This window comes from Rahnella sp. 1L-D-7-B-C2 (assembly GCF_057290995.1).
The window spans coordinates 1-115,343 of record NZ_JBXAVQ010000009.1; the positions used below are offsets into that span (position 1 = coordinate 1).

General features: G+C 53.2%; 95 protein-coding genes, 1 riboswitch and 1 other annotated feature (1 of these 97 running past the window's edge). Of the genes, 33 read left to right on the forward strand and 62 right to left on the reverse strand.

The annotated features are described in order from the left end of the window. Window positions 1-136 precede the first annotated feature (136 nt). From mutT to secM, 3 genes are all read right to left on the reverse strand, one after another. Window positions 137-538 carry an 8-oxo-dGTP diphosphatase MutT gene (gene mutT / locus AC0Z7K_RS15280; protein WP_485615085.1) on the reverse strand — a complete coding sequence of 134 codons (402 nt, stop codon included), beginning with the start codon at window positions 536-538 and terminating at the stop codon, window positions 137-139. Between the two features lie 114 nt (window positions 539-652). Then, complete coding sequence (gene secA, locus AC0Z7K_RS15285; protein WP_413527832.1) at window positions 653-3,370, reverse strand: preprotein translocase subunit SecA; 2,718 nt, start codon at window positions 3,368-3,370, stop codon at window positions 653-655. Between the two features lie 78 nt (window positions 3,371-3,448). Continuing rightward, complete coding sequence (secM, locus tag AC0Z7K_RS15290) at window positions 3,449-3,973, reverse strand: secA translation cis-regulator SecM (protein ID WP_413527831.1); 525 nt, start codon at window positions 3,971-3,973, stop codon at window positions 3,449-3,451. Between the two features lie 26 nt (window positions 3,974-3,999). Here secM and AC0Z7K_RS15295 point away from each other — a divergent pair, with 26 nt between their 5' ends. After that, window positions 4,000-4,524 carry a DUF721 domain-containing protein gene (locus AC0Z7K_RS15295; RefSeq protein ID WP_112168704.1) on the forward strand — a complete coding sequence of 175 codons (525 nt, stop codon included), beginning with the start codon at window positions 4,000-4,002 and terminating at the stop codon, window positions 4,522-4,524. Between the two features lie 20 nt (window positions 4,525-4,544). On the opposite strand, the gene lpxC is transcribed toward AC0Z7K_RS15295, so the two are convergent. From lpxC to leuO, 21 genes are all read right to left on the reverse strand, one after another. After that, complete coding sequence (gene lpxC / locus AC0Z7K_RS15300) at window positions 4,545-5,462, reverse strand: UDP-3-O-acyl-N-acetylglucosamine deacetylase (RefSeq protein ID WP_112168705.1); 918 nt, start codon at window positions 5,460-5,462, stop codon at window positions 4,545-4,547. Between the two features lie 105 nt (window positions 5,463-5,567). Further along, a complete protein-coding gene (gene ftsZ / locus AC0Z7K_RS15305; RefSeq protein ID WP_013577005.1) occupies window positions 5,568-6,722 on the reverse strand; it encodes a cell division protein FtsZ in 1,155 nt (384 codons plus the stop codon). 71 nt (window positions 6,723-6,793) lie between these two features. After that, the gene (ftsA, locus tag AC0Z7K_RS15310) at window positions 6,794-8,050 is read right to left on the reverse strand and encodes a cell division protein FtsA (RefSeq protein WP_009634688.1); all 1,257 of its coding nucleotides are present in this window, start codon (window positions 8,048-8,050) and stop codon (window positions 6,794-6,796) included. After that, window positions 8,047-8,889 carry a cell division protein FtsQ gene (gene ftsQ, locus AC0Z7K_RS15315; protein WP_485615086.1) on the reverse strand — a complete coding sequence of 281 codons (843 nt, stop codon included), beginning with the start codon at window positions 8,887-8,889 and terminating at the stop codon, window positions 8,047-8,049. The genes ftsA and ftsQ overlap by 4 nt, the downstream gene beginning before the upstream one ends. Window position 8,890: 1 nt before the next feature. After that, window positions 8,891-9,811, reverse strand: a complete 921-nt coding sequence (locus tag AC0Z7K_RS15320; protein WP_485615087.1) for a D-alanine--D-alanine ligase — start codon at window positions 9,809-9,811, stop codon at window positions 8,891-8,893. Further along, window positions 9,804-11,279 (reverse strand): UDP-N-acetylmuramate--L-alanine ligase, encoded by a 1,476-nt coding sequence (gene murC / locus AC0Z7K_RS15325; RefSeq protein WP_485615088.1) that lies wholly within the window; start codon window positions 11,277-11,279, stop codon window positions 9,804-9,806. The genes AC0Z7K_RS15320 and murC overlap by 8 nt, the downstream gene beginning before the upstream one ends. A gap of 78 nt (window positions 11,280-11,357) precedes the next feature. Next, window positions 11,358-12,425: an undecaprenyldiphospho-muramoylpentapeptide beta-N-acetylglucosaminyltransferase gene (gene murG / locus AC0Z7K_RS15330; RefSeq protein WP_413527827.1), complete on the reverse strand. Its 1,068-nt coding sequence runs from the start codon at window positions 12,423-12,425 to the stop codon at window positions 11,358-11,360. Next, window positions 12,422-13,624 carry a cell division protein FtsW gene (gene ftsW / locus AC0Z7K_RS15335; RefSeq protein WP_413527961.1) on the reverse strand — a complete coding sequence of 401 codons (1,203 nt, stop codon included), beginning with the start codon at window positions 13,622-13,624 and terminating at the stop codon, window positions 12,422-12,424. Before ftsW ends, murG begins: the two co-directional genes overlap by 4 nt. A 5-nt stretch (window positions 13,625-13,629) precedes the next feature. Then, window positions 13,630-14,946, reverse strand: coding sequence for a UDP-N-acetylmuramoyl-L-alanine--D-glutamate ligase (murD, locus tag AC0Z7K_RS15340; protein ID WP_485615089.1), 1,317 nt, complete (start codon window positions 14,944-14,946; stop codon window positions 13,630-13,632). A 2-nt stretch (window positions 14,947-14,948) separates the two neighbouring features. Beyond that, window positions 14,949-16,031 (reverse strand): phospho-N-acetylmuramoyl-pentapeptide-transferase, encoded by a 1,083-nt coding sequence (mraY, locus tag AC0Z7K_RS15345; RefSeq protein ID WP_413527825.1) that lies wholly within the window; start codon window positions 16,029-16,031, stop codon window positions 14,949-14,951. Then, the gene (gene murF, locus AC0Z7K_RS15350; protein ID WP_485615090.1) at window positions 16,025-17,401 is read right to left on the reverse strand and encodes a UDP-N-acetylmuramoyl-tripeptide--D-alanyl-D-alanine ligase; all 1,377 of its coding nucleotides are present in this window, start codon (window positions 17,399-17,401) and stop codon (window positions 16,025-16,027) included. The genes mraY and murF overlap by 7 nt, the downstream gene beginning before the upstream one ends. Then, window positions 17,398-18,885, reverse strand: a complete 1,488-nt coding sequence (murE, locus tag AC0Z7K_RS15355) for a UDP-N-acetylmuramoyl-L-alanyl-D-glutamate--2,6-diaminopimelate ligase (protein ID WP_485615091.1) — start codon at window positions 18,883-18,885, stop codon at window positions 17,398-17,400. Before murE ends, murF begins: the two co-directional genes overlap by 4 nt. Next, window positions 18,872-20,635, reverse strand: a complete 1,764-nt coding sequence (locus AC0Z7K_RS15360) for a peptidoglycan glycosyltransferase FtsI (RefSeq protein WP_413527822.1) — start codon at window positions 20,633-20,635, stop codon at window positions 18,872-18,874. The genes murE and AC0Z7K_RS15360 overlap by 14 nt, the downstream gene beginning before the upstream one ends. A 27-nt stretch (window positions 20,636-20,662) precedes the next feature. After that, window positions 20,663-20,983 (reverse strand): cell division protein FtsL, encoded by a 321-nt coding sequence (gene ftsL, locus AC0Z7K_RS15365; protein WP_413527821.1) that lies wholly within the window; start codon window positions 20,981-20,983, stop codon window positions 20,663-20,665. Next, window positions 20,980-21,921, reverse strand: a complete 942-nt coding sequence (gene rsmH / locus AC0Z7K_RS15370) for a 16S rRNA (cytosine(1402)-N(4))-methyltransferase RsmH (RefSeq protein ID WP_213051372.1) — start codon at window positions 21,919-21,921, stop codon at window positions 20,980-20,982. The genes ftsL and rsmH overlap by 4 nt, the downstream gene beginning before the upstream one ends. A gap of 2 nt (window positions 21,922-21,923) precedes the next feature. Next, window positions 21,924-22,382, reverse strand: coding sequence for a division/cell wall cluster transcriptional repressor MraZ (mraZ, locus tag AC0Z7K_RS15375; RefSeq protein WP_485615092.1), 459 nt, complete (start codon window positions 22,380-22,382; stop codon window positions 21,924-21,926). A gap of 693 nt (window positions 22,383-23,075) precedes the next feature. Continuing rightward, entirely contained in the window at window positions 23,076-24,080 is a 1,005-nt protein-coding gene (gene cra / locus AC0Z7K_RS15380) for a catabolite repressor/activator (protein ID WP_485615093.1), read from the reverse strand. Window positions 24,081-24,247: 167 nt separating this feature from the next. Then, window positions 24,248-24,739, reverse strand: a complete 492-nt coding sequence (gene ilvN / locus AC0Z7K_RS15385; protein WP_013577020.1) for an acetolactate synthase small subunit — start codon at window positions 24,737-24,739, stop codon at window positions 24,248-24,250. Window positions 24,740-24,741: 2 nt separating this feature from the next. Continuing rightward, window positions 24,742-26,460: an acetolactate synthase 3 large subunit gene (ilvI, locus tag AC0Z7K_RS15390; RefSeq protein WP_413527819.1), complete on the reverse strand. Its 1,719-nt coding sequence runs from the start codon at window positions 26,458-26,460 to the stop codon at window positions 24,742-24,744. Between the two features lie 409 nt (window positions 26,461-26,869). Continuing rightward, window positions 26,870-28,666, reverse strand: coding sequence for an AMP-dependent synthetase/ligase (locus tag AC0Z7K_RS15395; protein ID WP_485615094.1), 1,797 nt, complete (start codon window positions 28,664-28,666; stop codon window positions 26,870-26,872). A gap of 290 nt (window positions 28,667-28,956) precedes the next feature. After that, window positions 28,957-29,904 (reverse strand): transcriptional regulator LeuO, encoded by a 948-nt coding sequence (gene leuO / locus AC0Z7K_RS15400; protein ID WP_413527817.1) that lies wholly within the window; start codon window positions 29,902-29,904, stop codon window positions 28,957-28,959. 754 nt (window positions 29,905-30,658) lie between these two features. Here leuO and leuA point away from each other — a divergent pair. Genes leuA through leuD form a run of 4 tightly spaced genes read left to right on the forward strand, consistent with a single transcriptional unit; the run spans window position 30,659 to window position 35,357 of the window. Beyond that, window positions 30,659-32,248, forward strand: coding sequence for a 2-isopropylmalate synthase (gene leuA, locus AC0Z7K_RS15405; RefSeq protein WP_112168723.1), 1,590 nt, complete (start codon window positions 30,659-30,661; stop codon window positions 32,246-32,248). A gap of 2 nt (window positions 32,249-32,250) precedes the next feature. Beyond that, entirely contained in the window at window positions 32,251-33,342 is a 1,092-nt protein-coding gene (gene leuB, locus AC0Z7K_RS15410) for a 3-isopropylmalate dehydrogenase (RefSeq protein WP_485615095.1), read from the forward strand. Window position 33,343: 1 nt separating this feature from the next. Further along, a complete protein-coding gene (gene leuC, locus AC0Z7K_RS15415) occupies window positions 33,344-34,744 on the forward strand; it encodes a 3-isopropylmalate dehydratase large subunit (protein WP_413527815.1) in 1,401 nt (466 codons plus the stop codon). 10 nt (window positions 34,745-34,754) lie between these two features. Further along, the gene (leuD, locus tag AC0Z7K_RS15420; protein ID WP_485615096.1) at window positions 34,755-35,357 is read left to right on the forward strand and encodes a 3-isopropylmalate dehydratase small subunit; all 603 of its coding nucleotides are present in this window, start codon (window positions 34,755-34,757) and stop codon (window positions 35,355-35,357) included. Window positions 35,358-35,415: 58 nt separating this feature from the next. Here the strand turns inward: leuD and AC0Z7K_RS15425 are convergent, their stop codons facing one another. Next, window positions 35,416-36,579 (reverse strand): MFS transporter, encoded by a 1,164-nt coding sequence (locus AC0Z7K_RS15425; RefSeq protein ID WP_485615097.1) that lies wholly within the window; start codon window positions 36,577-36,579, stop codon window positions 35,416-35,418. A gap of 178 nt (window positions 36,580-36,757) precedes the next feature. Beyond that, complete coding sequence (gene sgrT, locus AC0Z7K_RS15430) at window positions 36,758-36,958, reverse strand: glucose uptake inhibitor SgrT (RefSeq protein WP_413527812.1); 201 nt, start codon at window positions 36,956-36,958, stop codon at window positions 36,758-36,760. 102 nt (window positions 36,959-37,060) lie between these two features. Here sgrT and sgrR point away from each other — a divergent pair, with 102 nt between their 5' ends. The 4 genes from sgrR to thiQ all read left to right on the forward strand — a co-directional run bounded on the left by sgrR (window position 37,061) and on the right by thiQ (window position 42,198). Beyond that, complete coding sequence (sgrR, locus tag AC0Z7K_RS15435; protein ID WP_485615098.1) at window positions 37,061-38,725, forward strand: HTH-type transcriptional regulator SgrR; 1,665 nt, start codon at window positions 37,061-37,063, stop codon at window positions 38,723-38,725. A 40-nt stretch (window positions 38,726-38,765) separates the two neighbouring features. Next, window positions 38,766-38,894: riboswitch (TPP riboswitch) on the forward strand. A 43-nt stretch (window positions 38,895-38,937) separates the two neighbouring features. Then, the gene (gene thiB / locus AC0Z7K_RS15440) at window positions 38,938-39,921 is read left to right on the forward strand and encodes a thiamine ABC transporter substrate binding subunit (protein ID WP_413527810.1); all 984 of its coding nucleotides are present in this window, start codon (window positions 38,938-38,940) and stop codon (window positions 39,919-39,921) included. After that, complete coding sequence (gene thiP, locus AC0Z7K_RS15445; RefSeq protein ID WP_485615099.1) at window positions 39,897-41,507, forward strand: thiamine/thiamine pyrophosphate ABC transporter permease ThiP; 1,611 nt, start codon at window positions 39,897-39,899, stop codon at window positions 41,505-41,507. The genes thiB and thiP overlap by 25 nt, the downstream gene beginning before the upstream one ends. After that, window positions 41,491-42,198, forward strand: a complete 708-nt coding sequence (gene thiQ, locus AC0Z7K_RS15450) for a thiamine ABC transporter ATP-binding protein ThiQ (RefSeq protein WP_413527808.1) — start codon at window positions 41,491-41,493, stop codon at window positions 42,196-42,198. The genes thiP and thiQ overlap by 17 nt, the downstream gene beginning before the upstream one ends. Here thiQ and AC0Z7K_RS15455 read toward each other — a convergent pair. Then, window positions 42,188-42,955, reverse strand: coding sequence for a DedA family protein (locus tag AC0Z7K_RS15455; protein WP_413527807.1), 768 nt, complete (start codon window positions 42,953-42,955; stop codon window positions 42,188-42,190). The genes thiQ and AC0Z7K_RS15455 overlap by 11 nt on opposite strands. A gap of 238 nt (window positions 42,956-43,193) precedes the next feature. Here AC0Z7K_RS15455 and AC0Z7K_RS15460 point away from each other — a divergent pair, with 238 nt between their 5' ends. The 3 genes from AC0Z7K_RS15460 (at window position 43,194) to rluA (ending at window position 49,491) form a co-directional block, all read left to right on the forward strand. Continuing rightward, window positions 43,194-45,599: a DNA polymerase II gene (locus tag AC0Z7K_RS15460; protein WP_485615172.1), complete on the forward strand. Its 2,406-nt coding sequence runs from the start codon at window positions 43,194-43,196 to the stop codon at window positions 45,597-45,599. Between the two features lie 223 nt (window positions 45,600-45,822). Beyond that, window positions 45,823-48,720, forward strand: a complete 2,898-nt coding sequence (gene rapA / locus AC0Z7K_RS15465; RefSeq protein ID WP_485615100.1) for an RNA polymerase-associated protein RapA — start codon at window positions 45,823-45,825, stop codon at window positions 48,718-48,720. 69 nt (window positions 48,721-48,789) lie between these two features. Next, a complete protein-coding gene (rluA, locus tag AC0Z7K_RS15470; RefSeq protein WP_485615101.1) occupies window positions 48,790-49,491 on the forward strand; it encodes a bifunctional tRNA pseudouridine(32) synthase/23S rRNA pseudouridine(746) synthase RluA in 702 nt (233 codons plus the stop codon). Between the two features lie 77 nt (window positions 49,492-49,568). Here the strand turns inward: rluA and djlA are convergent, their stop codons facing one another. Further along, window positions 49,569-50,390, reverse strand: coding sequence for a co-chaperone DjlA (gene djlA / locus AC0Z7K_RS15475; protein WP_485615102.1), 822 nt, complete (start codon window positions 50,388-50,390; stop codon window positions 49,569-49,571). Between the two features lie 181 nt (window positions 50,391-50,571). Here djlA and lptD point away from each other — a divergent pair, with 181 nt between their 5' ends. The 6 genes from lptD to apaH all read left to right on the forward strand — a co-directional run bounded on the left by lptD (window position 50,572) and on the right by apaH (window position 57,397). Then, window positions 50,572-52,947: an LPS assembly protein LptD gene (lptD, locus tag AC0Z7K_RS15480; protein ID WP_485615103.1), complete on the forward strand. Its 2,376-nt coding sequence runs from the start codon at window positions 50,572-50,574 to the stop codon at window positions 52,945-52,947. Between the two features lie 66 nt (window positions 52,948-53,013). Continuing rightward, on the forward strand, window positions 53,014-54,309 hold the full coding sequence (surA, locus tag AC0Z7K_RS15485) for a peptidylprolyl isomerase SurA (RefSeq protein WP_485615104.1): 1,296 nt from the start codon (window positions 53,014-53,016) through the stop codon (window positions 54,307-54,309). Further along, window positions 54,299-55,321, forward strand: a complete 1,023-nt coding sequence (gene pdxA / locus AC0Z7K_RS15490) for a 4-hydroxythreonine-4-phosphate dehydrogenase PdxA (RefSeq protein ID WP_485615105.1) — start codon at window positions 54,299-54,301, stop codon at window positions 55,319-55,321. Before surA ends, pdxA begins: the two co-directional genes overlap by 11 nt. 5 nt (window positions 55,322-55,326) lie before the next feature. Then, the gene (gene rsmA, locus AC0Z7K_RS15495) at window positions 55,327-56,154 is read left to right on the forward strand and encodes a 16S rRNA (adenine(1518)-N(6)/adenine(1519)-N(6))-dimethyltransferase RsmA (RefSeq protein WP_056776854.1); all 828 of its coding nucleotides are present in this window, start codon (window positions 55,327-55,329) and stop codon (window positions 56,152-56,154) included. A gap of 4 nt (window positions 56,155-56,158) precedes the next feature. Next, window positions 56,159-56,536, forward strand: a complete 378-nt coding sequence (apaG, locus tag AC0Z7K_RS15500) for a Co2+/Mg2+ efflux protein ApaG (RefSeq protein ID WP_112168227.1) — start codon at window positions 56,159-56,161, stop codon at window positions 56,534-56,536. 6 nt (window positions 56,537-56,542) lie between these two features. Beyond that, on the forward strand, window positions 56,543-57,397 hold the full coding sequence (gene apaH / locus AC0Z7K_RS15505; RefSeq protein ID WP_485615106.1) for a bis(5'-nucleosyl)-tetraphosphatase (symmetrical) ApaH: 855 nt from the start codon (window positions 56,543-56,545) through the stop codon (window positions 57,395-57,397). A gap of 73 nt (window positions 57,398-57,470) precedes the next feature. On the opposite strand, the gene folA is transcribed toward apaH, so the two are convergent. The 3 genes from folA to AC0Z7K_RS15520 form a co-directional block, all read right to left on the reverse strand. Then, on the reverse strand, window positions 57,471-57,956 hold the full coding sequence (folA, locus tag AC0Z7K_RS15510; RefSeq protein WP_112168225.1) for a type 3 dihydrofolate reductase: 486 nt from the start codon (window positions 57,954-57,956) through the stop codon (window positions 57,471-57,473). 130 nt (window positions 57,957-58,086) lie between these two features. Beyond that, window positions 58,087-58,551 carry a threonine/serine exporter gene (locus tag AC0Z7K_RS15515; RefSeq protein ID WP_413527799.1) on the reverse strand — a complete coding sequence of 155 codons (465 nt, stop codon included), beginning with the start codon at window positions 58,549-58,551 and terminating at the stop codon, window positions 58,087-58,089. Then, complete coding sequence (locus AC0Z7K_RS15520; protein WP_485615107.1) at window positions 58,548-59,357, reverse strand: threonine/serine exporter family protein; 810 nt, start codon at window positions 59,355-59,357, stop codon at window positions 58,548-58,550. The genes AC0Z7K_RS15515 and AC0Z7K_RS15520 overlap by 4 nt, the downstream gene beginning before the upstream one ends. Before the next feature lie 105 nt (window positions 59,358-59,462). Between AC0Z7K_RS15520 and AC0Z7K_RS15525 the strand changes: the two genes are divergently transcribed. Next, a complete protein-coding gene (locus AC0Z7K_RS15525; RefSeq protein WP_413527797.1) occupies window positions 59,463-60,077 on the forward strand; it encodes a LysE family translocator in 615 nt (204 codons plus the stop codon). 61 nt (window positions 60,078-60,138) lie between these two features. Here the strand turns inward: AC0Z7K_RS15525 and kefC are convergent, their stop codons facing one another. The 5 genes from kefC to dapB all read right to left on the reverse strand — a co-directional run bounded on the left by kefC (window position 60,139) and on the right by dapB (window position 68,375). Beyond that, the gene (gene kefC, locus AC0Z7K_RS15530) at window positions 60,139-61,992 is read right to left on the reverse strand and encodes a glutathione-regulated potassium-efflux system protein KefC (protein WP_485615108.1); all 1,854 of its coding nucleotides are present in this window, start codon (window positions 61,990-61,992) and stop codon (window positions 60,139-60,141) included. Further along, window positions 61,979-62,539, reverse strand: a complete 561-nt coding sequence (gene kefF / locus AC0Z7K_RS15535) for a glutathione-regulated potassium-efflux system oxidoreductase KefF (protein ID WP_485615109.1) — start codon at window positions 62,537-62,539, stop codon at window positions 61,979-61,981. Before kefF ends, kefC begins: the two co-directional genes overlap by 14 nt. A 124-nt stretch (window positions 62,540-62,663) precedes the next feature. Further along, complete coding sequence (carB, locus tag AC0Z7K_RS15540; protein ID WP_413527794.1) at window positions 62,664-65,888, reverse strand: carbamoyl-phosphate synthase large subunit; 3,225 nt, start codon at window positions 65,886-65,888, stop codon at window positions 62,664-62,666. A 17-nt stretch (window positions 65,889-65,905) separates the two neighbouring features. Continuing rightward, complete coding sequence (carA, locus tag AC0Z7K_RS15545) at window positions 65,906-67,075, reverse strand: glutamine-hydrolyzing carbamoyl-phosphate synthase small subunit (RefSeq protein WP_485615110.1); 1,170 nt, start codon at window positions 67,073-67,075, stop codon at window positions 65,906-65,908. 478 nt (window positions 67,076-67,553) lie between these two features. Next, window positions 67,554-68,375, reverse strand: coding sequence for a 4-hydroxy-tetrahydrodipicolinate reductase (gene dapB, locus AC0Z7K_RS15550; protein WP_485615111.1), 822 nt, complete (start codon window positions 68,373-68,375; stop codon window positions 67,554-67,556). A 693-nt stretch (window positions 68,376-69,068) separates the two neighbouring features. Between dapB and AC0Z7K_RS15555 the strand changes: the two genes are divergently transcribed. Together AC0Z7K_RS15555 and AC0Z7K_RS15560 are read left to right on the forward strand one after the other, a co-directional pair. Continuing rightward, window positions 69,069-70,220 (forward strand): porin, encoded by a 1,152-nt coding sequence (locus AC0Z7K_RS15555; protein WP_485615112.1) that lies wholly within the window; start codon window positions 69,069-69,071, stop codon window positions 70,218-70,220. A 146-nt stretch (window positions 70,221-70,366) separates the two neighbouring features. After that, entirely contained in the window at window positions 70,367-71,242 is an 876-nt protein-coding gene (locus AC0Z7K_RS15560) for an SMP-30/gluconolactonase/LRE family protein (protein WP_485615113.1), read from the forward strand. 76 nt (window positions 71,243-71,318) lie between these two features. Here AC0Z7K_RS15560 and ispH read toward each other — a convergent pair whose 3' ends face one another. From ispH to ribF, 5 genes are all read right to left on the reverse strand, one after another. Continuing rightward, window positions 71,319-72,272, reverse strand: a complete 954-nt coding sequence (ispH, locus tag AC0Z7K_RS15565; protein ID WP_413527789.1) for a 4-hydroxy-3-methylbut-2-enyl diphosphate reductase — start codon at window positions 72,270-72,272, stop codon at window positions 71,319-71,321. After that, entirely contained in the window at window positions 72,253-72,723 is a 471-nt protein-coding gene (gene fkpB / locus AC0Z7K_RS15570) for an FKBP-type peptidyl-prolyl cis-trans isomerase (RefSeq protein WP_413527788.1), read from the reverse strand. The genes ispH and fkpB overlap by 20 nt, the downstream gene beginning before the upstream one ends. A gap of 5 nt (window positions 72,724-72,728) precedes the next feature. Continuing rightward, on the reverse strand, window positions 72,729-73,235 hold the full coding sequence (gene lspA, locus AC0Z7K_RS15575) for a signal peptidase II (RefSeq protein ID WP_112168208.1): 507 nt from the start codon (window positions 73,233-73,235) through the stop codon (window positions 72,729-72,731). Further along, on the reverse strand, window positions 73,235-76,051 hold the full coding sequence (ileS, locus tag AC0Z7K_RS15580) for an isoleucine--tRNA ligase (RefSeq protein WP_485615114.1): 2,817 nt from the start codon (window positions 76,049-76,051) through the stop codon (window positions 73,235-73,237). Before ileS ends, lspA begins: the two co-directional genes overlap by 1 nt. Before the next feature lie 62 nt (window positions 76,052-76,113). Continuing rightward, window positions 76,114-77,052, reverse strand: a complete 939-nt coding sequence (gene ribF, locus AC0Z7K_RS15585) for a bifunctional riboflavin kinase/FAD synthetase (RefSeq protein WP_485615115.1) — start codon at window positions 77,050-77,052, stop codon at window positions 76,114-76,116. Between the two features lie 178 nt (window positions 77,053-77,230). On the opposite strand from ribF, the gene AC0Z7K_RS15590 reads away from it, so the two are divergent. Together AC0Z7K_RS15590 and rpsT are read left to right on the forward strand one after the other, a co-directional pair. Continuing rightward, entirely contained in the window at window positions 77,231-77,374 is a 144-nt protein-coding gene (locus AC0Z7K_RS15590) for a hypothetical protein (RefSeq protein ID WP_413527786.1), read from the forward strand. Between the two features lie 117 nt (window positions 77,375-77,491). After that, window positions 77,492-77,755, forward strand: coding sequence for a 30S ribosomal protein S20 (gene rpsT / locus AC0Z7K_RS15595; RefSeq protein WP_056776784.1), 264 nt, complete (start codon window positions 77,492-77,494; stop codon window positions 77,753-77,755). Window positions 77,756-77,835: 80 nt separating this feature from the next. Here the strand turns inward: rpsT and nhaR are convergent, their stop codons facing one another. The 4 genes from nhaR to dnaK form a co-directional block, all read right to left on the reverse strand. Continuing rightward, window positions 77,836-78,726, reverse strand: a complete 891-nt coding sequence (nhaR, locus tag AC0Z7K_RS15600; protein WP_485615116.1) for a transcriptional activator NhaR — start codon at window positions 78,724-78,726, stop codon at window positions 77,836-77,838. A 71-nt stretch (window positions 78,727-78,797) separates the two neighbouring features. After that, on the reverse strand, window positions 78,798-79,973 hold the full coding sequence (nhaA, locus tag AC0Z7K_RS15605; RefSeq protein ID WP_413527784.1) for a Na+/H+ antiporter NhaA: 1,176 nt from the start codon (window positions 79,971-79,973) through the stop codon (window positions 78,798-78,800). Window positions 79,974-80,207: 234 nt separating this feature from the next. Next, window positions 80,208-81,344, reverse strand: a complete 1,137-nt coding sequence (dnaJ, locus tag AC0Z7K_RS15610; RefSeq protein ID WP_112168203.1) for a molecular chaperone DnaJ — start codon at window positions 81,342-81,344, stop codon at window positions 80,208-80,210. A 100-nt stretch (window positions 81,345-81,444) separates the two neighbouring features. Further along, on the reverse strand, window positions 81,445-83,346 hold the full coding sequence (gene dnaK, locus AC0Z7K_RS15615) for a molecular chaperone DnaK (protein ID WP_485615117.1): 1,902 nt from the start codon (window positions 83,344-83,346) through the stop codon (window positions 81,445-81,447). A 344-nt stretch (window positions 83,347-83,690) separates the two neighbouring features. Between dnaK and satP the strand changes: the two genes are divergently transcribed. Next, window positions 83,691-84,290, forward strand: a complete 600-nt coding sequence (satP, locus tag AC0Z7K_RS15620) for an acetate uptake transporter (RefSeq protein WP_485615118.1) — start codon at window positions 83,691-83,693, stop codon at window positions 84,288-84,290. 72 nt (window positions 84,291-84,362) lie between these two features. On the opposite strand, the gene AC0Z7K_RS15625 is transcribed toward satP, so the two are convergent. The 3 genes from AC0Z7K_RS15625 to tal all read right to left on the reverse strand — a co-directional run bounded on the left by AC0Z7K_RS15625 (window position 84,363) and on the right by tal (window position 87,536). Then, a complete protein-coding gene (locus AC0Z7K_RS15625; protein WP_485615119.1) occupies window positions 84,363-85,685 on the reverse strand; it encodes an MFS transporter in 1,323 nt (440 codons plus the stop codon). Window positions 85,686-85,826: 141 nt separating this feature from the next. Then, window positions 85,827-86,414 carry a molybdopterin adenylyltransferase gene (mog, locus tag AC0Z7K_RS15630; RefSeq protein ID WP_413527780.1) on the reverse strand — a complete coding sequence of 196 codons (588 nt, stop codon included), beginning with the start codon at window positions 86,412-86,414 and terminating at the stop codon, window positions 85,827-85,829. Window positions 86,415-86,582: 168 nt separating this feature from the next. Further along, window positions 86,583-87,536, reverse strand: a complete 954-nt coding sequence (gene tal / locus AC0Z7K_RS15635) for a transaldolase (RefSeq protein WP_112168232.1) — start codon at window positions 87,534-87,536, stop codon at window positions 86,583-86,585. Window positions 87,537-87,809: 273 nt separating this feature from the next. Here tal and AC0Z7K_RS15640 point away from each other — a divergent pair, with 273 nt between their 5' ends. Both AC0Z7K_RS15640 and yaaA read left to right on the forward strand, forming a co-directional pair. Beyond that, on the forward strand, window positions 87,810-89,237 hold the full coding sequence (locus AC0Z7K_RS15640) for an alanine/glycine:cation symporter family protein (RefSeq protein WP_485615120.1): 1,428 nt from the start codon (window positions 87,810-87,812) through the stop codon (window positions 89,235-89,237). 112 nt (window positions 89,238-89,349) lie between these two features. Then, on the forward strand, window positions 89,350-90,123 hold the full coding sequence (gene yaaA, locus AC0Z7K_RS15645) for a peroxide stress protein YaaA (protein ID WP_485615121.1): 774 nt from the start codon (window positions 89,350-89,352) through the stop codon (window positions 90,121-90,123). A 67-nt stretch (window positions 90,124-90,190) separates the two neighbouring features. Here yaaA and thrC read toward each other — a convergent pair whose 3' ends face one another. From thrC to AC0Z7K_RS15670, 5 genes are all read right to left on the reverse strand, one after another. Further along, window positions 90,191-91,480 carry a threonine synthase gene (gene thrC, locus AC0Z7K_RS15650; RefSeq protein ID WP_413527777.1) on the reverse strand — a complete coding sequence of 430 codons (1,290 nt, stop codon included), beginning with the start codon at window positions 91,478-91,480 and terminating at the stop codon, window positions 90,191-90,193. Between the two features lie 24 nt (window positions 91,481-91,504). Then, window positions 91,505-92,434, reverse strand: a complete 930-nt coding sequence (gene thrB / locus AC0Z7K_RS15655; protein ID WP_213051400.1) for a homoserine kinase — start codon at window positions 92,432-92,434, stop codon at window positions 91,505-91,507. A 1-nt stretch (window position 92,435) separates the two neighbouring features. Next, on the reverse strand, window positions 92,436-94,895 hold the full coding sequence (thrA, locus tag AC0Z7K_RS15660; RefSeq protein WP_413527776.1) for a bifunctional aspartate kinase/homoserine dehydrogenase I: 2,460 nt from the start codon (window positions 94,893-94,895) through the stop codon (window positions 92,436-92,438). A 38-nt stretch (window positions 94,896-94,933) separates the two neighbouring features. After that, window positions 94,934-95,051, reverse strand: a sequence feature (Thr leader region). Then, on the reverse strand, window positions 94,990-95,058 hold the full coding sequence (gene thrL / locus AC0Z7K_RS15665; RefSeq protein ID WP_071823645.1) for a thr operon leader peptide: 69 nt from the start codon (window positions 95,056-95,058) through the stop codon (window positions 94,990-94,992). Its footprint overlaps the feature before it by 62 nt. Window positions 95,059-95,274: 216 nt before the next feature. Continuing rightward, on the reverse strand, window positions 95,275-95,961 hold the full coding sequence (locus tag AC0Z7K_RS15670; RefSeq protein WP_485615122.1) for a tRNA/rRNA methyltransferase: 687 nt from the start codon (window positions 95,959-95,961) through the stop codon (window positions 95,275-95,277). Window positions 95,962-96,628: 667 nt separating this feature from the next. On the opposite strand from AC0Z7K_RS15670, the gene arcA reads away from it, so the two are divergent. Beyond that, window positions 96,629-97,345 (forward strand): two-component system response regulator ArcA, encoded by a 717-nt coding sequence (gene arcA, locus AC0Z7K_RS15675; protein WP_413527774.1) that lies wholly within the window; start codon window positions 96,629-96,631, stop codon window positions 97,343-97,345. A 118-nt stretch (window positions 97,346-97,463) separates the two neighbouring features. Here arcA and creA read toward each other — a convergent pair whose 3' ends face one another. After that, window positions 97,464-97,946 carry a protein CreA gene (gene creA / locus AC0Z7K_RS15680; protein WP_485615173.1) on the reverse strand — a complete coding sequence of 161 codons (483 nt, stop codon included), beginning with the start codon at window positions 97,944-97,946 and terminating at the stop codon, window positions 97,464-97,466. Between the two features lie 208 nt (window positions 97,947-98,154). Between creA and robA the strand changes: the two genes are divergently transcribed. Beyond that, window positions 98,155-99,018 carry an MDR efflux pump AcrAB transcriptional activator RobA gene (gene robA, locus AC0Z7K_RS15685; protein ID WP_112168190.1) on the forward strand — a complete coding sequence of 288 codons (864 nt, stop codon included), beginning with the start codon at window positions 98,155-98,157 and terminating at the stop codon, window positions 99,016-99,018. A gap of 12 nt (window positions 99,019-99,030) precedes the next feature. Here the strand turns inward: robA and gpmB are convergent, their stop codons facing one another. Then, window positions 99,031-99,678, reverse strand: coding sequence for a 2,3-diphosphoglycerate-dependent phosphoglycerate mutase GpmB (gene gpmB, locus AC0Z7K_RS15690; protein ID WP_112168189.1), 648 nt, complete (start codon window positions 99,676-99,678; stop codon window positions 99,031-99,033). A 51-nt stretch (window positions 99,679-99,729) separates the two neighbouring features. Between gpmB and yjjX the strand changes: the two genes are divergently transcribed. After that, window positions 99,730-100,263 (forward strand): inosine/xanthosine triphosphatase, encoded by a 534-nt coding sequence (yjjX, locus tag AC0Z7K_RS15695; protein WP_112168188.1) that lies wholly within the window; start codon window positions 99,730-99,732, stop codon window positions 100,261-100,263. Between the two features lie 22 nt (window positions 100,264-100,285). Here the strand turns inward: yjjX and trpR are convergent, their stop codons facing one another. Then, a complete protein-coding gene (gene trpR / locus AC0Z7K_RS15700) occupies window positions 100,286-100,636 on the reverse strand; it encodes a trp operon repressor (RefSeq protein ID WP_485615123.1) in 351 nt (116 codons plus the stop codon). Window positions 100,637-100,691: 55 nt separating this feature from the next. Next, on the reverse strand, window positions 100,692-102,611 hold the full coding sequence (gene sltY, locus AC0Z7K_RS15705; RefSeq protein ID WP_485615174.1) for a murein transglycosylase: 1,920 nt from the start codon (window positions 102,609-102,611) through the stop codon (window positions 100,692-100,694). Between the two features lie 633 nt (window positions 102,612-103,244). On the opposite strand from sltY, the gene AC0Z7K_RS15710 reads away from it, so the two are divergent. The 3 genes from AC0Z7K_RS15710 (at window position 103,245) to ettA (ending at window position 108,869) form a co-directional block, all read left to right on the forward strand. Next, the gene (locus AC0Z7K_RS15710) at window positions 103,245-105,983 is read left to right on the forward strand and encodes a cation-transporting P-type ATPase (protein ID WP_413527772.1); all 2,739 of its coding nucleotides are present in this window, start codon (window positions 103,245-103,247) and stop codon (window positions 105,981-105,983) included. A gap of 317 nt (window positions 105,984-106,300) precedes the next feature. Then, window positions 106,301-106,984, forward strand: a complete 684-nt coding sequence (rcsA, locus tag AC0Z7K_RS15715; protein WP_413527771.1) for a transcriptional regulator RcsA — start codon at window positions 106,301-106,303, stop codon at window positions 106,982-106,984. A gap of 217 nt (window positions 106,985-107,201) precedes the next feature. Further along, entirely contained in the window at window positions 107,202-108,869 is a 1,668-nt protein-coding gene (gene ettA, locus AC0Z7K_RS15720; protein ID WP_413527770.1) for an energy-dependent translational throttle protein EttA, read from the forward strand. A gap of 60 nt (window positions 108,870-108,929) precedes the next feature. On the opposite strand, the gene AC0Z7K_RS15725 is transcribed toward ettA, so the two are convergent. After that, the gene (locus AC0Z7K_RS15725) at window positions 108,930-109,838 is read right to left on the reverse strand and encodes a LysR family transcriptional regulator (protein WP_413527769.1); all 909 of its coding nucleotides are present in this window, start codon (window positions 109,836-109,838) and stop codon (window positions 108,930-108,932) included. A 108-nt stretch (window positions 109,839-109,946) separates the two neighbouring features. On the opposite strand from AC0Z7K_RS15725, the gene AC0Z7K_RS15730 reads away from it, so the two are divergent. Next, window positions 109,947-110,948 (forward strand): zinc-binding alcohol dehydrogenase family protein, encoded by a 1,002-nt coding sequence (locus AC0Z7K_RS15730; RefSeq protein WP_413527768.1) that lies wholly within the window; start codon window positions 109,947-109,949, stop codon window positions 110,946-110,948. A gap of 69 nt (window positions 110,949-111,017) precedes the next feature. Here AC0Z7K_RS15730 and AC0Z7K_RS15735 read toward each other — a convergent pair whose 3' ends face one another. The 4 genes from AC0Z7K_RS15735 to radA form a co-directional block, all read right to left on the reverse strand. Then, window positions 111,018-111,875 carry a DUF2950 domain-containing protein gene (locus tag AC0Z7K_RS15735; protein ID WP_413527767.1) on the reverse strand — a complete coding sequence of 286 codons (858 nt, stop codon included), beginning with the start codon at window positions 111,873-111,875 and terminating at the stop codon, window positions 111,018-111,020. Between the two features lie 17 nt (window positions 111,876-111,892). After that, on the reverse strand, window positions 111,893-113,473 hold the full coding sequence (locus tag AC0Z7K_RS15740; protein WP_485615124.1) for a DUF3300 domain-containing protein: 1,581 nt from the start codon (window positions 113,471-113,473) through the stop codon (window positions 111,893-111,895). Between the two features lie 376 nt (window positions 113,474-113,849). Then, a complete protein-coding gene (gene nadR, locus AC0Z7K_RS15745) occupies window positions 113,850-115,109 on the reverse strand; it encodes a multifunctional transcriptional regulator/nicotinamide-nucleotide adenylyltransferase/ribosylnicotinamide kinase NadR (protein ID WP_485615125.1) in 1,260 nt (419 codons plus the stop codon). Window positions 115,110-115,181: 72 nt separating this feature from the next. Continuing rightward, window positions 115,182-115,343, reverse strand: partial view of a DNA repair protein RadA gene (gene radA / locus AC0Z7K_RS15750; RefSeq protein ID WP_112168179.1) — the final stretch only. The gene runs 1,221 nt beyond the window's last position; 162 of the gene's 1,383 nt are visible here — the last part of the coding sequence; the start codon falls outside the window, past its right edge; its stop codon occupies window positions 115,182-115,184.

The following is a 115,343-nucleotide window of genomic DNA, read 5'->3' on the forward strand; positions in this document are numbered from 1 at the left end:
GTGAAAGTTCCATTTAAAAAGGGTCCATGTTGAGCATGAACCCTTTTTACACGAGCCACTGGATCGGTCAACTGATCCTTAAACGATCGGCATTAGGGGCTTCGGCCCCTTTTTCGTACGCGGAATTTAACGTCTATCAGAACTGATTATTTTTCAGCGCCCGGACGATCGCTTCATTGGCCAGCGGAAACTCTGCTTCATTTAGCTGCGACTGTGCAATCCAGCGTTTCGGCTGGCCTTCTTTACCATACGGCTCGCCCTTCCAGCCTTCCACCATAAAGAAGTGCAGCCTAATGATACGGTCAGGAAAGCGGTGCTCAAGAGTATCGAGCAATACCAGAGATGTAGCCTCGATCCCGACTTCTTCTTGTAATTCGCGGATCACTGCCTGTTCAGGCGTCTCCCCCGATTCGATCTTGCCGCCGGGAAACTCCCAAAAACCTGCCATGTGTGATGAAGCATCACGCTGAGTAATAAAAATTTCTTTCTGCGCATTACGGATGATGCCGACTGAGATATTCAGTTGCTTAAGCGTCACAGTATTCACCTTTCCCCTGACTGAAATTCCTGTACTGAACCGTACTTTTAAGACAAAAAATAAAGGCGGTGATTAGCCGCCTTTAAGATTAACACGATGACTTAGCCTGATATCTTACTTTTGCAGGCGGCCATGGCATTGTTTGTATTTTTTACCGGAACCGCACGGGCAAAGATCGTTGCGCCCGACTTTACGCTCGCCCGAAGAAGCAAGACGTGCTGCCTCTTCCACTTCAACTTCCAGCTGATCCTGATGGCTCAGTTGTTGCTGACGCGCCAGACGCTCGGCCTCTTCACGACGCTGAAGCTCCATCGCTTCCACTTCTTCAGGCATACGAACCTGCACTTTGCTCAGCACGCTGACGACTTCGTATTTCAGTGATTCAAGCATTGCAGCAAACATGGCGAAGGACTCGCGTTTGTATTCCTGCTTTGGATCTTTCTGCGCGTAACCGCGTAAATGGATACCCTGGCGCAGATAATCCATCGCCGCCAGATGCTCTTTCCACAAGGAATCGAGGGTTTGCAGCATCACGCCTTTCTCGAAGTTACGCATCATTTCAGCGCCAACCACTTCTTCTTTACGGGCGTAAGATTCTTTCGCAAGTTCCATAATCCGTTCGCGCAGAGTTTCTTCATGCAGCTCTGGCTCTTTATCAAGCCACTCTGCAATCGGCATTTCAAGCTCAAAATCGGCCTTCAGACGCTGTTCCAGACCTTCAACATCCCACATTTCTTCCAATGACTGAGGCGGAATGTAGCTGTCGATGGTAGTTTTGAACACGTCTTCACGAATGCTGGCGATGGTTTCGCTCACGTCAGAGACATCCAGCAGTTCATTACGCTGGCTGTAGATCGCACGACGCTGATCGCTTGCCACATCATCGTATTCCAGCAACTGCTTACGGATATCGAAGTTACGGCTTTCAACTTTACGCTGTGCATTGGCAATTGCCTTGGTCACCCAAGGGTGCTCAATCGCTTCGCCCGGTTTCATACCCAGTTTACGCATCATGCCGGAAACGCGATCGGACGCGAAGATACGCATCAGGGCATCTTCCATTGACAGGTAGAAGCGTGAAGAACCGGCGTCACCCTGACGACCCGCACGGCCGCGCAGCTGGTTATCGATACGACGTGATTCATGACGCTCGGTACCAATGATGTGCAAACCACCTGAGGCCAGCACCGCATCATGACGAATCTGCCACGCTGCTTTGATTTCTGCGATTTTCTCGTCGGTGGCTTCTTCGCCCAGATTCTCAACTTCAACCTGCCAGCTGCCGCCCAACACGATATCGGTACCACGACCTGCCATGTTGGTTGCGATAGTTACCGCACTTGGCTGACCTGCCTGAGAAACGATTTCCGCTTCTTTGGCGTGGAATTTGGCGTTCAGTACGCTGTGCGCGATACCCGCTTTGGTCAGTTCGTTGGAGACGACTTCTGATTTCTCAATCGAGATCGTACCCACCAGAACCGGCTGGCCGTTGGCAGTACAATTACGAATGTCTTCAATGATTGCGCCAATCTTTTCCATTTCAGTCATATAAACCAGGTCTGCCATATCTTTACGCACCATAGGGCGGTTCGTTGGCACAACAATGGTATCAAGCTTATAAATGGAGCTGAATTCGAATGCTTCGGTATCTGCGGTACCGGTCATACCGGCCAGTTTTTCGTACAGACGGAAGTAGTTCTGGAAAGTGATGGAAGCCAGCGTCTGGTTTTCGTTTTGAATATCCACACCTTCTTTCGCTTCCACTGCCTGATGCAAACCATCAGACCAGCGGCGGCCCTGCATCGTACGGCCAGTGTGCTCATCGACGATAATAACTTCACCGTCTTTCACGATGTAATCGACATCGCGGGTGAACAGCACGTGCGCACGCAGCGCAGCAGTTACGTGGTGCATCAGCATGATGTTAGTCGGGGAATACAGGGATTCGCCCTCTTCCATGATGCCCGCTTCTACCAGCATTTCTTCAATCAGCACCAGACCGCGTTCCGTCAGGTGAACCTGACGTGCTTTCTCATCCACGGAGAAGTGGCCTTCGCCCTGGAAGGAATCTGAATCCTCTTTTTCCTGACGAATCAGTTTAGGGATCAGTTTGTCTACGCGGGTGTACATTTCTGAGCTGTCTTCGGCCGGACCGGAGATGATCAGCGGAGTACGAGCTTCATCGATAAGGATGGAGTCGACCTCATCCACCAGCGCGTAGTGAAGTTTACGCTGTACACGTTCTTCAGGGCTAAACGCCATGTTGTCACGCAGGTAGTCAAAACCGTATTCGTTGTTCGTACCATAAGTGATGTCCGCTGCGTAAGCTGCGCGCTTGGCAGGGGAAGGCATGCCCGGTAAGTTAATCCCGATGCTCAGGCCCAGGAATTCAAACAATGGACGGTTATTTTCGGCGTCACGCTGGGCTAAGTAGTCATTGACGGTCACGACGTGAACGCCTTTGCCGCTCAGCGCGTTCAAATAAGCCGGCAGCGTTGCCGTCAGGGTTTTACCTTCACCAGTACGCATTTCTGCGATACAACGCTCATTGAGCACCATACCACCGAGCAGTTGCACGTCGAAGTGACGCATACCGAATACACGTTTGCTGGATTCACGTACCACAGCAAAGGCTTCAGGGATCAACATTTCCAGCACTTCGCCTTTCGCCAGGCGTGCACGGAATTCATCAGTTTTGGCTCTCAGCTGATCGTCTGTCAGCTTCTGAACTTCAGGTTCCATACGGTTGATGAGCTCAACCACTTTGCGCATACGGCGCAATGTACGATCGTTACGGCTACCAAAAACTTTGGTCAATAATTTGATTAACATGATGCTTAATATCTCTTTGAGGTCGTCAAACACGACCCTAATTTATTGATTTATAGATAAATTACTTAAATACGAGTGTTAAATCAGGGTGACCGGGCCGGCACGAATGCCTTGCACCTGTGCCAGCCACAGGCCGGTTTGATGCGAAGAGGAGGTGGTCAGCAACGGCTGCTGCGTCCGACGAATGATCACCGGAGGTTTGGATTCATGGGTCAGTAAGGCATTCAGGGTCACCAGCAAAGCCATCTGCTGAACGTGCAGCGGCTCGGCTTCTTCAGCGACCACTTCCGGCGCGGCGGTATAAACGACCTGCGGTGCCAGAGCAAAAGAAAGGTGACGGATTACCGTGCGTAGCGCATGCTGCTGCCAGTAATCCACACCGAAAGACGGGCGACGATGCGCCTGAAGTAAGGCGAGATTACTTAGCCCGGTATTGCCAATGTTTAGACGGTTTAGACTTGAAGACGTATTAGGAACTGCGGCCAGTTCCGTTTGTGAGAGATTCGTCGACACGCCAAGGCTCGCCGCGACCATCCCCAACAGGAGATGCGGCCAAAAATACTTTCTGCCAAATTGTCGCCAACGATTTAGAATACCAATCACACGTTTACAATCCGCCGGAGCCCATCATGCGCGATAGTCGCCCACAATTATTAGATATCCTGTTCGATGACGCCTCTTCAACGGAACAAAGCCCGCTGCGGAATGTACAACAGCGCGCTGCGGCGTTATTAAAACTCAACCGCGCAGTGAAGGGTCTGTTACCGTCGCCCATGCAACCATGGTGTCGCGTCGGTAATTATCGACAGGGAGTTTTAGTGCTGGAAATCGCTAATGCCAGCTGGATGATGCGATTACGCTATGAACAACCGGCATTACTCTCCGCACTTCGAGCGCAAATTCTACCATCATTGTCATCAATCGACATCAGGATTAATCCTTCGTTGATGGCTAAAATGGAAAATGCTTCGCAGATTGCTGAGAAAAATAAAGCGATCGCAGCAGAGTCGATGCCAGTCAGGCATTTGAGTTCACAGAGTGCGGATGAATTGAGAGGACTGGCGAGCCGTAGCCCGGAAAAATTAAGGAAGGCATTAGAACGACTGGCTGACCTGGCCGGAGAGAGTGCCAGAACAACCAGTCGTAATAAGTAAAACCGTAATATCTGTACTGATTATGCCAATACTGTAGAAGGGGCTTTAAAAGCCAATGGCACTTCAGCTTCATCCTGGAAGGTAACAAGTTCCCAGGCTTCCTGCTGCGCCAATACCGCTTGCAGTAACTTGTTGTTCAATGCATGGCCAGACTTGTATGCGGTAAACGCACCAATGATGTTATGTCCACACATGAACAGATCGCCGATAGCATCTAACATTTTGTGACGAACGAACTCATCTTCAAAACGCAGGCCATCTTCGTTAAGTACGCGGTAATCATCCACAACAATCGCACAATCAAAGCTGCCACCCAGGCACAAACCACGTGACTGCAGGTACTCGATATCACGCATAAAACCAAATGTGCGTGCGCGGCTGATTTGGCGAACAAATGCTTCTGCAGAGAAATTCATTTTGTAGCGCTGTGAGCTGGAATCAATCGCCGGGTGCTTAAAGTCGATAGTGAAGTCCAGAGAGAAACCATTGAAAGGTTTAAACTCGGCCCACTTGTCACCGTCTTCAACACGCACAGTCTGTTTGATGCGCAGGAATTTCTTCGCGCAGTTCAGCTCTTCAATCCCTGCATCCATCAACAGATAGACGAAAGGTGCAGCACTACCATCCATAATTGGCACTTCAGGCGCATCGACTTCGATAACAATGTTATCGATGCCTAAGCCTGCGAGGGCCGCATTAAGGTGCTCTACCGTAGAAATACGTACGTCATGCTCATTAACCAGGCAAGTACAGAGCATGGTATCACGCACGGATTTGGCATCTGCCGGGAAATCGACCGGTGGATTCAAGTCAGTGCGACGATAGATGACCCCGGTATTGGCCGGTGCAGGACGCAGAGTCAGGGTGACTTTCTTGCCGGTATGTAAACCGACGCCCGTCGCCTGAACGATACGTTTTAATGTACGTTGTTTGATCATCGTTTTTATCTCGCAATGTTATCCATCTATCCTACCAACCTTTTCATAGTACATTAAGGTTGGCGGGACAGTTTAGCACAAAGAGCGGAGATCCTACAATTCGGACTAGTCTGCCTGCTTACGCAGGAAGGCTGGGATGTCCAGATAGTCGGGCTCTTTATTGGATTGCGCGCTTTGATCGTTAACCACTTTGGCAGCTGGCTTCGTTTCCTGCGGCAACGGAGACATCCCGTGCTGCTGGTAACGATGATCCATAACAGGCTGGCTGGCTGGCTTATTGGTCACCAAAGTGATCTCAGGACGTTTGTCCATGCCAATGCCGGTTGCCACGACTGTTACGCGCAGTTCGTCATTCATTTCCGGGTCAAGAGAAGTACCGATAACCACGGTTGCGTTGTCAGAAGCGAAAGCACGGATGGTGTTACCCACGGTTTCGAATTCATCCAGACGCAAGTCAAAGCCGGCAGTAATGTTGACCAGAACGCCGCGAGCACCTGACAGGTCGATATCTTCCAGCAGCGGGCTGGAGATCGCCATTTCAGCCGCTTCTTCTGCACGGTCTTCACCACAAGCCACGCCGGAGCCCATCATGGCATAACCCATTTCGGACATCACGGTGCGCACGTCGGCGAAGTCAACGTTCATCAGACCCGGACGGGTGATCAGCTCTGCAATACCCTGTACCGCGCCTTTCAGCACGTCGTTGGCCGCACCGAAGGCGTCCAGCAGGGAAATACCGCGACCCAGAACTTTCAACAGTTTGTCGTTCGGGATAGTGATCAGGGAGTCCACGTGTTTGGACAGCTCAGCGATACCCTGCTCCGCGAATGCCATGCGTTTTTTGCCTTCAAAATTGAATGGCTTAGTCACGACAGCGACGGTCAGAATACCTAAATCTTTAGCGACTTCAGCAACCACTGGCGCTGCACCGGTACCGGTACCGCCGCCCATGCCCGCTGCGATAAAGACCATATCAGCACCTTCGAGCGCAGCACGCAGGGCTTCACGATCTTCTTCTGCAGAATTGCGACCCACTTCCGGGTTCGCACCAGCACCCAGACCTTTGGTAATACCGCTACCGATCTGAATAGTCTGGCCTACTGCCGTTTTACGCAACGCCTGAGCGTCGGTGTTAACGGCAAAGAATTCAACACCTTCGATGCGCTCACGCACCATGTGTTCGACAGCGTTACCGCCGCCACCGCCGACGCCGATGACTTTAATCACCGCATCGTTGGTCAGTTCCATAGGTTCAAACATAGTTTCTCTCCGTTTTGTGCCTGTCGCGTCGGGATCGAAATACTTGAAAGCATGATCCCGTTGTTAAAACATTAAAACTCTTTTCTCAGCCAGCTATTGATTCGTTTGAACCAGTTGCCCACTGAGGCGCGTTTTTCCACTTCGGCCTCACCGCTCAGGTGAGACTCTTTACCATAGTGCAGCAGCCCTACAGCAGTTGAGTAGTAAGGTTCCTGCGCATAATCTGTCAGCCCGGTGATGTTCAGAGGTTGCCCGATACGCACCTGAGTATGGAATACCCGTTGCGCACAAGCTGCCAGACCATCAATTTGTGCTGCGCCGCCTGTCAATACGATACCTGCGGCCAGATGATGTTTTACGCCCTGCTGACGTAACTGCTCCTGCAATTGCAAAATTTCGTCATTCACAAGATTTAGCAATTCTGTATAACGAGGCTCGATGACTTCAGCCAGTGTCTGCCGTTGCAGACTGCGCGGCGGACGTCCGCCCACGCTCGGCACTTCGACATTTTCGTCTTTGCCGACAATCGACCCTAATGCGCAACCATGGCGAACCTTAATGGCTTCGGCATCAGTCGGTGGTGTACCAAACGCATAAGCGATATCGCTGGTGACCACATTCCCTGCATAAGGGATAACCTTAGTATGACGCAGTGCGCCACCGGTATAAACAGCGATATCCATGGTTCCGCCACCAATATCGACGACACAGACACCTAATTCACGTTCATCTTCGGTCAGAACGGCATAACTGGCGGCCAGACCGGCGAAAATCAGTTGGTCAACTTTCAGACCGCATCGTTCAACCGCTTTGACAATGTTCTTCGCCATATCGTTATGGCAGGTGATCAGGTGAACTTTAGCCTGCATACGCACGCCGGATAACCCCACCGGATTTTTAATGCCTTCCTGATAATCGATGGCATATTCCTGAGGAATAACGTGAAGCACCCGATGCTCATCACGCACGCGCACCGACTTAGCGGTATGCACAACGTTCTCTACATCTTCCTGCGTCACTTCCTCTTCTGAAATAGGAACCATCCCTATTTCATTCTGACAACTGATATGTTTACCAGATAAAGCGAGGTAAACAGAGGAAATCTGACAATCAGCCATCAGTTCGGCCTGATCGATGGCGCGCTGAACGCATTTCACCACCGATTCCAGATCGTTAACGCCACCCTTGTCCATGCCACGGGATGGGCAACTGCCCACGCCGATAATATTGACCATGCCATCGGGCAGGACTTCACCCACCAATGCGGCGACTTTTGCAGTACCGATTTCCAGCCCAACTACCAGTTTTCTGTCCGTCGACTTGATCATTGTTGTTTAGCCTGTGCCTGATTCTGTTGCTGATTACTGTTTTGCTGGTCAATAAACTCCGGCGCCCAACCGACTGACGCACCGCTGTCATAACGTAAATCGACATAAGTGATGCGTTTTTTATCGGCGTCGGCCTGTTGCTGGAATCTCGGATAAAGTTCAATAAAACGTTGTAAGCGCCCCATCCGGTCATCTCTCCCCAATTCCAGCCGAACATCATTATCCAGAGTTAACTGCCACGAGTGACGAGCACTCATTGCCACGGCTTTCAACGTGAACTTGCCGGCGGCCAGCGCCTGACTCATCGTTTGATAGCCTTGCAAAACATCCTGTTCGCTGCCTTCCGGACCATAGAGCAACGGCATTTTCTGATTCACTACTCGCTCGGCGGGTATGCTGAATGACTTGCCGTCGGCATCGACCATATGCAAATCATTCCAGTGTGCAACCGGCACATACTCCACCAGATGTATCTTCAGTTCGTTCGGCCATTGCTTGCGTACGCTGGCCTGTTTAATCCACGGCAAACGCTCAATCTGTTGCTGGATGATATTCACATCCTGCGTCATGAACGTGCCCGGCGCCCCTAAGGACAGGATCGCCTGACGAATATCGTCGTTAGTGGTGTAATGGCGCTCGCCGGTCACCACCAGCTGCGATAACGGCAGCCGGTTTGCATCCTGCATCCAGACAACAACGGCCCATGCACTCCATAAGATGGTGCCTGCGACCAACAGCAGAAACACGATCCCTGCCAGCTGGCCGCCATTACTGCGACGGCCGCCGTTATTGCTCTCGGCCGTCTCTCGCTCTCGGGTATTCAGGGCGGCTTGAGACATATCAGTCAGCCAGTTCCAGAATACGGAAAACCAATTGCGGGAAACTCAGCCCGGCATTTTTCGCCGCCATCGGCACCAGACTGTGGCTGGTCATGCCCGGCGACGTATTGGCTTCCAGCAGATTAAAGCTACCGTCGCCATCCTGCATGACATCAACGCGTCCCCAGCCGCTGCAATCGAGCGCCTGATAAGCCTGTAATGCCAGAGCGGACAACGCGTCTTCCTGCGCCTGACTTAAACCACTTGGGCAGAAATACTGTGTTTCATCAGACAGATATTTTGCCTGATAGTCATAAAACGTCCCGGCAGGCTGGATGCGAATTGAAGGCATCACCTGTTCACCCACGATAGCGACGGTGTATTCCGGGCCGCTCAGCCATTTTTCCACCAGGACGTTATCGTCATGGCGGAAACCTTCCTGCAGGGCTGGTAACAACTCTTGTTCGGTTGTCACTTTGCTCATGCCAACGCTGGAGCCTTCGCGACTTGGCTTGACGATCACCGGTAAACCCAACTCCGCGATTTTTGCTGCCAGAGCACCCTGCCCTGCTTCTTCAATTTGTGAACGATGCAACGCCACGAATGGGGCAACCGGCAAACCCAGCGCCTGCCACACCAGTTTGGTGCGAAATTTGTCCATGGTCAGGGCGGAAGCCATCACGCCGCTGCCGGTATACGGCAGGCCGATTTGCTCGAGCATGCCCTGCATCGTGCCGTCTTCACCACCGCGACCGTGCAACGCAATAAAGACTTTACTAAAGCCCTGCTCTTTAAGCAGCGCAACGTTAGCTGTTTTAGTATCAATGCCGTGAGCATCCACGCCAGACTCACGTAAGCCTGCCAGCACGGCAGCACCGGACTGTAATGACACATCGCGCTCTGCGGAAGTACCACCAAATAAAACTGCTACTTTCTCAGACATGATGTTCTTCACCTTTCTTTACTGGCTGCAACTTTTGATCAGCCAATTTGCGGGCCACTTTGCCGATGGTACCAGCGCCCTGAACCAGGACTAAATCATCCCCTTCGAGGATCTGCGCCAGACTTTCAGGCACAGCGTCAATATCAGAAACCAGAATCGGATCCAGCTTGCCACGTGCACGAATGGTGCGGCACAACGAGCGACTGTCTGCGCCCGGAATCGGCGCTTCGCCAGCCGGGTAAACATCAAGCATGATCAGTACATCGACCTGTGACAACACGTTGGCGAAATCATCGTACAAATCGCGGGTGCGCGTGTAGCGGTGCGGCTGGAAAATCATCACCAGACGTTTATTCGCCCAGCCCGCGCGTGCCGCTTTTACAGTGGCGTCCACTTCTGTCGGATGGTGACCGTAGTCATCAACCAGCATGGCGCTGCCGGATTTGCCGTTCACATTCTCCAGTGCGAATTCACCGAGGAAATCGAAACGACGCCCGGTGCCCTGGAAGCCTTCCAGCGCCCGCAAAATCGCGTCGTCGCAGATCCCTTCATCGGTCGCGACCGCAACCGCAGCGGCTGCATTCAGGGCGTTATGACGGCCCGGTGCGTTCAGCGTCACTGTGATCTGCGGCAGGTCGTGACGACGCAGAGTGAAGTGCCCTTGCGCGCCCTCCTGCCGGTAGCTCTCGATCATCACGTCTGCGTCTTCGCTAAAGCCGTAGGTAGTGATATGACGACCAACGCGTGGGAGCAGTTCCCTGATCACCGGATCATCGATGCACATCACTGCGCGTCCGTAGAACGGCAGGTTATGCAGGAAATTCACAAACGTTTGTTTCAGGTTTTCAAAATCGCCCTGATACGTGTCCATGTGGTCGGCTTCGATATTAGTGACAATAGCCACCATTGGTTGCAGATGCAGGAAGGACGCGTCACTTTCGTCTGCTTCAGCAATCAGGAAGCGGCTTGAGCCCAGACGTGCGTGCGTGCCTGCAGCTTTCACCAATCCACCGTTCACAAAGGTCGGATCCAGTCCGGCCTCAGCATAAATACTGGTGACCATAGCTGTGGTCGTAGTTTTACCGTGCGTACCTGCCACGGCGATTCCGTGACGAAAACGCATCAGTTCGGCGAGCATTTCCGCGCGGCGTATCACAGGTATCCGCGCTTCGCGTGCGGCAACGATTTCCGGGTTATCGGAAGAGATCGCCGTTGAAACAACCACTACGCTGGCATCCAGCACGTTCTCAGGGCGGTGATTGAAATAAATCTTCGCGCCCAGCGCCGTCAGTTGCTGCGTCACAGCATTAGGTGCCAGGTCAGAACCACTGATCTGATAGCCTTCATTTGCCAACACTTCGGCGATACCACCCATGCCGGCACCACCGATGCCAACAAAGTGAATGTGCCGGACACGATGCATCTCGGGCACGAAGGTACGCAGTTTCGCCAATTGTTGTGTATTCACGTTTTTATTCACTATTTCAGGTTACTGATTAATCCGTTTCTTACGGCTGGGACCCTGCATTGCACGGCCCGTTCAATTTCATTTTTTACTGGCGGCAACCACTTCGGCGGCCACACGCTCTGTCGCATCAGGAATGGCAGCTGCGCGTGCAGCACGTGCCATTTCCATAAGATGGGTTCTGTCCCATCCGGCCATCAAATCGGCCACTGCAGCAGCGCTAAAATCTTTCTGCTCAATAATCTTCGCGGCACCGGCTTTTTCCAGCGGCAACGCATTCCAGTACTGTTGGCGATCTTTATGCTGGAAAGGTACGAATATCGCCGGTAAACCGGCGGCAGCAATTTCACTGACCGTTAACGCACCGGAACGACACACCACCACATCCGCCCAGGCATATGCCTGCGCCATGTCATCAATAAATTCGGTCACTTTATGCTGCGTCTGACCGACTTTTTCATAAGCCTGATTGACAGACTCCAGCGCACCTTTGCCCACCTGATGCCACAGCGTGATTTTATCGCCCATCAGCGCCGCCACGTCCGGCATGCTTTGGTTCAGTACCCGCGCGCCCTGACTTCCGCCAATGACCAGAACGCGGATGGGGCCTTCACGCCCGGCCAGACGAGTTTCCGGCAATTCGAGCGCCAGCACATCGGTACGCACCGGGTTACCCACCACGTCGGCATTCGGGAATGCGCCGGGAAACGCTTGCAATACTTTTTTGGCAATGTGCGACAAACCCCGGTTAGTCATCCCGGCAATGCCATTTTGCTCATGCAACACCACCGGAATGCCCAGTGACCATGCTGCTAAGCCGCCGGGGCCAGAAACGTACCCACCCATGCCTAACACCACATCAGGCTGGAAACGCTTCATGATGGCTTTTGCCTGGCGCCACGCATGATATATGTGAATCGGGGCAGTGAGTTGCGCTTTCAGACCTTTCCCACGTAATCCTGAGATTTTAATGAAATCAATCTCAATGCCGTTTTTAGGAACCAGGTCGGCTTCCATACGATCTGCGGTACCCAGCCAGCGAACTTCCCAGCCTTGATCCATCAGATGATGTGCCACGGCCAGCCCGGGGAAAACGTGCCCACCGGTACCGCCTGCCATCACCATTAAACGCCGGGTATTGCCACTCATCGGGCACTCCTTACAAACGCCTGGGCTTTTGCCAGCCGCGTTTCAAAATCCACTCGCAGCAATAACACGATTGCCGTCGACATAATGATCAGGCTCGAACCACCGTAACTGATGAGCGGCAAGGTCAAACCTTTGGTCGGCAACATCCCCGCTGCGGCCCCAACGTTAACCAACGCCTGGAAGCTAAACCACACGCCAATTGAGCAGGCCAAAAAGCCGGAAAATCGCTGATCGAGCTCTAATGCACGACGTCCAATGGACATCGCGCGAAAAGCGACGAAGAATACCATCAACAGGGCTAAAACCACACCGAAATACCCCAGTTCCTCGCCTAAAATGGAGAAGATAAAATCGGTATGCGCTTCCGGTAAATACTCCAGCTTTTGCACAGAGTTACCTAACCCCTGTCCCCAGAATTCACCGCGACCAAAAGCCATCAGCGACTGGGTTAACTGGTAACCGCTGCCGAACGGATCTGCCCACGGATTCCAGAAGGAAGTTACGCGGCGCATACGGTAGGGTTCGGCGATAATCAGCAGTACAACCGCAAAGGCACCGGAGCCGATAATAGCCAGGAACTGCCACATTTTTGCCCCCGCCAGAAACAGCATCGCCAGCGTGGTGATAAACAGTACAACCACCGTACCGAGGTCTGGCTGCGCCAGCAGTAACACTGCAAGCACGACCATCACGCCCATCGGCTTACAGAAGCCCCAGAAATTACTGCGGACTTCATCCACTTTGCGCACCAGATAGCTGGCGAGGTAGCAAAACAGCGACAATTTGGAAAACTCGGCGGGCTGAATACGCAGCGGGCCGAAGGAAATCCAGCGCGATGCCCCGTTGACCGAGCTGCCGACCACCAACACCACCAACAGCATCACCACTGAGAGCAAAAGCAATACGTTGCTGTATTTCTGCCACACCGCCATCGGCACACGCAGTGTCACCAGCGACATTCCGAAGGCCAGCGCGAGATAAATCGCATCACGCTTGGCGAACAGGAAGGGGTCATCCGCCAGACGCTGACCAATCGGCATCGAGGCCGATGTCACCATCACAAAACCAACAATCGCCAGACCAAAGGTCAACCACAGCAGCGTACGGTCATACAACACCAGCGTGACGGTGTCGTTTTCCCTGGCACCCATCACCCAGTCGTTAAATTTTCTGACGAGCCCCAGCCCCGGCATACGGATCCGCATCAGCCAAGCTCCTTCGCCAGCGCAGTGAAGACATCACCACGGTGTTCAAAACTGCGGAACTGATCGAGACTCGCACACGCAGGAGACAGCAGCACCATGTCGCCGGAAGCCAGATGCGAACTGATTTCACGCATCGCCTGCTCCATTGTTTCAAACAGAGAAGAAACTTCCGGGCGTAGCTCTGCCAGTTCAGCCCCGTCACGGCCAAAACAGTAAACGCGGAGTTTCTCGCCCTGCAAATAACGCGTCAGCGGCGAGAAATCGGCCGATTTGCCGTCGCCGCCCAGTAACAGATGCACCGTGCCCTCAACGTGCAGACCGTTCAGTGCCGCTTCGGTGCTGCCGACGTTGGTCGCCTTGGAATCGTTAATCCAGCGCACGCCGTTGTGCTGCCAGGCTATCTGGAAACGATGCGCCAGTCCGGTAAAGGTGGTCAGCGCTTTCAGGCTGGAAGCATGAGGAACACCGACAGCATCCGCCAGCGCCAAAGCCGCCAGCGCATTGGTATAGTTGTGACGGCCGGTCAGCGGCATCTCATTGGTATTCAGGACTTTCTCACCGCGCACTCGCAGCCAGATATCATCCTGCTGGCGGGTCAGGTGATAATCCCCCACATCCACCCCAAAGCTCACACAACGCTTATCAGCCCCGCGTACCGGCATGGTCAGTGCATCATCAGCATTCACCACGCAAAGCGAGGCGTTCTCATACACTTTTAACTTGGCCGCACGGTACTGTTGAAGGCCAAACGGATAGCGATCCATGTGGTCCTCGGTCACGTTCAGAATGGTGGCCGCAGCAGCTTGCAGACTTTCCGTTGTTTCCAGCTGGAAGCTCGAGAGTTCGAGCACGAACAGATCGTATTCGTGATCCAACATATTAAGTACTGGCAGACCGATATTCCCGCCCACGCCAACACGCCATCCGGCGGCTTTCGCCATTTCACCGACCAGCATGGTCACTGTGCTTTTACCGTTTGAACCAGTGATTGCCACAATCGGCGTCTGGGTTTCACGGCAGAACAGTTCGATATCGCCGACAATTTCCACACCCGCTTCAGCAGCGGCGCTCAGCGCAGGCGATGCCAGTGCGATACCCGGACTGGCAACGATCAGATCCGCATCCAGCAGCCACTCTTCATTGAGTGAACCGAGATGACGCTCAATATTATCCGCAAGCTTGTCCAGTCCTGACAGGCTGACGCGGGTATCCATAACACGCGGCGTCACGCCACGTGCCACAAAGAAATCAACACAAGAGAGGCCGGTCAGCCCCAACCCGATGATGACGACTTTTTTACCCTGATAGTCAGCCATAGTTACCGTACCTTCAGCGTTGCAAGGCCGATCAGCACCAGCATCAGCGAAATAATCCAGAAGCGCACAATGACGCGCGGTTCCGGCCAGCCTTTAAGTTCGTAGTGATGATGGATTGGCGCCATACGGAAGATGCGCTGCCCACGTAACTTAAAGGACCCGACTTGCAAGATAACCGACAGTGTTTCGACCACGAATACACCGCCCATAATCACCAGTAAGAACTCCTGGCGCAGTAGTACGGCGATGGTACCCAGCGCGCCGCCCAAGGCCAGAGAGCCGACGTCACCCATGAAGACCTGTGCCGGATAGGTGTTGAACCACAGGAATCCGAGCCCGGCACCGACAATCGCGGTACACACGATCACCAGTTCCCCAGCGTGACGCAGATAAGGGATGTGCAGGTAGCTGGCGAAATTCATGTTACCGGTCGCCCAGGCCACCAGCGCAAAGCCACCGGCAACGAATACTGTGGGCATAATCGCCAACCCGTCCAGACCATCGGTCAGGTTGACGGCGTTACTGGTACCCACAATCACGAAGTAGCTCAGCAGGATGTACAGCAGGCCAAGCTGCGGCATGATGTCTTTAAAGAACGGCACCACCAGCTCTGTCGCTGGCGTGTCTTTACCGATGGCGTACATAGTGAAAGCGGCAGCCAGTGCTATCACGGACTGCCAGAAGTATTTCCAGCGGGCGATGAGGCCCTTGGTGTCTTTGCGCACAACTTTGCGGTAATCATCAATGAAACCGACGATGCCGTAGCCGATCAACACGAACAGGACACACCAGACGTACGGGTTAGACGGATACGCCCACATCAGCACCGAAATGGTGATAGAGGCCAGAATCATCAGCCCCCCCATGGTTGGCGTACCACGTTTGCTGAAATGTGATTCCGGGCCGTCGTTACGCACAACCTGACCGAATGACATTTTTTGCAGACGGGCAATCATCCGTGGACCAATCCACAGTGACAGGAACAATGCAGTCAGCAGGCTGACGATGGCGCGAAACGTCAGATAGGAAAAGACGTTGAAGCCGGAATAATATTTGACCAAGTGTTCGGCCAGCCAAACTAACATGTTGCATTCTCCTGTAACGCGCGTACTACCTGCTCCATTGCGGCACTACGTGAACCTTTAATTAAAACGGTAATTACCGCATGTTCAGACAGTAAGCTCGTCAGGCGGGCCGTCAGGGCTGCCTTATCCGCTAAATGCTCACCACACCCGCTGACATCACTGATGATGCGGCTGTCGTGACCAATACTGAAAACTTTGTCGATCCCCGCTGCACGAATCGCTTCGCCCACCTCGCGATGACACGCTTCGCTTTGTGCACCCAGTTCCGCCATGTCGCCAACGGCCATCACGCGGTAGCCCGGCATTTCTGCCAGCACTTGCGCGGCGGCTGTCATCGAGCCCACGTTAGCGTTGTAGCTGTCATCGAGCAGCGTTTTACCTTCGCAGAGTGCGATCGGGAACAAGCGGCCTTTAACCGATTGCAGGGTCGTCAGACCAGCGCGAACATTTTCGAGCGAAGCGCCAATCGACAGCGCCAGCGCGGCCGCAGCCATCGCGTTAGCAATGTTGTGACGCCCCGGCACAGGCAGCGATACATCTATGCTGCCTTGAGGAGAATGCAGGGTAAACCCGGTATTAAGCGGGCTGATTTTGACGTCTGTTGCGAAGAAATCACTGCCGTCACTCTGCTGCGCAGAATTTTTTGTCGAAGAGAACCGCCAGACGGTTTTGCCGTCGAGTTTGCGCTGCCAGTTCGGCCAGTCGTTGCTCTCTGCGTTAACAATCGCCGTACCGTTTTCGGGCAAGCCTTCAAAAATTTCGCCCTTGGCCTGCGCAACACCGGCCAGTGAACCGAAACCTTCAAGGTGAGCGGCAGACAGATTATTGACCAGCGCCGTTTCAGGCCTGGCCAGTGCAGTGGTATAAGCGATTTCGCCCGGATGGTTAGCGCCCATTTCGATGACGGCAAAGTCATGTTCTGCGGTCAGGCGCAGCAACGTCAGCGGTACGCCGATGTCGTTATTGAAGTTGCCAGCGGTGTAGAGCACATTGCCGCACTCGCGTAAGATCGCTGCGGTCATCTCTTTCACGGACGTTTTACCGGAGGAGCCGGTCAGGCCGACCACGCGGGCAGGAACCTGCTGACGCACCCAGCCGCCGAGCTGGCCGAGCGCGATACGGGTGTCAGCCACCAGGAGTTGTGGGATCTCCACCGGTAAGCGCTTACTTACCAGTAAAGCCCCTGAACCGGCTTTAACGGCATCGGCCGCAAAGTCGTGCGCATCAAATTTTTCGCCTTTCAGGGCGATGAACAAACAGCCCGGCGTGATCTGACGGGTATCGGTCGTAACACTGTCGATTTGGGTATCGCTGCCGATAAGTTCAGCATTGAGCGCCGCCGCCAACGTTTGCAGAGAAACGCGGATCATGCGATCACCCCCAGCAAACGGGCAACCGTTACGCGATCGGAATAGTCGAGACGCTGATTGCCTACCAGTTGGTAATCCTCGTGGCCTTTACCTGCGATCAGCACAACGTCATCTTCAGTTGCCTGCATAATCGCGATGGTTACTGCCTCTGCGCGGCCATGAATTTCCTGCGCCCGGCCAGCATCCAGCAGCCCGGCAAGGATATCGGCGACAATAGCGCGGGGCTCTTCGCTGCGCGGGTTGTCATCCGTCACGATCACGCGATCGGCGTACTGTTCCGCAATGCCGCCCATCAGAGGACGTTTGCCTTTGTCGCGATCGCCGCCGCAGCCAAACACACACCACAGCGTGCCACGACAGTGCAGACGCGCCGCCGCCAGCGCTTTTTCCAGCGCGTCAGGCGTATGAGCGTAATCCACCACGGCGGTCGGTTTGCCCGGCGCATTGAACACTTCCATGCGGCCGCATACCGGTTGCAGTTGTGAACTCACCGCCAGCAACTGCGCCAGCGGATAATCTTGTGAAAGCAAGGTCGCCAGCGCCACCAGCAGATTACTGACGTTGAACGCGCCCATCAGACGGCTTTCCAGCAGCCCTTCGCCCCAGCTTGAATCGATATTCACGGTCGCGCCGTTGTCGTGATAATTCACGCTGCGCGCCGCCAGCCAGCGGCCTTTCCAGCCTGCCGGGATGTTGTCTTCCATGGTGACGGCGATAGCGTCGGGGGTTTTCGCCAGCCAGCGCAACCCGACTTCATCGTCAACATTAATAATTTTTTGGCCAACCTGATGCGAAGAGAAGAGTTGCCATTTGGCATCTTCGTAGCTTTGCATATCGCCGTGATAATCCAGATGATCACGACTGAGGTTGGTGAAAGCCGCAGCGGCAAACGGCAGCGCAGCGACGCGGTGCTGAACCAGCCCGTGCGAGGAAACTTCCATCGCGGCGAAGGTGGCGCCCTGCTGTACTAAATCCGCCAGAATATGCTGAACCTGTACCGCAGACCCGGTGGTATTTTCCGCCGGTACCACTTTATCGAGCAAACCATTACCCACGGTGCCCATCACGGCGCTGGTTTCACCCAGCAACTGACTCCACTGCGCCAGCAGCTGCGTGGTCGTGGTTTTGCCGTTGGTGCCGGTCACGCCGATCAGACGTAAGGCCTGAGCCGGCTGATGATAGAAACGTCCTGCCAGTTCGGACAGCAAAACACTAAGATTTTCGAGGTAAATCACCGGCACGCCATGCATCTGGCTAACCGTTCCATGCTCTTGTTCACCTTTTGCTTCGGCCACAACGGCAGCGACACCCTGGGCAATTGCCTGGGGAATAAAACGACGCCCATCGCTGGTATGGCCTGAAATCGCGACGAACAGATCTCCGGCAGCCGCCACGCGGCTGTCTAAAATCATGTCTTTTAGCGCTACCGCCGGGGCATCACTCACCCAGGGCGCTAATAGGTCGCGCAAATTACGATCTGCCACCTGAAGCCTCTTTTTGATTATTCACTATGTCTGCATTTTCGTCGGCAGTCAGCGCATCCGGTTCGATGTTCATGGTGCGCAATACGCCGCCCATGATCGCGCCGAACACAGGTGCGGAAACGGCCCCACCGTAATACTTCCCTGCCTGCGGATCGTTGATAACCACCACCAGCGCAAATCTTGGATTGCTTGCCGGTGCAACGCCTGCGGTGTAGGCAATGTATTTGTTCACATACTTACCATCGGGACCGACTTTCTTCGCGGTACCGGTTTTAATCGCGATGCGGTAACCCTTGATCGCCGCCTTCACGCCACCACCGCCGGGCAGTGCGACGCTTTCCATCATATGCACGACGGTGCGGACAATCGGTTCCGGGAAAATACGTTCGCCAGAGACAGGCGGATCAACTTTGGTTATCGACAGCGGACGATAAATGCCCATGCTGCCAATCGTTGCGTAGACTCGCGCTAGCTGGAGAGGTGTCACCATTAGCCCGTAGCCGAAAGAGAAGGTGGCCCTCTCTATGTCAGACCACCGTTGTTTTTTAGGGTATAAGCCACTGCTTTCTCCAACCAGTCCCAAATTGGTCGGTTTTCCCAATCCGAATCGCGAGTAAGTATCTACCAGCTCTGCGGACGGCATCGATAACGCCAGTCGTGAAACACCGACGTTACTCGACTTCTGCAAGATACCCGTCACGGACAGCTCCGCGTAACGGGCCACATCTTTAATCTCGTGACCGTTGATTCGATACGGCACGGTGTTCAGCACACTGTTCTCGCGCACGACACCATTTTTCAGCGCCGTCATCACTACCATCGGTTTGACGGTGGAACCCGGCTCGAAGATGTCGGTGATGGCGCGGTTACGCATCACGTCTTTCGGGGTGTTCGGCATATTATTTGGGTTATAAGACGGGCTGTTGGCCATCGCCAGCACTTCACCGGTTTGCACATCGACCAGTACCGCAGTGCCGGATTCGGCTTTGTTAAATGCCACGGCGTTGTTCAGTTCGCGATACACCAGTGCCTGCAAACGTTCGTCGATGCTTAGCGCCAGATTGTGCGCAGCCTGGCTGTCAACGGAGGAAATGTCTTCAATGACGCGCCCGAAGCGGTCTTTACGGATGGTGCGTTCGCCCGGTTTCCCGGTCAGCCAGCGGTCAAAGCTTTTCTCAACGCCTTCAATACCTTCGCCATCGATGTTAGTGACGCCAATGACGTGCGATGTCACCTGTCCGGCCGGATAGTAACGACGGGACTCCTGACGCAGGGAAATCCCCGGCAGTTTAAGTTTGCGAATGTATTCGCCAACGGAGGGGTTGATCTGACGGGCGAGATAAACGAAGCGGCCTTTGGGATTGGCGTTGATGCGGGCAGAAAGCTGATCGAGTGGCATGTTGAGGGCGTCGGCGAGCGCTTTCCACTTGGTATCGAGCGTGATGCCGCCGCGATCGGTAATTTCTTTCGGATCGGCCCAAATTGCATTCACAGGCACGCTGACGGCCAGAGGCCGCCCCGAGCGGTCGGTGATCATCCCGCGGGATGTCGGAATGGTTTGAACGCGCAGGGAACGTAAGTCCCCTTCTTTCACCAGCTTATCGGGGTTTATCACCTGAAGATAAGCCACCCGCAACATCAGCCCCAGCAAGGCCAGTAAAATACAGGCGCACAACAACGCAAAACGCCAGCTGATAAAGCTGGCTTGATCTTCGGGACGCTTTAACTTCGCGGTGCGTGTTGCTTTCATTAGCTGCCTGTATCCTCCGTGCGCATTTTAAGGCTGAACCACAATAGTTTCTTGAGATGGATCAACATGTTGCATCTGCAATTTCTCCGTTGCGATGCGTTCTACCCGGCTGTGATCACCGAGGGCATTCTCTTCGAGGATCAGGTTGCGCCACTCGATGTCCAGCGCATCCCTTTCCAGTACTAACTGTTCGCGCTGTGCTGTCAGTAAACGCGTACGGTGCGCAGTGGTGACCACGAAGATGGCGCTGATCAAAACGGCAATCAGCAAAATCATCGGGACCTTGCCATTGCGCAAAATGTCGCTGGCAATAACCCCCACCAAACCGTGACGTTCATTGCCAATCACGATGCCGTTCTCTCAGCAAAACGCAGGACTGAACTGCGTGCCCGCGGGTTTTCTGACACTTCCGCATCGGAAGGCATCATTTTTCCCACTGATTTTAATGAGCGTCCGCCAAGTTCAGCGATCTGCGCTTCCGTCATCGGGATCCCGGCAGGCACTTGCGCGCCACGGCTGTGCTGACGGATAAAGCGTTTCACGATGCGGTCTTCCAGTGAGTGGAAGCTGATGACGGATAAACGCCCTGCCGGTGCCAGAATTTCCAGCGCGCCGTCCAGCGCACGTTCGATTTCTTCCAGCTCACTGTTGATGTAGATACGAATCGCCTGGAAGCTGCGTGTCGCCGGATGCTTATGCTTCTCACGAAACGGCGAGGCATTCGCTATCAAATCAGCCAGTTCTTTGGTCCGCGTCATGGGTAATTCGCGGTTACGCTCGACAATCGCGCGTGCAATGCGTTTCGCAAAACGCTCTTCACCGAACGTTTTCAATACCCAGATGATGTCTTCTTCTTCCGCTTTCATCAGCCATTCAGCCGCTGAGTAACCACGCGTCGGATCCATGCGCATATCCAGAGGCCCGTCACGCATAAAGGAGAAACCCCGTTCCGCATCATCAAGCTGCGGTGAGGAAACGCCTAAATCCAGTAATACGCCGTCGATCTTGCCTTCCAGACCGCGCTCGCGAACATAGTCAGCGAGATCGGAGAAAGGTCCGTGAACGATAGAAAAACGCGCGTCATCAATAGATTCTGCGGCTTTAATTGCCTGCGGATCGCGGTCAATCGCCAGCAGGCGACCTTGTGGGCCCAGCTGTGACAAAATCAGACGTGAGTGGCCACCGCGGCCAAAGGTTCCGTCTATGTAAATGCCGTCCTGGCGGATGTTCAGGCCGTTGACGGCTTCATCCAGCAAGACGGAAGTGTGTTTGTAGTTTTCAACCATGCTTATAATGACAAGTCCTGTAATCGGTCAGAGAGTGGTTCCTGAGACGATTTTTCAGCGTCTATGTCTTCCTTAACTTGTTGATACCAGGTCTGTTCATCCCACAATTCAAACTTGTTGAACTGCCCAACCAGCATCACTTCTTTTGCGAGCCCGGCGTGCTGACGCAGAGTGTTGGCAATCAGCAGACGCCCGGCGTTATCCATCTGACATTCACTTGCATGTCCCAGCAACAGGCGCTGAATACGGCGCTCAACGGGGTTCATGCTCGACAGACGGGACAATTTACGTTCAATAATTTCCCACTCGGGAAGGGTGTAAAGGAGGAGACATGGGTGATGGAGGTCTATGGTGCACACCATTTGACCTTGCGATTCTTCGCTCAGCAAATCCCGGTAACGGGTGGGTACGGCAAGTCGCCCTTTGCTGTCGAGGTTAACCATCGTCGCGCCACGAAACATGACCGATCTACCCCTCTATGACCCTAATCACCACTTTCCTCCACAAATTCCCACTTAAAAGAGTTTACGGATGGTTTTAAAACCTTGTCAAGCCAGAGCGGAGGCGGTTTGGCAATATTTACGCGGGGACATGAAAGCCCGACGTAACGCGGTGAGGTATTTTAGAGGTGAAATAGAAAATAACGTCATGATTAGTTGAAGAAATTTCGGAGGGTTAATAATTTCGTTTAAAAAAAAACCAAACTGAATATTATTTAACTATTTATATTCTTCTGTTATCTGACTCTCGTTTCTTGTTCTCTTTGCCATAAGAAAAATCATTTCCGATTTTTTTTTGGCTATCACGGCTAAATCATCATCATTTTGTGAGCCATCCCGCATGGCACAAGCCTTTCAGGGCGTTTAAAAACCACGAATCGCGAGACAACTGCATACCCGGAGAAATTAAGCGGGGAATTCTACAGCACTTTTGCAGACAGCATTAACGTATTTTAGATATCAATAAACAGATTTATATCGGTAACTGTAAGGCGAAAACATTTGTTAATAATTCAACGCTCTGGGAATGTTCCTAAATTAACCACTTTCCCCGCATGGAATTTTTTAACGCGTTGTGAGCTATTGGGCAAGAGAGGATAGATAAGTGTGTTTGTGCGAGGGAATCACGGGCACTCAATAGAATACCCGTCAGGATTACTTGCGGCTCAACCGGCCACGACGGAAGAGGTTGCGGCGAATACGGGTCAGGCCTGCTTTTGGTTTTTTCGGCTCATCCAGGCACGCCAGTACCAGCTCCAGCACACGTTCGGCAACGTCACGATGACGCTGAGCGACCGCCAGAACCGGACACTCGAGGAAGTCGAGAAGCTCGTTATCCCCAAAGGTAGCAATCACCAGATCGACAGGCAAACGCCCTTCCGTTTTCAGCGTGACGTCCATGACGCCCTGTAACAACTGAAACGAGGTGGTGAAAAGTGCCTGTGGCATCGGATTGTGCTTCAGCCACTGGGCAAACACCACCGCCGCTGATTCGCGGTCATACGCATTGGCATAAAGATACTGCGGCTGACGTGAATCTTCAGCCCAGGCCTCGTGAAAGCCCTGCTCACGCAGGAAGCTGACCGATAATTCAGGCAATGCACCGAGATACAATACCGATTCAGCAGGAAACGTTCGCAATTCCTGCGCCAGCATCAGAGCATCTTCCTGATCGGCACCGACAACGCTGATGAAATGCTCAGGGTCGAGCGCACGATCCAGCGCAATGATGGGGAAATCATCATTGGCCCAGCGCTGATAAAAAGGATGTTCCGGCGGTAAAGACGTGGAAATGATGATCGCATCAACCTGACGTTGCAGCAGATGCTCGATGCAGCGCATTTCGTTGTCAGGCTGATCTTCCGAACAGGCAATCAGCAGCTGATAGCCACGCTGGCGTGCCTGACGCTCGAGAAAATTGGCAATCTTGGTATAACTGGTATTTTCCAGATCGGGGATCACCAGACCAATAGAACGGGTCCGGCCGGCGCGTAAACCCGCAGCCACCGCATTCGGGTGATAGTTATGTTCCTTCACGACAGCCATGACTTTTTCGACTGTCTTATCGCTGACACGATACTGCTTCGCTTTGCCGTTAATCACATAACTGGCCGTCGTACGCGAAACGCCCGCTAACCTCGCGATCTCATCCAGCTTCACTGAGATAACCCCTTAAGAAAGATAATGCTTTATCTAACCCCAGAAGCCCCTGCCGGGCAAGGTGTTTTACCGAATCGCTTCACCTGGGCCGCAAAAAAGAAAGCCCAACTAAAAAGTTGAGCTTTAACAATGCAGATAAATTTTACATCCTGCTGATTTTTTAGGCTTTAGCGCATGATCTTGTCGCCGCGCGAAACACCGACCACGCCGGAGCGTGCCACTTCGACAATTTCAGCCACATCACGAATGCTGGCTAAGAAGGCGTCGAGCTTGTCGCTGGTGCCCGCAAGCTGAACGGTGTAAAGCGTCGCCGTAACATCCACAATCTGCCCACGGAAGATTTCAGTTGAACGTTTTACCTCTTCCCGGCCATAGCCAGAAGCCTGAACCTTCACCAGCATGATTTCGCGCTCAACGTGAGCGCCCTGCACCAGTTCAGTGACGCGCAGCACGTCGACCAGCTTATGCAGCTGCTTTTCGATCTGCTCGAGCACCTTGGCATCGCCTACGGTCTGGATCGTCATACGCGACAATGTGGGATCATCGGTCGGCGCAACGGTGAGGCTTTCGATGTTGTAGCCACGCTGAGAGAACAGGCCGACTACGCGGGACAACGCGCCCGATTCGTTTTCCAGTAATACTGATAAAATCCGGCGCATGATCAGGTCCTCTCCGTTTTGCTTAACCACATTTCGTCCATCGCACCGCCACGGATGTGCATCGGGTAAACGTGTTCTGTTTCATCAATGCTGATATCCACAAATACCAGACGGTTTTTCTGTTCCAGTGCCTGAATCAGTTTGCTTTCCAGCTCATCCGGCGTGCGGATAGCAATGCCAACGTGACCATAAGCTTCCGCCAGTTTGACGAAGTCAGGCAGCGATTCCATGTAGGATTGCGAATGGCGACCGGAATAAATCATGTCCTGCCACTGTTTCACCATACCGAGATAACCGTTATTCAGGTTGATCACAATGACGGGTAAACCGTATTGCAGCGCGGTCGACAGCTCCTGAATGTTCATCTGGATGCTGCCGTCACCGGTGACACAAATTACCGTTTCGTCCGGCAGACCGAGTTTCACACCCAGCGCGGCAGGCAGACCGAAGCCCATCGTGCCGAGGCCACCGGAGTTTATCCAGCGACGTGGCTTATCAAATTGATAATAAAGTGCGGCGAACATCTGATGCTGACCGACGTCCGACGTCACGTAGGCGTCACCTTTGGTCAGGCGATGCAGCGTTTCGATAACGGCCTGCGGTTTGATCTTGCCGCTGTTTTTGTCGTAGCTGAGGCATTGACGCGCACGCCAGTTTTCAATACTTGTCCACCAGTCGCGCAGCGCATCAAATTCCTGTTTGTCGTCACTCTGCGCCAGCAATTCAAGCATCTGAACCAGTGTCTGCTTCGCATCACCGACAATAGGAATATCAGCACTGACGGTTTTGGAGATCGACGTCGGGTCGATATCGATATGCATCACAGTGGCATTCGGGCAGTACTTCGCCAGATTATTGGTGGTACGGTCGTCGAAACGCACGCCCACGCCGAAAATCAGATCGGCGTTGTGCATCACCATGTTGGCTTCGTAGGTACCATGCATGCCGAGCATACCCAGACTCTGACGATGTGTGCCCGGGAACGCGCCCAGCCCCATCAGGGAGGTGGTTACCGGCAGATTCAGTTTTTCTGCCAGTTCCAGAATTTCTGCGTGACACTCAGAGTTGATCGCCCCACCACCGACGTACAGCACCGGTTTTTTCGCGGCAAGCAACGTCTGCAATGCGCGTTTAATCTGGCCGCGATGCCCCTGCACCGTCGGGTTATACGACCGCATCGCAACCTGTTCAGGGTAAGCGTAAGGTAATTTGATTTGCGGATTCACCACGTCTTTTGGCAAATCGACCACCACCGGGCCCGGACGGCCCGTGGACGCCAGATAGAAAGCTTTTTTCAGCACGGTAGGAATATCTTCCGCGCGTTTTACCAGAAAACTGTGTTTCACCACCGGACGGGAGATCCCCACCATGTCGCATTCCTGGAACGCGTCATAACCGATCAGTGAACTGTGTACCTGGCCGGATAGCACCACCAGCGGAATGGAATCCATATAAGCTGTCGCAATACCGGTGATCGCATTGGTTGCACCGGGACCGGACGTCACCAGCACCACGCCCACTTCGCCCGTGGCACGCGCATAACCGTCAGCCATATGAACAGCGGCCTGTTCATGTCTCACCAGCACATGATCAATCCCGCCGACCGTGTGCAGGGCATCATAGATATCCAACACCGCTCCGCCGGGATAACCGAATAACTGCTTCACGCCCTGATCGATTAACGATCGAACGACCATCTCGGCTCCTGACAACATCTCCATGGTTTTGCCTCCAGGCTTTTTATTTCTTCTATAGGATGACTTTTTATTTCAGCAAGCTGTTCTATCAAGCAGCAATCCAAAGTTAAATCGCTGAATTTTAGGCCTTTACGCAGAGCGGATGAAAACCCTGCTGTTCTTATTGGCGTTGCTAACTCAACTCAGTACCTTAGCGTGAGAATTTGGGTCAGGCAAACGCCAAAATAGGGATGACAGATTTCGTATATTGCGACACGCTGCCATCAATCGCCCGTCCGGGACAAAACACTGCCTGCGCACGGCAACCTGTCAGAAATATCAGGAAGGCGGGAAAAATTACAGGATTAAATTATGTCTGATGCTGACATAAAAATGATCAGGGAACCGGCGAACAGGTATTCGCCGGTGTTGGGAGAAAGACAAAGGCGCGGCGTCATTCGCCGTAGAGTTCGTCGATTTCCTTTTTGTAGCGGCTGAAAATAATCTTACGACGCAGCTTGAGCGTCGGCGTCAGTTCGCCGGATTCCATAGTGAAAGGTTTGATCAGTAGCGCGAATTTTTTCACCTGCTCAAAGTCTGCCAGATCGTGCTGAATTTCGCGTAACTGATGGGCAAACAGCGACAGAATCTGTTCATTTTTGACCAGACCGCTGCGGTTGAAGTAATCGATATGATGCGCCTGTGCGTACATGTTGAGCACATCGAAATCCGGTACGATCAGCGCAGAAACAAAGTGACGCTCATCGGCGATCACCGCCACCTGTTCAATGTAGCGATCCTGCACCAGCGTGCCTTCGATCCGCTGCGGCGCGATATATTTACCGCCTGAAGTTTTCATCAGATCTTTCAGTCGTTCGGTGATAAACACGTTGCCTTCTGCATCCATCTTCCCCGCATCGCCGGTTTTAAACCAGCCATCCGCAGTGAAACTGGCCGCTGTTTCTTCCGGTTTATTGAAGTAACCGCGCAGCAGTGTTGGTCCGCGTACCTGAATTTCATTTTCGTCACCGATACGCACCTCGATTTCCGGCAACGCCGTGCCGACTGAGCCAAAGCGGAAATTTTTCTCTTCCCAGCAGGTGACGGTGGCGCAAGTTTCCGTCAAACCATAACCGTATTTGATATGCAAACCGAGGGATTCAAAAAACAGAATCACATTGTCATCCAGGCTCGCGCCAGCTGCTGGCAGAAAACGTAAGTTGCCGCCGAGCAAACCGCGCAGCTTTTTGAGCACCAGCTTGTCCGCCAGAAAATATGCCGGTGAAAGCCAGAAGGGATTACGTTCGCCACGCCGCTCAGTCAGAAATTTCTCTTTACCCTGCGCCACTGCCCAGTGGAACAGCCACTTTTTCACCGTTCCCGCGCGGGCGACTTTATCGTGGATCGCACTGAACACTTTTTCATAGAAACGCGGCACGGCGCACATGACGGTAGGTTTCACCGCCTGTAACGCATCCCTCACTAAATCGGTATCGCGCAGAAAGACGTTCTGCGCACCGCAATGCATCACAAAGAAACTCCACGCCCGTTCGAAGACATGCGCCAGCGGCAGGAAGCACAGGGAGATATCCCGATCAGAAATCGTCAGGCGTTTTTCATGCTGTTTCAGCTGTGTCGCCATACTGCGGTAGTCGAGCATTACGCCTTTCGCTTCCCCGGTGGTGCCCGAAGTATAAATCAGCGTGAATAAGTCGTTGAGATCGCAGGCGCTGAGGCGCGCTTCGCGTTCGGCGGTTAACGCAGCGTCCGGCACGGTGATATTAGACACATGTCGGGCTATCTGCACGCCCTGTAAATCGACATCATCATCTAGCACCAGAATATGTTGTAGCTGCGGGCAGAGTTCGCGCAATGCAATCGCCGCGTCGTACTGCTTTTGGCCGACCACAAATAAAATGCGGATATCCGCATCATTAAGCACATACGCTGATTGTGCGGGCGTGTTCGTGGCATAGACCGGTACGGTTACCGCACGCAGTTGCAAAATTGCCAGATCCGCCGTTGCCCAGGCGATCGAATTATTCCCGCAGATTGCAATCCTCTCCTGAACCTCCACGCGCTCCCGTAAAAGGAGAGTCGATAAAGCATCGACTTTCGCCCCTAACTCACGCCAGGTCAGTGAGGTTTGAACAGCGGGTGACCATTCACGAAAGGCGATTTGGTCAGCGCGAAGAGTGACCTGTTGGCGAAAACGGGCGATCAGATGGTAATCATTTAAGGTTGGATTCATTGAGCGTCTATACCGGCGTTCAGCACAGCTCGCCAGGAGGCGGCTAACTGTATTGCTCTGTTACAAAGATTTAACGCAGTCTACCCACAAATATTGCGGGGCGAAATGAAATTATAGAGCGTTAGGGGAAGCAAAACGGCGGCTCAGAATGAGTCAATGGCGGGAGAAAAAAAACCCGCGTAGCTTTAACGAGGCGAAAAAGCACGCAGGATAAAAAACTTCAAAATAAATCATAACCAGGCATATTTACTTCAGCGCACACCAAAGTAAATACGATGTTCGTTTTAGGGTCAGAGCGTCAGTACGCACTGGCTTAATAAAGATTTCATCCACATATTCCCGCGATCTTTACTGGAAGACTCATGCCATGACAGATAACAGGTCAGCTGATTTTTCATCCACGGTAATGGAATGACAGATAAATTTAGGATGCCGGTATTAGCCTGCGCTAACCAGCGGGGAACCAGCGCCACCATCTCGGTTTTCGACACGACTTCCATGACGCTGTAAAGATCTGTTCCCTGATAGGCGATTAAAGATTGCAGTTCAGGATCATCATAATAAGGCGCACTGAAAGAATAGAAGCGGTCAATCATCATGACAGCATGTTTTTCGCGCAGGTATTTCTCGTCGGACATATAAGGGCTAATCCGGGGATGATTTTGTGCCGCAACCAACACCAGTTCGTCATTAAATAAGGGTTCGTTACAGAAATCAGGCCGTTCAAATTTACGGTAGCTGATCATAAATTCGATATTTTGGTAGCGCAGCTGATGTTCAATATTATCATTAACGATAGTCTGTAATTTAATACTGACGCTGCTGGCCAGGGTATCAACGGCGTGAAGAACTTGAGATGTCAGGCGTTTATCCAGCGGGCTGCAAATCGCGACATTAAACTGGCGCATGCTGACACTGGGATCGAAACCTGCGCCGGGCAATTCATTCATGATCAACTGAAGTGCCTGACGGACAGGGCCGAACAACTGCCGGGCACGCATTGTCGGTTGGATGCCCCGACCGTAGCGAACAAATAAATCATCATTGAACATGATTTTCAAACGGGCTACAGCATTACTGACGGCGGGCTGAGACATGCCCAGCATATTGGCTGCACGGGTAATATTTTGTAATTGCATGACGGCATCGAAGACAGTCAATAAATTAAGATCGACATTACGCAGATGCGTTTCAAACTCAGCAGGTTTAGCAGCGTTTTCGGTAATGATGTCAGACATGGTTATCCCCATTAAAGATCATCAGCCTTGAAGAATAATGATTATCTTTAATTGATTTATTTAAACAAAATGCGGCACAGTCATATCAGACCAATAAATAACAGCCGACAAAAAATGCGTGCCATTTCATATTTTTATTATTTGAAAAGGACCTAAGTACTGTTTCGAATAATCAGAAAGCAAAATATATATTTCATTTCCCTTCTAAAAACTGATGATATAAGACAATAAAATAATTACCGAAACAACATGCAAAAAATGAATAATAAGTTAAGCAGCAGTAAATATTATCTAACTAACTGAATTAGAATAATTATTTCACCACCACCTTCCTGTGCAGTCCAGTTTTGTACTGTTTTCACCCAAGGAAATCTTTGTAACGGCTGAGAAATTCTTTCCTCCAAACACATTCTTACAGATAGTGTTTTATGCTAAATGAGATTGTTTTTCATTTGTAAAAATTACCGCCTTTTCCACGCACTGAAGGTTGACATAGCACACACATTCCCGTATCACTTTAAGCACTGTTTGAACGATATCCGTTTTAACTACCCTATATATGAGAAGCTGAAAATACATGTTCATGATTACCCGTCTCCTTGGCCTACTACTCAACGCAAAAAATTTGCGCGGTATGCCAGTGGGCGAAAATCAGAACTGATTCAACTTCCACAGACAATAAACCCGCGCCGATGCGCGGGTTTTTTTTTATCTCCCGCAGGGCGCGAAAAATAGAGCAGACAAGGAAAAACCCATGAGCGAGCAAGTCATTATTTTCGATACCACGCTGCGTGACGGTGAACAGGCGTTACAAGCCAGCCTGAGTGTTAAAGAGAAGATTCAAATTGCAATGGCGCTGGAAAGGATGGGCGTTGACGTGATGGAAGTCGGCTTCCCGGTTTCTTCTCCGGGTGATTTCGAATCTGTACAAACTATCGCGCGCCAGATTAAAAACAGCCGCGTTTGCGGTCTGGCACGCTGCGTAGATGGTGACATCGACGCCGCCGCAGAAGCATTACGCGTTGCCGAAGCCTTCCGTATCCACGTTTTCCTGGCCACCTCGACTCTGCATATTGAATCCAAACTGAAGCGTTCGTTTGATCAGGTTCTGGAGATGGCGGTTCACTCGGTGAAACGTGCCCGTAACTATACGGATGACGTCGAATTCTCCTGCGAAGATGCGGGCCGAACGCCGCTGGATAATCTGTGCCGTGTCGTCGAAGCTGCGATCAAAGCCGGTGCGACCACCATCAATATTCCTGATACTGTCGGTTACACCACGCCGGTTCAGTTCGGCGGAATCATTACTAACTTGTATGAACGCGTGCCGAACATTGATAAAGCGATTATTTCCGTACACTGCCACGACGATCTGGGCATGGCGGTCGGTAACTCTATCGCGGCGATTCAGGCCGGTGCGCGTCAGGTAGAAGGCACGCTGAACGGTATTGGCGAACGTGCCGGGAATACCGCACTGGAAGAAGTCATCATGGCGATCCGGACCCGTTCGGATTACATGAACGTCCACACCAATATCAATCACAAAGAAATCTATCGCACCAGCCAGATTGTCAGCCAGATAACCAACATGCCGATCCCCGGCAACAAAGCGATTGTCGGCTCCAACGCCTTCGCGCACTCTTCCGGTATCCATCAGGACGGCGTGCTGAAAAATCGCGAAAACTACGAAATCATGACCCCGGAATCCATTGGTCTGAACCAGATCCAGTTGAACCTGACATCCCGCTCCGGCCGTGCCGCCGTGAAGCATCGTATGGAAGAAATGGGCTACAAAGAATCCGATTACAACATGGATCATCTGTATGCCGCGTTCCTGAAGCTGGCTGACAAAAAAGGTCAGGTTTTCGACTACGATTTAGAAGCACTGGTGTTCATTAATAAGCAGCAAGAAGAGCCAGAGTTTTACCGACTGGACAACTTCAGCGTGCAGTCCGGTTCTAAGATAACCGCCACCGCCTCGGTGAATCTGGCCTGTGGTGATGAGATCATTACCGAAGCCGCTACCGGCAATGGCCCTGTTGATGCCGTCTATCAGGCGATTAACCGCATCACTGGCTATCAAATCGAGCTGGTGAAATATCAGTTGAGCGCCAAAGGTCAGGGGCGTGATGCACTGGGACAGGTCGACGTGGTCGTCTCCTTTAATGGTCGCCGCTTCCACGGCGTGGGCCTGGCGACGGACATCGTCGAATCTTCCGCCAAAGCGATGGTGCACGTACTGAATAATATCTGGCGCAGCAAACAAGTTGAGATCGAAAAACAACGTTTGCAGCACGAAGTTCAGCAACACAACAACATTCAAAATAATCAGGAAACGGTGTGATCATGAGCAAGACCCATCATATTGCCGTCTTACCCGGAGACGGAATTGGCCCGGAAGTTATGGCCCAGGCATACAAGGTTCTGGACGCAGTACGTGCGCGTTTTGGCCTGAAAATCAGCACCAGCGAATACGACGTCGGTGGCGCAGCTATCGACAAACACGGCAGCCCGTTGCCGCCAGCGACCGTTGCCGGTTGCGAACAAGCCGATGCCATCCTGTTTGGCTCGGTGGGCGGCCCGAAATGGGAACACCTGCCGCCTAACGATCAGCCTGAGCGCGGCGCATTACTGCCGCTGCGTAAGCACTTCAAATTGTTCAGCAACCTGCGCCCTGCCCGTCTGTATCAGGGTCTGGAAGAATTCTGCCCGCTGCGTGCCGACATCGCCGCCAAAGGCTTCGACATTCTGTGCGTCCGCGAACTGACCGGCGGCATTTACTTCGGCCAGCCGAAAGGCCGCGAAGGCCAGGGGCAGCATGAGAAAGCCTTCGATACCGAGGTATATTACCGCTTTGAGATCGAACGTATTGCCCGCATCGCCTTTGAATCAGCGCGCAAACGCCGCAGCATTGTGACGTCCATCGATAAAGCCAACGTATTGCAAACGTCCATTATGTGGCGTGAAGTGGTAAACGAAATTGCGAAGGATTACCCGGACGTCAGCCTGAGCCACATTTACATCGACAACGCGACCATGCAGCTGATTAAAGATCCATCGCAGTTTGACGTACTGCTGTGCTCCAACCTGTTCGGCGACATTCTGTCAGACGAATGCGCGATGATAACCGGCTCCATGGGTATGTTGCCTTCGGCGAGCATGAACGAGCAGGCATTTGGTTTGTTCGAACCAGCGGGCGGCTCCGCACCGGATATCGCCGGTAAAAACATCGCCAACCCAATTGCCCAGATCTTGTCTGCCGCGCTGTTACTGCGTTATAGCCTGGGGGCTGATGAAGCCGCTAACGCCATCGAGCAGGCAGTGAATAAAGCGCTGGAAGCAGGCCACCGCACCGGTGATTTGGCTAACGGTCAGCAGGCGCTGGGCACCAGTGAAATGGGCGATATCATTGCCCGCTTTGTGAAAGAAGGGGCATAACATGGCGAAGACGCTGTACCAAAAATTGTATGACGCGCACGTCGTTTACGAAGTGCAAAACGAAACGCCGCTGTTGTACATCGACCGCCACCTGGTGCACGAAGTGACCTCTCCGCAGGCGTTTGACGGCCTGCGCGCGATGGGGCGTCCGGTACGTCAGCCGGGAAAAACCTTCGCGACGATGGATCACAACGTCTCCACGCAAACCAAAGACATCAATGCCAGCGGCGAAATGGCGCGCATTCAGATGCAGGAACTGATCAAGAACTGCGCGGAATTCGGCGTACAACTGTATGACCTGAACCACCCTTTCCAGGGCATCGTTCACGTGATCGGCCCTGAGCAGGGAATGACCCTGCCGGGCATGACCATCGTTTGCGGCGATTCCCATACGGCGACGCACGGTGCGTTCGGTTCACTGGCTTTCGGTATCGGCACATCGGAAGTGGAACACGTGCTGGCAACGCAAACCCTGAAACAGGGTCGCGCTAAAACCATGAAAATCGAAGTGACCGGCGACGCGCCTGCCGGTATCACCGCCAAAGATATCGTGCTGGCGATCATCGGTAAAACCGGCAGCGCCGGCGGTACCGGTCACGTTGTCGAGTTCTGCGGTAAAGCCATCGAAGCGCTGAGCATGGAAGGTCGTATGACCCTGTGCAACATGGCGATTGAAATGGGTGCCAAGGCCGGTCTGGTCGCGCCCGACGACACCACCTTTGCGTATCTGAAAGGCCGCCAGTTCGCGCCGAAAGATCAACACTGGGACGCCGCCGTCGAGTACTGGAAAACCCTGAAAACCGATGCGGATGCCAAATTTGACAGCGTCGTGACGCTGGACGCGGCTGACATCGCACCGCAGGTCACCTGGGGTACGAACCCTGGTCAGGTCATGGGCGTGAATCAGACGATCCCAAATCCGTCCTCTTTTGCCGATCCGGTAGAACGTGCCTCCGCTGAAAAAGCGCTGGCGTATATGGATTTGCAACCGGGCATTAAACTGACCGACGTGGCGATCGATAAAGTGTTTATCGGTTCCTGTACCAACTCACGTATCGAAGATTTACGCGCGGCCGCCGCCGTCGCCAAAGGTCGCAAAGTCGCGACCGGTGTACAGGCGATTGTGGTTCCCGGCTCTGGCCCGGTAAAAGCGCAGGCCGAAGAAGAAGGTCTGGATAAGATCTTCATTGAAGCTGGTTTCGAATGGCGTCTGCCTGGCTGCTCCATGTGTCTGGCGATGAACAACGATCGTCTGGAACCGGGCGAACGTTGCGCCTCCACCAGTAACCGTAACTTCGAAGGCCGTCAGGGCCGTGGCGGACGCACGCATCTGGTCAGCCCGGCAATGGCGGCGGCGGCGGCGGTGACTGGCCGTTTCGCTGATATTCGTGAACTGAACTGAGGAAAACACCATGGCTAAATTTACCCAACACATTGGTCTGGTGGTTCCGCTGGATGCCGCTAACGTCGATACCGATGCCATCATTCCGAAACAGTTTTTGCAGAAAGTGACCCGCACCGGTTTCGGTCAACACCTGTTTAACGACTGGCGTTTTCTGGACGACGCCGGTCAGGTGCCTAACCCGGATTTCGTGCTGAATCAGCCGCGCTATAAAGGCGCGAGCATTTTACTGGCGCGTGAAAACTTTGGCTGCGGTTCTTCTCGTGAACATGCGCCGTGGGCGCTGACCGACTACGGTTTCCACGCGGTGATCGCACCAAGCTTTGCCGATATCTTTTACGGTAACTCGTTCAACAACCAGTTGCTGCCCATCACCCTGAGTGATGCAGAAATTGATGAGCTGTTCGCGCTGGTAAAAGACAATGAAGGCATCACCTTTGAAGTGGATCTCGAAGCGCAGACGGTCAAAGCCGGTGATAAAAGCTATCCGTTTGTGATCGACAGCTTCCGCCGTCACTGCATGATTAACGGTCTGGACAGCATCGGTCTGACGCTGCAACACGAAGAAAATATCTCCGCTTACGAGAAGAATCAGCCTGTCTTTATGAACTGATTGCGTCCCCGGTAGCAAAAAAACCCGCGACTTTCGCGGGTTTTTCTTTTCATCTCATTCAGACGTCTTTGACTTTATACATCAGGCCTAGTGCGATAATCGCCAGCGCCGTCGCTACCCAGTACACCGGATAATGCCCGAAGCTTTCGACGATAAAGCCCTGCAATAAACCCGCGCAGATAACGCCAGTGGAAATGCTGTTGGTGAACAACGTCGTCGCAGAACCCGCACGACCCGGCATCAGGTCCTGAAAATAGAGCATCCCGATACCCGCCACGATGCCGATGAAAATCGCGTTAAACAGCTGCAGGATCATCAGCGCGGCTTTGAACTGGAACAAAACCAGTCCGGCGTAGAAAACCACCCCGCTCGCCACCGCATATAGCATCAGCTTGCGTTTACCGGTACGTTTGACCAGATAACCCGCGAGCAACATCGCCGGAATTTCCAGCCCTGCCGCCGTCCCCATCAGCAAGCCCGCCAGCCCTTCCGGCAAGCCCAGATCGCTGGTGATATAAAGCGGCATATCAATCACGTACATGATATTGCAGGTCCACATCAGTAAGGATGCGAAGAACAGCAAACGCACATCTTTATTGCGCCACGCGCTGACCGGCACCACTTTTTCATCCACCGGCTGCTCGACGCGCGGCACAGACGGCAGGAAGAAGACAATCATCAGGATACTGCCGACAAACACCACGGCGGCGCTCAGATACATCGGCGTAAACCCGTAATTAAGCGCCAGCATGAAAGAAAGCGGCGGGCCGAGAACCCACGCCAGCGAGAGCATCGCACGCATCATCGAGCTGAACATCACCACTTCGCTCGACGAACGATCCGCATGTTCACGCGCCAGCGCAAACAGCTGCGGCATTGAGGCATTCCCGATCGCTGCCAGCAATACACCGACGGTGATCAGCACCAGATAGTCGCGGCTGAACGCAAACACCAGACTGTTCCCGATGGCCATCAGGCAGCAGAAGATCAGCAGCTTGCGGCGGTCACCTTTGTTATCAGAACGGTTCGCCAGCAGGAAACTGATCGCAATCCCGGCGATGGCGTTGACGGTATAAAAGAAACCGACCCACAACGGGCGAACTTTCACTTCATTGGTCAGAAACAGGCTGAGCGTCGGCGCCTGTAACGCGCCTGCGATACCACACAGTAAGGACACCACCAGAAAGGTGACATAAATGGCATTAATACGAGGTTTCGGCATGACGTCGTCCCTGAGAAATGAATGTCTTACAAACAAGACCCCCAGTGTAGCTAAGTTTTAAGGGGTTTCGAGCGGTTCTGAAAAATGGATATAAAAAAACCAGTGAGTTACCCCACTGGCTGGTGAAATTACACCATTACTCAGAAAATCGAATTTGGTCGTGCCTGCGGGCAGAAGGTCAGATCCGCTGACGATATTGCTCCTCACTCAGCGACTCCATATCCCACTGGGTCAGCCTCGAAAGAATATCCATCCGGTAATCCACCGGCACCCAGGATAGCCAGTCAGCATGATTTTTTGCCGCATTGCGTTGAATGGCAGCGCTGCTGATAGCGGAGAAATAACGCTGATAAAAACGGGCATTCAAAGTGCATTTCATGATGACCTCCGGGTGTTCACAACAGGCTTTCGTTGAGAAACAGTATCGGAGTAATATGAGGAAAGATAAATTGATGAAGATCGCCCATGGAGTTCCTCTTTTATGACCTCACCGCGCTTACAACAGCAGTTCATCCGGTTGTGGCAGTTCTGTCACGGCGAAGAAACCGAAACGACCTTGCAGGCGCTGTCCGGGATCCTGAGCTGCTCACGGCGGCACATGCGTTCGTTGCTTAGCGCCATGCAGGAACTGGGCTGGCTGACGTGGAATGCCGAAGCCGGACGCGGCAAACGCTCCAGACTGACCTTTCTGTATACCGGGCTGGCGCTCCAGCAGCAGCGCGCCGAAGAGCTTCTCGAGCAAGATAAAATAGAACAACTGGTGCAACTGGTGGGGGATAAAACGCAGGTGCGCCAGATGCTGCTGTCACAGTTAGGCCGCAGTTTCCGTCAGGGCAAACACATTCTACGCGTGCTGTATTATCGTCCGCTGTTTAACCTGTTGCCCGGCACCATGTTGCGCCGTTCTGAAACACACATCGCCCGGCAAATCTTCAGCGGTCTGACGCGCATAAATGAGGAAAAAGGGGAAGTAGAAGCCGATCTGGCCCACCACTGGCAGGAAATCACACCGCTCCACTGGCGGTTTTATCTGCGTCCGGCGATCCATTTCCATCATGGCCGTGAACTGGAGATGGCGGATATCATCGCCACATTTATCCGCCTGCAACAGAATCACCGGTTATTTAGCAATCTCGCGTCAGTTTCCTCGCCCACACCCAATGTGATCGATATCTATCTGCTGACTCCCGACCGCTGGCTGCCATGGCTGTTTGGCAATGTTCACGCCATGATCCTGCCGCAAGAATGGCAGTCTCTGCCCAACTTTGCCCGCCATCCGGTCGGCACCGGCCCTTACGCTGTGGTGCGCAATCAGAAAACGCAGCTGCGTATCCGCGCGTTTGACGAGTATTTCGGTTTCCGCGCGCTGATAGATGAAGTGAATATCTGGGTACTCCCGGAGCTGACTGAAGATCTGGTCCATTCCGGCGTGCAGTTACAGGCAGATGAATCCGGTAAAAGCGAGCTGGAAAGCCGTCTGGAGGAAGGCTGCTATTTCTTGCTGTTCGATCAGCGTTCGCCGGTCGGCCAGCAGGATGACATCCGCGAATGGCTCTGCGAACTGCTCAGCCCGATTGCATTACTTAACGCCGCAGAACCGATTTACCAGCGCTACTGGTCGCCGGCCTACGGCCTGTTGCCACGCTGGCATCATAAAGATTCGCAGGCGCGCCCGATAAAACCCCAGGGTCTGACACACATTACGCTGACGTTTTACAGCGAGCATTCGGAGCATCACGCGATCTGCAACGCACTGCGTCCGCTGCTGGCGGCGGAAGGTATCGAACTGATTATTCAGATTGTGGATTACGCCGTCTGGCATCGCGGCGAGGTGAAAAGCGATGTGTGGCTCGGCAGCGCCAACTTCACCCTGCCGCTGGAATTCTCTCTGTTCGCGACATTCTTCGAGCTGCCGTTAGCCGCGTACTGTTTTAGCAATGACATGAGCGAGGACGCCGCGTTATGGCACGCGGGCAAATTCTCCATGGCCGAATGGAGCCAGAAACAGGTCGGCAGCCATCACATTCATCCGCTGTTCCATCACTGGTTAGTTCTGCAAGGGCAACGCAGTATGCGCGGCGTGCGCATGAACACCCTTGGCTGGTTCGACTTTAAATCCGCCTGGTTTGCGCCCCCTGACAGTTAATCGGACTATCGCATTGCCGCGTTAATCTCTAGAATGACATCCGTTCTCAACGGGGTGCCCAACTTGTTAAAGCAGCGATGTAAACGCCGTGAGCAAGTTTGGCTGAGATTTACACCCGTCGAACCTGATCCGGTTGATACCGGCGGAGGGATTTGAGACTGTGCCTCGCTCACTCAAAATCCTTTGCCCCTTTATTTTTTTGGAGCGCAAAGTTGAAAAAATTACTGCCCTGCCTGCTGTTACTGTCTGCCCCAGCCTTCGCGGCCAAACCGGTCCTGACGGTTTATACCTACGACTCATTTTCTGCCGACTGGGGCCCCGGCCCTGCTATCAAAAAAGCCTTTGAAGCCCAATGCGGCTGCGAACTGAAATACGTCGCGCTGGAAGACGGTGTGTCGTTGCTCAACCGTCTGCGGATGGAAGGCAAAAATAGCAAAGCGGACGTGGTGCTCGGTCTGGATAACAATCTGCTACAGGCCGCAGAGCAAACGGGGCTTTTCGCCCAGGCACCGAAAACCGATGCCAAACTGACCGTGCCCGGCGGCTGGGATAACAGCACATTTGTGCCTTACGACTACGGCTATTTCGCATTCGTCTACGACAAAAACAAACTAAAAAATCCGCCGAAAAGTCTTGATGAGCTGATCAACAGCGATCAGAACTGGAAAGTGATCTACGAAGATCCGCGCACCAGCACGCCGGGTCTGGGCCTGATGCTGTGGATGCAAAAAGTCTATGGCGATAAAGCGCCGCAAGAATGGCAGAAGCTGGCGAAGAAAACCGTCACCGTCACTAAAGGCTGGAGCGAGGCCTACGGCTTATTCCTCAAGGGTGAAAGCGATCTGGTACTGAGTTACACCACCTCTCCGGCCTATCACATTGTCGAAGAAAAGAAGGATAACTACGCGGCGGCCAATTTCACCGAAGGTCATTACATGCAGGTGGAAGTGGCGGGCCAGCTGGCAAACAGCAAGCAACCGAAGCTGGCTGAACAGTTTATGAAATTCGTCACTACCGACGATTTCCAGAAAGTGATCCCGACCGGTAACTGGATGTATCCGGTGATCGCCACACCGCTGCCTGACGCCTTTAATCAACTGAAGGTGCCGGCGAAATCCCTGCAATACAGCGCGCAGGATGTCGCTACTCACCGCACAGAATGGATCCAGGCATGGCAGAACGCCGTCAGCCGTTGATCCCGCGCTGGCTGTGGCCAGGCGCGGTGGCCTCGCTGGCGATGTTGCTGGTGGCTGCGCTGGCACTTGGCTCTCTGTGGCGTCATGCGCCGCAGATGAGTGGCGCCTCGCTCTGGCAGGATCCCTATCTCTGGCATGTGATCCGTTTTACCTTCTGGCAGGCGCTGCTTTCGGCGCTCTGCTCGGTGCTGCCCGCGATTTTTCTGGCGCGGGCGCTGTTCCGCCGTCGTTTTCCCGGCCGTCAGTTACTACTTCGTTTATGTGCCATGACGCTGGTGCTGCCAGTGCTGGTGGCCGTGTTTGGTATTCTCAGCGTCTACGGCAGACAAGGCTGGCTGGCGCAGCTGTGCGGCTGGCTCGGTGTGGATTATCATTTTTCGCCCTACGGCTTACAGGGCATTTTGCTGGCGCATATTTTCTTCAATCTGCCGCTCGCCACCCGCCTGTTGTTGCAGGCGCTGGAGAATATCGCCGTCGAACAACGCCAGCTCGCGGCGCAACTGGGAATGAACGCGTGGCAGCAGTTCCGCTTTGTCGAATGGCCCGCCCTGCGCCGCCAGATTTTCCCTGCCGCGGCGCTGATCTTCATGCTGTGCTTTGCCAGCTTCGCCACCGTGCTGTCTCTCGGCGGAGGGCCGCAGGCGACCACTATTGAACTGGCTATTTATCAGGCGCTCAGTTATGACTACGATTTAGGACGTGCCGCCACGCTGGCGCTGATCCAGCTGTTCTGCTGTCTGGCGCTGGTGTTGCTGAGCCAGAAACTCAGTCAGGCGCTGCCGGTCGGACAAACGCACGCTCAGCGCTGGCGTAATCCTGATGATTCCCTGCCGCGCCGCCTCGCCGACGGCGTGCTGATCGGCCTTGCCCTGCTGCTGATCCTGCCGCCGCTGCTGGCAGTCATTTTTGACGGTGTGAATCGCGCCGCCGTCAGCGTTCTGCAACAGGCCGCGCTCTGGCAGGCGTTGTGGACGTCAGTGCGGATTGCACTGGGCAGCGGATTGCTTTGTGTACTGCTGACCATGATGTTGCTGTGGAGCAGCCGCGAACTGCGTTTGCGCAAGCTTAACGGCTGGGCACAGGCGATGGATCTCAGCGGTATGCTGATCCTCGCGATGCCGGGCATCGTGCTGGCGACCGGATTTTTCCTGCTGCTCGGCGATACGACCGGTTTACCGCAATCGCCCTGGCCGCTGGTGATCCTCACCAATGCGCTGATGGCGGTGCCTTATGCGTTAAAAGTGCTGGATAACCCGATGCGCGACGTGGCCGAACGCTACAACCCGCTGTGCCTTTCGCTGAATATGCACGGCTGGCAGCGGCTGCGCCGGGTGGAACTGGGTGCGCTGAAACGCCCTATTTCCCAGGCGCTGGCGTTTGCCTGCGTGCTGTCACTGGGGGATTTCGGCGTGATCGCGTTGTTCGGCAACGAGAATTTTCGCACGCTGCCGTTTTATTTGTATCAGCAGATCGGTTCCTACCGCAGTCAGGACGGCGCGGTAACCGCACTGTTATTACTGCTGCTGTGCTTCCTGTTATTTACCCTGATCGAGAAACTGCCGGGCCGCCATGCTGACGCTGAATAAACTGACTTATCTGTACGAGCATCTGCCGATGCGCTTTGATTTACGCATCGGCTCGGGCGAACGCGTGGCAATCCTCGGCCCGAGCGGTGCGGGGAAAAGTACCATGCTGAGCCTGGTTGCCGGTTTTCTCGCGCCAGTGAGCGGACAGATCTTGCTCAACGGCGACGATCACAGCGTGACACCGCCGGCCAGACGTCCGGTGTCGATGCTGTTTCAGGAGAACAATCTGTTCTCGCATTTGACCGTGCGTCAGAACATGGGGCTGGGGTTACATCCGGGGCTAAAACTCAGCGCGCAGCAAAAGCGGGATTTGGAGGAGATTGCCCGACAGGTCGGGCTGAGCGATTGTCTGGATCGTCTGCCTTCGCAGCTTTCCGGCGGTCAGCGACAGCGGGTGGCGCTGGCGCGCTGTCTGTTGCGCAGCCAGCCAATTTTGCTGCTCGACGAACCTTTCTCGGCGCTCGATCCGGCGCTGCGCAGTGAAATGCTGAACTTACTGGATAAGGTCTGCGGGCAGCGTAATCTGACGCTGCTGATGGTGTCGCATAATTTGGATGACGCGGCGCGGATTGCTCCGCGCACGCTGCTGGTGGTCGATGGCAGAATTTTCTACGACGGGCCGACACAGGCGCTGGTGGACGGCAGTGCGCCGGAAGCCAAAGTGTTAGGCATCAGCCCGATCAGCGGGTGATCACTTTCCACAACAGATGGCCGTAAACCGGCATCATCGGCTGCTTGCTGAGCATCACAATGCTGACCACCGTCGCCACCACGCTCAGCACGCACACCACTTTTAATCGCGTCAGCGGCAACCATTTGGTCATCATGTCCGGCGAGCCCTTACCGGCGCGGAACCAGCGCCACGCCAGCCAGGCAGTGAGCCAGATCAGCATCACACTGATAAACAGCATCCATTTGAATACGCCGCTGTTATGGCTGGCGGGGATGTCGATGGCGACACCCGCCAGGATCCCCGGCAGGAAATACACCGGCGGCCAGGTGATACAGCCGACAATATTCGGCGGCGCAAACTTATACGGCGGCAGATTAAGCATACCGGCGACCAGCGGCACCAGCGGGCGCGTCGGGCCGATAAAGCGCCCTAAAATCACCGTGGCAAAACTGTGGCGATCGAGGGCGTAACCGGTTTTATCCAGTAAGGACTGATAGCGCTGAAGGAAACGCCAGCGGTGCAGCGGTTCTTTGAATCCACGTCCGATAAAATAAGATGCCCAGTCGCCGAGGAAACAGCCGAGTCCGGCCGCCAGCCAGGCTTCGTACAGGCCGACCTGACCGCTGCCGATCAGCGTTCCGAGCGTGGCCATCATCACCGTGCCGGGCAGGATCAGCCCGACCAACGCCAGCGATTCGAAAAATGCCACGACAGCGACGATAATTAAAGCAAAGCCCACCGACTGAGCGACCAGATGTTGTAGATAGGCTTCCATAAATTCCCAGTATTCAGTTACGCGAATTGCGCAGATAAATGAGACAAATGTGAGTTTTTTGCATTCTCATTGTAGTCAAAACATTAAGCGGCTGAATTGTCAGCGCATGAACTTTTACAGTCAACCGCGTAATTGTATGCGTATTTGGCTGAGCCCTAAGTCATGGACAAAGACTGTATAAATAACCATACTCTGTTTTTAGTGATCTTCTGTTTATCCCTGTCGTTTCGAGGCGCTTATTAACTCCCCAACCGCACGTTCCTCTTCTGCCCCCGCTGATGCCGCACCGCGTCAGGGTTTTGTGCTAACCCGCCACTGGCGCGACACACAGCGTGGTACCGAGGTGGAATTGTGGCTGGCGACGGACGAGGGGGCGCAAAAAGTTCGCCTGCCGTTGCAGGAGTCCGTGGCGTTTATTCCGGCGGAACAAAAGGCTCAGGCCGAACGAATTCTGGCCGATGAAAAAAATATCAGCTTGCGCGCATTGCCGATGCAGGATTTCCATTCGCGGCCCGTTCTCGGCCTTTATTGCCCGCAGCATCGCCAGCTGATGCGTATCGAAAAGCTGCTGAAAGAAGCCGGCGTTCAGGTTTATGAAGCAGATATCCGCCCGCCGGAACGTTTTCTGATGGAGCGTTATATCACCGCGCCGGTCTGGTTCAGCGGGAAAACGGGGCCGGGCAATCTGCTGCTCGATACAAAAATGAAGCCTGCCGAAGGCTACCGCCCGCCGATGAAGCTCTGTTCGCTGGATATCGAAACCAGCGGTAACGGCGAGCTCTACTGCATCGGGCTGGAAGGCTGCGGGCAGCGCCACGTCTATATGCTCGGGCCGCCAAACGGCGACCCGGACAGTCAGTTCGATTTTCATCTGGAATACGTCGACAGCCGCCCGCAGCTGCTGCAAAAGCTAAATGAATGGCTGGAACGGTACGATCCGGACGCCATCATCGGCTGGAACGTGGTGCAGTTTGATCTGCGCGTACTGCAAAAACACGCGGAGCGTTACAAGATCCCGTTGCGGTTTGGTCGCGACGGCGGCGAGCTGGAATGGCGTGAGCATGGTTTCAAACAAGGGCACTTTTTTGCCGCCGCCGCCGGACGGCTGATCATCGACGGCATCGAAGCCCTGAAGTCCGCATTCTGGAACTTCAATTCATTTAGCCTCGAATTCGTGTCGCAAAGTTTGCTGGGCGAGGGGAAATCCAGCGACAGCCCTTATCAGCGGCTGGCAGAAATCGAACAGCGATTTCGTGAAGATAAACCTGCGCTGGCCCGTTATAACCTGAAAGACTGCGAACTGGTCACCCGTATTTTTGCTAAAACGGAGCTGATGCCGTTCCTGCTGGAACGTGCCTCAGTCACCGGTCTGGCGGTCGATCGCAGCGGCGGTTCGGTGGCGGCATTCACTCATCTTTATTTACCACGTATGCACCGCGCCGGTTATGTCGCGCCCAATCTGGGCGAGCTGGAGGGCGAAATGAGTCCCGGCGGATTTGTGATGGATTCGCGCCCCGGTTTGTACGACTCGGTGCTGGTGCTCGATTATAAAAGCCTGTACCCGTCGATTATCCGCACCTTCCTGATCGACCCGGTCGGGCTGGTCGCCGGGCTGGCGCAACCAGACGATGAACACTCGGTGCCTGGCTACCGCAACGCGCGATTCTCGCGCGAAAAGCATTGCCTGCCGGAGATCGTCCGTCAGATCTGGCAAGGGCGTGAAGCCGCTAAACAGCAGAAAAATAAACCGCTGTCTCAGGCGCTGAAGATCATCATGAATGCCTTTTACGGCGTGCTCGGGTCGAGCGGTTGCCGGTTCTTTGATCCGCGTCTGGCATCGTCAATTACGCTGCGCGGCCACGATATCATGCGTCAGACCCGCGAACTGATTGAGGCCGAAGGCCATCAGGTGATTTACGGCGATACCGATTCCACCTTCGTCTGGCTGAATAAAGCGCACAGTCAGGAAGAGGCAGACGTGATTGGACGTCATCTGGTTGAACGGGTAAACGCCTGGTGGAAAGATCATTTACAGCAGCAATACGGGCTGGAAAGCGCGCTGGAACTGGAGTTTGAAACACACTACCAGCGCTTTCTGATGCCGACCATTCGCGGTTCGGAAACGGGCAGTAAAAAACGCTACGCCGGGCTGGTGAAAGACGCCGACGGCGAGCACATCGTCTATAAAGGTCTGGAAACCGTGCGCACAGACTGGACACCGCTCGCGCAGCTCTTTCAGCAGGAACTCTATCAGCGGATTTTCCATCGTCAGCCTTATCAGGATTATGTCCGTGACTACGTGGCCAGCACGCTGAATGGTGAGTTTGATGATAAACTGGTCTATCGCAAACGCCTGCGCCGTAAGCTCAGCGACTATGAGAAAAACGTGCCGCCGCACGTTCGCGCGGCGCGGTTAGCCGACGAATACAACGCGCTACACGGGCGGGCGAAGCAGTACCAGAACGGTGGCTGGATAAGCTATGTGATGACCACGTCCGGGCCGGAACCGCTGGAGAACCGCCTTTCTCCTATCGATTATGATCACTACATTGAACGCCAGCTGGAGCCGGTCGCTGACGGCATTTTGCCTTTCCTGCACGACGATTTTGCTACACTTATTACAGGTCAGATGGGACTGTTTTAAACAAAAGTTGGCGCAGGTCCGGTGATTCGCAGGTGACGAATCGCTTACCTTCCATTACCATAGCGCCCTTTCCCATTTCTGAATCATCCTCACACAGTGAAACACTCCGCGCATTCTTGCGGGGAAAGAAGACTATTGCCCGCGCGTTATCAGAGGCATAGCAAGCATTGCGCAGTTGACGTCGCAGTTGCCACATCTGGAACACACAACACAGAGAGAGATTATGCCGTTTACATTGGGTCAACGCTGGATAAGCGATACGGAAAGCGAATTAGGATTAGGCACCGTGGTTGCAATAGATGTGCGCATGGTGACTTTGCTTTTCCCCGCCACCGGTGAAAACCGTTTGTATGCCCGAAATGATTCCCCGATCACCCGCGTGATGTTCAATACCGGTGATACCATCAGCTGCCACGAAGGCTGGCAGCTGCAAGTCGAAGAAGTCATTGAAGATAAAGGTCTGTTGACCTATATCGGCACCCGCCTTGATACCGAAGAAACCGGCGTCGCCATGCGCGAAGTGCTGCTCGACAGCAAACTGACCTTCAGCAAGCCGCAGGATCGCCTCTTCGCCGGCCAGATCGACCGCATGGATCGTTTCGCCCTGCGCTTTCGTGCCCGCAAATATCAGCGCGAACAGTTTCGTCTGGAGTTCGGCGGCCTGCGCGGCATGCGCGCCAGCCTGATCCCGCATCAGTTACACATCGCTTATGAAGTCGGTCAGCGTCATGCGCCGCGTGTTTTACTGGCCGATGAAGTGGGTCTGGGTAAAACCATCGAAGCGGGGATGATAATCCATCAGCAACTGCTGTCAGGCCGCGCCGAACGCGTGCTGATCGTGGTGCCGGAAACGCTGCAACACCAGTGGCTGGTCGAGATGCTGCGCCGCTTCAACCTGCGCTTCTCCCTGTTTGATGACGATCGCTACGCGGAATCTGTTCACGAAGCGACCAACCCGTTTGAAACCGAACAGCTGGTTATCTGTTCGCTGGACTTCGTGCGCCGCAACAAATCTCGTCTGGAGCAGCTGTCCGACGCATCATGGGACATGCTGGTGGTCGATGAAGCGCACCATCTGGTCTGGAGCGAAGACGCACCAAGCCGCGAATATCAGGTGATTGAACAGCTTTCCCAACAAATACCAAGCGTGCTGTTGCTGACCGCAACGCCGGAACAGCTCGGGCAGGAGAGCCACTTTGCGCGCCTGCGTTTACTCGATCCGGATCGTTTCCACGATTACGAAGAATTCATCGAGGAACAGCAGCAGTATCAGCCGGTCGCCGATGCCGTCACGCTGCTGCTCAATAAAGAACCGCTGACGCCACAAGCGCTGGCGCTACTGGGTGCAAGCGTCGGCAATGCCGATACCGATGCTCTGCTGACCGCCGCCAATCAGGGCGACGAGGCTGCTGCCAAACAACTGGTCTCCATGCTGATGGACCGTCATGGCACCAGCCGCGTGCTGTTCCGTAACACCCGTAACGGCGTGAAAGGCTTCCCGGATCGTCATCTGCACGCGGTAAAACTGCCGCTGCCGACGCAGTATCAGACCGCAATTAAAGTCTCGGGCATCATGGGCGCGAAAAAATCCGCCGAAGCACGTGCGCACGACATGCTGTATCCGGAGCAGATTTATCAGGAATTCGAAGGCGAGAACGCGACGTGGTGGAACTTCGACCCGCGCGTGGAATGGCTGCTCGGCTATCTGACCGCCAACCGCGACGAGAAAGTGCTGGTTATCTGTGCCAAAGCCGCCACCGCGCTGCAACTGGAGCAGGTTCTGCGTGAGCGTGAAGCGATCCGCGCCGCTGTGTTCCATGAAGGTTTGTCGATCATTGAACGTGACCGCGCCGCCGCGTACTTCGCTTCTCAGGAAGATGGCGCGCAGGTTCTGCTGTGTTCTGAAATCGGCTCCGAAGGCCGTAACTTCCAGTTTGCCAGCAAAATGGTGATGTTCGATCTGCCGTTCAACCCGGATCTGCTGGAACAGCGTATCGGACGTCTGGATCGTATCGGCCAGCAAAACAACATCGACATTATGGTGCCTTACCTCGAGCAGACCGCGCAGTCGGTGCTGGTTCGCTGGTTCCACGAAGGTCTGGATGCGTTCGAGCACACCTGCCCGACCGGCCGCACCATTTATGACAGCGCTTATGAACAGCTGATAGCTTTCCTCGCCACGCCTGCCGAGCAGGGGGGACTGGATACATTTATTCTCGAATGCCGCGCTGAGCACGATGCGCTGAAAGAGAAGCTGGAAAATGGCCGTGACCGTCTGCTGGAGATGCATTCCAACGGCGGCGAGCGTGCGCAGCAGCTGGCGCAGGAAATCGGCGAGCAGGATAACGACGTAAATCTGGTTAACTTCGCGCTAAATCTGTTCGATATCGTCGGCATCAATCAGGAAGATCGCAGCGATAACCTGATCGTACTGACACCTTCCGATCATATGCTGGTGCCTGATTTCCCGGGTCTGCCGGAAGATGGCTGCACCGTGACGTTCGATCGCGAACAGGCGTTGTCGCGCGAAGATGCGCAGTTCATCAGCTGGGAACATCCGATCGTGCGCAACGGTTTGGATCTGATCCTCTCCGGTGATACCGGCAGCTGTGCGGTTTCGATCCTGAAAAACAAAGCGCTGCCGGTGGGCACTATGCTGGCGGAGCTGATTTACGTGGTGGAATGTCAGGCACCGAAACACCTGCAGCTGACCCGCTTCCTGCCGCCGACGCCGGTTCGCATGTTGATGGACAGCAAAGGCACCAATCTGGCGGCTCAGGTCGAGTTTGAAAGCTTTAACCGCCAGCTGAATGCCATCAACCGTCATAACTCCAGCAAGCTGGTGAATGCCGTGCAGCAGGATGTACATACCATGTTGCAACAGGCTGAACCGCAGATTGCCGAGCAGGCGCGTGTACTGATTGAAGCCGCTAAAGTAGAAGCCGACGAGCAACTGACGCAGGAACTCGCCCGACTGAAAGCGCTGAAAGAAGTGAATCCGAACATTCGTGATGATGAGCTGGACGCGGTAGACTCTAACCGTAAGCAAGTGCTGGCGAATCTGAACGATGCCAGCTGGCGTCTGGATGCGATCCGCCTGGTGGTGGTCAGCCACCAGTAAGCCTGACGGGATGCAGCCGGCCTGCATCCCTCTTTCCTCCTTTTAACGCTGACACAGACTGAAACCGCTATGAGCGAACATCAACCGAACATCCCTGTCCCTTCGAACACCCGGCCGCTGGAAAACTACAATCCACCGACCGATCCCTGGTTGCAGGTGATTTTTCAGGATGAACACATCATGGTGGTTAATAAGCCAAGCGGTCTGCTGTCCGTGCCGGGGAAATTAGCGGAGCATCAGGACAGCCTGATGACCCGCATTCAGCAGGCGTTTCCGGTCGCGGAATCGGTGCATCGTCTGGATATGTCGACCAGCGGCGTGATTGTCGTCGCGCTGACCAAAGACGCCGAGCGCGAGCTCAAGCGTCAGTTCCGGGAACGCGAAACCAAAAAAGTGTACATCGCGCGCGTCTGGGGAAAGATGGAAGACGATTACGGCATCATTGATTTGCCGCTGATCTGCGATTATCCGAACAGACCGAAGCAAAAGGTGTGTCACGAGACTGGCAAAAAGGCGCTGACGCAATACGAAGTGATGTCGTGGGATGATGACGGTACAACACGCGTCAAACTGCGGCCGATCACCGGACGTTCGCATCAGCTGCGCGTTCATCTGCTGGCACTCGGGCATCCTATCCTCGGTGATAAGTTCTATGCGCATCCCGACGCACTGGCCGCCTCCCCCCGCCTGCAACTGCACGCGCAGGAGCTGTCTTTTTATCATCCGATTACTGATGCGCCACTGGTGTTTAACTGCGAACCGGATTTTTAAGGGAAGAATTTAGTCCCTGAATGTAAAAAAGGCGCTGAATTCAGCGCCTTTTTGCATTACGTTCCGGTCAGAAAATCCTACTTAAACCCTTTCTCACGCTTGATAAGGTCATACGCCGCCTGAATCGACTGCGCCTTTTCCTTCGCCATTTCCATCATTTCTGGCGGTAAACCCTTCGCCACCAGTTTATCCGGATGGTGTTCGCTCATCAGCTTACGGTAAGCACGCTTGATGGTGGTTGCATCGTCTGTAGCCTTCACGCCCAGGACTTTGCAGGCATCGGCCAGCGTCGGGCCTTGTTGTGCCTGCTGATAACCACCACCGTAAGACCGGCCGCCCTGCTGACCGCCGCCGAACTGCTGGCCGCCTTCCATCATGCGCAGGAACTGATCGAACTGCATGCGCGAAATACCGAGCTCTTCGGCGATCACATACAGCACTTCCCGTTCATTGGGGTGCAACGAACCATCGGCATAGGCAGCCTGGATTTGAATTTCCAGAAAAGTCCGTATCAGGTCGAAACGACCAAAACACGCACTGCGTAATTCCCGCATTTTCTCCCGCAACGGATAATTGGATTCTTTACCGTCGCGAAAGGCGCGCTGCGCGGCATTGCGCTGCTCGCCGTGTAACTGCATACGTTCCATATAGAGGCTGGCTATCTGGATATCGGCCTCAGTAACCCTGCCTTTCGATTTAGTCAGATTCCCCATCACCTCAAATGTGGTGCGGAAGAAGATGGTTTGACGTGTCTGTTGATCGGTGAAATAACCGCGGCGTTTTGCAGCGCGCGCGGTGTCAAACATATGCCCAATCAACAACCCTGATACAATCCCCCAGAAGCCTGTCCCTGACATATAGCCAAGGATAAGTCCGAGCAGTTTTCCCCAATACTGCATATACTCCTCAATTCGCCATGCCGTCGCTTAAAAATTGCTTTATCATAACCGGCATTTATCGTTGTGCCTAACGGCGGCAACGTAACAGGTGGGATTTAACACTAGCGCAACCATGATGAGTGAGATAGTCTCTGACCGTTTGCCGGCATGATGCCTCTGATGACGGAACACCATTTTACGTATGAAAAACAGACGTCTGAATACACGCTTACCCACAATGCTGGCCGCCACAATCTGGTCGGCATTGTACAGTCACGGCGCAATGGCCGACCTTGCTGCACAATGTATGCTCGGCGTTCCGACCTATGACAAACCTCTGGTGCAGGGTGATCCTAACTCACTGCCTGTGACCATCAATGCCGATAAGGCAACCGGCAACTACCCTGATAATGCACTGTTTAGCGGAAACGTTAACGTCGTACAGGGCAACAGTACGCTGGATGCCGATCAGGTTCAGCTCAATCAAATCGCTAATCCTAATCAGCCCACACCGACCCGTACCGCCACAGCGACCGGCAACGTGCGTTATAACGATAACCAAATCAAGCTGAACGGACCAAAGGGCTTTGCGAACCTGACCACCAAAGATACCGATGTTCAGGACGGAACGTACCAGATGGTAGGCCGTCAGGGACGGGGTGACGCCGACAAGATGAAGCAGCGTGATAATAACCGCTACACCATCATGGACAACGGCACGTTCACCACCTGTCTGCCTGGCGATAACAGCTGGAGCGTTGTAGGTTCTGAAGTGATTCAGGATCGCCAGGAGGAAGTGGCAGAAATCTGGAATGCGCGCTTCCACATCGGCCCGGTGCCGGTGTTCTACAGCCCGTATATGCAGTTGCCTATCGGCGACCGCCGCCGTTCTGGTTTCCTTATCCCGAACGCGAAATACAGCAGCAATAACGGTTTCGGTGCCACCGTTCCTTTCTACTGGAACATTGCGCCTAACTACGATGCCACCATCACGCCAAACTATATGAGTAACCGTGGTCTGCAATTGCAGAACGAATTCCGCTATCTGACCGTCGCCGGTGCAGGTTTGATGGAGTTTGACTACCTCGGTAATGATAAGAAAATTGATGACCAGTACGTCGCAGATGAAAACCGTATCAGCGACAAGACTAAACGCTGGATGTACTACTGGGTGCATTCAGGTGTTTACGATCAGGTATGGCGTTTCAACGTCGACTACACCAAAGTTAGCGACCCGTACTACTTCACCGATTTCGATTCGAAATACGGTTCAAGTACAGACGGCTATGCGACGCAAAAATTCAGCGTCGGCTATTTCAATGAAAACTGGAACGCGACGCTTGCCAGTAAACAGTTCCAGGTATTCTCCGATTACGGCAACACCAATGCTTACCGTGCCCAGCCACAGCTAGATGTCAATTATTACAAAAATGATGTGGGGCCTTTCGACCTGCATATTTATGGCCAGGCCGCGAAGTTTACCAGCGTAAACCCGGATAACCCGGAAGCCGTCCGTACTCATATCGAACCAACCATCAGCCTGCCGCTGAGCAACCGCTGGGGAAGTCTCGATAATGAAGTAAAACTGATGGCGACCCACTATCAGCAGACTATTTCGGATAATTATTACGATGCTAATCAGGATACTAAACTGCGTTCGTCGGTAAATCGTGTTATGCCTGAGTTTAAAAGCGACGGCAAAATGGTCTTTGACCGCAACATGGACTGGAACAGTGATTACACGCAAACGCTGGAGCCGCGTGTACAGTATCTTTACATCCCTTATCGTAATCAAAGCTCAATCAACGTCTATGACTCCACACTGTTACAGTCCGACTACACCGGCCTGTTCCGTGATAAGAGCTACAGTGGACTCGACCGTATTGCTTCAGCTAATCAGGTGGCAAGTGGTTTAACGACACGTATTTATGATGAAGGCCTGGTAGAACGCTTCAATGCGTCTGCGGGTCAGATTTATTACTTCCAGCCACCGCGTACCGGCGACCAGAACAGCGCACTGGATAAAAACGACGATACCGGTAGCCTGGTCTGGGCAGGTGATACCTACTATAAAATCAACAATTTCTGGGGTGTTCGTGGCGGCGTGCAGTATGACACTCGTCTGGATTCGCTGGCCGTTGGTGATGCCGTCCTTGAGTACAAAGCTGACTCAGAAAGAATGGTTCAGTTGAGCTACCGTTATGCCAGCCCGGAATATATTCAGGCTACGTTGCCTAATGTGAAAAATGCAGGCTATCAGGACGGGATTTCTCAGGTCGGTGGTATCGCCAGCTGGCCCATCGCCGATCGCTGGGCGATTGTCGGTGCTTACTATTACGATACCAAAGCACAGCAACCCGCAGACCAGTTAATCGGCCTGCAATACAACACCTGTTGCTGGGCTATCAACGTCGGCTACGAACGTAAGATCACCAACTACGACACCGTTAAGTCAGAAAGTAAGTATGACAATAAGATTGGTTTCAACATTGAACTTAGAGGCCTGGGAAACAATCAAACCCTTGGAACGAAAGAAATGTTGGCCACCGGCATACTGCCTTATCAACGCGCTTTCTAAGCCAGACGACACGTTTAACTCAGTGAACTTGAAACCCGCTTTGCGGATTAGACAAATGGAAAAAGTATGAAGAACTGGAGAACACTTCTCCTCGGCGTGACGCTTTGTGCCAGCACTGCGTTTGCAGCCCCTCAGGAAGTTGATAAAGTCGCCGCCGTTGTGAACAACGGTGTCGTGTTACAAAGTGACGTCGATAGTTTAATGCAGTCGGTTAAACAGCAAGCAGGCCAGGCTAAACAACAGCTGCCTGATGATGCGACCTTACGCCACCAGATCCTTGATCGTTTGATCATGGACCAGATCCAGCTTCAGATGGCGTCGAAAATGGGCATCACGCTGACCGATCAGGACGTGGATAAAGCCATTGCCGGTATTGCTCAGCAGAACAACATCAGCGTAGATCAGTTGCGTAGCCGTCTGGCGTACGACGGTCTGAATTACAGCACTTATCGTGCCCAGATCCGTAAAGAAATGCTGATAAGTGAAGTGCGTAACGGCGAAGTCCGTCGTCGCGTCACTATCCTGCCTCAGGAAGTGGATCAGCTGTCCAAACAGGTTGCGGCACAAAATGGCGGCAGCGCTGAGTTCAATCTCAGCCATATCCTGTTGTCACTGCCAGAAAATCCGTCGCAGGATCAGGTTGATGCTGCAGAAGAACAGGCGAAGAAAATTGTCTCCGATCTGAACAATGGTGCTGATTTCGGCAAACTGGCTATCACCTATTCAGCTGACTCACAGGCGTTGAAAGGCGGCAACATGGGCTGGGGCAAATTGCAGGAACTTCCTTCCCTGTTTGCTCAGGCGCTCAGTACCGCACAGAAAGGCCAGATTATCGGTCCAATCCGTTCAGGTGTGGGTTTTCATATTCTGAAAGTGAACGATATCCGTGGTGATAACAAAACGGTCTCCGTCACCGAAGTCCATGCACGTCACATCCTGCTGAAACCTTCTGTCGTGATGACCGACGCACAGGCTAAGGCGAAACTGGAAGAAGTTGCTACTGATATTAAAAGCGGTAAAGCGACGTTTGCTGACGAAGCTAAACAAATTTCTCAGGATCCGGGTTCTGCCCTTCAGGGTGGTGACTTAGGCTGGGCGTCTCCGGACATGTATGATCCGGCGTTCCGCGATGCGCTGATGAACCTGAAAAAAGGCCAGATGAGCGCACCAGTGCACTCTGCTTTTGGCTGGCATCTGATCGAACTGCTCGATACCCGTCAGGTCGATAAAACCGATGCTGCACAGAAAGAACGCGCTTACCGCATGCTGTTCAACCGTAAGTTTGCGGAAGAAGCACAGACGTGGATGCAGGAACAACGTGCTGAAGCGTATGTGAAAATTATGGATGGTAATGGTAAATAATACTTCCGTGACAAAATCTGTGGTCATCACCCCCGGCGAGCCTGCCGGGGTTGGGCCGGATCTGGTACTGGCGCTGGCTCAGCAGGCATGGCCTGTTGAGTTGGTGGTATGTGCCGATCCGGCCCTGCTGCTTGAGCGTGCAGAGATACTGGGTCTGACGATTCAGTTACGCGACTATGAACAGGGACGGCCTGCACAGCCTCAGGCTGCAGGTACGTTGACCGTATTGCCGGTGAAAACCGCCGCGCCAGTAACAGCGGGCAGGCTTGACGTCGCGAACAGCGCATACGTGGTGGAAACGCTCGCCAGAGCCTGTGACGGCGCAATCAGCGGCGAATTTGCTGCGCTGATCACTGGCCCGGTGCAAAAGAGCATCATCAATGATGCTGGCATTCCGTTTATCGGTCATACCGAATTCTTTGCCGATCGCAGCCACTGCGATCGTGTGGTGATGATGCTGGCGACGGAGGAACTGCGCGTCGCACTGGCGACCACGCATTTACCTTTGCTGGCCGTGCCGGGTGCCATTACCCGTCAAAGCCTGCATGAAGTGATCACCATTCTTCATCATGACCTGAAAACCAAATTCGGCATCGGTGAACCGCAGATTTACGTGTGCGGCTTGAATCCGCATGCCGGAGAAGGCGGTCATATGGGGCACGAAGAGATCGACACGATCATTCCTGCACTGGAGGAACTGCGCCAGCAGGGAATGAATCTCATCGGTCCGCTGCCCGCAGATACCCTTTTTCAGCCGAAATATTTACAACACGCTGATGCTGTTTTATCCATGTATCACGATCAGGGCCTTCCGGTGCTAAAATATCAGGGATTCGGCCGCGCAGTGAATATCACGCTTGGCCTGCCTTTTATCCGGACCTCGGTTGATCACGGTACCGCGCTTGAACTCGCCGCCACCGGCACCGCCGATGCGGGCAGTTTCAGGACAGCAATAAATCTCGCCATTCGTATGGCAATCAATACTTTTGATCCACAACAAACTGATAAATAAAAACAATGAATAGTAGAGTCCACCAGGGGCACTTTGCCCGTAAACGTTTCGGCCAGAACTTTTTAACCGATCAATTTGTGATTGATAGCATCGTGTCGGCTATTCACCCAATGCCAGGGCAAGCGGTGGTCGAAATCGGGCCCGGTCTGGCAGCGTTGACGGCACCTGTCGCTTCACGTCTGGACAGCATGACGGTTATCGAAATTGACCGAGATTTGGCCGCACGTCTGGAGAGCAATCCTAAGTTTCAGGGCAAATTACGCGTCATTCAGTCTGATGCCATGAAAATCAATTTCGCGGAACTGTCAGAAGAACTCGGCCAGCCGCTGCGCGTCTTCGGCAACCTGCCGTATAACATCTCTACCCCGTTGATGTTCCATCTGTTCACCTATACTAATGCCATCAAAGACATGCACTTCATGTTGCAAAAGGAAGTGGTAAACCGTCTGGTGGCAGGGCCGAACAGCAAGGCGTATGGTCGTTTAACCGTTATGGCACAGTATTACTGTAACGTGATCCCGGTTCTGGAAGTTCCGCCAGAATCCTTCACACCGGCACCAAAAGTCGATTCTGCCGTCGTGCGTTTGATTCCACACGACGTGATCCCGTATCCGGTTTCAGATATCCGCATTCTGAGTCGTCTGACAACCGATGCGTTTAACCAGCGTCGCAAGACAATCCGTAACAGCCTGGGTCACTTGTTCACACCAGAACAGATGAGCGCCTTGGGTCTGGATCTGTCGATGCGTGCTGAAAATATTTCTGTTGAGCAATTCTGTAAACTGGCTAACTGGTTATCTACCCGACCGAAAACAACAGAACCTCAGGAGTAGCGATATGCTTAATTCGCCCCGCGTTTGTGTTCAGGTGCAAAGTGTCTACATTGAGTCTCAGTCGATACCGGAAGAAGAGCGTTTCGTCTTCGCTTACACCATCACCATCCGCAATCTGGGGCGTTTTAATGTGCAGCTCCTGCGCCGTTACTGGCTGATCACCAACAGTAACGGTCAGCAAACGGAAGTACAGGGCGAAGGGGTTATTGGCGAACAACCATTGATCCTGCCCGGCAGTGAATTTCACTACACCAGCGGTGCTGTTTTAGAAACGCCACTTGGTACCATGGAAGGCCATTATGAAATGGTCGCACAAGACGGTGAAATCTTCCGTGTGCCTGTCCCGGTCTTCCGCCTCGCCATCCCTACACTGATAAATTAATCCCCTATGTCGACATACCTTATTGGTGATGTTCACGGCTGCATCGATGAACTCAAGGCGCTATTGGCGCAGGTGGATTTTAATCCGCAAAATGATTGTCTCTGGCTGACTGGCGATTTAGTCGCCCGTGGCCCGTCATCCCTCGAAGTTCTGCGTTTTGTCAGTGGTCTGGGCGATTCTGTACGCATGGTGCTCGGTAACCACGATCTGCATTTGCTGGCGGTTTTTGCGGGCATCAGCTTTAACAAACCGAAAGACCGTATTACGCCGCTGCTTGAGGCCGAAGACGCCGATGAGTTGATCAACTGGTTGCGACGTCAGCCGGTTCTGCAGGTGGATGAAGAGCTGAAACTGGTGATGGCCCACGCCGGCATTACTCCGCAGTGGGATCTGGAGACCGCACAGATGTGTGCGCGTGAAGTGGAAGCCGTTCTGCGCAGCGACACTTACCCGCTGTTCCTCGACGCGATGTACGGCGATATGCCGAACAACTGGCATCCGGAACTCACGGGTCTGGCGCGTCTGCGTTTTAGCACCAATGCGTTTACCCGTATGCGTTACTGCTTCCCGAACGGCCAGCTGGATATGATCTGCAAGGACACGCCTGAAAACGCGCCTAAGCCGCTCAAGCCTTGGTTTAATATTCCGGGGCCGTTGCAGAAAGCCGGATACAGTATTGCATTCGGCCATTGGGCTTCGCTGGAAGGCAAAGGTGCGCCGGAAGGAATTTATGCGCTGGACACAGGTTGCTGCTGGGGCGGTGATATGACGATGCTGCGTTGGGAAGACAAAACCTATTTCACCGAACCTTCACATCGCCGTCCTGAAAAAGAGAAAGCCGTCGTTCCAAAAGCCGAATAATCAGGCTCTTACTGCGCTTAAAAACAAAAGGCACCTTCGAAGAGGTGCCTTTTTGCTGAGTGCCGCTCTTAAATCAGGCGCGGCGGTCAAGGATCTCGAAGCAGTAGCCGTGTGAGTTCTGCTCGTCAGCGTCGTGGAATTCACTAAAGGTACTTTCCCAGTCATCTGGCTCGTAGTCAGGGAAATGCGTGTCCCCTTCCACTTCGGCATCGATATGAGTGAGATATAAGCGGTTGGCCTTCGGCAGGAACTGCTCATACACACGGCCTCCGCCCATCACCATCACTTCTTCCACACCACCGGCCGCGGCCAGAGCTGCATCAACAGACGTCACCCAGGTCACGCCTTCGTGCTCGCCAGGTTTAGAGCTGATGACAATATTCAGTCGGCCAGGTAAAGGGCGCCCTATCGACTCAAACGTTTTACGACCCATGATGACGGGTTTATTGAGCGTATTACGCTTAAACCAGGCCAGATCACCGGGTAAATGCCAAGGCATAGCGTTTTCCATGCCAATAACGCGATCGGTCGCCAGTGCGGCGATCAGGCTAATAATCATTGTGAAACCCTGTGTAGAAAAGGAATAAAACCGTGACCCGAAAAAAGAGCTGCCACTATACGGAAAGCCCTATCAGCCGTCGATAGGGAGACTCACGCTTTACAAAGATATAAGCGTACTCTTAACAGACTTACACACCGGGACGTTTGCGATACAGCCACAGCCCCGGCAAAGATAATCCAATCGATAATGCCCCGACGATAAAACTGGCCTTCAGGAAATTGGTGACCATCGTAGACATCAGCGCCTCGCTGTAGCCGAGGTGCGAAATCTCCACCATCGAAATCATCGCCGTATACGCAGAAATGCCGGGGAACATGGGGATAACGGCCGCCACTGTGAAAACTTTAGGGTGCGCCAGCAGCCATCGCGACCAGCGGATCCCTATGATGCCAATGAGTATAGCCGCCAGCAAAGAAGCCCACTCAATGTTTATCCCGCCGTGCATCATCAGCATACGGGAGCCGTGCCCCAGCGCGCCGAGCAGCGCACAGTAGCGCAACGCCCGAGGCGGGACATTGAACACCATCGCAAAACCCAGCGCCGGTACGGCGGCCAGTAACATATCCTGAATCAGTGCCCACAAAAGACTCATGACCACCCCCGTAATCCCCACAACGCCATGGCCATTACTACGCCGATGCAGGTCGCCAGCGTCAGCAGACTGGCCATCGCCCAGCGCGCCAGTCCGGTATTCACGTGGCCTTTGAACATGTCTGCCACCGCATTAATCAGTGGAAAACCGGGCACCAGCAGCAACACGCTGGCGGCCATCGCCACGTTCGACGTCAGATGAAAAAAGTCGAGACGCATGAGTAAACCGGAAATCGACGTTGCGACAAAAGCGGTGCAGCAAAAGTTGATCAGCGGATTCATGTGGCGGATGGTCAGCGTCTGGCGTACCGCCATCGCCACGCCGCTGGCTAAAAATGTCACGCTGAACGCATCCCAGCCGCCGCCGTTGAGTTTGCTAAAGCAACCGCAGGACAGCGCCACCATCAGGATCATCACCCCACGGGGATAGCGCAGCGGCTTAATATGGCTCAGACGTTTCGCCACCAGCGCGCTATCGAGCAACTTATGCTCAGCCAGAATCACCGTATGCTGTACTTCAGTCACTACCTGCATGTTGATCCCTCGATCGACATTTTTACGCGTCGAGGTCAGGCAATAGCCGCCGCACAGCGTGCTGAGCACCACGGCATTAGCGGAAATCGAGCTTTCCACCCGTTCCATGCCCAGCGCAATACCCAGCCGCGCGGGCAGTTGCTCCACCAGCATACTTTCGGCACCGTGCTGTAACAGCAGCAAGGCACATTCGATACACAGCCGGGTAATTTCACGCTGATAATGTGCCTGCGGACTTTCACGTTCCTGATATTCAACGACAGGGTCTTGCATACCGTTACCGCCCGTAAAAAAAGCCAATAAGTGTGATACGCCGGAGTGAAGATTGACGTATCATGCGGCCATATTTTGTTCTGAACATTGACGACGGTTACTTTCATGCTTGAAACCTCCCTTTTTGTTGCCAGTATCGCCTTCCTCGGCATGCTCTCTCCCGGCCCTGATTTCTTTCTGGTGATCAAAAATGCGGCTCGCTACCCTCGCGTTGCGGCACTGATGACATCGCTCGGGGTAATTTGTGGCGTGATCACGCATATGTCTTACTGCGTCGCAGGTCTGGCTGTCGTTATCACCACCACCCCGTGGCTGTTTGATTTGCTGAAATACGTCGGGGCGGCTTATCTGATTTGGGTGGGTATTCAGGCACTGTTTTCACGCAGCAACAGCAAGATGAATCTTGACGGACTGGAACCGCAGCAAGTGAAACTGCGCACGGCGTTTGTGCAGGGATATCTGTGCAACTTGCTAAATCCGAAGGCGACGCTGTTTTTCCTGGCGATGTTTACCCAGGTCTTGCAGATAGACTCCAGCATCGGCGAGAAACTCTGGTATGCCTCGATCATCGTTGGCCTTTCCACTGTCTGGTGGCCTTCACTGGCTCTCCTCATTCAGAGCGCACCGGTGCGTCGCGGTCTGGCGAAAGCGCAGAAGATTATCGATAAACTGCTGGGCGGTGTGTTGATTGGTTTAGGCATCAAAGTTGCACTCAGCTGATAACCTACAGCCATGAAAAAGCCGGTGCATTTCAGGCACCGGCTTCGGGTTTCATCCTTCGTTAACTCTTCGCTTCAATCACTTCATTCTCCGGTGCTTTGCCGTCGATACTGCCACGCCATCCCTGTTGTTGCTCTGAGGCCAGACGTTCCTGATCCTGCTCGATGGCCGCACTCAGCATGTCTTTCGCACGCTGCATACTGGCGATGCGGAACTCGGTATCTTCGTAATTCGCGATCGTTGCCTCCAGCATTTTCAGGTTGTAGCGACGGAACAGATCGGCTTTTTCGCGGGCTTCATAAGCATCCAACCCCAGCGTTTCCAGTACTTCACGGCCAACGCGCAGAGAACCTTCGAACAGCTCACGCTCCGGCGCTTCGACGCCTAACTGACGCAGTTGATACCAGTGATCGACATCTCGCGCACGGGCGATAATCCTCAGGTTCGGGAAATGCTCTTTCGCCAGCGCGGTCAGTTGCAGGTTGGCTTCGACATCATCGATAGCGTTGATCAACACTTTGGCCTGCGCGGCGCCTGCGGATTCCAGCAAATCCACACGGGTGGCATCGCCGTAAAAGACCTTGGTGCCAAACTTGCGCAGCGTTTCGATATGATCCGGGTCATGATCCAACACCACGGTATGCACGTTATTCGCCAGCAGCAAACGGCCGGCAATCTGCCCGAAGCGGCCAAAACCGGCGATGATCACCTGCGCGTTTTCATCATCGATAGTGTCCTGCGGACGATCGTCTTGCGGCGCATTACGTTCCATACGTGCGGCGAGAACCAGCAGCAATGGCGTAACCGCCATCGACAACGCTACGGCCAGCGTCAGCGCTTTCGCCCATTCAACCGGCAACACCCCGGCCATTTGTGCGGTGCTGAAAATAACGAAAGCAAATTCACTGCCCTGCCCGATGAGAATGGCAAACAGTCCACGCTGTTTTTTTGGTACGCCCAGCCACGGTGCGATCAGCCACAGCAAGGCAGCTTTCAGCGCCATAAAGCCGACCAGCAATGTGGCAATCAGCAACGGCTGATGAACCAGCGTGCCAAAGTCGATAGACATACCGACGCCGATAAAGAACAGCCCGAGCAACAAACCTTTAAACGGCTGAATATCGCTTTCCAGTGCGTGACGGTATTCGGAACTCGCCAGCAGAACCCCCGCCAAAAATGCGCCCATTGCCATCGACATACCCGCCATTTCCAGCAGAATACCGAAACCGAATACCAGAAATAGCGCCACGGCGCTGAACACTTCACGCATGCCGGAACGGGCTACAAAGTGCAGCAGCGGACGTGTGACATAACGTCCGAGCAGGATCACCAGCACCAGCGCACCGGCCACTTTCGCGGCAGAAAGTCCGAAGCTCATCAGCGTGGTGGCTTCACCGGTACTCGCCAACAAGGGGATCATTGCGACCAAAGGGATCGCCGCAATGTCCTGGAACAGCAGGACGGCAAACGCGCTGCGACCTATTGGCGCTGCGGTCAGGCTGCGTTCACTCATCGCCTGCATGGCAATGGCGGTAGAAGACAGCGCCAGCGTCAGGCCGATCAACATGGCGATTTTCCAGTCCAGACCCAGGAAGTAGCAGAATGCGCTAAGCACCACGCCACAGCCAACCATCTGAATACTGCCACCGCCAAAGACCGAAGCGCGCATGGTCCACAGACGTTTAGGATCCAGCTCCAGCCCGATGACAAACAACATCAGCACCACGCCAATCTCCGCAAAGGTCAGAATCGATTCGGCGTCCGAGACCAGCTTCAGTCCCCACGGGCCAATAATGCAGCCGGCGATGAGATAACCCAGAACTGAACCTAATCCGAGGCGTACCGCGATCGGCACAAACAATGCCGCCGACCCCAGATAAATCAGCCCTTCAATCATCAGATTATGGTTGTCCATTTTCGACCTCCGGCGCACAGCCTTCTTTCAGACTCAGGCATGCTGTTAAGCGTCGACGGTATTCTTCGCCCGCCGCTTTCAGTGCGACTTCATCGCAGATAAACGTATTGTGCACTGCAAAATACGGCTGCCAGTGCATGCCGCAGTAGACCGCCGTCGCCTGTAAAGGCTGCGCCAGCACGTCGAAATTCGGGTGATCGCCGAGTTCAAAATGATGCTCGTTTCCGCCGGTGGTCACAGCCCATAAACAATGTTTGCCGTTCAGCGCGTTGCCTTCATGGCCGTAAGCCCAGCCATGTTCCAGAACTTTATCGATCCAAAGTTTTAGCAACGGCGGCAGGCTATACCATTGGATAGGATGCTGGAACACCACCATATCGGCACGTTCAACGGCTTTCTGTTCGGCATTCACATCGATGTTGAAGTCGGGGTAAAGATCGTACAGCGAACGGATTTCTACGTTCGGCAGGTCTTTTACCGCCGCGAGTAATCCCTGATTGGCCCGCGAATGGCGCGGATAAGGATGGGCGTAAATGATTAAAATCATGCAGGTCTCTTGTCTTATTTTATTTACTTCAGCATACGCAACTTTCGGCGTTCGGGTGAAAGTCGGAGGCATAAAATGAAAAAGGCGCAGCTTTCGCCGCGCCTTTTGCTTACCGATTATGCCATTAGCCTTTGATTTTCGCGTGCATTTCCTGCACTGAAATCACCTGCTCTGTCGGGTCTGAAGACAGTGCCATCGCTGTGGCGAAACCGCCGTTCAGCGTGGTGTCGTAATGCACTTTGTATTGCAGAGCGCTGCGACGGATCAGCTTGGAATCTTCAATCGCCTGACGGCCAGCCGTGGTGTTGACGATGTACACATACTCACCGTTTTTAATACGGTCCTGAATGTGTGGACGGCCTTCATGCACCTTGTTGACCAGGCGCGGGTTTATCCCGGCTTCGCCCAGCACGACGGCGGTACCGTGGGTTGCATCCAGCTCAAAGCCGCGTTTAAGCAGTTTCGCCGCCAAATCGACTACGCGACCTTTATCGCCTTCACGCACTGACAACAGCGCGCGCCCCGCTTTCTTCATGCCGGAGTTACTGCCAAGCTGCGCTTTGGCGAAGGCTTCAGCGAAGGTGCGGCCAACGCCCATCACTTCACCGGTAGAACGCATTTCCGGCCCCAGAATCGGGTCAACGCCTGGGAATTTGTTGAACGGCAGCACCACTTCTTTCACGGAGTAGTAAGGCGGAATAACTTCTTCGGTGATGCCCTGCTGCGCCAGCGTCTGACCAGCCATTACGCGGGCAGCCACTTTCGCCAGCGGTACACCGGTCGCTTTAGAGACAAACGGTACGGTACGCGCGGCGCGTGGGTTGACTTCAATCAGGTAGACTTCGTTGTTCTTCACCGCGAACTGGACGTTCATCAGGCCGCGAACGCTCAGCTCGAAGGCCAGCTTCTCAACCTGATGACGCATCACGTCCTGAATTTCTTTGCTCAGCGTGTAGCAAGGCAGCGAACATGCGGAGTCACCGGAGTGCACGCCAGCCTGTTCGATGTGCTCCATGATGCCGCCAATCAGTACGCGCTCACCGTCACAAATCGCATCGACGTCAACTTCTATCGCGTCATCCAGGAAGCGGTCCAGCAGCACCGGCGCGTCGTTGGAGACGCTGACGGCGTTCTGGAAGTAACGGCGCAGGTCGATTTCGTCATACACGATTTCCATCGCGCGGCCACCCAGAACATAAGACGGGCGGACTACCAGCGGATAACCCAGACCGCTGGCTTTCTCAACAGCTTGTTCGATGGTCGCTACGGTGGCGTTCGCTGGCTGTTTCAGGCCCAGACGGTGAACCGCCTGCTGAAAACGCTCGCGGTCTTCGGCGCGGTCAATCGCGTCCGGGCTGGTGCCGATAATCGGCACGCCAGCGGCTTCCAGCTCACGCGCCAGCTTCAGCGGCGTCTGCCCGCCGTACTGCACGATGACGCCTTTTGGCTTCTCGATGCGCACGATTTCCAGCACGTCTTCCAGCGTTACGGATTCGAAGTACAGACGGTCGGAGGTGTCGTAATCGGTGGATACGGTTTCCGGGTTACAGTTCACCATGATGGTTTCGTAACCGTCTTCACGCAGCGCCAGTGAGGCATGCACGCAGCAATAGTCGAACTCAATCCCCTGACCGATACGGTTCGGACCGCCGCCCAGCACCATGATTTTTGGTTTGTCGTTAGTCGGGTTGGATTCGCACTCTTCCTCGTACGTGGAGTACATGTAGGCGGTATCGGTAGAGAATTCCGCCGCGCAGGTATCCACGCGTTTGTAGACCGGATGCAGATTGTATTTGTGGCGCAGTTTGCGGACTTCACTTTCTGAAACGCCCACCAGAGTCGCCAGACGCAGGTCAGCAAAGCCTTTACGTTTGAGCATGCGCAGATAGTCGTGGGTCAGGATGTTGAAGCCGCCTTCGGCCACTTCGTTTTCCAGTTTCACCAGCTCTTCAATCTGCACCAGGAACCAGCGGTCAACGTTGGTCAGGTTAAAGATACCGTCAACGGACATCCCGGCGCGGAAGGCATCGGCGATGTACCAGATACGCTCGGCACCGGCTTCTTTCAGCTCGCGACGGATTTTGGTCAGCGCTTCCGGGTCATCCAGATTCACTTTCGGGTCGAAGCCGCTTGCGCCAACTTCCAGACCGCGTAACGCTTTTTGCAGGGATTCCTGCTGCGTGCGGCCTATCGCCATCACTTCGCCGACAGATTTCATCTGCGTAGTCAGACGGTCGTTAGCACCGGCGAATTTTTCGAAGTTGAAGCGAGGAATTTTTGTCACAACATAGTCGATGGACGGTTCAAACGACGCAGGCGTTTTACCGCCGGTGATGTCGTTCATCAGTTCATCGAGGGTATAACCCACAGCCAGTTTGGCCGCCACTTTGGCAATCGGGAAGCCAGTCGCTTTTGAAGCCAGTGCAGAGGAACGGGAGACGCGTGGGTTCATTTCGATAACAATCAGACGGCCATTTTTCGGGTTCACTGAGAACTGGACGTTGGAGCCACCGGTTTCTACGCCGATTTCACGCAGTACTGCCATCGAGGCGTTACGCATGATTTGGTATTCTTTGTCGGTCAGGGTCTGCGCCGGTGCCACAGTAATGGAGTCACCGGTGTGGATGCCCATTGCATCGAAGTTTTCGATAGAGCAGACGATGATGCAGTTGTCGTTTTTATCACGCACCACTTCCATCTCGTACTCTTTCCAGCCAATCAGCGACTCATCAATCAGCAGCTCTTTGGTTGGGGAAAGATCCAGACCGCGTTCGCAAATCTCTTCAAACTCTTCGCGGTTGTACGCGATACCGCCACCGGTGCCGCCCATGGTAAATGAAGGACGGATAATGCACGGGAAGCCGACGTCAGCGGCAACCGCCAGCGCTTCTTCCATTGTATGGGCGATGCCCGAACGCGCCGTGTCCAGACCGATTTTTTTCATCGCCACGTCGAAACGGCGGCGGTCTTCAGCTTTATCAATGGCATCTGCGGTCGCGCCGATCATGGTCACGCCGAATTCTTCCAGCACGCCCTGACGTTCCAGTTCCAGCGCACAGTTCAGCGCGGTCTGGCCGCCCATGGTCGGCAATACGGCGTCCGGGCGCTCTTTTTCGATGATTTTGCGTACCACTTCCCAGGTAATCGGCTCGATATAAGTCGCATCAGCCATGTCCGGGTCGGTCATGATGGTCGCGGGGTTAGAGTTCACCAGAATGACGCGGTAACCTTCTTCACGCAGCGCTTTACACGCCTGTGCACCCGAGTAGTCAAATTCACAAGCCTGGCCGATCACAATCGGGCCCGCGCCCAGAATCAGGATGCTTTTTATGTCTGTACGTTTTGGCATTTTTTCTTGCTCCTGATTTATTTGCCTGTAAGAGCGGCGTTGTTGTGAGAAGCGCGGAAAGCGTTAATCAGTTCGATGAAGTGATCGAACAGTGGCGCCGCGTCGTGCGGGCCCGGGCTGGCTTCAGGGTGACCCTGGAAGCTGAACGCCGGTTTGTCCGTGCGGTGGATACCCTGAACCGTGTGGTCGAACAACGATTTGTGAGTCACACGCAGAGTCGCGGGCAGATTGTTTTCATCTACTGCGAAGCCGTGGTTTTGCGCGGTGATCATCACCACATTGTTGTCGATATCTTTAACCGGATGGTTCCCGCCGTGGTGGCCCAGTTTCATTTTCAGCGTTTTTGCGCCGCTGGCTAATGCCAGTAACTGATGGCCGAGGCAGATCCCGAAGACCGGGATATCCGTTTCGAGGAACGTTTTGATGGCGGCGATGGCGTAGTCACAAGGCTCCGGGTCGCCAGGGCCGTTAGACAGGAAGATGCCATCCGGATTGAGTTTCAGCACGTCAGCGGCAGGCGTTTGCGCCGGAACTACCGTCAGGCGGCAACCGCGGTCCACCAGCATACGCAGGATGTTGCGTTTTGCGCCGTAATCATAAGCCACCACGTGGAATGGCAGTTCGTCTTGTTTCTTCGCTTCCGGCAGCTCGCCTTCAAGCGTCCAGCTGCCTTGCTGCCAGCTGTAAGATTCAGCGGTCGTCACTTCTTTCGCCAGATCCATCCCTTTCAGGCCCGGGAACGCTTTGGCTTTTTGCAGCGCCAGTTCGGCATCCGGAGAATCGCCCGCGATGATGCAGCCGTTCTGTGCGCCTTTTTCACGTAACAGACGGGTCAGCTTGCGGGTATCGATGTCGGCGATGGCTACGATGTTGTTGCGTTTGAGGTAATCAGAAAGGTTTTCTTCACTGCGGTAGTTGCTGGCAATAAGAGGAAGGTCGCGAATGACCAGGCCCTGAGCGTGTACTGCGGAAGATTCTGCGTCTGCGGCATTGGTGCCGACATTACCGATATGGGGATAAGTGAGAGTGACAATCTGGCGGGAATAGGAAGGATCAGTGAGGATTTCTTGATAACCGGTCATCGACGTATTGAAGACCACTTCCCCCACTGCCGAACCTTCTGCCCCGATGGCCCGACCGTGGAATTGGGTTCCGTCTTCCAGAACCAATAACGCTGACTTTATCAAAGCATCCTCCAAGAATAATAAATCACAATATTTGCATATTAATTCAGATAACCCGATCTAAATCAATGCAAAAATCGCTCCGGAAGCCAATTTTCGGCAAATTGCGCGCATTCTAATGAGGGCAGTCCGGTTTGTCTACCAAAAGCGCCACTATTTCTCTATTTTTCGCACAACTCAGTGAAAAGGCTTCGTCACAGCCACGAAAGCATGGCCTAAGTGAGCATAGTAACCGTTTGCGGAAGACGATGTCTGAAAATCAGTGATAAAAGTGGGTAAGAGTCAGTGAGGGAGATCGGATGAGTTTAAAAAACACTCACATGGCATGTTAAAAAAACAGTAAACCATAAATAAAACAAGTTACCATTACCAATTGGCATTAAACCCGTATTTTTCAATAAAAAAGAGAAGGGCAATCAAGGAACTGCCCTTTTATCAAAATATTATGACCAAAACAACCACATCACATCTAAATCATTTTCTACAAATCATCTAACCCAAGCACGTCGCGCATGTCATAAAGACCTGACTTATGCGACGAAATCCACTTTCCTGCACGAACAGCGCCATTTGCGAAGGTCATGCGGCTGGAAGCCTTGTGTGTAATCTCAACACGCTCGCCGATATCAGCAAACATCGCGGTATGTTCACCAACGATATCGCCGGCACGGATAGTGGCAAAACCAATACTTTTTGGATCGCGCTCGCCGGTATGTCCTTCACGGGCATACACCGCGCACTCCTTGAGGTCGCGTCCCAGCGCACCGGCAATTGCTTCGCCCATCGCCAGCGCAGTGCCTGATGGCGCATCTACTTTATGACGGTGGTGGGCTTCCACAATTTCGATATCGGTATAGTCGCCCATCACTTTGGCGGCTTTTTCTAAAAGTTTGAGAACGACGTTCACGCCCACGCTGAAATTGGCGGCGAAAACCACCGGAATGACCTCAGAAGCCTGCTTAATCGCGGTCTTACCTGCATCATCGAAGCCCGTAGTGCCGATAATCATACCTTTATGGTGTTTCTGACAGAATTCCAGATGCGCCAGCGTACCTTCCGGACGGGTGAAATCGATCAGTACATCAAAATCGTTCGCTACAGCGTTCAGATCTTCATTCACTTTGACGCCTGCATTTCCGATCCCCGCCAGCTCACCGGCATCGGTGCCCACAAGCGTGGAACCCGGACGCTCCAATGCCGCGCCAAGCACCACGCCTTCGGCTTCAGAAACGGCCTGGATCAGCTGCCGGCCCATACGACCACCTGCGCCAACGATGGCCATGCGAATATCAGCGTTACTCATAAATACTCTCTTTTTATAGGGGTTCTGCCGTAAAACAGAATCAGGTTAGCCACCCTGTTATCGGGTAGCCAGCAAAATTGCCTCATAATTAGAAAATTATGATACAGGCTGGTTAATATCAGTAAAAAGCATCTGATTTAAGGTTACCAACTTAAATGATTTGTGTTAACCGAATAGCCAAACTGGAACTGAGAGAGGGGAAAGCTGTAAAAACGTGCAAAAATCCTGTTCGCATAACGATTCACTTTTCTGCATAAGTGTCTGAAATCAATTCAGCCGCACATCAGGGCACCGTTCGCGTAGTGGAATTTGCGCCCTTCCCTCAGAATTCAGTTTTACAGTATTCGGTGTCTGATGAAAGACAATCTGTCAGCGACATCTGCAAACGCATTATTTCATTCTGCCTGAATGACAAAAAAGCAGCTATCAGCTTACAACTTAGATCTAAAACATTAATTTTTTATTATATGCCATCAAATCATATTGATTAAATCAATAAATATGATAATAAGTAGCCAGCTAATTTTAACCGGCGAAATTTAATTTCTGACCGGTCAAAAATTAAGTAGCCTGGATGCATGAGGCGCGTCTTCACCCTTACCTGATTGTCATGAGTAAGGGGAAAATACAAAAACACACATGTCCAATTTCACTGTTAGTTATTTCAAAACAAGGTGTTGGCAAGGGAATTACATGAACTTCAAATTGAACAAAGTCACTCAGGTGGCTACTGCTGGCCTGTTATTTGGTCTGGCATCTTTCGCTTCACACGCAGAAATCACGCTGATCAAGCAAGATCCACAACCTAACGATCCCCTGAGCCGTTTAAACTTCCAGATTGGCGGGAGTATTCGTCCGCAGTGGAATATGGAAACCGGCGATAAAGATAAAGGTTCGTATAAAAATAATGGCTTCGACGGCGGCTCCCGCTTCCGTTTCTCCACTGATTATTATCTGTTTGATGATATCAGCTGGGTCAGCTACTACGAACTGGGCGTCAACTTCCCTGCCCTGATGGGCTGGGACGACCACTACGCGGACGGCGCTCACAACACCACGCGTCGCCAGCTCTACACCGGCCTGAAAAGCAAAACCTACGGTCAGCTGACCTACGGCCAGCAAAACAGCGTGTACTACGATGTGGTCGGCGCTAAAACCGATATATGGGATTACGACATGCTCGGCCAGGCGCCAGGTAACGGGGTCAACGGCGACTACGACGGGTCTTACCGCTCCCGTAAAATGCTGAAATACAAAAACACCTTCGGGGCGGCAGATGTTTACGCCTCTTACCTGTTCTCAGATAACGATCTGCTGACCGGCGACGGCCTGCGTTATAAACGTAAAGGCGGCGGCTCTGTGGGTGTGGATTACCACATCACTAAAGATCTGACATGGGGTACTGCGTATAACTATACCAACGCAGAAATGAAAAACCCGGGTCAGCACAGCTCCACGAATTACGACCAGAATATTGTCGGTACGGCGCTCAGCTGGAAACCGGGCAACTGGACAGCCTCTTTCGGTGGCGGTTATTACAACAACTTCCTGACCACCAAAAAGAAAACGGATAATAACTATTTCGCGGGCGACGCTTACGGCCTGGAATACTTCCTGGGCTACGCATTCCCAATCAATCAGTACGCAGTGAAAACGGTTCAGCCTTACTTCATGGGCGACCGTATGACTTACGTCACTGGCCGTAATTATCAGCGTATTGATAATGGTCTGGGTCTGTCTGTTCAGATGGATTACGGCTTCCGCGTCGATTACGAACACGTATTCAGCTCCACCACCGATGATCGTGGTGATATGAACCTCGTTCGCCTGAGATACGATTTCTAAATTTCAAAAACCTTAACTTCAGGGGCCGGTTTACGTCTTATTGACGTGCCGGCCCTTTATTTTTACACCTTTTCCCCTATCCCACGCGGGCAAAGCCGGACTAGACTGAATGCAACCACATCTTATCCTTCAAGGAGCGCTTTACGATGTCCGTATTATTCCGGTCCGACGTGACCGCCATTGGCGATTATCGAGCCGAATTGGGTGAAACACCCGTCTGGTGCCAGCGCACGCAATCATTGCTGTGGGTCGATATTCTTGCTCAGCGCGTTTTGCGTTACTGGCCCGAGACAAAAGAAACTGAAATCCACGACCTGCCGAGCGTAACCAGCGCCGTACTGATGACGGAGAAACGTAACCAGTTTTTACTCGTCTCTCAGGATGGCATCCATTTGTACGATTACGAAAACAAAAGCCGCCAGACATTGTGCGGGTATCCTGGTGCAGAAGGTACACGACCGAACGAAGCCGCTATCGCGCCGGACGGTTCGCTATGGTTTGGCACGCTGGATATCAAAGAGGAAAAAAATAACGGCGCGTGGTATCGCTATGAAGCAGGTGCCGATGCACCTGAAATGATGCTCGATAACGTGGGGATCACCAACACCCTGGTCTGGTATGAAGGCAAAGTCTGGTTTGCAGATACGAAGAAAAACCGCTTCTACTCTGCCAACGCACGCCGTATTAATCCGCAGAAGATCTCTTGCTTTTCTTCCGGTGATAAATCTCCGGATGGTTCAGCGCTGGCACAAAATGGGTGGCTGATCACCGCCTGCTGGGGATCGAAATGTCTGTTACGCCAGCAAATTAATCAGGGTGAATTGCTGACTCTTGATACCGTGCCGGTACCTGTGACGCAGCCAAGTTGCTGTACTTTTGGCGGCCCTGATATGACCGAACTCTACATCACGTCAGCCCGTAAAAATCTCGACGCTCCTCACGCGCTGGAAGGCGCGCTGCTGCATGTACAAACGTCAACGGTGGGTGCGCCACAGAATTTGTTCAAACTACAAAAGGCTTAAATCGGCCAGAACGCCCATAAAAAAACCGGCCACGAATGAGCCGGTTTTTGATTTTCTGCACGGTAAGTGAGACAAATCAGTCGATCTGTTTCACATCCACACGCAGTTCTTTTGGCACTTCAAACACGATATTCTCTTCGCGCCCTTCGATGTTAATCACATCCATCCCGCCAAAGGTTTTCAGCTTGCTTATCACATCCTGCACCAGAATATCCGGTGCGGAGGCGCCCGCCGTGACGCCGATGCTTTTTGCATCTTTCAGCCAGCTTTCCTGAATATCCGCCGCAGAATCGATCAGATAGGAAGGCACACCGACGCGCTGAGCCAGCTCCGCCAGACGGTTGGAGTTGGAGGAGTTTTTCGATCCGACAACCAGCACCACATCCGCGCCATCGGCCAGCGTTCGCACAGCTTCCTGACGGTTAGTGGTGGCGTAGCAAATATCATCTTTACGCGGCCCGATAATTTTCGGGAACCGATCGCGCAACGCATCAATGATGGCCGACGTGTCATCCACCGAAAGCGTGGTTTGCGTCATAAAGCACAGGTTGTTTTCGTCTTTTACCTGCAATTTATACACATCTTCCGGCGCCTCGACCAGATACATGCCGCCTTTCGGATTACTGTACTGGCCCATGGTGCCTTCAACTTCCGGATGACCGGCATGACCAATCAGAATCGCTTCAGTGCCTTTACGGCTGGCACGCGCGACTTCCATATGCACTTTGGTCACCAGCGGACAAGTGGCATCAAAGAGCATAGTGAGATCACGTTCTTTCGCTTCCGCCCGAACCGCCTGGGAAACCCCGTGGGCGGAGAAAATCAAGATTGAGCCGTCCGGTACTTCGCTGATTTGCTCGATGAAAATCGCACCACGCTGACGCAGGCTGTCAACCACATAACGGTTATGTACCACTTCATGACGCACGTAAATCGGTGCGCCATACAGCTCAAGCGCACGTTCAACAATGCTGATGGCGCGATCGACACCTGCACAAAAACCGCGTGGGTTAGCCAGCAATATCTGCATGTTTCTCCTCCAGTTGCGGGTCGATTTCCAGCACTTCGATATCGAAATCGATGTACTGTCCCGCCAGCGGATGATTGAAATCAACAGTGATCGAATCTTCTGTCACTTCACGCACTACGCCCGGCATTTCATTACCGTCACGACCACTGAACAGCATGATGGTGCCGACATCCGGCACCCCTGTTTCCTGGAAATCACGACGCGAGAAGAACTGCACCAGATCCGGGCTTTTGGTACCGAAAGCCGATTCCGGGGACAGAGTAAAAGCATGCTTATCCCCAACGCTCAATCCGGTCAGCTGATTTTCCAGCGCGTCAGACAGGCTGCCGTCGCCGAGGCGAAACAGCGCAGGTTTTCCATTCGCGCGGGTAGATTCTGCCGTCGAGCCATCTTCAAGCTTCAACGTAAAATGTACCAGCACGGCGCTGTCGTGTTTCACCTGTTGAGACATATTTCTTATCCTTTGGTCTTCGCCGCTTCGTTCGGTTTCGCGAGGAAACCTTCCAGCACGACCAGCACTGCGCCAACGCAGATAAAGCTGTCGGCCAGATTAAAGATCGGGTAGTGCCAGTCGTTCACGTAGAAATCGATAAAGTCGATCACGAAGCCGTGCACCATACGGTCAAACATGTTGCCCAGCGCGCCACCAATGATCATCGCAAATGCAATGTTATTCAGACGCTGCTTTGCACTGCTGCGGTACATCAGCACCAGCAGAACCACCACGATAACCAACGCAATCGCCGTGAAGAACCAGCGCTGCCAGCCACCTTTATCCGCCAGGAAACTGAACGCTGCGCCCGGGTTATGAGCGTAGGTCAGATTAAAGAACGGAATCAGCGGCATGGACTCACCGAGCTGAAAATGCCCCATGACCAGAAACTTACTGCCGAGATCGACGATAACGACGAGAACCGCCAGCCAAAGCCAGCGGAGTCCGGTAGAACAGAAAGGTTTAGTCATTATGCAAACTTACGCTCTTCGCCGTCACCGGCAATGTTAGTCACACAACGGCCACAGATGTCGCTGTGTTCCGCATTCTGGCCGATGTCAGTGGTGAAATGCCAGCAGCGCGGGCACTTCTCGCCTTCAGCTTTTGCCAGACCAATTTTCAGGCCTTTCAGCAATTCGCTGGCCTGCGCTGAATCATCCGCTTCAGACAGCGCGGCAACTTTCGCACCGGAAGTCAGGAGCACAAAGCGCAGTTCGTTGCCCAGAGAACGCAGATCTGTTGCCAGCGCGTCGTCTGCATATAAGGTCACGGCGGCTTCCAGAGAACCGCCCAGACGTTTATCAGCACGCGCCTGTTCGATCACTTTGTTCACTTCGCCACGCACTTTCAGCAGCTCATCCCAGAACGCATCGTTCATGGATTCGTTACCGATCAGGCCAAACAGACCGTCGTACCACTCTTGGGTAAAGACGAACTTCTCGCGGTTACCCGGCAGTTCAGCCCAGATTTCATCAGCAGTGAAGGACATGATTGGCGCCATCCAGCGTACCAGTGCTTCGCAGATGTGATACAGCGCGGTCTGGCAGCTGCGGCGCGCAACGCTGTCGCTCTTCGCGGTGTACTGGCGATCTTTGATGATATCCAGATAGAAGGAACCCATTTCGATCGAGCAGAACTGCATCAGACGCTGAACAACGCCGTGGAAATCATAGGCTTCGTACGCAGCAATGATCTCGTCTTGGGCGGCTTTCGCGCGGCCAACTGCCCAGCGATCCAATACAACCATTTCTTCCGGGGCCACGCTGTGCAGCGCCGGATCGAAACCGTTCAGGTTCGCCAGCAGGAAGCGCGCGGTGTTACGGATACGGCGATAAGAATCGGCAGCACGTTTGAGGATTTCGTCGGACACGGCGATTTCGCCGGTGTAATCCGTAGATGCCACCCACAAACGCAGAATGTCGCCACCCAGCTTATTCATCACGTCCTGAGGCGCGATGGTGTTACCGATGGATTTAGACATTTTACGGCCCTGACCATCGACGGTGAAACCGTGAGTCAGTACCTGTTTGTAAGGCGCTTTGCCTTTCATTGCCGTGGAAATCATCAGAGAAGACATGAACCAGCCGCGATGCTGGTCAGAACCTTCAAGATACAGATCCGGTGAATGACCGTTGAACTCAGGACGCACGTCTACAACGGAGGAATGCGTAGAACCGGAGTCAAACCAGACGTCCAGCGTATCTGGCACTTTGACGTAATCGGCAGCGTCTGCGCCCAGAATCTCTTCAGGATTCAGATCCCACCACGCCTGAATGCCATCGGCTTCAACGCGTTTTGCCACTTCTTCCATCAGCTCAAGGCTGCGCGGATGAAGCTGTTCGGTATCTTTATGAACAAACAGAGACATCGGGACGCCCCACGTACGCTGACGGGAAATACACCAGTCAGGACGGTTAGCGACCATGTTTTCGATACGCGCCTGACCCCAGTCAGGGATCCACTGCACACCTTTGATCTCTTCCAGAGATTTCTGACGCAAGCCTTTCTGATCCATGCTGATGAACCATTGTGGCGTAGCGCGGAAGATGATCGGCGTTTTGTGACGCCAGCAGCACGGATAGCTGTGGTTCATTTTCTCAACGTGCAACAGTGCGCCTTTCTCACGCAGCAGTTCAACGATCAGATCGTTAGCTTTAAAGACGAATTTGCCATCCAGCATCGGGTAAGTACCAGGCAAGTAGCAGCCGTTCGGTCCAACCGGGTTTGCGACTTCCAGACCGTATTTCTGGCCAATGACAAAGTCATCAGGACCGTGACCAGGTGCGGTATGTACAGCACCGGTACCGGCATCGAGAGTGACGTGATCACCAAGGATGGCCGGCACATCGAAACCGAGGAATGGATGCTGGAATCGCAGCAGTTCAAGATCCGCACCTTTGCATTCGCCCAACACGGTCCACTCAGTGATACCGGCACGCTTCATCACGCTTTCAACCAGATCGGTGGCCAGGATCAGGCACTGACCTTCAATCTGCACCAGCTGATAAGAAAACTCAGCGTTAAGTGAAATCGCGCGGTTAGCCGGCATGGTCCACGGGGTGGTGGTCCAGATGACCAGAGAAATCGGACCATTGAAACCAGTGGCACCAAATTTCGCAGCAACAGCGGCAGCATCCGTCGCATTAAACGTCACGTCGATAGACGGAGATACTTTGTCGTAATATTCAACTTCGGCTTCAGCCAGTGAAGAGCCGCAATCGGTACACCAGTGAACAGGTTTTGCACCTTTATGCAGATGACCATTGCCGATGATTTTACCCAGCGCACGAATGATGTTGGCTTCAGTTTTGAAGTCCATGGTCAGATACGGATGATCCCAGTCACCGAGCACGCCCAGACGGATGAAATCTTTCTTCTGACCTTCAACCTGTTCAGCGGCATACTTGCGGCAGGCTTCACGAAATTCTGCCGCCGTGACTTTCTCGCCCGGCTTACCAATCAGCTGTTCAACTTTCAGTTCAATCGGCAGACCATGACAATCCCAGCCCGGAACATACGGCGCGTCGAAGCCCGCAAGTCCTTTGGACTTGATAATCATGTCTTTGAGAATTTTGTTTACTGAGTGACCAATATGAATGCTGCCGTTCGCATACGGAGGGCCGTCATGCAAGATAAAGGTTTTCTTGCCTTTCTTGGCAGCACGAATAATCCCGTACAGATCCTGGTCATACCAATTCTTCAGCATGTCAGGTTCACGCTTGGCCAGATCGCCACGCATCGGGAACCCTGTTTCCGGCAAATTCAGGGTGTTCTTGTAGTCACTCATAGATTCTCGGTTCCGTTTTTCGGCTGGATTCCAGGCGTTGTGACACGCCTGTCAGTACAAGTTTAGCGTGGTGTCTTTAACCCGAAAAATTCCCGGGCCGTCACCTCATCGTTCGCAATTTGTTGCTTTAACGCATCAAGCGAGGAGAAACGCTGTTCGTTGCGCAATTTTGCGCGAAGCACCACGTCAATGTGGCGCCCGTATAAATCTAATGTGGTGTCGAGCAGGTGAACTTCCAACTGCTTGCGCACGCCACCGACCGTCGGACGAATACCAATATTGGCAACGCCCGGCAAAGGTTCCGGGCCAAGGCCGAGAACTTCTACGGCATACACGCCGCGAACCGGTGAAACCACGCGCTTTAACGGCACGTTGGCCGTTGGGAAACCAATAGTACGTCCCAGCTTATCACCATGGACGACGCGCCCTGAGATACTGAACGGATGGCCCAGTAAATTTTCGGCCAGTGCTAAATCATCGTCACGCAGCGCATCACGGATAGCGGTGCTGCTGATGCGATTTCCGCCTTCGCGGAAGGTCTGGGTGCTGATCACTTCAAAGCCATACTCTTTCCCGGCTTTCTGCAACAGCTCAAAATCCCCCAGACGACCAGCGCCAAAGCGGAAATCATCCCCGACGGTCAGGAATTTAACGCCCAACTTTTCGACCAGCAGTTGGGAAACAAACGCCTGCGCCATATGTGCAGCAAACCGGGGGTCAAAATGCACACATAAAAGATAATCTACGCCGCACCCGGCCAGATACTTGGCTTTGTCACGCAGGCTGGTTAAGCGTGCAGGGGCTTTATCACCCGCAAACAGTTCCAGCGGCTGTGGTTCAAAAATCATCACCATCACCGGCAGACCCAGACGTTGACCTTCCAGCTTCAGCTGTTCGATCAGGCCCTGATGGCCTCGGTGTACACCATCAAAATTGCCAATAGTCAGCACACATCCATGATGGCGTGCTCGAATATTGTGTATTCCGCGAATTAGCTCCATAGCTGGCTCAAATCCAATGCTGACTCATAAAGATGGAAATCGGCGGATTATACCTTGTACAGCCCGCAAGGTTAACCAGCGATTCGCAGGATCACACCATTCTCTCTTGCATACGGCAGATATTGCGGTTCAAATGGCGGCGTGGCGATGAAAATCTTTCCTTTCGAGCAGGGAATGCGTGACTTTTCGCATAAACAAAGCGTTAATGGCCGCCGTGGGCAGTTTGTACACTCTCCTGTCGATTTTTCTCGCGAAAGACTGTATTCCGATGCCGGAAGCTGTTAAAATCCTGCGCCATCACAACGTAACAAGCGACGTGTAAAGTTCACGCTTTAAAACGCCGCTTATTTGCACAAATCCGTTGACAACAGAAGACCGAAAAGGCATATTCCTCGGCCTTTGAATTGTTCATCAATAGAAAAATATTTGGGAGTTGGCCTTGGCTAATATCAAATCAGCTAAGAAACGCGCCGTACAGTCAGAAAAACGTCGTAAGCATAACGCGAGCCGCCGTTCAATGATGCGTACCTTTATCAAGAAGGTATACACGGCTATTGCAGCAGGCGACAAAGCTGCTGCACAAAATGCATTTAACGAAATGCAACCAATTGTGGATCGTCAGTCTTGTAAAGGCCTGATTCACAAAAACAAAGCAGCGCGTCATAAGTCAAACCTGACTGCGCAAATCAACGCAATGCAATAATTGCATTACGCTGATATGCTTGATAAAAAAACCGGCTCACGCCGGTTTTTTTATATCTAAAATTTGAGCCTCTGCTTTTACTACAGCTCAAACAGCGCCGAAAAATCAGTGTGACAAATCCGCTGAACCGAAGGATGTTGGATCATGCGTTCGGCAAAAATCACGTAGTACTCTTCCAAAATGCCCTCCACGCGCCCCACTTCAATAATTTTTTCTTCCTTAAACTCAGTAGAAGAGTAAATCGCCGGCGCGACAAATATCGCATCGTTGTTCATCCCGAACGCTTTCATCAGTGCCGCATCATCGAACTCACCGAGAATGTTCACTTTCAATCCCTGCGTATTAAACCAGTTCAGCAATTTCCGTCCCAGCATCGAACGACGCCCGGGGATCAGCAGCGGACTCTGTTCCAGACAGGCAGGAAAATCGGCACCCGCTGGCGGGTTGCAGCAATAGAAGCTGATCGGACTCTCACCCAGCTTGACTGAGAACAACCCCTCCTGCTGCGTTGAATCCACCGGGCAGTCCGACAGAATCATATCCAGCTTATGCAAGCTCAGCTGTTCCAGCAGCATTTCGTGGGTGGATTCAAAACATCGCAAATGAATTTGTGCGTTGTCCGGTACGGCAGCTTTCAGCACACGGCTGACCAGCCGTTTCGACAGCGCATCGGCCACGCCAACGTCAAACAACAGGCTCGACTCTTTGCGATAATTAACGATATCCAGCATTTCCTGGCTGAGGGTGAACATCTTATCGGCGTAGCGATAAACCAACTGCCCCAACTCAGAGGGCACCAGACCGCGACCCTGACGTTTGAAAAGTTTGCCACCTAACCGTTCCTCAAGCGATTTAATCTGCCCGGTGATGGTCTGTGGCGTCAGATAGAGCGCCTCGGCGGCGCCTACGACAGAACCTTGTTTACAGACGTGCCAAAAATAATACAAATGGTTGTAGTTAATATGAGGCATGTTTTCATCCGCTCCTGAAATATGAAGTCTGCATCAGGCTGCATGCCTCCGTGCATGCAGCCTGTTCATCACTATTTGAGGGCTTTCTTAGGTAAAGCACGGCTTAGCAATATGTAACCCAATACGGCAGAAGCAACAGAGCCCATCAGGATACCCATTTTTGCGTAAGTCAGCAGTGCAGGATCACGCGTCGCAAAGGCCAGTGAGCCGATAAAAATCGACATCGTAAAGCCGATACCGCACAACACTGACACGGCAACTATCTGGCTAAAGGTAATGCCTGATGGCATACGGGTCACACCCAATTTTAGTGCTACACCGCTGAAAAGAATGATGCCCAGTGGTTTACCTAACAGCAATCCGGCAGCGATACCCATCGGTAACAGGGAGAAAGCACCGGCAGCAGAAACGCCCTCTAAAGAGATCCCCGCGTTAGCAAACGCAAAGACCGGCAAAATAAACCACGCGACATAAGGATGAATACCGTGTTCCAGACGACGCGCCGGTGACGGTTTTTTATCTTTAGTATTCAGCGGGATCAGGAACCCGAGGATCACACCGGCGAGCGTGGCGTGAACGCCAGACTTCAGCACGCAGACCCAGAACACCGCGCCGACAATCAGGTATGGTGTCAGTTTTGTCACCCCGCGCCAGTTCATAAATGCCAATGCCGCGATGCAAACTGCAGACAGCCCCAACGCCATCATGGAGACATCATGGCTATAGAATAGCGCAATGATCACAATCGCCCCGAGATCGTCAATGATCGCCAGTGCAAGCAGGAAGACTTTCAAGCCAGTCGGCACGCGGGAACCCAACAGCGCCATCACGCCCAATGCAAATGCAATGTCAGTGGCCGCCGGAATAGCCCAGCCCTGACGGGCAATCTCATCGCCGCCATTGAACAGTAAGTAAATAAGGGCTGGTACAACCATGCCGCCCACCGCAGCAATGGCTGGGAATAATGCCTGCTCGCGGTTCGCCAGCGCCCCTTCGCACAGCTCACGCTTCACTTCGAGACCGATCATCAGGAAAAATACCGCCATCAGACCATCGTTAATCCAGAGTAAAAGTGGTTTATCGATCAGCAATTCTGAAAAACGCAGTGTGACCGGAATATCCAAAAATGCCTGATAAGCGCCCTGTAAAGGGCTGTTGGCCATGATTAATGCCACGATGGCAGCCAGGATCAGTACGATCCCCCCTGCGGCTTCCAAGCGTAAAAACTGACGAATTAAATTCGACATTCTGACTCTCCTGTAGAAAAACAGTGGCGATAAAAGGATTGCCACAATGGAATGCGCGAATTGTACACAACCCATTAACTCGTAAAAAGTCGATTATATCTGGAGTATAACTCGGCTTTTACGAGTCGTTTTCATCCCGCAACCGCTTTGTCCGTAACTCCCATAAAAAAATCCCCGGAGCGAACCGCTGCCGGGGATTTTGCTGGACTGCCAGAGCCTGTTGTCAGGAACTGATTAGCGCGTCAAATCATCAAAGAACTTTTTCACGCCGTCCAGGAAGCTTTTGGAACGCGGGCTATTTTTCTCACCCGATACGCCACCAAAGCTTTCTTCCAGATCACGCAGCAACTGCTTCTGTTTGTCGCTCAGGCTGACCGGCGTTTCAACCACAACGCGGCACATTAAATCGCCCTGTGCGCCGCCACGGACGGATTTCACACCGCGCCCGCGCATACGGAACATTTTGCCGGTCTGCGTTTCCGCAGGAATTTTCAGGCTAACTCGGCCATCAAGCGTTGGGACTTCAATTTCCCCTCCCAAAGCAGCCATAGCGAAGTTGATCGGCACTTCGCAGTACAGGTTGTTACCTTCACGCTCAAAGATTTTGTGCGCTTTAACCTGGACCTGAACGTACAGATCGCCTGACGGTGCGCCATGCTCACCCGCTTCACCTTCACCTTCAAGACGAATACGGTCGCCGGTATCCACACCCGCTGGGATTTTCACAGACAGGGTTTTTGAGCGCTCTACGCGGCCATGACCGTGGCATTTGCTGCAAGGATCTTTGATGACCTTACCGCGCCCCTGACAAGTCGGACACGCTTGTTGAACCGTGAAGAAGCCCTGACGCATCTGAACCTGGCCCGCACCGTGGCAGGTAGGACAGGTGGCCGGAGAGCTGCCCGCTTTCGCGCCGCTGCCGTGGCAGACATCACATTCATCCAGCGTAGGAATGCGGATTTCTTTGGTGACACCACGAACGGCCTCTTCCAGTGTCAGATCCATGTTGTAACGCAGGTCTGACCCCCGGCTCGCACGCTGACGGCGACCGCCGCCAAAGATGTCGCCAAAGACGTCACCAAAGATGTCGCTGAAATCTGCACCGCCGCCACCGCCGTACCCACCGCCGCCGCCCATGCCACCTTGTTCAAAGGCTGCATGACCGTACTGGTCGTAGGCCGCACGCTTTTGCGCATCGGTCAGAATTTCATACGCTTCTTTAATTTCTTTGAATTTGCTTTCGGAAGCTTTGTCGCCCTGATTACGGTCAGGGTGATGCTTCATAGCCAGGCGCTTATAGGCCTTTTTGATTTCACGCTCATCCGCTGTTTTGGATACGCCTAAAATCTCATAAAAATCTTGCTTCGCCATGCTTTAACCTACCCTCAACATGCGTGCACGGGCGCAGAGTTTCCTCGACGCCCGTGCTGGTTTTCAGTAATGAACTCTTACTGTGCCCGCTTAAGGGCGATTATTTCTTGTCTTTGACTTCTTCGAATTCAGCGTCAACAACGTCATCATCTTTCTGAGCGCTGTTATCGCCGCCTTCAGCCTGACCCTGCTGCTGAGCCATTTCCATCAGCTTACCGGAAACCTGCACCAGCGCCTGGATTTTCGCTTCGATATCAGCCTTGTCTTCACCTTTAGCAGAAACTTCCAGTGCTTTCAGGGCTTCTTCAACCGCAGTTTTGTCTTCAGCTGGCAGTTTGTCACCGGCTTCTTCCAGTTGCTTACGGGTACCGTGGATCAGATGATCCGCCTGGTTGCGGGTCTGGACCAGTTCTTCGAACTTGCGGTCAGACTCAGCATTCGCTTCGGCATCATTAACCATTTTCTGGATTTCTTCTTCGGTCAGACCAGAAGATGCCTTGATGGTGATCTTCTGCTCACGGCCGGTCGTCTTGTCTTTCGCAGACACGTGCAGGATACCGTCGGCGTCGAGGTCGAAGGTAACTTCGATCTGTGCCTGACCGCGCGGTGCTGCCTGAATACCGTCCAGATTGAACTGACCGAGAGATTTGTTATCGCTCGAACGTTTACGCTCACCCTGCAACACATGGATGGTTACCGCAGACTGGTTGTCTTCTGCAGTAGAGAACACCTGGCTGTGTTTGGTCGGGATCGTGGTGTTTTTGGTGATAAGTGGAGTCATCACGCTGCCCATGGTTTCGATACCCAGTGACAACGGGGTAACGTCCAGCAACAGAACGTCTTTCACATCACCCGCTAACACACCGCCCTGAACCGCTGCACCGATGGCAACAGCTTCGTCCGGGTTCACGTCTTTACGTGGTTCTTTACCAAAGAATTCAGCCACTTTCTTCTGAACCATTGGCATACGTGTCTGACCACCGACCAGGATCACGTCCTGAATATCGGACACTGACAGACCTGCGTCTTTCAGCGCGACTTTCAGCGGATCGATACAACGGTTAACCAGGTCTTCAACCAAAGATTCCAGTTTTGCACGGGTCACTTTGATGTTCATGTGCTTAGGACCGGTTGCATCCGCAGTGATGTACGGCAGATTCACGTCCGTTTGCTGAGCAGAAGACAGTTCGATCTTCGCTTTTTCAGCAGCTTCTTTCAGACGTTGCATTGCCAGCGGATCGTTACGCAGATCCATACCTTGTTCTTTCTTAAACTCTTCAACCAGGTAGTTGATCAGGCGGCTATCGAAGTCTTCACCACCGAGATGAGTATCACCATTGGTTGCCAGAACTTCGAAGGTTTTCTCGCCATCAACTTCGTCGATTTCGATAATAGAGATATCGAAAGTACCACCACCCAGGTCGTATACCGCGATGGTGCGGTTACCGACTTCGCGATCCAGGCCATAAGCCAGTGCCGCTGCGGTAGGTTCGTTAATAATACGTTTTACTTCCAGACCTGCGATACGGCCAGCATCTTTCGTTGCCTGACGCTGAGCATCGTTGAAGTATGCAGGTACGGTGATAACAGCTTCAGTTACCGATTCGCCCAGGTAATCTTCAGCGGTTTTCTTCATTTTCTTCAACACTTCAGCAGAGATCTGCGGAGGTGCGATTTTCTGACCTTTGATGTCGATCCAGGCGTCGCCGTTGTCGGAGCCTACGATCTGGTAAGGCATGATGCCTTTGTCACGCTGTACTTCTTCGTCCTGGAAGCGACGGCCAATCAGGCGCTTGATCGCAAACAAGGTGTTCTGTGGGTTAGTCACAGCCTGACGTTTAGCCGGAGAACCTACCAAAGTCTCACCATCTGCCGCATAAGCGATGATGGAAGGAGTGGTGCGGTCGCCTTCAGCATTCTCCAGCACACGTGCGGTAGTGCCATCCATAATAGCTACACAAGAGTTGGTAGTACCCAGGTCGATCCCAATAATTTTACCCATTTAAACGTCTCCACTTAAAATTCATATTCGATCATGTTGTCACTGTATATGCGGGCATGATTTTCTATTTCAATAGTCGATTTCAATAGTTCGATTTCAACTGCCCGATATCGCGGCTTTACCGACGGTAACAACTGCGGTTGGGAATAAGATGGGGCCATGCAACGCAGCATCAAGGGGCCAGATGAAAAAAAATCTTCAATTGCTGTTACGCCAGATCAATGTTTACCCGACGCCACCTCATTATGATGCCGCGCGCTTCTGAAGATATGTGGGATTTTTACCCATTTCGCAAGCGGATATCCCTCAGTTATCTATTCGTAATATTCTAATTCAGAGGATCTATGCAGAGTAAAACGTTGGCAAATCCAGGCCCGCTCGGGTTAATGGGCTTCGGTATGACCACTATCTTATTGAATTTACACAACGCAGGTTTCTTCCCACTGACCGCTGTTATCGTCAGCATGGGCATTTTCTACGGCGGCCTGATTCAAATTCTGGCTGGCGTGATGGAATTCAAAAAAGGGAATACCTTCGGCACCACCGCCTTCACCTCTTACGGCGCGTTCTGGCTGAGTCTGGTCGGCATCCTGATGCTGCCACGCATGGGCGTGGCTGACGCCAGCAGTGAAAGTTTTCTCGGCGCTTACCTTGGTCTGTGGGGCGTTTTTACCTTATTCATGTTTTTCGGCACTCTGAAAGCCAACCGCGGCTTGCAGGTTGTTTTCGGCAGCCTGACAATTTTGTTCGCCCTGCTGTGCTTTGGTAACATGACCGGCAATACCGCCGTGCTGCATTTTGCCGGTTTCGAAGGCATCTTCTGTGGCGCCAGCGCGATTTATCTGGCGATGGCAGAAGTGTTGAACGAACAGTATGGCCGAACCGTATTGCCGATTGGTGAACCGAAAGGTCACGCAGTCAATGCGGCGGTAGCTGCTGCATAATCAACGTCTGCACGATCAAAAAGGCCTCGCGAATGCGGGGCCTTTTGTTTTCTACGTAAGCCGAAACTAAAATCAGTTTCCTGAGGTTATCTGCTCGTCAAACTTTGGCGGCTTAGCGGCTTCGCTGTTGAGATCGCGGGTTAAATAGATGCCGGTCAGCAAACCAATCGCGGAGAGCGCCAGAACGTAATATGCCGGTGCCATTGGTGTCACGCGCATGATCAGCGTGACAAAAATCGGCGTCAGCCCGCCGAAAATGGCGTATGCAACGTTGTAAGAAAATGAAATCCCCGTAAAACGTACTTCGGCCGGAAAGGCGCGAACCAGCACGTAAGGCACCGCACCGACGATCCCGACGCTGAAGCCGACCAGCGCGTACATGCCCATCAGCACGGAAGGGTCAGCGGCCACAGAATGATAGAATGACCAGCTACAGATGCCGAGGAACAGACTACCAACGATGAAAGTCTTGCTGGCACCCAGACGGTCGACGATCCAGCCCGCCGCAATGCACCCGAAGGTCAGCGCGATGGTCGCCAGACTGTTGGCCTGCAGCGCCTGCGCAGCCGGAATCCCTAATTGCTTTTGCAGATAGGTTGGCGTCATGAGAATGACCACCACGATGCCTGCAGATAGCAGCCAGGTCATCAGCATCGATACCACAATCTCTTTCTTATGATTGACCACTACCGATCTTAGCGGCAGTCCATCGGCCAACGTTTTATGCGCTTTCATCTCAAGGAAGATCGGCGTATCCTGCAACCAGCGGCGTAAATACATCGCGAACAGGCCAAAAATACCGCCAAGGAAGAACGGAATACGCCAGCCAAAATCGCTAATTGCCGCAGGCGTCATCGCGCTGTTCAGCACGGTTGCCACCAGAGAACCGAGCAGAATACCTGCCGTCAGTCCGGCGGTCAGCGTGCCGCAAGCAAAGCCAATGCGGTTTCTCGGCACATGTTCGGCCACAAAGACCCACGCCCCCGGCACTTCCCCACCAATCGCTGCGCCCTGTAAGACGCGCATCAGCAATAAGAGCAACGGAGCTGCAATGCCGATAGAAGCATAAGTTGGCAGCAAACCCATCGCCAGCGTCGGCAAGGCCATGAGTAAAATACTCAGGCTGAACATGCGCTTACGGCCAACCAAATCGCCAAAGTGTGCCATGACAATGCCGCCGAGCGGACGCGCCAGATAACCAGCCGCGAAGATCCCAAACGTCTGAACCTGACGTAACCAGTCAGGCATATCCGCAGGGAAGAAGAGATCGCCGATAACCGCAGCGAAGAAGACGAAAATGATGAAGTCGTAGAATTCGAGGGCGCCGCCCAGCGCAGCGAGGGACAGCGTTTTGAAATCCTGCCGGTTCAACCGGCGCGATTGTGCGTGTTGCATAAGAGTCCGTGTGACACCAGAGTGTGAATTGAAAAAAGGTTTTGCCGCCTCATGTAAAGTAATCATTACTATAGCGGCAAATAATTTTCACACCAGTCAGCCTGAATCTTATGTCAGCATATTTTCAAAAACCGTCAGTATTCAGATTTTTGTATCGCGGCGGGCACTCTTCGGGCGAAAAGCTGCTACAACGTCGTCATGCGTTTCTATATAGGGCCCGTCCAGCAGCTGAATGCAGTACGGCACGCTGGCAAAAATCCCGGACACAATCACTTTACCGTCAGCATCTTTCAGGCCTTCCAGCGTTTCCTGAATCGATTTCGGCTGGCCCGGCAGATTCAGGATCAAGGCCTGTTTGCGGATCACGCCCACCTGACGGGATAAAATCGCCGTCGGCACAAAGTGCAGGCTGATCTGACGCATCTGTTCGCCAAAGCCAGGCATCTCGCGGTCGGCGATGGCCAGCGTGGCGTCCGGCGTCACATCACGGCGCGCCGGGCCGGTGCCGCCTGTGGTCAGCACCAGATGACAACCACTTTCGTCAACCAGCTCGCTGATAGCCTGTTCAATCAAAGGCTGCTCATCAGGGATCAATTTCTTTTCCAGCGTAAACGGCGTGATCAGCGCTTTTTCCAGCCACGCTTCCAGCGCCGGGATCCCCTTATCCTGATAAATACCGTTCGACGCGCGATCCGACACTGACACCAGACCAATTCGCAATTTATCCATGTCCTGTTTCCCCTGAATTATTCCCGGCAAAAGCTACCGTCATCAGTCCTCAGTATATCGATAACGGCACACAGGTTTTATCACTCAGACAAATTTTTACCGCAGCCCCGGATTTCAGGCACAAAAAAAGCGGCTCAAGGGCCGCTTTTGCTGAAAACTGAATGCTGATTACAGCAGGTCAGAAATCATTTTTTCCAGTTTGCCCTGGTCTACAGCAAACTTACGGATGCCATCAGCCAGTTTGTCGATAGCCATTGGATCCTGGTTGTGATCCCAGTAGAACTGAGATTCAGTCAGTGGCGCAGGACGCGCTTTGGTTTCGCCGGAGAAGGACAGCTTACGCTCCAGCGGGCCTTCACTTTCTGCCAGTTCTTTCAGCAGTGCAGGTGCGATGGTCAAACGGTCACAGCCAGCCAGTTCAATGATTTCGCCGATGTTACGGAAGCTTGCGCCCATCACGACAGTTTCGTAGCCGTGTTGTTTGTAGTATTCGTAGATTTCGGTTACAGACACAACGCCCGGATCTTCGTTCGGCGCGAACTCTTTTTTGTCGCCATTGGCTTTGTACCAGTCAAGAATACGGCCAACGAATGGAGAGATCAGGAAGACGCCCGCTTCAGCACACGCACGAGCCTGTGCGAAGGAGAACAGCAGCGTCAGGTTACAGTTGATGCCTTCTTTTTCCAGTTTCTCCGCCGCGCGGATGCCCTGCCAGGTAGAAGCCAGTTTGATCAGGATGCGGTCGTTGCTGATGCCGGCTTCGTTATACAGTTTGATCAGGCGTTTTGCTTTGGCAATGCTGGCGTCGGTGTCGTAAGACATGCGCGCATCGACTTCAGTCGAAATGCGGCCAGGGATCAGTTTCAGAATTTCCAGACCGATGTTCACTGCCAGCTTGTCAGCGGCATCAGTGATCTGCTGAGCGTGATCGCTGCTCTGGTCACGTGCCCAGGCGATTGCTTCGTCGATCAGTTTACGGTATTCAGGAATTTGTGCAGCGCTCAGGATCAGTGACGGGTTGGTGGTCGCATCCTGCGGCTGGTACAACTTCATTGCCGCGATATCTCCGGTGTCAGCTACAACCTGAGTCATTTGGCGTAGGGAAGTCAGTTTATCGGTCATTTTGGCATATCTCATCGTTTGGACGTTTTCGTATAGGCATTTTCATGCCTTGCCTTTGGCTGATGATAACATGCAAAAAGCCACGCGCAAGGCGCATATCACGGCATGCTCGGCTACGAACATCATGGATTTTTCCACCTTCCAAAACACACAAATTTAGCCAAAATGAATATGTTCCCTGCCCGTTAAAAAAGGTATGTTAGCCCTCCGGCGCGAGGTGTACGCCCGGGCCCGACATAAAACGATGAACGGTAAATCAAACAAGGATAAGTCATGAACGAGCTACTGGAATTTTTCGATACCGTTCTCTGGAGCTCTATCCTGATTTATCTGTTACTTGGAACCGGCATTTATCTCAGTATTCGCCTCGGTTTCATTCAGTTTCGCCGCTTCCGCCATATGTTTTCCCGCACGCTTTTCAAACATCATCCCGACCACAGAGGTTCCACCGTCTGGAGTGCGCTCTGCCTGAGCCTTTCATCGCGTATTGGTACGGGGAATCTGACCGGTGTCGCAATTGCCGTGACACTCGGTGGCCCCGGCGCAATATTCTGGATGTGGGTCATCGCGATGTTCAGCATGGCGACGGCAATGATCGAAAATACGTTGGCGCAGATTTATAAGGGGACCGGACTCAATGGCAAATTCCGCGGCGGACCGGCTGACTACATGGAAAAAGGGCTGGGAATGCGCTGGATGGGCATTCTGTTTTCTTTCCTGATTGTGATTTCCTGCGGATTTATTTTCATTGCCTTACAGGCCAACGCCATCGCGCAAGCCTCTTTCCATCTGTTGCATACTCCGGCACTGACCACCGCCTTCGTACTCGCCGCGCTGACGGCCTTGCTGATTTTTGGCGGCATCCGTTGTATTACGCGGGTGACACGCAGCTTAATCCCGCTGATTGCACTGGGATATTTGCTGCTGGCTGTCTGGGTGATTGGTCACAACGTGGAAAAACTGCCACAGGTGCTGGCGCTGGTATTCAAAAGCGCGTTCGGCTTGCAGGAAGCGGCCTCCGGGGCGTTGGCGTTTGGGGTTACGCAGGCTATCACGCAGGGCATGCAGCGCGGCGTATTCGCCAGCGAAGCGGGTGTCGGCTCCTCGCCTAATGCCGCTGCAATGGCTTCAGTCAGCCATCCGGCGGCACTCGGTTTTAATCAGATGCTGGCAGTATTTATCGATACCGTGGTGATCTGCACGGCGACGGCGCTGATCATTCTGACCTCCGGCGCACTCGATAATCCCGACACGCCTTCCAGCATTTCGCTGTTGCATCAGGCCATTTCCCCGACGATGTCAGGTTGGAGCAATATCGTGCTCGCGGTGCTGGTATTTACTTTTGCCTTCACCTCCATCTCAGGTAATTACGCCTATGCGGAAAATAACCTGGGTTTCGTACGTATCGCCTCTGCCGGAAAGCTGCTGATTTTCCGACTTTTAGTGATCGTGATGGTGTTCGCGGGCTGCCTGATGGAATTGCAGGTTCTCTGGAAGCTGGCGGATATCTTTATGGCACTGATGGCGCTGCTTAATCTCACCGCCCTGCTGTTGCTTTCGGGCGTCGCTGTCAAAGTTGTGAAAGACTACGAACGTCAGCAACGTATGGGGAAAACCCCTGTTTTCAATCCGAACCATTTTCCTGAGTTACGCGGCCAGCTTGAGCCGGGAATCTGGGGCAAACAACCGCATCAAAAATGATTATGCCTATCGCTGATATTTTCGCCCGCGCGCCATTTTAGTGACTTTTTTGCTACAGTAGAGCAACGAAAATTTCCCGAATCTGAACCGTCACTGACCAAACGGACGCACTATGCTGACCATTATTTCTCCTGCCAAAACGCTCGATTACGAAAGCCCGCTTGCGACAACGCGCTATACCCAGCCCGAGCTGCTGGATAAATCCAGCGAACTGATCACCGTGGCGCGCAAAATGTCGCCTGCACAGATCTCTTCTCTGATGGGGATCAGCGATAAACTCGCACATTTGAACGCTGAAAGGTTCAACGACTGGCAGCCTGATTTCACGCCAAAGAATGCACGTCAGGCGCTTCTGGCCTTCAAAGGTGATGTTTATACCGGTTTGCAGGCGGAAGATTTCAGCGAGAAGGATTTCGATTTTGCCCAGAAACATCTGCGTATGTTGTCCGGCTTATACGGCCTGCTGCGCCCGCTGGATTTGATGATGCCGTACCGTCTGGAAATGGGAATTCGACTGGAAAATCCGCAGGGTGCGAATCTGTATGCCTTCTGGGGGGAACTGCTGACGGAAAAACTTAACCTGCTTTTAAACGAACAGAAAAGCAAAGTGCTGGTGAATCTGGCGTCTGACGAATACTTCAAAGCCGTGAAACCCAAACTGCTGGATGGCGAAATCATCAAGCCGGTCTTCCTCGATGAAAAAAACGGCAAATACAAAGTTATCAGCTTCTATGCCAAAAAAGCGCGTGGCCTGATGAGCCGCTTCATTATCAAAGAGCGTCTTGATAAACCGCAACAGTTGCAGGATTTCAATCTGGAAGGTTATTCGTTTGATGAATCGCGTTCGCAGGGCAACGAGCTGGTATTTACCCGCCCTGAACGTTAATTCAGCGAACTGACCGAGATAAAAAAACCCTCGCGAAGAGGGTTTTTGCATTTAGAAGACCGCCTAGTTATTCAGGCAGCGCCATCAGGAAAGCACGCATTTCACTGAAATCGGCCGGCAGATTATGCGACAACAGCGGCAGATCAGCGCGCTCAGCCAGTTCTTTCGGCAGACCGATGTCCTGACCCAGAATCGACTCCACGCTTTCTTTGAATTTCGCCGGATGTGCGGTACCGATGAACAGACCGAATTCACCCGGTTGCAGCTGATCGCGCAGCACACGGTAAGCTATCGCGGCGTGCGGTTCAGAAATATAACCGATGTCCGCCAGTTCGCGCATCGCGTCTTCAGTGGTGTCATCGCTGACCGCACCAAACCCGAGATCTTTCAGCTGCCAGATTTTACGGCGATAAAGTTCTTCCACGCGCGGCCAGTTGTTTGGCTGGCTGACGTCCATTGCATTTGACAGCGTTGCGACGGTTTTCTTCGGTTCCCATTCCCCGTTAGACAGGAAACGCGGCACGGTGTCATTGGCATTAGTGGCTGCGATAAAACGTTTGATTGGCAGGCCGAGGGATTTGGCCAGCAAACCGGCAGTCAGGTCGCCAAAGTTGCCGCTTGGCACCGACACCACCAGCTGATTGCGCGCTTCCTGAGGCAGTTGGGCAACCGCTTCAAAGTAGTAGCAAATCTGCGCCAGCAGACGGCTGATGTTGATGGAGTTCGCCGAGTTCAGCTTCAGCGCGTGTTTCAGTTCTTCGTCATCAAACGCCTGTTTTACCAGCGCCTGACAGGCATCGAAATCGCCATCGATCGCCACGGTGTGAATGTTGCCACCGAGAGTACAGAACAGTTTTTCCTGCAGCGGGCTGATTTTGCCGCGAGGATAAAGAATCACCACGCGCACATTTTTCATGCCGTGGAATGCATGAGCCACCGCCGCTCCGGTATCACCAGAGGTCGCGGTGAGAATGGTCACCGGCTGGTCGCCTGACACCTGGGTCAGGATCTGCGCCATGAAGCGGCCACCGAAATCTTTAAACGCCAGCGTCGGGCCGTGGAACAGTTCCAGACAGGCGATATCTTCTTCCACTTTGGCGACCGGCGCGGGGAACGCAAACGCATTTTTGACGCGCTGATGTAACTCGTCTTCAGGAATTTCATCGCCGATGAAAGCAGAAAGAATGCGGCTGCTGCGGGTCACGAAATCCAGCTCCAGCAGACGGTCGATTTCGGTCAGTTCAAACTCCGGCAAGTCCAGCGGGAAGAATAAGCCCTGCTGTTTACCCAAACCTTGTTTAACGGCCTGAGCAAAGCTGACCTGCTCGTTGTGATCCTTCAGGTTGTACAGTTTCATTTGTTATCCCAGTAAATTTTCGAGTTATCCCAACACCCGCGCACCGGCGGTATCAAGACGACAAATATGAACAAAGCCTTCGTCATTTTGCAGATAGTGTGTCTGCAACCAGTCAGCCATACGTTTCGCCGTTGCGCTGTCATTACAGACTGCAAACAGCGTCGGGCCGGAACCGGAAATTCCGCACGCCAGCGCACCAATTTCTTCGGCGGCGCTGCGCGCTTGTGCAAAGCCCGGCAGCAGACGGGTACGGTACGGCTCGGCAATCACGTCCTTCATCAGCTTCGCAGCCAGCAAGGGTTGCTGCGTGTGGCAGGCGTGAATAAAGCCCGCCAGATAACGTCCGTGGCTGATGCAATCCTGACGGCGATATTGCGCCGGTAAAATCGCGCGCGCTTCCGCCGTCGAGACTTTAATCCCCGGATACGCCATCACCCACAGCCAGTCGTCAAAACTGGGGACGTTCTGGCTGATAATATCCAGCTCTTCCAGCATCAGCTGGATACCACCGAGATAGCACGGCGCGACGTTATCAAAATGTACGCTGCCGGAAATACGCCCTTCCAGCTCACCCATCAGAGCCAGCATCTGGTTTTCACTCAACGGCTTACCGCAGAACTCGTTCATCGCCATCAGACCGGCGACCACCGAACAGGCACTGGAACCGAGACCTGAGCCAATCGGCATGTTTTTTTCCAGCGTCATCGCTACCGGCACGTCTTTGCCAATCTCCTGACAAAAACGCTGCCAGCACTGATAAACGATATTGTCTTCCATGCGATCCGGCAGTTTGGAGACAAACCGGCCTTCGCTTTTCAGGCTGAATTCTGTCGCTGCTTCGACCGACACACAGTCGCCGAGCAGCGTTCCGTCCACCGGAGAAACCGCTGCGCCCAGAACGTCGAAACCGACGCTGACGTTCCCAATTGAAGCCGGGGCATACACCTTAACCATATTAAACTCCTAACTTCCATGACAGCGTTCGCAAAAGATCGGCAAACACACCTGCCGCCGTCACATCATTACCGGCACCGTAACCGCGCAGAACCAACGGCAACGGCTGATAATAGCGACTATAAAACGCCAGCGCATTCTCACCATTTTTTACTTTATAAAGCGGGTCATTACCATCGACGGCGTCGATTTTTACTTTGCAGCGCCCTTCTTCGATGGCACCGACATAGCGCAACACTTTGCCTTCAGCGGTTGCCTGAGCAACGCGTTTCGCAAATTCCGCATCCAGCTGCGGCAAACGCGCGACGAAGGTATTCACATCCCCTTCGGAATTGAAAGAAGGCGGTAAAACGGATTCCACGTCGATGTCGCTCAGTTCCAGAACGTATCCGGCCTCACGCGCCAGGATCAGCAGCTTACGCGCCACGTCCATGCCCGACAGGTCATCACGCGGATCCGGCTCGGTGTAGCCCATATCGCGCGCCTGTAAGGTGGCCGCAGACAGTGACATCCCTTCGTCCAGCTTGCCGAAGATGAACGACAGTGAACCGGAGAGGATCCCGGAGAAACGCAGCAGTTCATCACCGGCGTTCAGCAGATTTTGCAGATTCTCGATCACCGGCAAACCGGCGCCGACATTCGTGTCGTACAAGAACTTACGACGCGATCCATCTGCTGCTTTACGCAGCTGATAGTAATAATTCATCGACGAGGTATTGGCTTTTTTGTTCGGCGTGACGACGTGGAAACCGTCAGTCAGGAAATCCGCGTACTGATCGGCCACTTCCTGGCTGGAGGTACAGTCCACGATCACCGGGTTCAGCAGATGATATTCCTTCACCAGACGGATCAGGCGGCCCAGATTCAGCGGCTCTTTCGCCGCCGCCAGCTCGTCCTGCCAGCTCTCGAGTGCAATACCGTGCACGTTGGTTAACAACGCGCGTGAGTTGGCGATGCCACACACACGCAGATCGATATGTTTGGTTTTTAGCCATGCCTGCTGGCGGCGGATTTGTTCGATCAACGCGCCGCCGACGCCGCCGACGCCAATCAGGAAGACCTCGATGACCTGATCGGTGTTAAACAGCATCTGGTGGCTGACGCGTACGCCGGTAGTCGCGTCTTCATTATTGACGACGACGGAAATCGAACGCTCGGAAGAGCCCTGGGCAATGGCCACGATATTGATGTTGGCGCGCGCCAGTGCGGAGAAAAATTTGGCTGAAATGCCGCGCAGGGTGCGCATGCCGTCACCGACGACTGAAATGACCGCCAGTTTCTCCATCACGTCCAGCGGCTCCAGCAGGCCGTCTTTCAGCTCAAGATAGAATTCGTCTTCCAGCGCTTTACGCGCGCGCTCCAGCTCATTTTGCGGTACGCAGAAGCTGATACTGTATTCAGAAGAAGACTGCGTGATCAGCACCACCGAAATCCCGGAGCGGGACATCACGGCGAAAACGCGCGCTGCCATGCCGATCATCCCTTTCATCCCCGGCCCGGAGACGTTGATCATCGCCATATTATTCAGGTTAGTAATGCCTTTGACCGGCGTGTTATCGCCGAGGCTTTCGCTGCCGATCAGCGTGCCGGGCGCCTGAGGATTGGTGGTGTTTTTGATAAGGCAAGGGATCTGAAACTGAGCAATAGGCAGGATGGTGCGCGGGTGAAGCACTTTCGCACCAAAGTACGACAGCTCCATCGCTTCCTGATACGACATCGATTTCAGCAGGCGGGCATCAGGCACGATGCGCGGGTCGCAGGTATATACACCGTCGACGTCAGTCCAGATTTCACAGCAGTCTGCACGTAAACAGGCAGCCAGCACGGCGGCGGAATAGTCGGAGCCGTTACGCCCGAGAACCACCAGTTCGCCTTTGTCGTTGCCGGCGGTGAAACCGGCCATCAGCACAATGTGGTCAGCCGGGATGGCACTGGCCGCAATGCGGCGGGTAGATTCGTTGATATCGACGGTAGATTCAAGGTAATGGCCTTGCGCCAGCAGCTTCTCAACCGGATTGATGACAGTAACGCCGAAACCTTTGGCAATGAATACCGCTTCCATGATGGCGATGGAAAGCTTTTCGCCACGACAGATGATAGAGGCGTTAACGCTATCCGGACACTGCCCCAGCAGGGCGATGCCATGCAGCAGTTGCCTGAGCTGTGCGAATTCGTGATCAACAAAGGCTTTCACTTTTGGCAGATCAAAACCCGGCTGCGCTTCCGCCAGTCCGGTGATCAACTGTCCAAAAATGCTTTCTGCATCACTCATGATGGTATGAATGTCCTGCCCTGCGACAGTTCGCTCAATCATGGCGACCAGAGAGTTGGTAATTTTGGCAGGTGCAGATAATACCGTTGCGACCTGTCCCTGACGCGCATTGCTTTCCATAATGTCCGCAACCCGCAAAAAGCGTTCTGCGTTTGCTACTGAGGTCCCGCCAAATTTCAACACTCGCATTTCTGATTCTCTCCTGAAGCTCGTCGTTTAAAGTGTTAAAAAAAAAAGCCCGCACTGGTTAGGTGCGGGCTTTTTTTCTTTTTTCCTGTACGCGTCAGCCCGCCCCGTTACCTGTGGTATCGGTGGTGGTAATAATCGTTGTGTTCAGGCTGATGATTCGCATTTTTATTTTCTGTCTGTCTTAGAGTTTTTACGCTGTCTGCCTCTATTAGCTAAAGCATAAGGCAGAGCAAGTCAAATTTTTTCTGATTTTGTACCGTCAGTCACGGACGGTACAAAATGAACAATCCGCTGCATTTAAAAATAATTCCAGCGTAATTCACAGGGGTAATCATACCATGCAGAAGAATACACTGCCTGAAAGAAAAAACCCCTCACATCATGAGTTCAGCTTTTTTTCGATGTCATGCAACAAAGTGTGCAGCATGGCGGCATCCCGCTGCTCTAAAAGTCCGAGGCGTTGCTGCACCCAGTCGGCCAGTTTTTGGTCATCTTCTGCGCCGACATTTTGCAGTAATCGGCCTACTCTGGCACGCAACGCGGTGAGCTGTCCTGCCTCAGCATTTTCAGGGCGCGCAGCGGCAACCTGATTCAGTGAAGACAGCTGATAGCAGAACACCATCACCGCCTGCCCAAGATTCAGTGAAGGATAATCTGCCACCATCGGCACGCCGGTCAGAATATCAGCCAGCTCCAGTTCTTCGTTGGTCAGGCCGGAATCTTCACGCCCGAATACCAGCGCCGCATGATTCACCCAGTGGTTTTTCTCCTCTAACTGCGTCAGCAACTGGGGTGGCGTGCAGTAGTAGTGGAAACGTGCGCGGCTGCGGGCGGTGGTCGCCACGGTGAAATCGATATCGGCCAGCGCGTCAGCCAGCGTTGCGAAATGCTGAGCATTTTGCAGGATCTCCTGCGAACCGTGCGCGACCCAGCCGGCTTCCGGTTTGAGATGCGCCTCACTGTCAACAATACGCAAGGATGCGAAGCCCATGGTTTTCATGGCACGCGCCGCCGCCCCGACATTTTCAGGGCGCGCAGGGGAAACCAAAATAATATGAAGTTGCATGTCGTACCTTCGCAAAGAGTGAGAAAGAAATTGTCGTGTGTTGTTCAGCGATGCATTTTTATCCTGCGCCGAAACCTGTTCAATGCTTATATTATTCACAAGAACTTAACAGCCGACCTAATATATTCATCCATTTTATCGGAAAACCTTAGCTGACAGGTAAAAAACCGGCTGGCGCGGTTAAGCAAAGTTCGTAAAAATTTAAATCATTATTTTTCATGGGGATATATAATAACGACTCAGACGCTTTTTACATTTATCTGCGCTGACTTTGTCAATTGCTGAATCGTGTACAATAAAGGACGAAATGTGACTCAAGCGTGCATTCTTATAAGTGTTTTTCACGTTTCTGTTGCCGTGCTACAATTGAACTTGATATATGTCAACAAATCGTAGTTTTGTTGGGTGGTAATTTCGGCACTCGCTGTTATATTGCTGTTAATAAGGTTAGGATGTGCGCCGCTTTAGGACCACGTGGAACTGCAGAAAGTGGAATCCCTGACCAAGCTTGCGATGTTGTTGCCGTTGATGGAAATTGCATCGAGAACGCATTTACGTACTTTAGTCATGTAACGAGTGAGATAGCTGTAAGCTGTCGCAATTCATCGGGATAACAAGGACTTCTGTACTCCTATTTTCTATTTGTTGGCAATCTTAGGTAGCAATCATGCAGACCCCACATATTCTGATCGTCGAAGACGAGTTAGTGACACGTAATACGTTAAAGAGCATTTTCGAAGCCGAAGGCTACATGGTACATGAAGCTAATGACGGCGCAGAAATGCACCACATCCTGTCCGAAAATGACATTAATCTGGTGATCATGGACATCAACCTGCCAGGCAAAAATGGCCTGCTGCTGGCGCGCGAACTGCGTGAACAAGCCAGCGTTGCACTGATGTTCCTGACCGGTCGCGACAACGAAGTCGATAAAATTCTGGGCCTTGAAATCGGCGCTGATGATTACATCACTAAGCCATTCAACCCGCGTGAGCTGACTATCCGCGCTCGCAACCTGCTTTCCCGCACGATGAACCTGGGTACTGCCGGTGAAGAACGTCGTCTGGTTGAAAGCTACAAATTCAATGGCTGGGAATTAGACATCAACAGCCGTTCACTGGTCAGCCCGCAGGGCGAGCAGTACAAGTTACCACGCAGTGAATTCCGCGCCATGCTGCACTTCTGCGAAAACCCGGGCAAGATCCAAACCCGTGGCGATCTGCTGAAGAAAATGACCGGCCGCGAACTGAAGCCACATGACCGTACCGTGGACGTGACGATCCGCCGCATTCGTAAACACTTCGAAGCGACGCCTGATACACCAGAAATCATCGCCACCATTCACGGCGAAGGCTACCGTTTCTGCGGTGATCTGGAAGACTGATCCCGCTGATGCATACAGAGGGTTGCCAACCGTTCTGTTGCACAGTGAGTCAACGGAAAAGGCCAGCGAAAGCTGGCCTTTTCTTTTATGCGCTATCTTGCCGCAAAAATACGCTGACTTACGGTGCCGGATGACCCCACGGAATGATTGGCACGGCGCTTAGCGCGTTTTTCGGTGAACCATCCACGACTTTGTCGGAATAGCTCAGGTAAATAAGCGCGTTACGTTTCTCATCATAAAAACGCACCACCTGGAGCTTTTTAAACACCAGAGACGTACGTTTCTGAAATACGACTGTACCTTTATCCTGGCCCTGCTTAATCTTATCGCTTAACTCGATAGGCCCAACCTGCTGACAGGAAATCGCCGCATCTGACGTATCTTCCGCCAGACCCAGCCCTCCCTTAATACCGCCGGTTTTTGCGCGGCTGATATAACAGGTTACATTTTTAATATCAGGATCATCAAAGGCCTCAACCACGATTTTGTGATCCGGACCGAAGAGTTTGAAGACCGTATCCACCGATCCCACTTGCTCAGCATTAGCCGTGCCAGAACAAAAAACAAACATCCCAAAAACAAAAATCCAACACTTATTCATTAAGTTACTCCACGTCATGAACATGACGTTGTTTTTTAAAGAAACCCCACTCAGAAAGTGTGTATTCACACTTTTGGAATGAAATACTCTGTAACACCTGTAAATAGCACAGATAGCCAAAAAATTCTTAAGAAGTCTTATCAGTAAAAAGTTGCTATTATGCAGACCATCATTCTGTGCATTTATCTTAGCTCAACGAGGACGATCTATGGATCAAGCAGGAATCATTCGTGACCTACTTAGCTGGTTAGAAACCCATTTAGACCAGCCTTTGTCACTCGACAATGTCGCCGCTAAGGCTGGCTATTCCAAGTGGCACCTGCAGCGAATGTTTAAAGATGTCACTAATAATGCCATCGGTGCGTACATCCGTGCCCGTCGCCTCTCTAAAGCGGCTGTCGCACTGCGCCTGACCAGTCGCCCGATTTTAGATATTGCCCTTCAGTACCGTTTTGACTCGCAACAAACGTTTACCCGGGCTTTCAAAAAGCAGTTTGCACAGACTCCCGCACTGTATCGCCGCGCTGAAGACTGGCACTCGTTCGGCATTTGTCCACCGATCCGCCTCGGAGCGTTTATTCTGCCGCAGCCTGAGTATATCTCACTGCCAGAACAACACCTTATTGGGATGACACAGAGTTACGCCTGTACGCTGGAGCAAATTACCACGTACCGTAACGAGATGCGCCGTCACTTCTGGCGTCAGTACATTGGCGAAGCGAAAACGCTGCCGCCAATCCTTTACGGCCTGCACCATTCTCGTCCAAGCCAGGAAAAGGATGATGAACAGGAAGTGATGTACACCACGGCGCTGGAACCGAATCATTTGCCGGAAAACGTAGAAGGTCAGCCGATTGTGTTGCAGGAAGGGGAATATGCCATGTTCCATTACCACGGCACGCCTGAGCATTTACAGGAATTCATTCTGACCTTGTACAGCACCTGTTTACCGACGCTAAAACTGACACGCCGAAAGGGACAGGACATCGAACGCTTCTACACGAACGGCCGCGCACCGGGCACGACGCCGACCGAAGTAGAGTGTGATTACCTGATCCCGATCCGCCGCTAATAGCTCCGGGTATTAGCGCTGTAACTCGTCCAGTGCGGGCTGATCCAAATGTGAGATATCGCCCGCTGTTTCAACAATCCAGCCACTCGCCAGCCAGGCGCTTTCCTGATGATCGACCCGTGACAGTGAACAGTTACGCAGGCGCAGACGACGTTCAGCATACGCAGGCAATCCCAGGATCGTACTGATAAGACTGCCCAGCGCAATCCCGTGGCTCACCAGCAGAGGTTTACTGCCGGCTGGTAATTCCAGACAACTGTCGAGCGCGGCGCGCATACGCGTGGCCAACTCGGTCATGGTTTCACCTTCCGGAATGCGTCCTTTTGGCGAACCGTCCACCATCTGCTTGCGCCAGACCTCTTCCTGCTCCGTCAGTCCATCCAGAATGCGCTCTTCGAGTACGCCCATATGCAACTCGCGCAGGCGCGGTTCTTCGATCACTTCACAGCCGCAGGCATCAGCGATAATCTGCGCGGTGTGACGGGTACGCCCCAAATCACTGGTGATGACATGTGTGATCCCTTCTTTGCGCACACGCTCCGCCACCTGACGGGCCTGAAAAAGACCTTTTGCCGTCAAAGGGCTGTCTGACTGCCCCTGAATACGGCGCGCTGCGTTCCATTCTGTTTCGCCATGACGGACGAGATATACCTGTAACATGTGTGTTTTCCGTTATACTGCGTGAAATTTGCTAAAGGATGCTAAAACTCTATGTACCATGTTGTCGCTGCAACCACTAACCCGGCAAAGATCAAAGCTATCGCCATGGCTTTTGAAGATATTTTCGGCGCTGAGGCATTCCGCATCGAAGGCGTTGACGTCGACAGTGGTGTTCCCAACCAGCCCATTGGCAGCAACGAAACCCGCACCGGCGCACGTCACCGCGTGATCGGCGCACGTCAGGTTCGCCCGGAAGCGGACTTCTGGGTCGGCGTGGAAGCCGGTATCGAAGACAATATGACGTTCGCGTGGATGGTGATTGAAAACATGCACCAGCGCGGCGAATCCCGTTCAGCCAGCCTGATGTTACCTGAAATCATTTTACAGGGAATTAACCAGGGCAGTGAACTGGGTGATGAGATGGAAAAGCTGACGGGTATCGCAGAAGTGAAACGCAAAGGCGGTGCCATTGGCGTGTTTACAGCAGGAAAACTCACCCGTACCAGTGTTTATCATCAGGCACTGGTACTGGCGTTAGCGCCCTTCCATAATTCGGTGTATCAGATCCGGGCGCAAACTCACTAAATTCAAGCTCAAAACGGACGCATCAGTCGTCCGTTTTGTCTGTCGATGACCTGTCCGTCAACAACTGCTCTCCCAGCCAGGCTTTCAGCGGTGCCGGTGCGGTCTTCAGACCGTTGGAACCACGCGTGATCGTGGCGATCCCTGCACCCAACTGGCTTTTCAGCTCCCGCTGGCTCATCTCTCCGCGCATCAACTCCTGAATAATCCGCACACGTGTGCCCAGCGCCGCACGCTCGTCAGGCGTCAGAAGCAGTTGCAGCAGATCCTGATGCAAATTTTCAGCAAAAGATTGCTGTAGCAGTGCCAGAAAGCACTGCCAGTCCTCATTGCCTTGTTGGGAAAGAGCAGGGTCATTGAGCGGTCGTTGAGTCATGTTGGGCTGCCATACTATTGAACTAGTACAGCAGCTTAACATAGACAACCGGAGATCAGTAACGCCTCTGCCATTCGGCATCCGTCAAAATCTTGGCGGGTTGATGTAAAAAGTAACGATAAAACGCATCATATGCCAACACATTTTTAACATACCGGCGCGTTTCAGAGAAAGGGATACTCTCGATGAAAGCCACGGAATCCACTCTGCCCGCGCTGTTACCCAGCCAGGTATTCACGCGTGACGGACCGGCGTTATAGGCAGCGCTGGCCAAAATGCGGTTGCGGCCAAACATCTGATAGACATATTCCAGATAGCTGGTGCCGATGGTGATGTTCATCTGCGGATCGAGCAGCTGCGCCGGATTGCTATAGCCCTGCAGGCTAAACATATCCACCGTATGCTGCGCGGTAGCAGGCATGACCTGCATCAGACCGGCTGCGCCCACCGGCGAACGGGCTTTCGGATTCCACGCACTTTCCTGACGGGCAATCGCCATCGCATAGCTTTGGGTAATACCTTTTTCATTGGTTGCACGGCGGAATTCATCCGGCCACGCCAGCGGGAAACGCTCTTCCAGATAATCCCACAGCTTGCCGGTGATGGTCGCCTGCACGCTCAGGTCCGGCCATTTTTGCTCGAAAGCATAACGCGCCAGTGCCGACTGCTGTGTTTCACTGCGGCTGCTCACCAGATAACTCCACTCGGTGCGCGCCAGATTATCCATCTGCCAGTACATCAGTTCGCGGACGCGTGCCACTTCCGGCAGTTTGCCGATGCTGGCGTCCGGTTTAGCGGCTACAGAAATCTGCATCGGATACGCAATATTGAGCTTTTGCGCGGCCGCCATCGGGTAGAAACCACGGCCTTTCATTAACGTTCGCAGCATCGCCTCGCCTTGCGATTTCTGACCTTTATCGATCATCACCGACGCACGCCAGTACTGCCATTCATCTTCTTGCAAGGCATCAGCCGGCAAACGATCCAGCCACTGGCTTAATCCCTGGCGATCGCCTGCGGCCAGCGCCATGCGGATACGACGCTCGACCAGCGTGGTGGAATGGCTGCGCAGAATCACGTTGTCGCGCCATGCCGCCTGTTCAGAGGTGACATCGCTCCCCATGTAGCGCCAGGCAACGGCTTCTTCCAGTTCCAGACGGTCGCTGTCGCTCATTTTCTGCAAACGGGCCAGCACCGGGATCATCGAGCGTGCATTTTCTGAATCATCACGGGCGATGCGGGCGAACGTGATGCTGGTGGCATTGCGGGTAAAATCGGTTGGCCCGACGCTGCGCGCAAAGCTTTCAATGGTGTTCGGATTATTTTGCAGATCCAGCAGCGCATCGCGCATGGTCTGGTAGTCCGGCGGCAGCTGTTTGGCGAGGAAATTCACCAGATTGGTATTCCCGGCTTTCATCGCCAGGCCGATTCGCTGCAACGTGGTCAGTGCGGTTTGGTTACCGGCTCCCTGCCAGACGCTGAACAGCTTGTCGCAGGCGTTCGGCAGCGATGTGCCGGTGAGCCAGATGTCTTTTGCGCCATCGAAGGCGGTTTTCTGATCGCCGGTCGCCCATTTGGCGTAATAGAAGTTACAACGCGCAGCGACCGGTTTAGGTGCCTGCGGGCTGAAGGAGAGTAAACTGTTCCAGTCCTGACGGCTCGCCAGCTCGTTAACGAAACGGGCAGGCAAAGAGCGCGCAGGCGGTAATGTCGGATTAGCTTTCACGAAAGCATTGATCTGAGCCGGCGTCGCTTCGCCTAAATTTTGCGTCAACTGGCGGTATTCCAGATAAGGATAAAGCGGATAGTCTTCCAGCGTCGGCATCAGCTGACTGACGACGTCCATCTGGTTGCTGTCCCACGCCTGTTTGATCTGCATATAGTGCTGACGCTGCGCGTCGAGGGAATCTGCTTTCGCCGCGCCCGACACCGTTACCAGCAACACGCTCATTGCCAGCGAGTACCACTTGTCCACCTTGACCATACTTACCTTTATCCTCGCGGGTTGTCTTTCTTACTGCGCAGACTGCACAGGTATGGCGCTACAGACGCTCTGATTTTCATGTCGAAATTGTTCTGCGTACTGTAGACCTCGTCTACGCTAATCGATTCATTTTTAAAATTGAAGTAATGCCGCCGTGACATCACAAACTTTACACAGTGTGGTGCATGCGGTGAGTGCTTACCAGACATCCCAAAACGTTTTTACGTACGCCTGCATAATGACCTTATTATTAACAGGTGAATGAAGATATTCTTAGGATTATTCGCGATAAAAGATAGCATCCTTACTATCACAATAATAATAGATGCATTGACAAACCTTATATTTATTTACGCTAATTTACTCAGTTAATTACTTTCTAAACAAACGTTAAATGAAAAGTTAAAAATACAGATAATCCTAATTCATATAATTTATTGTTTTTAAAAGACTAAAATATTAAAAACCAACGTAACAAAGTATTTCTTAACTCAGATCAAAACCCATTCCACGTATTAAATTATCATCTCCCCATGTTGTAAAAGCGGTCTTAGATATTCTCCGTAATTACTCTGATGAATTAATAAATCCGCGACACTCTTTTAATCGCTTATGGAAAACGTTATGAATCCTTCATCACCTGCTGTGAAAACCAATGCCAGTCCCTCCTCTTCAGCTTCGCCAGAAAACAAAACCTGGTATCAGCTGAGCAGTAAAGAAGCCATGCTGCGTCTGGGCACAGACGAAAAGGGTCTGAGCCCGCAGGACGTCACTCAGCGTCTGAACGAATATGGGCCAAATGCCCTGCCGGAAAAACAAACCAAAAGCGCGCTGATGCGTTTTCTGGCGCACTTTAATGATGTACTGATTTATATCCTGCTGGCCGCGGCGGTCGTCACCGGCGCGATGGGACACTGGGTTGATACCTTTGTGATCCTGGGTGTGGCGGTCGTCAACGCGCTAATCGGTTTTTTGCAGGAAAACAGCGCTGAGAAGTCACTGAAAAGTATTCAGAATATGCTTTCAAGCCAGGCCGTTGTCCTGCGCGACGGACAAGTGCAAACCATCAATGCAGACCAGCTGGTGCCCGGTGATATCGTGCAGCTGCGTCCGGGGGACAAAATCCCGGCTGACCTGCGCATCATCAGCGCCCACAACCTGCAGGTCGAAGAAGCGATCCTGACCGGTGAATCCACTGTCGTCACCAAAAACGCCCATGTCATTGACGGCGAAGTGATGATTGGCGACCGTCACAATCTGCTGTTCTCCGGCACAATGATAAGCGGCGGTACCGCATCCGGTGTGGTTTACGCCACCGGTAAAGAAACTGAACTCGGCCACATCAACCAGATGATGTCTGAGATTAAGCCGCAGCGCACACCGCTGTTACAGCAAATCGATAAATTGGGTAAAGGCATTTTCGCCCTGATTTTACTGATGATGGCGTTCCTGTTTGTTTTCGCCTTCATCCTGCGTGATATGCCGCTCGGCGAGCTGTTACTGTCGCTAATCAGTCTGGCGGTCGCTTCCGTACCGGAAGGTTTACCGGCAATTATCTCGATTATTCTGTCCCTCGGCGTCCAGTCGATGGCGCGAAATCACGCCATCATCCGCAAGCTGCCGACCGTCGAAACCCTCGGCTCTATGACCGTCATCTGCTCGGATAAAACCGGCACCCTGACGATGAATGAAATGACCGTCAAGGCCGTGATTCTGGCCGACCGCGTCTACAACGTCGAAGGTGAAAGCTACCAGCCAAAAGGCCGCATTGTGGATGCCGGTACGCAGCAGCAGATCGATGTCATCAACACGCCGGTGCTCAACACCTTTATCACCGCCGTGGATATCTGTAACGACAGCCAGCTGATGCAGGATGACAAAGGCCACTGGGGCATCACCGGCGGGCCAACTTCCGGTGCGCTGAAAGTGCTGGCCGCGAAATCGAATCTGAACACCGGCAAAATTGAGCCGTTGGACAAAATCCCGTTCGATTCCAAGCACAAATATATGTCTACCCTGCAACGCATCAACGGCAAAAAACAGCTATTCCTGACCGGCGCACCGGATGTGCTGTTCTCGCTGGCAAAATTTGAGCTGACTGAAGACGGCATCAAACCTTTCCGCCGCGAATACTGGGAAGAGGAAATGGCGCGCTATGCCCGTCAGGGCCTGCGCATGGTCGCCGCAGCGTTCAAAGATGAGCCTGAAATCAACGGCGATTTAAACCACGACGATTTGCAGGACGGCCTGATTTTCGCCGGTATCGCCGGAATGATGGATCCACCGCGTCCGGAAGCCATTGATGCGATAGCTCAGTGCCAGCAGGCAGGGATCCGCGTCAAAATGATCACCGGCGACCATCAGGAAACCGCGATGGCAATCGGCAAAATGCTGGGCATCGGCAACAGCGGCGATTCCATCACCGGCTACCAGCTGGAGCACATGGACGACGCAGAACTGGCGGTCGCCGCCAGCCAGTACGACATCTTCGCCCGCACCAGCCCTGAGCATAAACTGCGCCTGGTCAAAGCCTTGCAGGACACCGGCGAAGTTGTCGGCATGACCGGCGACGGTGTGAACGATGCGCCTGCGCTGAAACAGGCCGATGTCGGCATAGCAATGGGTATCAAAGGCACCGAAGTCACCAAAGAAGCGGCTGATATGGTGCTGACCGATGATAACTTCGCGACCATCGCCAGCGCAGTGAAAGAAGGGCGTCGTGTTTATGACAACCTGAAGAAAACCATCCTGTTTATTCTGCCGACTAACCTCGCGCAGGGTCTGCTGATTATTCTGGCGATTCTGGCCGGTGCGGTGATCCCGCTGACGCCGGTGCAAATCCTCTGGATGAACATGGCCACCTCGACCACGCTTTCCTTCGGTCTGGCCTTCGAGCCGGCAGAGAAAGGCATGATGCGTCGCCGTCCGCGCGCGCCGGGTCAACATGTTCTCGACCTGTACTCGGTCTGGCGTATCGCGTTCGTCGGTATTCTGATTGCCTGCAGCGCCTTTATTCTTGAAGCCTGGATGCAACCGCGCGGCTACAGCAGCGACCTTATCCGCACCGTGCTGTTACAGACGCTGGTCACCGCGCAGTGGGTGTACATGTTCAACTGCCGCGTAATGGACCGTTTCCCGCTGACCCGCGAAGTGTTCGTCAACAAAGGTCTGTGGGTGGTCTCCGCCGTGTTGCTGGTGTTGCAGCTGGCGATTATTTACCTGCCGGTAATGAACAGCCTGTTCGGCACCGTGCCGATGCCACTGAAATTCTGGGGCATTACGCTGGTGGTCGGGGCGATGATTTTCGTTATCGTCGAAATAGAGAAATGGCTGGTGAACCGCTTTATCCGCAAGAAAGTCTGACTTTTATACAAACTGCCGGGCTATGTTCTGTAGCCCGGTTTTTTTCATCAAAAATATGACAGTTCCTGAAACCTTACGGTCACACAGACTCATTTTGTCTCAAATTTCTCACAAAACGTCCCAAAGCCCGTACAACTGATTTACATCAACCCGCCCCCGACTTATTACTTTGCCCAAGGGTATTCCCGCACACAGCTTTTTCAGCATTGCCGCTTTCCGGCAATTTTCAGGGTACGCCCCAAAAATTCACAGCCGGTCGCATAACAACGAGCTCTTTCTGCTCAGGCAGACCCAGAGAGCCAAAAAATAGGTAACGCATGATGTCATCGCTCATTGTAGATAAGTGCTATTACACACAGCTGGCATTGCAGTCGCTCTTGCAACTGAACGGACAACACCAGAAAGATATTCTTTCGCTTAAGGACATCAACGAGCTGCAAACCGCCTGCAAGTCACTGACACCTGAAATCATCTTTGTAAATGAAGACTGCTTTATGTCTGATGTGCGATCGGGAAAGGCGCTTAAAGCTGTCATCAACGCCCATCCCGGTACGCTGTTTTTTGTGTTCATTTCCAAAGATAACCTCAACTATCAGAACTATGTGCCAATCCGACGCAATGTGATCATTGTGTCGAAATCGATCCGCACCACCACGATTTATCAGCTGATCGCCCATAACCTGCAAATTTCGCGCGCGATAGAAATCGGTGTGCCGTTGGATCTCACGCCGGTCAGCCTGAGCCGCACCGAGTTCAGCATTCTGAAAATGTGGATGTCAGGACTGGATACGCAGAACATTTCTCAGCATCTGAATATCAAGCAAAAAACCGTGGCCTCGCACAAAGGTAACATCAAACGCAAAGTCAAAACGCAGAATAAACAGGCGATTTATCATGTTGTTAAACTCACTGACATTCTGACCTCCGGCATGTTTGTTGGCCGCCCACACCCGCTGCGCCCTGCCAGCGAATCCGGGGAAATCGCGGTTCCTGTTGGTTAAAAACGTTAAGCCCCCTCTTTCTCCGGTAACATTCTCGCCTTACTGTGAAGCTGATGGTTGGGAACACGACTGAAACACGCTAAACTTGCCGGTCGGAACCCTTATCAGTCATGCCGCAGTCAGGCGGGGCTGGCTTATTTCGCCGCAGCGCCCGTTGGATCAGGAACTCTGGTCTGGCACACACGCGCGGTCCGCAGAGAAAGAGGCTCAAAACAACGTGGCTCAATACGTATATTCCATGCACCGCCTCGGCAAAGTTGTTCCGCCGAAGCGTCATATTCTTAAGAACATCTCCCTGAGTTTCTTCCCTGGCGCCAAAATTGGTGTTCTGGGTCTGAACGGTTCAGGTAAATCTACGCTGCTGCGCATCATGGCCGGTATTGATACCGACATCGAAGGTGAAGCGCGTCCGCAACCGGATCTGAAAATCGGCTATCTGCCGCAGGAACCGCAGCTGAACATGGAACACACCGTGCGTGAGTCCGTGGAAGAAGCCGTTTCCGAAGTCGTCGGCGCGTTAAAACGTCTCGATGAGGTTTATACGCTGTACGCCGATCCTGAAGCTGATTTCGACAAACTGGCCGCTGAGCAGGGTCGTCTGGAAGAGATCATTCAGGCGCACGACGGACACAACCTGAACAGCCAGCTGGAACGTGCCGCCGATGCGCTGCGTCTGGCCGACTGGGACGCGAAAGTGGCGACCCTCTCCGGGGGTGAACGCCGCCGCGTGGCACTGTGCCGCCTGCTGCTGGAAAAACCAGACATGCTGCTGCTCGACGAACCCACCAACCACCTGGATGCTGAATCCGTGGCATGGCTGGAACGTTTCCTGCACGATTTCGAAGGCACCGTTGTGGCGATCACCCATGACCGTTACTTCCTCGATAACGTCGCCGGATGGATCCTCGAGCTTGACCGCGGTGAAGGTATTCCGTGGGAAGGTAACTATTCCAGCTGGCTGGAACAAAAAGATGAACGTCTGGCGCAGGAAGCGTCTTCTGAAGCGGCTCGTCGTAAATCTATCGAGAAAGAGCTGGAGTGGGTACGTCAGGGCGCGAAAGGCCGTCAGTCTAAAGGCAAGGCCCGTCTGGCACGCTTTGAAGAGCTGAACAGCACCGAATACCAGAAACGTAACGAAACCAACGAACTGTTTATTCCACCGGGTCCACGCCTTGGCGACAAAGTCGTTGAAGTGAAAAACCTGAGCAAGTCTTACGGCGACCGTGTGCTGATCGACGATTTGTCCTTCACCGTACCAAAAGGCGCGATTGTCGGGATTATCGGTCCGAACGGCGCGGGTAAATCCACGCTGTTCCGCATGATGTCAGGTCAGGAAGCCCCGAACGCCGGCACCATTGAGCTCGGCGACACCGTGAAACTGGCCTCCGTCGATCAGTTCCGTGATTCCATGGACAACAGCAAAACCGTGTGGGAAGAAGTGTCCGGTGGTCAGGACATCATGCGCATCGGCACCACTGAAATGCCAAGCCGCGCCTACGTCGGCCGCTTTAACTTCAAAGGTGTTGATCAGGGCAAACGCGTCGGCGAATTGTCCGGTGGTGAGCGTGGTCGTCTGCATCTGGCTAAACTGCTGCAGGTTGGCGGTAACATGTTGCTGCTCGATGAACCGACCAACGACCTTGATATCGAAACCCTCCGCGCGCTGGAAAACGCCTTGCTGGAATTCCCGGGCTGCGCCATGGTCATTTCCCATGACCGTTGGTTCCTCGACCGCATCGCGACCCACATCCTCGATTATCAGGATGAAGGCAAAGTCGAATTCTTCGAAGGTAACTTCACCGAATACGAAGAATACAAAAAACGTACTTTAGGTGCCGAAGCGTTAGAGCCTAAGCGCATCAAGTACAAGAAAATCATCAAGTAATCTTTTTTACTTATGCTTTTCAGCAAAGGCCCGGAAACGGGCCTTTTTTATGTCTGTCGTTTACCCCGCCAGCGTCTCATTGTAGCTCTTCGCAAAGCCGTACTCCTCCAGCATAAAATCGATAAAACAGGCCAGTGCCGGAGAATTCAGTTTCCTCCCCGGATAGACCAGATACAAATCGTTGCCCTCCGCTTCCCACTCCGGCAGCACCCGCACCAGCATGCCTTTCGCGACTTCGTCATGACACAAAAATGCCGGTAACAGCGTGATGCCCGCCCCTGCCAGCGCGCATTCCCGCGCATACAGCAGATTGTCGGTGGTATGCGTTGAAGGTAACAGCCAGCGGTGATAGGTCTCTCCGCGATGCAGCACCCACTCCGACCAGGCACGGTGCGCGATACAGTGATGCGACGCCAGCTGCGGCGGCGATTCGAGCGCCGGATGCTGCGCCAGATACGCCGGAGATGCCAGCAGATAGCGCGGACTGTGGCCGAGCTCACGGCCAATCAGCGAGGAGTCTTGCGGTTTGCCGGTGCGCAGTGCGATATCAAACCCTTCCTGCACCAGATCGACCATCGCATCGGAGACTGACACTTCCAGCGAGACATCGGGATAGCGTTTCTGAAACTCGACGTTTACCCGTGCCAGCAGCGTCGCGCCCAGTCCCGCCGGGCTGGTAATGCGCAACCGCCCGCTCGGGTTATCGCGCAGACGGCGGATCGCCAGCTCCGCCCGTTCGCTGGCCTGCATCATTTCCTGACAATGAATCAGATAGCGTTCACCGGCGAAGGTCAGATTGAGCTGGCGCGTGGTGCGGTTGAGCAGCCGCAGGCCGAGGGATTTTTCCAGCTGGCTGATGCGCTGACTGACGCTGGATTTCGGCAAACCGGCACGTTTCGCCGCCTGGGTAAAACTGCCGCATTCCGCCACCAGCGCAAACAGCGCCATGTCCTGCAATTGTTTAAACACGATTGTTCACCTCAGCCGAACACTTTGTTAGGTATTGTCCATCTTATCAGCTTGCCGCAGGAGGGCTAGACTGTCTGTATACCCTAAGAAGCAAACGGAGAAATTCTGATGTCTGTTAAAGCAATCGCAGTAAACCCGAAAGACCCGGCGCATTTCATCGCTGTCGAGTTACCACAGCCTGCCGCCGGCGAACACGATCTGCTGGTAGAAGTGAAAGCAGTATCGGTTAACCCTGTCGATACCAAAGTCCACAAAGGCGTGCAGAAAAGCGGCCTGGACGCACCGAAAGTGCTCGGCTGGGATGCGAGCGGTATCGTTAAAGCCGTCGGCAGCGCGGTCAAAAATTTCAAAGCGGGCGATGAAGTCTGGTACGCCGGTGACATCACCCGCTCCGGCAGTAATGCCACCGAACAGCTGATCGACTCGCGCATTGTGTCGGTCAAACCGAAAAGCCTGAACTGGGCAGAATCCGCCGCGATGCCTCTGACCGCGCTGACCGCGTGGGAAGCACTGTTCGAGCATCTGAACATCCAGAATGCGTCAGAAGACAAAACCCTGCTGATCATCGGCGGTGCCGGTGGTGTCGGATCGCTGGCGATCCCATTCGCGTCACTGCGCAGCAAAGTGAACGTCATTGCGACCGCGTCACGCCCGGAATCAGCACAATGGTGTCTGGATCGCGGTGCGGATCTGACCGTGAACTACAAAGATCTGAAAGGCGAACTGGCGAAGCATGACATCAAACAGGTGGATTTCATTCTGTGCCTGAACGATACCGACGGTCACTGGGCGGCGATTTCCGATCTGATCGCGCCGATGGGCCACATCTGTACCATCGTGGAGAACGAACATCCACTGGATATGAATAAGCTGAAGCTGAAGAGCGCCGCGCTGCACTGGGAACTGATGTACACCCGCAGCATGTTCAACACGCCGGACATCGCGCAGCAGGGCGAGATCCTTAAACAGGTCGCCGCGCTGGTGGATGAAGGCAAAGTGCAGACCACACTGAGCGATACCCTTCACGGCCTGAGCGTTGAAAGCATCGAAGCCGCGCACGCCAAAGTGCTCGACGGTCATATGCAGGGTAAAGTGGTCGTCGCGTTCTAAGCTGACACCATTGTGAGTAAAAAAGCCGTCACTTGCGTGGCGGCTTTCTGTTTTTTGCGCATCAGACGGCTATTCTCCGTCGTCGACCTTCTGCCATTTCGCATCCGGATCAAACGCGTTTATCGCCCGCGCCGCTGCGTCGGTGTCCGCCCCTAAATCCTGCTGATACACCTCGCCCTGCTGGTTTATCATAAAACTGGTGATGCCCGTGTGACCGTAATCCACCGGCCAGGCGATCAGCGCAAAGCCCTTAGTCATCTTACCGTTGTCGATATAGCTGTAAGCTCCACCGCTGGCATTCGCGCCCTGCGCGGTCAGAATGCGGAAGTAATAGCCGTGATAAGCAGACTCCGGCCGATCATTACCAAAGGCCGGGCCAAGCGGGCTGGGCGCTTCCCCCTCTTTCACCGGCCAGTATAAGCCGTCGTGCTGCCCGTCAGTGCTGATAAACTTTTGCGCGTACTGCCCCGTGCCCTGCTGGTATTGGTGCTGGGCATCGGCATACGCCGCGACCGCCTGAATAGTGGAAAGCTCATTGCGCCCGATAGTTCGCGTGGCAATCTCTGCCGCACCCGCCGCGATATCAAATGACCAGCCCTGCGCCGTTTGTCTGATCGGGATCGGCAGCTGCCAGTTCTCCGCACCAACGTTCAGGTGCGCCACGTCCCCCTGCTTCACGATGCTGTGGCTGACATTCCAGTCGCGCAGAAAGCGGGCGACCTCCTCAGGATCGACATCCTTTTGCGGCAAATACACCTGCCAGTCATCGCCCAGTAATTGTTTCAGTGCGGCATCGTCATGCCCGCTCACCGCTTTTACCAGTGCCTGAGCGGCCAGCTCCGGCTGCGGGAAGGACTGCTGGGCAAAGGCGCACAAAGGAAACACCAGCGCACCGGCAGAAATCAGAAGACGGCTAAACTTATTCATTACCTTTCCTCACAAAATTAGCGCCGCTGAAAATGATGACCTTCCCCGCCGGCTGATCTCGCAGGCTGGAAGTCGCGCATCTGACGACGGCTCTGATCCCCCCGCGCCTGCTGCTGCTGCCACGACGGCGCGCGGCTGGAGTTCCCGCTGAACGCCGTGCTGCGCGTCATGTTGCCACCCTGTCGGAAATTCTCCATCTGCGGATGACTCCCGTTACGTTGGGACATCATGCTGCCATTCGTGTGCTGGGAAAGCTGCCCCTGATGTGATAACGCATCGTGCTGCGGCAACTGGCGACCAGAGACGTGATGGCTGTCAGACGCCGATACAGGCCGGCTGGCAGGTACCGAGCGAGGTGATGAATGCGATTGCCCCGGCGCGAAACCCGGATGGCTGTTCATCACTGACGCCGCCTGCTGACGGCGCTGATCGAGATTCTGATTCTGCACGCCGCCGTTGTTACGCCCGACGGCGCTGCCGTCAAAACCGCGATAATTATTACGCTGCGCGGCATTGTTCAGCGCACGATTTTGCGTGGCACCGCTCAGGTTTGCAGGACGGGTTGGCGTACCGGCGTTAAACGCTGCATTGTGCTGCCAGCCTGCAGTATTCGCGGAGCCCGCATGATTCACCGCAGTGTTATTGCCGGAGATACGGTTGTAATTATTGACGTTAACGTTGACGTAATTATTTTGTCTCCCGCCATGATGGCCGTCATCGTGATGATCGTCATGGTGATCATAGTCGTCGTGATGATGATCGTCATCCCAGTCAATGCTGCCGAAAATCGCATAGGTCGCGGCGACGCCTACACCAAAACCGATGCCCGAGACCACGCCATTCACAAACTGCTGCCCCGGAGGCGGCGGCAAATAGACCGGCGGATAAGCCGGCGTCGGCCAGGCGCCATACACCACATTCGGGTTGTAGCTCGGTACGTAAACCACCTGCGGATCGGCGGATTCAATAATGATGGTTTGCTGCGCCGGTGCGCTTTTTACCACAGTAGTACTGCTGTTTTGCGCTGCCGGTTTAACCGTCACTTTCTGCTGCGGAGTGCTTTTCAGCGCGCCGCTTTTTTGCGCCACCTGACGGAATTTCTGCACGGTATCCATCACGTCGGCAGGCTGCGCCAGAAAGGCGTCGCCGAGGTTTTGTACCCATGCGGGATCTTCCCCCATCAGCGCCAGCAGTTGCGGGAACGCCACCAACGATTTCACACTCGGATCCCACGGCTCATTCGCTACGGCGCTCACCGCTGCATCACCCTGACTTTGCGGATGGTCACGCGACCACTGAACCGCCTGAATGACGTTGGTCGGATAAGTCGAAGCCATCAATACTTGTGAAAGCAGGCTGTCAGGATAGAGCGCAACGGGCGCAACCCACTGATCGAGCTGAGCCTGTGTAAAAGCAGGAGGCGTATTGGTCATTGCGGGCACGGGTGTAGCAGCAGGCGCAGGGGGCGCTGTCTGCGTGGTGGTTTCTGCCTGTGAACGGGCCGGAAGCCAGCCCTGCGTAAACATCACGCTGGCCAGCGCAAAAGCACCCGCACCGCAAAGCACTGCAATACCCCAGGGCTTGAATGATAAATTCATTCGGATCACCTTAGAAAGCCTCCGCCGGAATGCGAGGCACAATGAATGAGTATAATCTGACAAATAAAACTCAACGGCTGTCACTGTATTTTTATTTCGCAAATGGGATTTACGCATAAAATGCGTAATTAATGAGGATATAAATGATTTTTTATCAACAGCATGAAATAGCTGGTTTTTTTATTTATCCGCGTTACAAACAGAATTAATAAAATTGCTTACCAACATAATCAGATGAATTCATTAATAATTATAAAAAATATAAATACACAAAATCATTCATGTCGTGAATGATTGTTCAGCCCGAATTGATAGTGATAAAAAAAGCGCCGACTCCGCAGAGTCAGCGCTTTTTAATTTTTCTGGCTGACGACGGTCAGGACAAAGACGGCGCGTTCAACCGGCTGGTATCGGCGGCCAACATATTCTGCACCAGCTCGATACATTCCAGAAAACGCTGGTCGTAATCCGACGATTCAACGTGAACGTAATCGACATTGTTTTGTTTCAGCATGTCGATTAACAAATTCTGGAAAGACATGCGGTCCGTGGTGCTGCCCAGACTGCGCAGACCGTCGGCGACCCACGGCGTATTGTTTTCCAGCAGGATAACCAGATCGAATTTGTATTCGTCCATCAGCGCCTGCACGAAAGGATGTTCGCGGCCTTCGTACTTTTTACAGAATGCCTGCGTGGTCAGGAAATCAGTATCGATAAACGCTACTTTATTGGCGTATTTCACTGCAAAATCAATATATTGTGCCTGTCCGAGAGCAATTTTATCGTAATCAGAATATTGCAGCGCCATCTCGTCACCGCCGAGGTGTGAGAACACGTAATCGCGGCCATATTCCCAGGCACTGGTGGTGTTGAATATGTTGGCTAACTTATTGATCAACGTGGATTTTCCGCTGGATTCGCCGCCCAGCACCGCCACGGTGCGCACAAAGAACGGCTTCACTTCGGTGGGGATGTAATCCCAGTAGCGGAACGGATCGTGACGGATCTGGCGGCCACTGATGTTCATGAAGGACCGTTTCGGGTCAATCAAAACGGTTTCAATACCCAGATGCTCGCGATACTGCGGCGCATCGGCCTCTTCGCTGGAATAAATGGTATTGGGCTCAATGCCTTTCTGGCCCATGAACTCTTTGATACCGCGCCCCCAGACATCCCAGCCGTGCGGATACGGCTCCATGCCCTCTTCGTTAAAGGCATGAATATGAATGTTTTTCTGGTATTTGAAGGTTTGCAGCAGCCAGCGCAGGCGATCGCTGACCGTCGGCTGCTGGGACATCGAACTGTTCTCGAACAATTCACGGTCGCGTGGCTCGTCGTAGCCCATGATGATGTGCAGTTCATCAACCTGACTACAGGCGCGCTGGATCAGATAGATGTGGCCGGTGTGCAGCGGATAAAACTTGCCGAACACCACGCCGATATTTTTTTCGCGCCGGGGAAACTCAAGGTCGAGGAAGCGATGCAGCGCCTCGAGCTTTTGCGCGCTGGGGCTTTTTATCTTTGCATTCAACAGCTGGCTCAGATAACCCTTGGTCATCCCGCTGGCCTCTGCCACCTGCTGTAATGTTCTTCCCTGCTGCTTAATCGCGGTTTTCAGATAATCGAACTGAGACATACCCTGTCCTTATGTTTGCTTTACTAAACAAAAAATAGCACAAACTCAGGGCGAAAGAACACCGGATAACCGTTACAAATCGTCGAGGATCGCCAGCGCATCGGCCAGTTTTTTGACGCCAAACACCTGCATTCCGGCAGGCACTTTTTTCGGCACGTTGGCGTGCGGCACAATCGCGCGTTTGAAGCCGTGCTTCGCCGCTTCGGTAATGCGCTCCTGACCGCTTGGCACCGG

Excerpts from the sequence above, each read along its gene's own strand:
- nhaA (WP_413527784.1), bottom strand. The coding sequence starts at position 79,973 with ATGTCGAATTTAATTCGTCAGTTTTTACGCTTGGAAGCCGCAGGGGGG.
- lptD (WP_485615103.1), top strand. The coding sequence starts at position 50,572 with ATGAAAAACAGACGTCTGAATACACGCTTACCCACAATGCTGGCCGCC.
- AC0Z7K_RS15320 (WP_485615087.1), bottom strand. The coding sequence starts at position 9,811 with ATGTCTGAGAAAGTAGCAGTTTTATTTGGTGGTACTTCCGCAGAGCGC.
- murD (WP_485615089.1), bottom strand. The coding sequence starts at position 14,946 with ATGGCTGACTATCAGGGTAAAAAAGTCGTCATCATCGGGTTGGGGCTG.
- satP (WP_485615118.1), top strand. The coding sequence starts at position 83,691 with ATGCAGAGTAAAACGTTGGCAAATCCAGGCCCGCTCGGGTTAATGGGC.
- folA (WP_112168225.1), bottom strand. The coding sequence starts at position 57,956 with ATGATTATTAGCCTGATCGCCGCACTGGCGACCGATCGCGTTATTGGC.
- AC0Z7K_RS15670 (WP_485615122.1), bottom strand. The coding sequence starts at position 95,961 with ATGCAACTTCATATTATTTTGGTTTCCCCTGCGCGCCCTGAAAATGTC.
- dnaJ (WP_112168203.1), bottom strand. The coding sequence starts at position 81,344 with ATGGCGAAGCAAGATTTTTATGAGATTTTAGGCGTATCCAAAACAGCG.
- AC0Z7K_RS15360 (WP_413527822.1), bottom strand. The coding sequence starts at position 20,635 with ATGAAAGCAACACGCACCGCGAAGTTAAAGCGTCCCGAAGATCAAGCC.
- AC0Z7K_RS15520 (WP_485615107.1), bottom strand. The coding sequence starts at position 59,357 with ATGCAAGACCCTGTCGTTGAATATCAGGAACGTGAAAGTCCGCAGGCA.
- AC0Z7K_RS15730 (WP_413527768.1), top strand. The coding sequence starts at position 109,947 with ATGTCTGTTAAAGCAATCGCAGTAAACCCGAAAGACCCGGCGCATTTC.
- sgrR (WP_485615098.1), top strand. The coding sequence starts at position 37,061 with ATGACCTCACCGCGCTTACAACAGCAGTTCATCCGGTTGTGGCAGTTC.
- carB (WP_413527794.1), bottom strand. The coding sequence starts at position 65,888 with ATGCCAAAACGTACAGACATAAAAAGCATCCTGATTCTGGGCGCGGGC.
- ileS (WP_485615114.1), bottom strand. The coding sequence starts at position 76,051 with ATGAGTGACTACAAGAACACCCTGAATTTGCCGGAAACAGGGTTCCCG.
- thrB (WP_213051400.1), bottom strand. The coding sequence starts at position 92,434 with ATGGTTAAGGTGTATGCCCCGGCTTCAATTGGGAACGTCAGCGTCGGT.
- fkpB (WP_413527788.1), bottom strand. The coding sequence starts at position 72,723 with ATGTCTCAACAGGTGAAACACGACAGCGCCGTGCTGGTACATTTTACG.
- mog (WP_413527780.1), bottom strand. The coding sequence starts at position 86,414 with ATGGATAAATTGCGAATTGGTCTGGTGTCAGTGTCGGATCGCGCGTCG.
- arcA (WP_413527774.1), top strand. The coding sequence starts at position 96,629 with ATGCAGACCCCACATATTCTGATCGTCGAAGACGAGTTAGTGACACGT.
- AC0Z7K_RS15455 (WP_413527807.1), bottom strand. The coding sequence starts at position 42,955 with ATGGAAGCCTATCTACAACATCTGGTCGCTCAGTCGGTGGGCTTTGCT.
- murF (WP_485615090.1), bottom strand. The coding sequence starts at position 17,401 with ATGATCCGCGTTTCTCTGCAAACGTTGGCGGCGGCGCTCAATGCTGAA.
- AC0Z7K_RS15525 (WP_413527797.1), top strand. The coding sequence starts at position 59,463 with ATGCTTGAAACCTCCCTTTTTGTTGCCAGTATCGCCTTCCTCGGCATG.
- leuC (WP_413527815.1), top strand. The coding sequence starts at position 33,344 with ATGGCGAAGACGCTGTACCAAAAATTGTATGACGCGCACGTCGTTTAC.
- dnaK (WP_485615117.1), bottom strand. The coding sequence starts at position 83,346 with ATGGGTAAAATTATTGGGATCGACCTGGGTACTACCAACTCTTGTGTA.
- rluA (WP_485615101.1), top strand. The coding sequence starts at position 48,790 with ATGAGCGAACATCAACCGAACATCCCTGTCCCTTCGAACACCCGGCCG.
- yjjX (WP_112168188.1), top strand. The coding sequence starts at position 99,730 with ATGTACCATGTTGTCGCTGCAACCACTAACCCGGCAAAGATCAAAGCT.
- sgrT (WP_413527812.1), bottom strand. The coding sequence starts at position 36,958 with ATGAAATGCACTTTGAATGCCCGTTTTTATCAGCGTTATTTCTCCGCT.
- secA (WP_413527832.1), bottom strand. The coding sequence starts at position 3,370 with ATGTTAATCAAATTATTGACCAAAGTTTTTGGTAGCCGTAACGATCGT.
- mraY (WP_413527825.1), bottom strand. The coding sequence starts at position 16,031 with ATGTTAGTTTGGCTGGCCGAACACTTGGTCAAATATTATTCCGGCTTC.
- thiQ (WP_413527808.1), top strand. The coding sequence starts at position 41,491 with ATGCTGACGCTGAATAAACTGACTTATCTGTACGAGCATCTGCCGATG.
- lpxC (WP_112168705.1), bottom strand. The coding sequence starts at position 5,462 with ATGATCAAACAACGTACATTAAAACGTATCGTTCAGGCGACGGGCGTC.
- AC0Z7K_RS15560 (WP_485615113.1), top strand. The coding sequence starts at position 70,367 with ATGTCCGTATTATTCCGGTCCGACGTGACCGCCATTGGCGATTATCGA.
- AC0Z7K_RS15625 (WP_485615119.1), bottom strand. The coding sequence starts at position 85,685 with ATGCAACACGCACAATCGCGCCGGTTGAACCGGCAGGATTTCAAAACG.
- gpmB (WP_112168189.1), bottom strand. The coding sequence starts at position 99,678 with ATGTTACAGGTATATCTCGTCCGTCATGGCGAAACAGAATGGAACGCA.
- ilvN (WP_013577020.1), bottom strand. The coding sequence starts at position 24,739 with ATGCGCCGGATTTTATCAGTATTACTGGAAAACGAATCGGGCGCGTTG.
- nadR (WP_485615125.1), bottom strand. The coding sequence starts at position 115,109 with ATGTCTCAGTTCGATTATCTGAAAACCGCGATTAAGCAGCAGGGAAGA.
- apaH (WP_485615106.1), top strand. The coding sequence starts at position 56,543 with ATGTCGACATACCTTATTGGTGATGTTCACGGCTGCATCGATGAACTC.
- yaaA (WP_485615121.1), top strand. The coding sequence starts at position 89,350 with ATGCTGACCATTATTTCTCCTGCCAAAACGCTCGATTACGAAAGCCCG.
- robA (WP_112168190.1), top strand. The coding sequence starts at position 98,155 with ATGGATCAAGCAGGAATCATTCGTGACCTACTTAGCTGGTTAGAAACC.
- ftsQ (WP_485615086.1), bottom strand. The coding sequence starts at position 8,889 with ATGTCTCAAGCCGCCCTGAATACCCGAGAGCGAGAGACGGCCGAGAGC.
- pdxA (WP_485615105.1), top strand. The coding sequence starts at position 54,299 with ATGGTAAATAATACTTCCGTGACAAAATCTGTGGTCATCACCCCCGGC.
- ispH (WP_413527789.1), bottom strand. The coding sequence starts at position 72,272 with ATGCAGATATTGCTGGCTAACCCACGCGGTTTTTGTGCAGGTGTCGAT.
- AC0Z7K_RS15640 (WP_485615120.1), top strand. The coding sequence starts at position 87,810 with ATGAACGAGCTACTGGAATTTTTCGATACCGTTCTCTGGAGCTCTATC.
- kefF (WP_485615109.1), bottom strand. The coding sequence starts at position 62,539 with ATGATTTTAATCATTTACGCCCATCCTTATCCGCGCCATTCGCGGGCC.
- surA (WP_485615104.1), top strand. The coding sequence starts at position 53,014 with ATGAAGAACTGGAGAACACTTCTCCTCGGCGTGACGCTTTGTGCCAGC.
- trpR (WP_485615123.1), bottom strand. The coding sequence starts at position 100,636 with ATGACTCAACGACCGCTCAATGACCCTGCTCTTTCCCAACAAGGCAAT.
- AC0Z7K_RS15555 (WP_485615112.1), top strand. The coding sequence starts at position 69,069 with ATGAACTTCAAATTGAACAAAGTCACTCAGGTGGCTACTGCTGGCCTG.
- lspA (WP_112168208.1), bottom strand. The coding sequence starts at position 73,235 with ATGACTAAACCTTTCTGTTCTACCGGACTCCGCTGGCTTTGGCTGGCG.
- dapB (WP_485615111.1), bottom strand. The coding sequence starts at position 68,375 with ATGAGTAACGCTGATATTCGCATGGCCATCGTTGGCGCAGGTGGTCGT.
- AC0Z7K_RS15295 (WP_112168704.1), top strand. The coding sequence starts at position 4,000 with ATGCGCGATAGTCGCCCACAATTATTAGATATCCTGTTCGATGACGCC.
- djlA (WP_485615102.1), bottom strand. The coding sequence starts at position 50,390 with ATGCAGTATTGGGGAAAACTGCTCGGACTTATCCTTGGCTATATGTCA.
- thrC (WP_413527777.1), bottom strand. The coding sequence starts at position 91,480 with ATGAAACTGTACAACCTGAAGGATCACAACGAGCAGGTCAGCTTTGCT.
- leuB (WP_485615095.1), top strand. The coding sequence starts at position 32,251 with ATGAGCAAGACCCATCATATTGCCGTCTTACCCGGAGACGGAATTGGC.
- nhaR (WP_485615116.1), bottom strand. The coding sequence starts at position 78,726 with ATGCCTCATATTAACTACAACCATTTGTATTATTTTTGGCACGTCTGT.
- AC0Z7K_RS15515 (WP_413527799.1), bottom strand. The coding sequence starts at position 58,551 with ATGAGTCTTTTGTGGGCACTGATTCAGGATATGTTACTGGCCGCCGTA.
- leuA (WP_112168723.1), top strand. The coding sequence starts at position 30,659 with ATGAGCGAGCAAGTCATTATTTTCGATACCACGCTGCGTGACGGTGAA.
- thrA (WP_413527776.1), bottom strand. The coding sequence starts at position 94,895 with ATGCGAGTGTTGAAATTTGGCGGGACCTCAGTAGCAAACGCAGAACGC.
- apaG (WP_112168227.1), top strand. The coding sequence starts at position 56,159 with ATGCTTAATTCGCCCCGCGTTTGTGTTCAGGTGCAAAGTGTCTACATT.
- rapA (WP_485615100.1), top strand. The coding sequence starts at position 45,823 with ATGCCGTTTACATTGGGTCAACGCTGGATAAGCGATACGGAAAGCGAA.
- AC0Z7K_RS15740 (WP_485615124.1), bottom strand. The coding sequence starts at position 113,473 with ATGAATTTATCATTCAAGCCCTGGGGTATTGCAGTGCTTTGCGGTGCG.
- AC0Z7K_RS15395 (WP_485615094.1), bottom strand. The coding sequence starts at position 28,666 with ATGAATCCAACCTTAAATGATTACCATCTGATCGCCCGTTTTCGCCAA.
- thiP (WP_485615099.1), top strand. The coding sequence starts at position 39,897 with ATGGCAGAACGCCGTCAGCCGTTGATCCCGCGCTGGCTGTGGCCAGGC.
- ftsZ (WP_013577005.1), bottom strand. The coding sequence starts at position 6,722 with ATGTTTGAACCTATGGAACTGACCAACGATGCGGTGATTAAAGTCATC.
- ilvI (WP_413527819.1), bottom strand. The coding sequence starts at position 26,460 with ATGGAGATGTTGTCAGGAGCCGAGATGGTCGTTCGATCGTTAATCGAT.
- AC0Z7K_RS15425 (WP_485615097.1), bottom strand. The coding sequence starts at position 36,579 with ATGCCGAAACCTCGTATTAATGCCATTTATGTCACCTTTCTGGTGGTG.
- murG (WP_413527827.1), bottom strand. The coding sequence starts at position 12,425 with ATGAGTGGCAATACCCGGCGTTTAATGGTGATGGCAGGCGGTACCGGT.
- rsmA (WP_056776854.1), top strand. The coding sequence starts at position 55,327 with ATGAATAGTAGAGTCCACCAGGGGCACTTTGCCCGTAAACGTTTCGGC.
- leuD (WP_485615096.1), top strand. The coding sequence starts at position 34,755 with ATGGCTAAATTTACCCAACACATTGGTCTGGTGGTTCCGCTGGATGCC.
- creA (WP_485615173.1), bottom strand. The coding sequence starts at position 97,946 with ATGAATAAGTGTTGGATTTTTGTTTTTGGGATGTTTGTTTTTTGTTCT.
- AC0Z7K_RS15735 (WP_413527767.1), bottom strand. The coding sequence starts at position 111,875 with ATGAATAAGTTTAGCCGTCTTCTGATTTCTGCCGGTGCGCTGGTGTTT.
- rcsA (WP_413527771.1), top strand. The coding sequence starts at position 106,301 with ATGATGTCATCGCTCATTGTAGATAAGTGCTATTACACACAGCTGGCA.
- mraZ (WP_485615092.1), bottom strand. The coding sequence starts at position 22,382 with ATGTTTCGTGGCGCGACGATGGTTAACCTCGACAGCAAAGGGCGACTT.
- leuO (WP_413527817.1), bottom strand. The coding sequence starts at position 29,904 with ATGTCTGACATCATTACCGAAAACGCTGCTAAACCTGCTGAGTTTGAA.
- AC0Z7K_RS15710 (WP_413527772.1), top strand. The coding sequence starts at position 103,245 with ATGAATCCTTCATCACCTGCTGTGAAAACCAATGCCAGTCCCTCCTCT.
- tal (WP_112168232.1), bottom strand. The coding sequence starts at position 87,536 with ATGACCGATAAACTGACTTCCCTACGCCAAATGACTCAGGTTGTAGCT.
- kefC (WP_485615108.1), bottom strand. The coding sequence starts at position 61,992 with ATGGACAACCATAATCTGATGATTGAAGGGCTGATTTATCTGGGGTCG.
- ribF (WP_485615115.1), bottom strand. The coding sequence starts at position 77,052 with ATGGAGCTAATTCGCGGAATACACAATATTCGAGCACGCCATCATGGA.
- rsmH (WP_213051372.1), bottom strand. The coding sequence starts at position 21,921 with ATGGTTGAAAACTACAAACACACTTCCGTCTTGCTGGATGAAGCCGTC.
- ftsA (WP_009634688.1), bottom strand. The coding sequence starts at position 8,050 with ATGATCAAGTCGACGGACAGAAAACTGGTAGTTGGGCTGGAAATCGGT.